This window comes from Acinetobacter sp. GRABPA_MV_2 (assembly GCF_056725885.1).
The window spans coordinates 1-115,343 of record NZ_JBWZNA010000011.1 but is presented as its reverse complement, the minus strand read 5'-3'; the positions used below and the strand labels follow the sequence as shown (position 1 = coordinate 115,343).

Genomic DNA, 115,343 nt, shown 5'->3' with positions numbered 1-115,343 from the left:
GGCCAGACTTCTTTTGCAGCATTTTGGCTAAGTACAATTCGACTATGAGAATAATTTTCTAAATTATTGTTGGAATGACCAAATTCACGAAAAATATTATTTTCATTTTCAAAAGCTTGCAAATATTTATAGCATCCTTTAGTAGGGGCAATAAATTTATCACCAGCCCCACAAATAGAATATATTGGAACTCTAATAGAACTCATAAATTTTTTGTAATCTATATCTTTAAATTCACTTATAAAATTTTCCTTTAAGTTCCAATTAAACCATGGACGCATCGTGTAATAGGTTTCATTTATTCGCCCCAACTTAAATTTATTAGCAGGAATCTCACCTAGACCTTTAACAACTAATTTTGCAGAAAACAATTTAATAAAATCAAAGGAATTATTTACTGCTCCAAATGCTTGGCAAGCAATAAAAGTAATACTTTGAATATTTTTTAAATATTCAGGATAATTAATTAAGAACATGGTTAAGCATAAACCTCCACCACTATGGGTTACACAGTGTAAAGTGGTTATATTAAAGTGATGGTGAATATAGTGAAATGCAGTTTTATATTCATATAATGCAATAGTTTCAAAATTAAATGGTATATCTGTTTTTGGACTATTACCATGCCCTCGCCACTCTAAAATAAAACAAATATAACCATGATTTGTCAAATAATCTGCAACGCCTATACAAACAGTTTTATCCGAAAATGCACCATGAGATAAGAAAATTGCTTCTTTTTTTATTGGAGAATTATTTCTTCTATAAACTTTCCATAAAGCAAATTCGCCATGATCATCTGTCTTTAAAATATGTAGTTCTCTATGAATTGACATTTATTTTTCTACTTTTGCAAAGACTTTATTCTAGGTTTACTTAATAATGACTGAATAAGTGGAGTATAAAACTCACCCTCATTAATAAGTTTAATATAGTCGTCTCTATACTCTACCCAGCCTTCTTCAACTAAAGAATCCCATATAGGCTTATAGTCGAGTTTAATGTCACTATTAAAAATTTTCTCATATTTTTTAGTATTAATTTTCATTTCTTGTAATGCTTGGAATATCCAGATTAGCTTTACATCTTCAGTATCATGAACAAACATACGTTCAATAGGAAGCTTATTCAAAGATATCGCATTATAATATTCATTTAGGTTTCGGTGATTCATTGCTGAAACAGACTTAATTTCTGATGAGTTAGGCTGTAATCTCATATTAACCGCTGCATAACCTAATCCGCTCATTGTTGTCATTTTACTTTGACCATTTTCATGTAAACAGTCTCTGAGATTATCTTCATATAAATATTTTTCTGAGATCAGATGATTATCATTTGGTTTTTCCCAGTCATACACTGTTTTCTGTTTATAACCTTTACTTATTAAGAATTGTTTTGCAATGTTATACATTTCAATTTTTCTCTCAATAGATGGCATATTCTGCTTTTGTTTTGTCGCAAAATCAGAATGACCAGCAATATTAAGCTCATAATGAGTAATATGTTTTATTCCTGATTGAACAATACTTTCTAAATCTCCTAGCATTGCTTCAATCGATTGGTTTGGCCAGCCATAGATCAGATCAACATTGCAAGATAGAGAATACTTATGAAACAATTCAATTGCATCAAAAACCTGCTTTCTTGTTTGTTTTCGACCACTTGTAGCGATCAACTCATCATTAACCTGTTGTACCCCCATACTGACACGATTGAAACCAGCTTCTTTAATTGCTCTTATTTTATCTTCGTTAAAAAGTTGAGGAATACCTTCTAAAGTCATTTCTATCGGTTTAGATAACCCTATCTTAGGAAAAAGAGCAGATACAATATTAGTCAGTTTTATATAATCATGAGGTTGAAGTAAATTAGGAGTACCTCCTCCGACATATAGACTCTCTAGTTTAGCGCCATGATAAAATTCTTTATATAAATGCGCCTCCCTATTTAAAAAATCTAGATAATAATCGATCTCTTTTTTTCCTTTGCAGTCTTGAGTAGGGAAAAGACAAAATCCACAATGAGGTGGATTAGTAGGAATACAATATGGAATACCTAAATATAAATTTATAGATTTATACTTAGCATCTGTATTTTTTAGGAAATAGTTATTTTCTTCCTCTTTTAAATCCGTTTTCCACATTTTAGGTGAAGGATGAGTATGCAAAACTTTATTTGATAAATGTCTAACTTTATTTTTCTGTATGAATTTTTTAATTGTGGCGATATCCATAGTCACTATATCTTTTAATTTATTTAAAAAACATATTATATTTAAATATATTGATTTGTGCAATTAGTCCAGTTATCCTCTCCTCTAGCATAAAATTTCTACAGTATTATTATTTTAAGCTGTATTAAAAATTCTGCATTTATCATACAAAATCTAGATCGAACGATTTATATATTTATAAAAAACATTAACTTACTTTTTTACAAACTGTTTAGTTTTTATAAAAAAAGGAACTCAAAATGAGTTCCTTTTTTTATAACTAAAGTGAGTTTTGGATATATTGTAAATTTGGAACGTGGAAACGTTGATTCTCCATACGCACATATTTAAATACACTAGGGTGCTGCAAAGAATCTTGTATATCATCATTCTCATCTACGACTTCAGAAATACGCAAACGAACTGAGACTGGCATCGATTTACATATGAGTGCAAACCGTTGACTAATATCTTCACTTTCAATTACTAATGCTACTGCTCGTAAATCAGTTTCATTATGAACCGAATAAACAGGGAGTTTTACATCATGCCATTCAATATACTTTATACCATTTTTAACATCCATAGCTGATAACACTATATTTTGTGGCAATAGCATTGGTACTTGCTGATCGCATTCAATAATATATGCATCAATAAAGCCTGTTGAAACAGTAATTAAATGCTGGAGTTCTTGCTGATCCATTTCATTAATTAAGGATGTACTTATATTACTTTTCATTATGCAAGTCCCCCTTCACATGTCATGAATAATGCATCAATATTGTGAAGTAAATCTTCTTCCTGGAAAGGTTTGCCCATGTATTGGTTAACGCCTAAAGTAAATGCTCGTTCACGGTGTTTTTCACCAGTTCTCGATGTAATCATAATCACTGGCATATTTTGATGGAGATCATGATGTCGAACGAGGTTGAGTACCTCAAAACCATCCATTCGTGGCATTTCGATATCAAGTAACATTAGATCGGGTTTAATATTTTCTAGCTGCTCAATCGCATCGATCCCATCTTTAGCTGTGACTACATCATAGCCCTGACGTTCGAGTAATCGAGACGTCACCTTACGTACTGTTACCGAGTCATCTACAATCATGATGAGACGTCGTTCATCAGACTCTCGTTGTCTATAAATAGCGTCATTAATCAGCTTATGTCGGCGACTAGCCTGAATTTGGCGAGCAATATTTTGTCCATCTAAAATTAGACAAACTTGGCCATCACCTAAAATAGTTGCTCCTGCAATTGCACCAATACTAGAGAATTGTTGTCCAATTGGTTTGACTACAATTTGTGCGCGTGAGCCAATAAGCTGATCAACTAATAACGCAACCGTTTGTCCATTATTTGCTTTAATCATTAATACAGGTAATGAATACATCATCCCACTTAAACGTGGAATTGGCTGATTACCAACGAACTCGGATAAGTAGCGTAATGGATAGTGTTTGTTTTCAAATTCAAAGAATTCTTGTGTACTTCCAAAATACTGCTCTAATGATGTCGGTGAAACTCGTACAATTCGATCAATTTGAGCTAATGGGATTGCAAATTGCTGATCAGCAACTTTAACCATTAAAGCATCACTGACAGCTACTGTAGTTGGAACACGTATGGTAAAGACAGTTCCCTGCCCATACACAGAGTCGACACTCACGTGACCACCCAAGGCCTTAATATCACTTTGTACTACATCCAGTCCTACACCACGACCTGAAATCTGGGTGACTTGATCAGCTGTGCTTAAACCAGGGTGGAAAATTAACTGTAAAATATCGTGATGTTCTAATACTTGTTCAGCATTAATTAAACCAGACATTAAGGCCTTTTGACGGACCTTTTCAATATCAATCCCTCTTCCATCATCCTTAAATGTGACAACAACATCTGTACCTTGACGATGGATATTGAGTTCAATACGTCCAGTTTCCGGTTTTTGTGCTTGTTCACGTTGCACACGATCTTCTAAACCATGGTCAATTGCATTTCTAAGCATATGCTCAAGCGGTGTCACTAGGCGTTCTAAAATATTACGGTCTAACTCACCTTCTGTATTATTTACGAAAAGCTCTGCTGGTCGGTTCAACGCTGTAGATGTCTGACGAACAATTCGTTGTAATCGCGGTAGTAATCGAGAGAACGGTACTAATCGTGTTCGCATCAAACCTTCTTGAATTTCTGCTTGAATCCGCGACTGTTGTAAAAGTAGACTTTCTGTATCTCTGATCTTGTCAGATAATGTATTTTTAAAATCGACCAAATCCGATGCAGATTCAGCAAGAGATTTTGATAATTGATTTAAAGATGAATATTGGTCCATCTCTAAAGGGTCAAAATCACTATAACGTGAATGTTCAATGCCGTGTTTGGCAATAATCTGGGTTTCTAATTCACCTTCCATTCGACGTAACTGATCTGCAAGTCGTTGAATGGCCAATTCCATTTCCAAGAGCGTATGGCCAAACTGACTTAGATCCATTTCAATGCGCGAACGGTTAATCGAATTTTCACCAGATAAATCAATCATTTTCTCAATCAAATCTGCCGAAACACGGATCATTTCATTATTTTGATCAAGACGCTGTGTTTGCTCCCATGCTCCCATCATTGGTGGTGGCTCTGCACCATCACCTTGTACAAAACTCATTACAGGTTCAATACTAAATAGATCTGTGCTCGTCAGCTTACTCGGGATTTGAATTGCAGTTTCGATAAACTGAATATTTTCCAGACTTTGCTGTAAACTATCAAAGTGCTGATAATTTTGCTTAAAAATGGCTTCTTTTAGCCAAACAATCGCTCTCTCTAATAAGCTGTCATAAATATTTGAGCTGAAATGATGGAGTGCAAATTGCTCAAAAGCATTCTCGAGCTGATAAGCAATCGCTTGAACAGTTTCAAGTCCCAACATGCGGGAACCACCTTTCAAGCTGTGCACAGCCCTTTGTAGTTGAAGCAAAGTACTACGATTAGTACGCTGCTCAAACCACTGCTTTAATAATTGATCGACCATTTCTAACAACTCGGCCGCTTCCTCCATAAATGTTTGCTCGACCACAGAGTTAATATCCTGGTCCTGGATACTCTCTATATATTTTGAGTCAGCCTCACAAACTTGTAATTCCGTATTCTCAACAATTTGCTCAAAATTAGAACTTAACTCGTCAATATTTAATGCATTATTATGTATAGTTTCTTGTTGCAATACTTCAAAGTTTAATTCAGATATAATAGATTGTTCAGAGTCTTCTGTTGTTTCTTTATTAGAATCAGAACTAAGTGAAGCATACACCTTGCCTACGTTTTTAAGCGCTTGAATAGTATAAGAAGCTGCATAATCTAGGTGCTGTTTACGGACAACTTGAAGACGGTCAGCTAAATCATCTTGAACCAGACGGATAAAATCAATGAGAGCAGATGAGGTAATTAGCTGTCTTTGAATTAAGCGCTCATAAACACTTTCCAATTCATGTGCAATTAAACCGATATAAGTTGCTTGAATCATATTTGCCCCACCTTTTAAGGTATGCAAATAGCGCATCAAATTATTAAGAGCAGCAAAGTTCTCTTGATCATTAATCCAAATATTAAGATCTGTATCCATTCCTTCAAGCAACTCTTCAGCTTCTTCAAGAAAAATATCTAATAGATCGGGATCAAAATTTCGATTTACATGCTCAGTTAACATGAACTGTCGATCCAACTGCACACTCTGGCCTATAAGATCGTGATCAGTTAATTCATTTCCTAAACTCGTCGGAGATTCATTCAATGAATGTTCTGCATCTGTATTAAACGATAGCTCAATAACTTTTTGCTGGCTTTCGAATGGTTCAAAATTAAGACTTGGAATATGTTGAGTATATAGTTTTAGCTCTTCCAAAACATTTTGGTGCTGCTCAATAATACTTACTCTCTGCCCCGCAGCTAAAGCATCAAATAACTGAATTAATTGTTGGTGGGCTTTTTGATAAATTTCAAAAACATAATCCGATTGCAATAAATCAGGTCGATCAAGCAATATGCCATAGCTGTCTTTTAACTGGTTAGTATATTCATATAAACCAATCATTGCCTGCGACTGAGTATGTTGCAACAATAAATCTGCTTGTTCACTTAAACGTTCGAGATAATGAGGGAACTCTGTACGTATTCCCTTCTCAAAATCTAATTCTGCATCAAGTAATTCGGAAACATCTAACTGTAATAACTGAGATACTAGGCCATGCGGAGGAGTAAGTGGGCTCGAATGCTCTCCACGCTGCTCCATATAAGCATCCCAAATCTGATTGAACTTTTGTAAATCAGATTCCAATTGCTCACTAGAACAATGTGAAGCCAATAGATCTAAACAATTTCGAATAAACTGTCGATAATCACGGAGCAGTAAAATCTCTTCTGAGTGAGAAGAGAGTTCTTCTTGTAATAGTATTTTAAATAGATGCTCAACTTTAGTACTGGCCTCAAAAATCGCATCAATCTGTGCCATTGCAGAGCTGCCACGTAACGTATGTAACGCACGTATTAAAGCATTATAACTTTCATGCTGATGTATTTCTTTTTCTAAAAACTGATCAATTGTCGCCAAATGCTCTTCCGCCTCTTCCATAAATAGAATTAGGGTTTCAGCAAGAGGCTGTTCATTTTCTACAAGCACTTCTGGAGTTTCACCAGTTAAAGTGTCACTTAATTCTTGGTTTAAACTATTCGTTTCTAAACCAGTTGGAGTTTCAGCAGTAAGAGTACCTGACAACACTAAAAGCTCTTCTAACGCAGGCTCTAAACTTTGCTGTTGTTGTAATTGTTGTCCCAATAAAATAAGCGCTCTAAAATCTACTTCATGTTCTTTTTTAGATTTGAAATCATCTACTAACTTAAAGAAATAGAACTTAAATACCAACTGAACATATTGTTGGATGTCTGGAGTTAATCCAAGACTTTGATTGATTACCCGATTAAGTGTATCTTCTACAGTCCAAGCAAGCTCAGCAGAAGATTTAGCCCCAATCATTCGCCCCGAACCTTTCAATGTATGAAAATGGCGACGGATTTCAGTAAGCGTTGCAATATTTCCAGATTGCATCCATTCATGAATCAAAGATTGTAATTCAACAAAAATTTCTTCAATCTCTTCAACAAAGATATCTAGAAATTCATCATCTTGTTGAGAGTAGCTATCTTCCGGTAGCATCATTGCTTCAGTTAAAGTTTTTAGTATTTCTTTCATAGCAAAGGCTTCTTTTGCTTATCCCCTAAATGGAGAAAAACGACAGAGTCAACACCAGAAAAATAGCTATTTTCCCCAATATTTAACTGGTGCTGTTCATACTTTTTAAAAGAATAGCTATTACAGAAATAGCTATTCTTTTCCCCCAATTTAGTCAGGTAATTTAAAGTCAGTTACTGACTCACGTAGTGACTCCGACATATTCGCCAATTCCGATACGGAGCGAGCAGTATCAAAGGTTGCCGTTGTTGTTTGTGAAGTAATTTCTTGTACGACTGTCATGGTTGCGGCAATATGACTTGCAGATGCAGATTGAAGTTTTGCTGCATCAGAAATGCTGGCAATTAACTTTGCCAAATCACCAGATACTTTTTGAATTTCATCGAGTGCAATACCCGCATCTTTCGCCAAGTTAGCACCACGCACAACCTCTGTTGTCGTTTGCTCCATTGAAATAACAGCTTCGTTAGTATCCGTTTGAATCGTTTTAACGAGTGTCTCAATCTGTTTAGTCGCTGAAGCTGAACGTTCCGCAAGGCGTTGGACTTCGTCGGCAACCACGGCGAAACCACGACCTGCTTCACCAGCCATAGATGCTTGAATTGCAGCATTTAATGCAAGGATGTTTGTTTGGTCTGCAATATCGTTAATTAACGAGACAATGTTACCAATTTCTTGTGAAGACTCACCCAAACGTTTAATACGTTTAGAGGTTTCCTGAATCTGTTCACGAATCGTATCCATACCCTCAATAGAACGGTTTACCACTTGTGCACCATTGGATGCAATATATACCGAACGCTGTGCTACGCTAGCAGATTCAGACGCATTAGAGGATACTTGGTCAATAGACAATGCCATTTCATTCATTGCTGTTGATGCACCTGCAATTTCTTGTGCTTGGTGCTCAGATGCTTCTGCTAGCTGGTTAGTAATATTCTGAGTATTATGCGTATAACGAGCAACTTCTTGCGAAGTTTCATGAATTCGAGATACTAGGTCACGTAATTGGTCAATTGCGAAGTTAATAGAGTCGGCGATTGCCCCTGTAAAATCTTCAGATACGGTTGCATATGAACGTAAGTCACCATCTGCAAGATCGGCAATTTCATCAAGTAAACGTAAGATCGCATTCTGGTTACGGTCATATTCTTCTTGTAAGGTAGCTACACGTTGTTTATCTGCTTTACTACGAAGTGATAAAAGCTTTAAGACCGAACTAATTAATCCAAGAAGCGATAATGCAACAAGTGCCCCCAAAGCAAAGGCCTTCCAGCCATAGTGTGTTTGCTCAGAAAGCTTACCTAATGCAGATAACATCTCATCAGATTGTGAGAAGATTTCACCCGATGACTGACGTACATTTACAATTTGATCTGTATGTTTGAGAACTGATGTTGCTGCAGATTTTAAAACTTTATCATACTCAGCTTTAATACCTTCCAAAGATTCTCGTATTTCTGGGGATTCAACTCTAGCAACACCTAATTCAGCATTACCGTTTAACTGAGCATTTAAATACACACCAAAAGTCTCGATATCGACACCAAAGTCATGTGCTGAACTTTGAGAATCTTCTGTGCCAACCAAAACCGAATTAATAGATCGTAAAATACGTTCTGCAATAAATACCTGATTTTTTGCAATCATTACCTGATTACTCGATACTTTTTCGCGAACCATCTTATCAACCATCAAGTTATATTCAGCCTGAATTTCAGGAATAGAGTCACTAATCGAGATATTCATGTTATATAACTGATTAATTACAGGCTGATGTGATGAGATCAAGTTAATGTCATAAGACAAAGCTTTCCACAAAACCGCAACTTTTTTATATTCTTTTGAAGATGTACCATGAATCTTTTCAATTTCTTGCATATTTTCTGCAAAAAGTTTTTCCGACTCAACTAACTCTTTCATTGCTTCAGGTGATCCAGAAGCTGTTGCTTCGGTAGCCTGTCTAGAAATCGTTTGTGACAATAAACGTAACTCACCCAAACTACGTGTTAATTGGTTATGTCGAGGCACGCTATAAAACAAATAGGCGAGCGAAGTTAAAGCAAATACTAAACATAACAACGCTACATAAAGGATAGGCTTGGACTTTTTACTTTCCCCAAACAAACTGGCATATTGCTGAATTTCTGACTGGATTTTTGCAATAAAATTGACTTTCGATTTTTCGTTTAGATCACGACTGCCACTTTTCTTTTTAAGTTTAAAGCCCATACAGCTTCTCCCCAGAAAAATATGCTATTTATTAACAGCATAAAAATTAGTTTATAAATTTTGTCGATGCATTCATATAATGTGGGTTTTGCAATAATCGACTAAATAAAAAGACATGCCAATGCTGATTATGCTGGTGAAAATACCCTTGGCAATATTCTTTTAGATTTTCCTCCAAGTTTGAACTTTGAGAAAAAAAGCTTTTCTTATTAAAGTGTTGAATCCCCAAAACCTGATCAACAACCAACCCCACATACTGGTCATGATGGCTAATACATAACACTTTTTGGGCAGACGAAAATGAACTCCGTTGCCCTGAAATAAAATGTGCCAAATCAGACACTGAAAGTAATCTTCCTCGAATATTTGCTAATCCCTTCACCCAGCTTTGAGTATTAGGAACAGGTGTATATTTTGGTGGATAGATAACTTCTGAGACTTCCCCAAGTGGTGCGACGAAGTATTGCCCTCTCATTTCAAAAGCAATTCCTGACCACCGTTCTGCTTCATTTTGGACTGAAGCGTAATTCTTATTACCTCGTTTAGACAGACGAAGTAATTCGATAAATCCATTCGCGGCCATACTCGATCCTATATGACGGGTATATCCCGTCATTTATGTTTTTATGGATGGATGAGTTAATTTAGAAATTGTTTAATTACATCAATCAATTGCTTTTCTTCGATCGGCTTAATCAGGTAATCGATTGCACCTTGACGTTTACCCCATACTCGGTCAGTTGCCTGATCTTTAGTACTCACAATCACAACAGGAATATGTTTAGTGTCTTCATCACGAGTAATCTGGCGTGTTGCCTGAAAACCATTTACACCTGGCATCACAACATCCATTAACACTAAGTCAGGTTGCTCTGCTTTTGCCAAGGTCACCCCATCTGCACCATTAGATGCTTCAAGTACGTCATAACCATGCTTGGTTAAAATTTCTTTAAAACGAAAAGTTTCTGTTGGTGAGTCATCAACAATAAGAATACGTGCCATTTCTTTGCCCTTAAATTACTTAATTATGAACTTACATGATTACGAATCGCATTTAGCAATTCATCTTTGCTAAAAGGTTTCGTCAAGTATTCATCTGAACCTACCACACGCCCTTTTGCCTGATCAAACAGACCATCTTTACTAGAGAGCATAATAACGGGAATGTTCTGATAATTTTGAGAGTTCTTAATCAGAGCACAAGTTTGATAACCATCTAAACGAGGCATCATGATATCCACAAAAACAATATCCGGATTTGCTTCTGCAATTTTAGACAAAGCTTCAAATCCATCCACAGCAGTAATTACTTCACAACCTTCACGTTGCAATAGTGTTTCTGCTGTACGGCGAATAGTTTTTGAGTCATCAATAACCATTACTTTCAGATTTTGGAACGTATCTTCCATTTAATCTTCCATCCCCATAACATAAAATATAAATGCAATTTAACTTAAATTTGTTTTTACACATTTATACGCATTTTTAACATAACTCACCTTCTATTTTCAATGAGGCATTTTTGTCTACTTTCTCATTTATAAACAATAACTTTTAACCTCATCACACTTTAATTAAAATTATCATTTTTTTTATAATGACTATATTTTTATTCAACTAAATAATAATTAATATAATAAAGATTAATTATTTAAAAATAAGCGACTTAGCTATCTTTTTTGGGGATTTTCAATGACTGATAGGACGAAATATGCCTTTTATAGGAACTGTGTGTCTGTATCTATAGGCATTATTTCCTTCGGATCACTCTTTTTCTCACCTTCTAGTCTGGCTGTTACCGATACTTCTAAAGCAGTCTGGTATCGTTATTATGATCAAAATGGTGTTGCCAATATCAGCACTTCAGTTACGCCAGCTCACATCCGTTATGGATATGAAGCTCTGGATCGCAATATGCAAGTGATAAAAAGAAACCACTCTTATAATGCTGAGGCAGATTTAAATCAATCAACTCAACGCGCATTATTAGCACAACATAAAGAACAAGATATCAAATTAAAAAAAGCTTATAGCAATAGTAAGACAGCTTCGATTAAAAGAGATCAGGCATTAGTGTCTATAAAAAAGCAAATTAATTATCAACAGGAACAACTTAACCAATTACAACAAGACAAAATTTTATTTAAGCGTCAGGAAATGGAGTATTTCAGGAAAGGAGAAATGATTCCTAAGCGTCATAAAGCATTGATTGAAAACAATCTAAATAATATTAATCGAGTTAAACAAACCATTGAAACACTTTCCAAGACCTATAGTCGAACTAATAATGAGTATGAAAATATTATCGAACGTTTAAAAAAGCTTGAATAACGGCAAAGGTTTATCAAGAATAGGGGCAAAATAAAATTTGAATTATAGGATGATGCTGTATGCACACAATGCATCTCACCCCTTCTACTTTTTTTAAACTGAGTATTATTAGTTTATGTTTAATTTTAGCTGCATGTAATCAACAAGAAACAACCAAAACTGCGGCCTCAGCTCCTACAAAAATTGAGCTTATTCCTCAAGACCTTATTGCAGTTAAAGAAGGAGCACTTGACTCCAAAACTGCATTTACAGGAACAATTCGTGCGGTTCAGCAAAGTTCCATTCAGGCACAAGTGAATGCAACAGCGACGAATGTCACTGCCAATGTTGGTCAACAGGTACAAAAAGGTCAAGTGCTGGTGAGATTGAATAATCAGGACAATGTTGCACGTTTAGCACAAGCACGCGCCAACCTTGCATCAGCTCAATCACAAGCTGAACTTGCACGTAATTTGATGAACCGGAAACAAAGATTATTTAATCAAGGTTTTATTGCTCGTGTCGAGTTTGAACAAAGTCAGGTTGACTACAAAGGCCAGCTTGAAAGCGTAAAAGCACAACAAGCAAATGTCGACATTGCTAAAAAAGCTGATCAGGACGGAATTATTATCAGTCCAATTTCAGGTGTGATTACTAAACGACAAGTAGAACCAGGTCAAACTGTTTCAGTTGGACAAACACTATTTGAAATCGTAAATCCAGATCAGCTTGAAATACAGGCCAAGTTACCAATTGAACAGCAATCTGCGCTTAAAGTAGGTAGCAATATTCAATATCAGATTCAGGGCAATTCTAAACAATTAAATGCAACGCTTACTCGCATTTCACCTGTCGCCGATCAAGACAGTCGACAAATTGAGTTTTTTGCTGCTCCTAAAGAAAAAATTGATTCGTTAAGCATAGGAGCGTTTATTAATGGAAATATTTTGCGCAATGACACTCATCAAGGCCAAACGATTCCTTTAGACAGCATTCAAAATATGCAACATGACCCTTTTGTGTGGGTGATACGCAATCACACAATTCAAAAAGTGAAAATTCGTGTGATTGAACAGCGTTATAACGACAATATTGGGTTAGCCGAAGGTTTACAAAGCACAGATCTGGTTAGCCGTATTCAATTTGAAGATTCCGACATTAATAAAAAAGTGACGGTTACAACCGACAAAAATAAATAAGGTAGCAAATAGCGTATGTGGTTTACTCGAATCAGTGTGAAATACCCCGTTTTTACCATTATGATGATGCTCAGCTTAATGGTACTCGGGTTGGCGTCTTGGAAACGTATGACTGTCGAAGAGTTTCCAAATATAGATTTCCCATTCGTAGTAGTCACCACACAATATGCGGGTGCGTCGCCTGAAGCGGTTGAGTCAGATATAACAAAAAAACTTGAAGATCAAATCAATACAATTTCAGGAATTAAACAGATTACTTCACGCTCAAGTGAAGGCCTTTCAATGGTGATTGCCGAGTTTAATCTTGATACTTCTTCGGCGATTGCTGCTCAGGATGTTCGTGACAAAATTGCACCCGTCACAGCGCAGTTCCGTGACGAAATTGATACACCGATTGTGCAACGCTATGACCCCTCGTCTAGCCCAATCATGTCAGTCGTATTTGAATCAAACAGCATGAGTTTGGCTCAATTAAGTTCCTATGTAGACAAAAAAATTGTACCTCAGCTTAAAACTGTTTCTGGTGTAGGTAATGTCAATTTACTAGGTGATGCTAAACGGCAAATTCGGATTAAGGTTCATCCTGAACAATTACAAAGCTACGGTATTGGTATTGATCAGGTCATTAACACGCTAAAAAATGAAAATATAGAAGTACCTGCAGGAACCTTACAACAAAAGAATTCTGAACTGGTTGTACAGATTCAATCAAAAGTCATCCATCCTCTTGGATTTGGTGATTTAGTTATTGCTAATAAAAATGGTTCCCCTATTTTTTTAAAGCAAGTGGCAACTGTTGAGGACACACAAGCCGAACTACAATCAAGCGCATTTTATAATGGAAGAACAGCTGTCTCTGTCGATATTTTAAAGAGTTCCGATGCCAATGTAATTCAGGTTGTTGATAAAACCTACCAAACTTTAGAGAAATTAAAAACACAAATGCCTGCGGGTTTAGATTACAAAGTCGTAGCTGATAGCTCTAAAGGTATTCGCGCTTCAATCAAAGATGTTGTTCGAACCATTATTGAAGGTGCTGCTTTAGCAGTTCTCATTGTTTTACTCTTTCTAGGCTCTTTCCGCTCTACAGTTATTACCGGTCTAACCTTACCGATTACTTTGCTCGGAACCTTAACTTTTATCTGGGCTTTTGGGTTTAGCATTAACATGATGACGCTGTTAGCACTATCGCTCAGTATTGGTTTACTCATTGATGATGCAATTGTAGTTCGGGAAAATATTGTCAGACATACTGAACTTGGCAAAGACCATGTGACTGCTGCTCTTGAAGGGACAAAAGAAATTGGTTTAGCCGTACTCGCAACCACGCTTACCATTGTGGCAGTATTTCTACCTGTTGCCTTTATGGGTGGTCTGATTGGACGTTTCTTTTATCAGTTCGGTGTAACAGTCAGTACAGCTGTTCTAATTTCAATGTTTATTAGTTTTACGCTCGATCCAATGCTTTCAGCTCACTGGAAAGATCCTGTAAAGAAAAAAGATAATTGGCTACAACGGTTTTTTAACCATATTTCTAATGTGCTAGATCGGCTTACCCATGTTTATGAAAAGCTATTAAAACTTGCCCTACGCTTCCGTTTAATCACGGTTATTGTTGCAATCGCTTCATTATTTGCTGCATTAGGACTATCGAAACTGATTGGGACCGAATTTGTACCTACACCAGATAAGGGTGAAGTGCGCATTCAGTTCGAGACTCCTGTAGATTCTTCTTTAGAATATACCCAAGCAAAATTACATCAGGTCGATCAAATTATTAGACAATTCCCTGATGTCGTTTCTACTTATGGTGTAGTGAACAGTGAAGTAGACTCTGGTAAAAACCATGCCGGTTTAGGAGTGACCTTAAAGCCAAAACAAGAACGTAGCTCAGATCTAAATACACTCAATAATGAGTTCCGTGATCGTTTGCAAACTGTAGCGGGTATTCGAGTGACTTCTGTTGCCGCAGCACAAGACTCTGTATCTGGCGGTCAGAAACCAATCATGATTTCGATTAAAGGATCTGACCTAAATGAACTACAAAAAATTTCAGATCGCTTTATTGCAGAAATGGAAAAAATTAAAGGCGTAGTTGATTTAGAAAGTTCATTGAAAGAACCTAAACCTACTTTGGGTGTTCATATTAATCGCGTACTGGCAAGTGATTTGGGCTTATCTGTTTCCCAAATTGCGAATGCCATTCGACCATTAATTGCGGGCGATAATGTCAGCACTTGGGAAGACCGTGATGGTGAAACTTATGATGTGAATTTACGTTTAAATGAAAATAAACGTATGCTTCCGCAAGATGTGCAAAATTTATATATCAACTCTAATAAAACCAATGCAGCTGGACAAAATATATTAGTTCCATTGAGTGCCGTCGCAACGACCGAAGAAAAGCTTGGGGCTTCGCAAATTAACCGACGTGATCTTGAGCGTGAGGTTCTTATTGAGGCAAATACCTCAGGTCGCCCTAGTGGCGATATTGGTCAAGACATCGACAAAATGCAAAAGTCATTTAAGTTACCTGCAGGTTATACATTCGATACTCAAGGGGCAAACGCCGATATGGCTGAATCTGCGGGATACGCATTGACAGCCATTACCCTATCGATTGTATTTATTTATATCGTGCTAGGTTCTCAGTTCAATAGCTTTATTCATCCTGCAGCAATTATGGCCTCTTTACCCTTATCATTGATTGGTGTTTTTCTTGCCCTATTCTTGTTCCAAAGCACCCTAAATCTGTTTTCGATTATTGGTATTATTATGCTGATGGGACTTGTCACTAAAAATGCAATTTTGCTGATCGATTTTATTAAAAAAGCGATGGATCAGGGTGTCAGCCGTTATGATGCTATTTTACAAGCTGGTAAAACCCGTTTACGTCCAATTTTGATGACAACAAGCGCTATGGTGATGGGGATGGTTCCCTTAGCTTTAGGTCTCGGCGAAGGTGGTGAACAAAGCGCACCAATGGCTCATGCGGTTATTGGTGGAGTGATTACCTCTACCCTATTAACTCTTGTGGTTGTACCCGTCATTTTCACTTATCTGGATGACTTGAAAAACTTTATGCTGCGTCAAACTCGACGATTCATGTCATAATGCAGCGATTATCGTATAATCTGCGTTTTTATAACGCTTAACTTTTAGGACTTTTTCCATGCGCGCAAGCCGCTTTTTATTTGCAACGTTGAGAGAAACCCCAAATGATGCTGAAGTGATTTCACACCAGCTCATGTTACGTGCGGGGATGATTCGTAAATTGGCATCTGGTTTATATACATGGCTGCCGATGGGAACACGTGTGCTTAAAAAAGTAGATGCGATTGTTCGTGAAGAAATGAACCGTTCAGGCGCGATGGAAGTATTCATGCCCGTGACTCAACCCGCAAGTCTTTGGGAAGAATCAGGTCGATATGAACAATATGGTCCTGAGTTATTACGCTTTAAAGATCGTCATACGAACCCATTCGTACTTGGGCCAACGCATGAAGAAGTTATTACAGATATGGCGCGTAACGAATTAAAAAGTTATAAGCAGCTCCCTGTAAACTTCTATCAAATTCAAACCAAATTCCGTGATGAAATTCGACCACGTTTTGGTGTAATGCGTTCACGTGAGTTCATCATGAAAGATGCTTATTCTTTCCATGCAACTCAAGAGTCATTACAAGAAACTTATGATGTGATGTACGACACTTATAGTCGTATTTTCACTCGTTTAGGTTTAGATTTCCGCCCAGTACAAGCAGATACAGGTTCTATTGGTGGTTCAGCTTCACACGAATTCCACGTATTGGCTGCAAGTGGTGAAGATGACATCGCATTTTCAACTGAATCTGATTATGCGGCAAACGTTGAAATGGCTGAGGCTGTTTTAGTGGGTGAACGTGCAGCACCGACACAAGAATTTAAATTGGTTGAAACACCAAACCAAAAAACGATTGATGATGTTTGCCAATTCTTAAATGCTGATCCAAAGCAATCTGTTAAAGCTTTATTGGTTCAAGGCGTTGCTGATGAAAAAGGTAATGTTCCTGTTGTTGCTCTATTTGTACGTGGCGACCATGAACTTAATGAGATTAAAGCTGAGAAGCATCCTTTAGTTGCTGCGCCTCTTACTTTTGCAACTGAAGAACAACTCCAAGCATTTGGTTTAACTGCTGGCTTTACAGGTCCACAAGGTTTAGTCGAAAAAGGCTTAACTGTAATTGTTGACCGTGCTGCATCTGTTCTTTCTGACTTCGTTGCTGGTGCAAATGAAGCGGACAAACATGCGGTTGGCGTAAACTGGGAACGTGATGCACAAATTAGCGAAGTTTTTGATCTACGTAATGTGGTTGAAGGCGATCCATCTCCAGATGGCAAAGGCACACTACAAATTAAACGCGGTATTGAAGTAGGTCATATTTTCCAGCTTGGTACTAAATACTCTGAAGCTTTGGGCTGTAAAGTTCTAGGTGAAGATGGCAAACCATTTACAGTAACTATGGGCTGCTACGGTATTGGTGTAACACGTGTTGTTGCAGCTGCAATTGAACAAAACTACGATGACAAAGGTATTATCTGGCCTCAAGCCATTGCACCTTTTGAAATTGCAATTGTTCCAATGAATGCGCACAAATCACCACGTACTCTTGAAGCAGCAGAGTCTCTTTATGCAGAACTTCAAGCTCAAGGTTTTGATGTGTTACTTGATGATCGTAACGAACGTCCAGGTGTTAAATTCTCTGACCTTGAATTGATGGGTATTCCACACCGTATTGTAATTGGTGAAAAAGGTTTGGATGCTGGTACTTTTGAATACAAAGGCCGCCGCGATGCTGAAGCGAGTAATTTAACTAAAGAAGAGCTTTTAGCTAAATTAGTGCGTTAATAAATACATAAATAAAAAAGCAGCTTTTAGAAGCTGCTTTTTTATTTCAATTTTTATGCTTGAACAGTTAAATCCTTGATAGTCGTGGATGAACCATTATTTTTAACCGACTCAATTCCTTTATCACGTGAAGCTTCGCTCGCATAGAACTGGCTCGTGCCGATAATCTGATGATTTGCAGCTTTTAAATTGAAATAAGGTTTCCCATTCTTTGCAGTTAAACGCTCATATCGGGCATCATCACCACTGTTTTTCTGAATTGACTCAATACCATTTACAGCAGAAGCTTTTGCCTTATATAGCTCACTATTTAAAATAGGTTCACCATTTCCTGCCTTCAAGATAAAACGGTATTGTCCATCACTCGCCTGTGAAATTTCGTACCATCCTGCCATAAAAACCTCATTTTTTTGTTGGTGTGGGTATGACTTTCGTTATTATTCTGGACGAAAGTTATTTGTTATTAATGACAATATAAAGGCGCGAACATTCCTTGAATAGTCCATTTTTTATACTTTTTCGTAATAAAATTATAATGATGTTAGAAATTTAAAAAGCAGAGATATAACCGTATATCTCTGCTGAAATGTAATAATAATTAACAGTTTAAGCTTTTTTTACAAATTCAGATTTTAATTTCATCTGACCAATACCATCAATTTTACAATCAATATTGTGACCATCACTTGCATCTGGCACTAGACGAATCGTTTTTACCTTAGTACCTACTTTAACGACTGAAGAAGAACCTTTAATTTTTAAGTCTTTGATTACAGTGACGCTATCACCATCTGCCAAGACATTTCCATTTGCATCTTTAATAGTTTCTTGTTCTTCAGTTGCTGATGCTTCTCCTTCTTTCCACTCATGTGAACATTCAGGACAAATCAATAGGTCGCCATCTTGGTAAGTATATTCTGATTGGCATTTTGGGCAGTTTGGCAAAGACATGAAAAAAATCTCAAAAAGTATATTATGCGAGAAATGACTCATTTTTTAAAGTTTTAAATAATAGACTTTTACCAAAAAAAAATTTATATATTATTTTAAGTTTTTACTTAATAAATATTCCTTCAAAATAATTGCGTGATTGTTTTCAACATCTTTGGCTGAATATAAAAGTGTGATCGTATTCTTCAATGCGATTTGTTGTAGCTCTTGAACTGCGGAATTGGTCTCAAGCTCTTTTAAATAGCGCTGTTTAAACTCCTGCCAATGATCTGGTGTTGCAGCATGAAACCATTTTCTAAGCTCGGTCGATGGTGCTATTTCTTTTAGCCACAAATCTAAGTGGGCATTCTCCTTACTAATTCCCCTACTCCATAAACGGTCAACCAAAATTCGCTTTCCATCACTAGGCTCTGCATTTTCATAAATTCTTTTAATATGTATATCCATTTCTGACACCTACTCAGCTCAATCTAAATATCATTGGCTTAATCATCCCATTGATTTGCCTTCCTCTACAATCTAAATCTTTTGCGCTAAATATTGTCCAATTTGCCATTACTGATTAATTCAGGCATATAAATTGCTTTTGAGTTTTTCATTATTTTATCAAATGGTAAAAAATGAAATATTATATTTATCCGTGTTCATCTCAAAAAGATGCCCCTTATTTGATTTTCTCATCTGGGTTAGGTGGTCATGCTAGTTTTTGGAGCCCACAACTTGAATCGTTGAGTACGCATTTCAACATCGTGACTTATGACCAAGAAGGCTGTCACCAAGACAGTGCTTTATTACCTGCACACTACCATATGTGTGACATGGCAAATCAAGTACTACACTTATTAGAACATCTTCAAATTCATGAATTCCATATGATCGGGCATGCTTTAGGCGGCATCATCGGAATGGAGCTAGCAAAACAACTACAATCCAGCTCAATTACCATGCTCAGCCTGACACTGATTAATGCGTGGGATGAGCTAGATGCACATACACAAAAATGTTTTGATGCCCGTATCGCATTATTAGTGTCAGCAGGTGCTGAAGCCTATGTGCGTGCACAGGCATTATTTCTGTATCCTCCAGCATGGATTTCTCAGAATCATAGCCACATTAAAAATACCGAAGATATTCAACTCCAAAACTTTCCACCTAAGACAAATGTATTTGCACGACTCAAAGCATTGATGCGTTTTCAATTACAAGCAGAGCACTTACAAGCATTGCAAGACACCGCAATTCATATCGTTGCCAATCAAGATGATTTTTTAGTTCCAGTACATAAATCACAGGATCTTTTTACCAAACTCGCTCATGGTCAACTCTGCATTTTACCCTCTGGTGCCCATGCTTCCACAGTGACCGAATCTCAACGACTAAATCAAACTTTCATTCAATTTTTCCATAACATTAAGGCCTTATCATGAATGCAAAAACATTAAATATTTTAGATCAACTCTTTTTAGAAGCTAGAACCCATAGCACGTGGTTAGATAAAGCGGTCAGCACTGAGCAAATTCAACAAATTTATGATCTGGTCAAAATGGCGCCGACTTCTGCCAACTGTAGTCCTGCTCGTTTTGTCTTTTTAACAACACTTGAAGCTAAACAAAAACTCAAGACAGCATTGTCGTCTGGCAATGTAGAAAAGACGATGACAGCTCCTGTCACTGTTTTGGTTGCAACCGATGCAAGATTTTATGACAAACTGCCAGAACTATTTCCTTATGCCGATGCAAAATCATGGTTTACATCAAGTGAAGCCGTAGCACATGAAACTGCTTTTCGTAATAGTTCATTACAAGCTGCATATTTAATTATGGCATGTCGTAGTTTAGGTTTAGATACGGGTCCAATGTCTGGTTTTGATGCGAAACAAGTTGATGAGCTATTTTTTTCAGGCACAAATCATCATATTAATCTCATCATTAACATCGGCTATGGCGACCCTCAAAAAGTTTATACTCGCCTTCCCCGTTTAAATTTTGAAGAGGCTTGTCGAGTGGAATGAGTTAAATACATAACACCCTCTTCAATCTCAAAAGAGAAATACTTTAGTTCTACACGGCGACTTCAATGTCGCCTTTTTTATTCTGCTGTTTTAGAACATTGGATGTCATGCACATTCCAAAAATAAAATTGATCAAATGATGCACAATGAAGCAAGTTAGTTCCTCCTTGGTGCACAATCGCATTATTCTTTACCATTTGATAAAAATTATACCAAACAATAAATTCAATACATTGATAAATATATAAATATTAAAGTTGGCACAAGCTATGCATTATTAAAAGTACAACCAAGCACTGAAAATTATATCGTTTATAGCTTTCAGTTCGACTTCCTAAACTCACGATGGGGAATCAAGATGAAGATCGGCGTTTTTTGTCCAATTGGAAATAATGGCTGGCTGCTTTCAGAAAATGCACCGCAATATAAACCTACCTTTGAATTAAACAAACAAATTGTACAGCGTGCTGAACACTACGGTTTTGACTTTGCCCTTTCCATGATTAAGTTACGTGGTTTTGGCGGAAAAACTGAGTTTTGGGACTATAACCTTGAAACATTTACCCTCATGGCAGGTCTCGCCGCTGTCACCACTAAAATCCAAATTTATGCAACCGCTGCAACACTAGTCATGCCTCCTGCAATTGTGGCACGTATGGCATCGACCATAGATTCGATTTCCAACGGTCGCTTTGGACTAAACGTCGTAACCGGATGGCAAATGCCTGAATATTCCCAAATGGGTATGTGGCCTGGCGATGAATATTTTGCTAAACGCTATGATTACTTATCTGAATATGTCGAAGTTTTACGTGAACTTTGGGCAACTGGGAAGTCAGACCTAAAAGGCGAGTTCTTCCAGATGAATGATTGTCAGGTCAAACCACAGCCTCAAGCTGATATGAAAATTATCTGTGCAGGACAGTCTGATGCTGGTTTAGCTTTTTCCGCAAAATATGCTGACTACAACTTTGTTTTCGGAAAAGGTTTAAACACACCGACAGCCTATGCCGAAATTAATGATCGCTTAAAAGTTCAAACCGACAAAACTGGACGCAATGTACAGACCTATGTGTTGTTTATGGTAATTGCTGCCGAAACAGATGAAGCTGCAATGCAGAAGTGGCAACACTATAACGACGGTGCGGACATGGAAGCTATTCGTTGGCTACAAGACCAAGGTGCAAAAGATAAAGTGTCTGGCACTGACACCAATATTCGTCACATGGCCTCTAGCGTTTCTCCCGTCAATATCAATATGGGCACCATTGTTGGCTCTTTTAAAAATGTCGCAAAAATGCTCGATCAAATTTCCGAGATTAAAGGGACAGAGGGAATTTTGTTGACCTTTGATGACTTTGTACAAGGCGTAGAAGATTTTGGTCAACGCATTCAACCGCTCATGAAATGTCGTGAAAGTGTCGTTACCGAACTGACAAAGCAAGCCGAACCAACTGTTTTGGAGAAAAGCGCATGAATGAAATGTCTAATATTGTATGTGCAGAATTCACGGCACAGATTGGTACAGGCAAAGTATTAAAAGCCGAACCTGAACATATTCAACTAGCAGCAGAACAAACCGCGCTTGTTGTCATTGATATGCAAAATGCTTACACCTCTTTGGGTGGGTATTTAGATTTAGCAGGTTTTGATGTCTCAAAGACTAAGCCTGTAGTCGAAAATATTAAAAAGGCGATCGATGCTGCACATAGTGCAGGGATTCAGGTCATCTATTTTCAAAATGGTTGGGATAAAAACTACGTCGAAGCTGGTGGTTTAGGTTCACCAAATTTTCATAAATCCAATGCTTTAAAAACCATGCGTAAACAGCCTGAGTTACAAGGCCAACTTTTATCTAAAGGTGGTTGGGACTTTGCTTTAATTGATGAGTTACAACCACTTCCACAAGACATCATTATTGAAAAGCCACGTTATAGCGGTTTCTTTAACACCGCGCTCGACAGCATTTTACGTGCTCGTGGCATTCGTAATTTGGTCTTTGTAGGTATTGCCACCAATGTCTGTGTCGAGTCGACCTTACGTGATGGTTTCTTTTTGGAATATTTCGGTGTTGCACTTAAAGATGCTTGCTATCAAGCCGGACCTCAAGAGGCTCACGACGCAGCGCTATATAACATTAAAACTTTTTTTGGCTGGGTATCTGACACCAATAGTTTCATTGAAACCTTTAGTTCGGCATCAACATTGCTACAGCAATCTGCCTAATTCATACATTTAATTTTATCTAAAATTTTTTGATTTGGAGCATTTTATGTCTAAACAAGTTGTTATCCCTGAAGGAACATCGGCACCACTTGCACCCTATGTTCCTGCAACCAAAGCGGACAATATTGTGTATGTCTCAGGCACATTGGCTTTTGATGAAAATAATAATGTGGTTTGTATTGGTGATGCTGCAGGACAGACTCGCCATATTTTAGAAACAATCAAAAAAGTGATTGAAACTGCGGGTGGCACCATGGATGACGTAACGTTCAATTCCATTTTCATTAAAGATTGGGCGGACTATACCGCAGTGAATACGGTATATGCCGAATACTTTCCGGGTGACAAACCTGCTCGCTTTTGTATCCAGTGCGGCTTGGTGAAACCCGATGCCTTAATTGAAATTGCATCGATTGCCCATGTGGGATAAACGATGTCACTGATAAAAACCTTAAGCATCATAACTGATGTGATGTTTTAGCCTCGATTCATTGTAATGATCATGCATTGGGGTTGGAGAGCAATCATGCAAAAAAGAGAAGAGAAACAGGTTTTAACTCCATCTGCTATTCAGCAGGTTCAAACATGCTCAACACACTTAGAAGTAGATCAGCATACTTTTAGACAAGGCATGGCCAATCTTGGAGCAGCAGTGAATGTCATCACGACGGATGGACCTGCAGGGCAAGCTGGTTTTACAGCATCCGCTGTATGCAGTGTAACTGATACACCACCGACACTATTGGTTTGCCTCAACCGCTCAGCATCAGTTTTTAATACTTTTAAACAAAACAAGGTGCTTTGTGTCAATACTTTAGCTGCCCATCAAAGTACCCTATCTACAATATTCGGCGGAAAAACACCAATGCCAGAACGCTTTGCTCATGGGGAATGGAGCAAGCTAATCACTGGTTCTCCGATTTTGAATGAGGCCTTGGTGTCATTTGATTGTGAAATTGTACAAAGCATGAGTATCGGTAGTCATGATGTCTTGTTTTGTTCGGTCAAAGCAATGAAACACCAAAGTGGGCTTAATGCACTTATGTACTTCAACCGCAATTATTGCGAATTACAAACAGCATGCTAATGCAGATAAAAAATGAAAAAGAGGATCTGTTATGCGAACACAAGAATCTTGGTTTCCTAAATTTAAGCCGCACACCGGTAATTTAGAAACTCCCGTACAAATTGATGAATATCTTCCTCCCGGTAAAAGTATTGTTTTGGGGTTACAACATGCTTTTGCGATGTTCGGAGCAACTGTTTTAGCCCCGTTACTCATGGGCTTTGATCCGAACCTTACCATTTTTATTACTGGTATTGGCACTATCTTGTTCTTTTTAATTACAGGTGGGCGTATGCCTAGCTATCTCGGATCAAGCTTCGCCTTTATTGGTGCAGTCGCAGCAGCGACAGGCTATGCAGGGGTTGGATCAAATCCAAATTTAGCTGTGGCGCTGGGCGGTACAATCATTTGCGGTTTGATTTATGCATGCATCGGTTTAATTGTCATGAAAACTGGAACTGCATGGATTGAAAAACTCATGCCACCCGTGGTCACTGGTGCAATTGTCATGATTATTGGTTTAAACCTTGCACCTGTAACAATCAAAAGCGTTTCGACAAATAGCTTTGACACGTGGATGGCAGTCATTACCATTTTATGTATTAGTGCCGTTGCTGTTTTTACAAGAGGTATGATTCGTCGCCTTCTATTACTCATCGGGCTCATCAGTGCTTATTTTATTTATTTTCTACTCACTAATATCTTAGGGTTAGGCAAACCCATCGATTTTAATGCAATCAGTCAAGCTGCATGGTTTGGCCTACCCACTTTTCACTCACCTGTTTTTAATGCCAAAGCTATTTTATTGATTGCACCTGTTGCGCTTATTTTAGTCGCTGAAAACTTGGGACATTTTAAAGCGGTTTCTGCCATGACAGAACGTAATTTATCGCCATATATGGGTCGTGCTTTTTTTGCAGATGGCATCTGTACAAGTTTATCAGCTTCTGTTGGTGGTACAGGCATGACGACTTATGCTGAAAATATTGGGGTAATGGCTGTAACTAAAGTCTATTCAACGACTATTTTTGTGGTTGCGGGACTATTTGCAATCCTACTCGGTCTATCCCCTAAATTTGGAGCAATTATTAGTACCATTCCTGTTGCTTTATTAGGCGGTGCGTCGATTGTTGTCTTTGGCTTAATTACTGTTGCTGGAGCAAAAATTTGGATCGATAACAAAGTTGATTTCACTAAAAATAGTACTTTAATTATTGCAGCAGTCAGTCTCATTATGGGTGCTGGCAATTTAAGTCTACATATTGGGCCATTTGACTTAGGAGGTATTGGAACTGCGACACTTGCAGCAATTGTTCTTAACCTATTACTCAACAGAACGGAAAAATCCGAAAATCAATCTATTGAAAAATCAGTAGAACCGCTTAATTCTGTCCCGCATCTCTAGTTCTGGAGAAACTCCTTGATTCAAAGTGTTTCATTTATCGGTTTAGGTGCAATGGGATGGCACATGGCTTCCCATTTAACCCAAGTATGCAGCCAAGTCTATGTTTGGAATCGTACTTTTGCTAAAGCAAAGCAACATGAACAAACCTTTGGTACGCAAGCTGTAGACCTGACACAAGCTCTACAAGCAGATATTATCTTTTCATGCCTACCGACTAGCCAAGATGTAGAAAATTTAATTGCGGACTCTCAACTAAAACAAGGCTGTATTTGGGTAGATTGCACTAGCGGTGTGCCAGAGACAGCAAGAAAACTCAGCCAACAGCTCAAATTAAATGGAGTTGATTATTTGGATGCACCAGTTTCAGGACAAACGATTGGAGCTGAACGAGGAACTCTCACGGTAATGGTCGGAGGTGACGAGTCTGCTTTTAAAAGAGCAAAACCAATCATTCAAGCATTTGCTAATTTAGTTGAATATGTCGGCGAAAGTGGCGCTGCCTTTGCAGTAAAAGCCATCAATAACACATTAATGGCGACACATCTTTGGGCGTTGGCAGAGGGATTAAGTATCCTTAAATCTCAAGGTGTAAATTTACACTCCGCAATGAACTGTATTAACCACTCTAGTGGCAAAAGTAATATTTCAGAACACATCATGATGCAACGTGTTTTAAGCCGTAAATTTGAAAAAACTTTTGCATTAGATTTATTACAAAAGGATATTGGAATTGCACTAAATCTCGTTACTCAAAATAATTTGGAACTCCCAGCTTTTAGTCTCATTCAGCAACAGTTTAATCAGGTTTCCAAACCCGATGCACAACAAGTCGATTTTTCAGCAATAATTAAAATATTGGAACAACAAAACCAATTAGAGCTATGTTAAGAGTAGGTCATACGACCTACTCTTTTTTATAAGAAAAGCAAAGTAACTTTATTGATCTGGAATTTCAGCTTCAATCAATAAAGTAAGCAAAGATAGGGATTCTTGCCACCCTAAGTAGCATGCCTCTACAGGAATCACTTCCGGTATGCCTTCTTGCGTAATATGCACTTCTGTACCTACCAATACGCTTTTTAATGTAATAGTAACCTGCATAGTCCCAGGTAAATTTGGGTCATCAAACTGATCGTTGTAGCGAATTAGTTCATTTGGAACTAACTCTACATATGTTCCACCAAAAGCATGGGTTGAACCTGTTGAAAAATTGGTAAAACTCATTTTGTATGAACCACCAACATTTGCATCAAAACTATGAACCTTAGCAGTAAAGCCGTGGGGTGGTAACCACTTTACTAAAGCATCTGGATCTAAAAATGCACGGTAAACTCGCTCGGCTGGTGCCTTAAACACGCGATGAAATTTCACTGTACCTGTTGCCATCATATTCTCCTTATTTTAATTTCCTTAAAATTATTGAAATTATGGCTATTAGCTTAAACCTTCCGATTTATCAGAACGTATATTTTTGGTGTTTTTTTGAACAAAAAAGCCAACTTAAGGACAAACTCAAATTACGAAAACTATGGCTGATTTTTTAGTAAAAATGGAGCAAAATAGTCAGCAATCATAAAGAAACATATTGAATTTGAGATTAATCATGAGTCTGCTCGCTTTCTCCTCATATGCTTTAAACGGTGTAGATGCACAAAAGTTTTTACAAGGCCAAGTTACTGTAGATACTGAACGTTTAGCTGAAAATACAACTCGCTATACAGCCATTTGTGATCTTAAAGGTCGTATTCACTTTGGCTTATGGCTAAAGAAGATTAGTCCTGAAAGTTTTGAAATTGTAGTTACTCAAGATCAAGCCGAAGAGTTTGCCAAGCATATTAAAAAGTATGGTGCCTTTTCAAAAATGACCTTAAGTGAACAAGGTGCTGTGTTTCCAAAAGTTGTGAATCATCAAACTGAATTCACTACTGCTGAAACTGATATTTCAGAATGGCAAAAACAAGCCATCATGACAGGTCAAGCTTGGATTACACAGGCTACTGAGCATGAATTCCAGCCCCAAGAATTGCGTTTACATCAACGTGAAGGCGTCAATTACGACAAAGGCTGTTACCTAGGTCAGGAAATTGTGGCACGTCTTTGGTTTAAAGCAAAACCAAAACACTGGTTACATCTGGTTCAGGGTACAGGTGAAGCGCCTGCTTCAGCAACTCAATTAAATAACGATATTGAAGTCGTTAATAGTATTGCAAATGATGAAGGCTATCTTGCTTTAGTTGTTGCGAAACCTGCTGCTCTACAAGAGTTAGGGCTTCAAGTTCTTGAGTTGCCAGAAGCTTTAAGTGGCGACGTTGCAAGACCACAATAATAATTTTTATTAGTCCAAACTGCCCACTGCTAAGTTAGTGGGCTTTTTTATAGATACAAAATACTAATGATTTCATTAGATTAGAACATCAATTTTTTAAGCTTTATATGCCATCATTAGCCCTGTTGAAATTAAAGAGAAAAAAGATGAAAACTAAACTTGCTACACTCATGTTGAGTCTGGCTATTTTCGGTTCTGCCCATGCTGATGTTAAAACACTTGAACAAAATCTTAAGACGAATTATCCCGATTTGCCTGTAAAAGGTGTTTATCAATCGCCTGTGCAAGGTATTTATGAAGTGTATACAAGCGGCCGCATTGTTTATACTAATCAAGATGCGAAGTACTTTTTTGTTGGTAATTTAGTCGACATCAAACAACAAAAAAATATGACTGAAGAACGTATTGCCGAATTGGGTAAGATTGACGTTAAAAGTTTGCCATTAAATCAGGCGATTAAATATGTGAAAGGTAAAGGTGAACGTACAATCTATGTCTTTAGTGATCCAGATTGCCCATATTGCCAGCGCTTAGAACAAAATATGGTTGGGGTTGATAACGTAACCGTATATGTGTTCCTTTATCCTCTTACTAGTTTGCATCCAAATGCTGAAAAAGTTTCAAATCAAATCTGGTGTTCAAAGAATCCGGCAGAAGCTTGGACAAACTATATGCTTAATCGTAAATTACCGACTAATAGCAAAAGTTGCTCAAGCCCAATTCAGAAAAATATTGCTTTAGGTCAAAAATTAAATATCGATGGAACACCTACCCTGTTCTTGCAAGATGGCCAAAGACTCTCTGGCGTACCAACTGATGCCAAGCAAATTGAAGCATTACTCCAGTCAGCAAAATAATAATATTACCCACTCCATTATATGAATGTGAGTGGGTATTTTTTCTCCACAATTTGCCCAAAGTGCAGTGCTTTATATACAAATCGGCTGTTTACTTTCAGCAATCAATATTTATGATGAGAAATTGAAACTCTTTCATGCATCAATGGATTGATGTAGCTACGAAGTAAAAGGTTAAAAAGAAATGAAGAAATTACTAATCGCAAGCCTAATCACTCTTTCAAGTGCATCAATTTTTGCAGCTGATAACACAGCGACTGCTGCTAAAACCGATGTTTTTAAACAAGCTGAGCAACTCTACGCAGCAAAAAATTACTCTGCCGCATTTCAAGAAATGCAACGTCTAGCCCAAACAGGTAATGCCCAAGCTATCTATAACTTAGGCTATATGACTCAAATGGGCCAAGGTACAGCAAAAGACTCTTCTAAAGCCCTAAAATATTATGAGGATGCTTCAAATAAAGGTTACGCCCAAGCGAGTTACACCCTTGCACAAATTTATGAGACTGGTGAATTGGGCGTTGCCAAAGATAGCAACAAATTCAGTCAATATATTCAAAAGGCATCAGCTCAAGGCTCTGATGATGCAACTGTGAAAATTGCGACCATTTTATTTGCTCAAAAAAAACCACAGTCACATCAAATTGCCCTTCAAAAATTAGCGCCTTTAATTCGAAAAGGTAACTACCCTGCTATTCAGGTCAAAGCACTCTATGACATTAGCCAAGGCGTTGAAAATAAAAATCCTTTAATGAAACGCCAAGGTATCGAAGCTTTACAGTCAATTGCTCAAAAAGGCTATGCACCTGCTTCTATGGCTTTAGCAACCATGATGGCGAATGGCAATATCATTCCGCAAAATCTACCGCAAGCTAAAAAGATCTTTACTGAACTCGCCAATCAAAATGTACCTAACGCTAAAGAGTCTTTAGCCTCGGTTGATAAGATTATTGCAGAAAAGAGCAAACAGGCTGCAAATGCTCCCGCACAGCCAGCACCGAAAAAATAATCAATGATTAGCCCCTTATGGGGGCTTTTCTTTTACCACCACAAAGCAATCAGCCAGCTCACCCCAATAAAACCAACAATTGTACTAATCATAAGCGGGGTTAAGGCTTTTTCATTTAAGCCATAAGCCTGTCCAAAAATTCCGAAAGCAATCGGCATTGGTAAAGCAGCGATTAATGTTCCTGCGTAAAGCATTTCACGGCTTACATTTGGAGTTATTAAAAAAAGTGCAAAAATAACAGATGGCATTAGCACAACTTTAAAGGTCGCCAACAAAATACTTTCTATATTTACCGTTGTTATTCCAATACCTACTAAACTTCCGCCAATTGCAAACAAAGCCAAAGGCGAAGCTGTACGTCCAAGTAACTCTAAAGACTGATCAAGCGTCGCAGGAAGATTAACATCTAAAAGAATGCATCCCATCCCAACCAAAATAGCGATAATGACAGGATTCTTGAGTAAGTTTAAAAATGTTTGTTTTAAAAGCGGTAAAAGATTTTGCTGTTGATGTAAACCAGCTTCGGCCAAAATGAGCATCAATGCCACAATCAATAAATTTTCAATAATGAGTGTTAAAGAAATATAGATCGCAGCGTGATTACCTATCAACATGGTCAGAATAGCTGTTCCCATAAATCCAGTATTGGACATAGATGCCCCCATCGATATGACGGCGCTATGGGTTAAACTATTTTTAAAATATTTTCGATAGAGAATGAAAGCCAAGAAAAATAAAATTAAAGACCCGCCACCATAAGCAAGAAAATAAGCTGGGTGCCAAATATCTTGTAAGTTTTTATTTGACAATGAGTGAATTAAAAAAGCTGGTAAGGAAATTTTAATTACGAATGCGCTAAGCCCCCTGATTTGTTCAGGTGTTACCAATTTGATGAGAACACAAACATAGCCCATCAATAGCAGTATCAAGATAGGTAAAATAACCTGAAAAACCACTGACCGTCCTCACTTAGCGAAAGAAAAATGGGCAAAGATGACGTTGCCCAATACAATTAAAAAGAGTTAAAAAGCTGTTTTAATCCATGAGGTTGGCAACGTAAATACTGAGGTGCAATTTTAACTTCTGCCCCTAAAGCTGCTGCTGCATGCCAAGGCCATCTTGGGTCATATAGCATTGCACGAGCAAGACCAATAGCATCAGCTTGCTGGTTTTCCAAAATTTGTTCAGCATGTTCTGGCTCAGTAATTAACCCTACAGCAATAACGGGAATAGACACATGCTTTTTGACTTGTTCTGCAAATGGAACTTGGTAACCAGCCCCAATCGTAATAGATTGATGCTCATGCAAACCACCACTAGACACATGCACATAGGCTGCGCCCAACTGCTCTAAAGCTTTTGATAAACCCACTGTAGACTCAATATCCCAATGCTCAATACTTTCTAACCAATCGGTCGCAGACAGCCTAACACCTACAGGATAACCTTCTGGTACAGCGAGTTTAATTGCCTGAAGAACTTCAAGAGTCATACGCATACGGTTTTCTAAAGAACCACCATATTCATCAGTACGCTGATTGGCAATTGGCGATAAGAATTGATGTAGTAAATAACCATGCGCAGCATGAATTTCAATTAACTCAAATCCAGCTTCTACAGCACGTTTTGCCGCTGCTGCAAAGTCTTGTTGAACTTGTTTAATCTCAGCAATAGTCAAAGCATGAGGCGCTGCATCATGAACTGAAAAGGTACTTTCACTTGGAGCAACTGTTTGCCAACCATGAGGCTGATCTTTTGCAATCTGACCTTTACCTAACCACGGCTTTTCAGTAGATGCTTTACGCCCTGCATGTGCTAACTGAATTCCAAATGGCATCGGTGAAAGTGTATGAACCTTAGCTAACAACGTTTTAATTTTGTCACGTTGCTGATCATTCCAAAGTCCAAGGTCAGCATAGCTAATCCGACCTTCAGGTTGTACAGCAGTCGCTTCTACAATACAAAGGCCCGCACCAGACAATGCATAATTTGCCCATTGCTGTTCATGCCAATAGGTAATTTCACCATCATCTGTTGCCGAATATTGGCACATCGGAGCAATTACAATTCTATTGACCAGTTGTAGTGAATCAAAGTTAACCGTTTCAAATAATTTTGACATTTTTTATTCCTAGAATTGCTTAATTACACGTAAACCTGCACTCCAGTTACGTCCATCCGCTGGTTCAAAGTAGCGTCCATTAGCATCATTTACGATCACTGAACCTGCATAGTTTTTATCAAATAGGTTATCTACACGGGCAAAGCTATTCACTTTCCAGTCACCCATTACCCATGCATAACCCACATTAGCTGAGGTTACACTGTAGCTTGGCGCTGCGTCACTGTTGGTATCATTCACGTATACTTTATCCATATACTGTACATCTACACCACCATATAAACCGTGCGATGGCTGCCAAGCCAAAGAGGCATAAGCTTGGTTTTTAGCAATTCCAGGGATAGCATTGCCCGCTGGAATTTGAGCAATACTTCCTAAAGCTGGAATATCAGCATCAAAAGTTGCATCTAAATATGTGTAACTAGCAGTTGCTGTTAAATCTCGCCACAACTTTTTATTCCATGCAAACTCTACGCCCTCACGTAAAGTTTTATCTGCATTACGGAACGTTGATCGGCCATTTGAGTTTCCTGCTGAAACGATGTCATCTTTGGTTTTAGTCTGAAACAGTGCCAAAGTGAAATCACCTAAACGATTTTGTGATTTTAAGCCTGTTTCATAGGTATCGCTTGTGGATGCGATCAAATCAAAATTAAAACCACTCTCTCCATCTGGGCGATATGCCATTTCAGTAAAAGTTGGCGTTTCAAATCCTTTGGCATAACTCACATAGGCCATGAGTTCAGGTAAAATTTGCCAGCTTAAAGCAGCCGAAGGCAAAACTTTACTGTAATCAGTCTTACCACTATCGTCGCCATTACTTAAATAGTTATCTTTAGATTTGTAATGGACATTGCTATAGCGTACGCCTGTATCTAAACGCCACGTTGGTAAGAACTGCCATGACGCTTGTAAATAGGGGTCAATATTCCACAACGTATTATCTTCATCACGGCGCAAATTACCTTTGACACCATAAGAAGGTTGACCATTTACCAAATTAAAGTTTTCAAAACCTTTACGATCTTCATCCATTGCATCGAGTGCGACACCGACACTTAGCGTGGTATTAGGAAGTAACTCTTTGCCCGTCCAACGGAAGTCAGCACCATAATAATTACGTTCAAAATCAATCACCCCGCCTGCATGATTGATGCTGGCATCTTGTGTTGATTTAGGAATAGATTGATATTGAGTAACTTGACGATTACCTAAATATGCCATGGCATAGAGTTCATTTTTATCATTAATCGGTTTAGACCATGTCACACCCGTTTGAGTTTGTTCAATGTCTTTACGGACATTAAATTGCTTTAAAAATGGAACTTGTTGCTTTGGATTAGCATTCCACTGGTCATGCGTTAAACCCTGCGGATCGTCTGCATGAATTTTTACATAGTTGGTTACCCAATTGATTTTGCTACCATCATCAAGATTCCAACTGAGCTTTGCATTATTTAGTACTTTTTCTGCACCGCTATGTTCTCGGTAACCATCAGTATCGAAATACGATGAACTAATAACATAACTTGGTTCATTAGCATCCTTTGCCCCACCTTGTAGCACGAGTCCAGCTCGGCTTTTATCATGACTTCCACCCGAATAACTCAGCTCAATTGAATCTTTCCCTTGCCCTTCTTTAGTAGACGTTAAAATCGTTCCGCCAGATGAGTTTCCATAAAGTGAAGAAAAAGGTCCTGTTAGAACTTCGACATGGTCCAGACTACTTAAATCAATATTAGAGGTTTGGCCTTGTCCATCCGGCATTGTTGCAGGAATACCGTCTACATAAAGGCGAATACCACGGACACCAAAAGTAGAACGTGCACCAAAACCACGCATAGAGAGCTGTAAATCTTGTGCATAATTTTCACGATTACGAATCTGTAAACTCGGTACACCCTTCACAACTTCAGTTAAATTTACTTGTGAAGAAGTATCAACTTGAGGTGCATCTATTCGAAAAACCGAAGCCGGTGTCTGCAAATAGGTTGTATCGGTACGGGTTGCTTCCACATGTAATGTTGGCAATACAGTTACATCTTGTGTTAAATCTTCTGCCCAAACAAGTGGGCTAGAAATACAGCCCATACTCATCAAAATACAGTAATGAAGTCGGTCTAAGCGTAATAAGGACATGCTTATTTCCTTTATTTATATTGTAGTTATCATAACAAAAAGCTGTGTCTTGTCTGGATATTGAATTCGATCTGCATTGTTGTAAATCTGGAACACTCTTCATCGATATCTAAAAACTGATTTCCAGATTAAAATTATCGACTCAAAGATGGATGATCTTTCCAACAATATCGTTCAGGCCAATGTTTTGCTTCTTCGGCATAATCAATTCCAATACGTGGCGTTAGCACTACTTCTGGTTGTGTTGATGCCGCCTCAATCCATAATCCAGATTCCTCTCCCAAGATTTGTCCTTTTAAAGATCGATCAATACCTAAATAGCGTGTCAATTTGCCGGGCCCAGCTAAAAGCTTATGGTCTTTTTTGGTTGAAGCATTATTTAAAAACGCAGAACGAATCATCACTCCTTCAGGTACACCCTCTGTTTGAGTAATAATATTAAGCATTTCATACATGCCATAAATTAAGTAGACGTAAATCGTACCACCATGGCCATACATTACCTCTGTTCGAGCTGTACGTTTATCATTGTAACTATGGCAGGCTTTATCACGAACACCCAAATAAGCTTCAGTTTCACTAATTGTACAGCGGATCACTTGGCCGTCAGGTTGTCGCTTACACAATACGCAGCCGATTAAATCATAAGCCACTTCTGAGGTTTCTCGTTGAAACCAGCTTAATGGTAAAATATCTGACATAGTATTCTCTGAAATATTACATACCACACGTTATACTTGATTAATCCAGTATATCTGTTAATTCTGCGAGTTGGCATGCCTGAGTTACCCGAAGTCGAAACCACCAAAACCAGTTTATTTCCCTTATTGAATCAAAAAGTTCTTAGTGTTGAAGTACGTAATCCTAGCTTACGCTGGCCTATACCAGATGATGTTCAGAAACTTGTCGGACAACGTCTCATCGGGTTAAATCGACGTTCAAAATATATTTTGGCAGAGTTTGAACAAGATCAAATGCTTTGGCATTTAGGTATGTCAGGAAGCTTTCGTCTGACCGAGCCAAATGATGAACTGAGAAAGCATGATCATCTGATTATTCAATTTGAAGATCAGCAATTACGTTACCATGACCCTCGCCGTTTTGGTTGTATTCTTTGGCTTAACCACGAGACTCAAGGCAAACTCATAGATACTTTAGGGCCTGAGCCTCTAAGTACCGACTTTCATGCGGAATATTTAGCTTCAAAACTCAAGAATAAGTCTGTCGGCATAAAAATTGCACTCATGGATAATCATGTAGTTGTTGGTGTAGGCAATATCTATGCAACTGAAAGCTTATTTAATGTTGGTATTCACCCAGCACAGCCCGCTGGTGACTTAAGCATGCAACAAATTGAGAAACTTGTTGTCGAGATTAAGCGCATTTTAAAGTCGGCCATTGATCTAGGTGGCTCTACATTACGAGACTACAGCAATGCCATGGGTGAAAATGGTTATTTCCAACAAACATTACTCGCTTATGGCCGTGCTGGAGAAATGTGTGTTAACTGTGAAACCACATTAGAAAACTTAAAACTTGGTCAGCGTGCCAGCGTATTTTGCCCACAGTGCCAACCGCTTAAAAAGCTGAGAAAGCCTTAATTTTTTGGAGGAAGACAACATGCAAACAGCAATTGTCCGACATATTTTAGTCAAAGATAAAGACTTAGCTGAGCAGCTAAAAAAGAAGCTACAAAGTGGCGCTGACTTTGCCAAACTTGCCAAGCAATACTCTACCTGTAATTCAGCAAAACGTGGCGGTGAACTTGGTGAAGTCAAAAAAGGTCAATTAGTACCCGTCATTGACAAAGTTGTTTTTACGGCTGCTGAACGCGTGTTGCAAGGCCCTATTAAAAGCCAGTTTGGCTATCATCTTTTAGAAGTTAAATTTAGAATGGGCAGCTTACGTTGATTCCATAATTTTAACTATCGTTTTTCAGAAGCCTGTGCATTCAGCTGATATGTCCAGGCTTTAACATATTCACCTGATTCTAATTTTATATTTGCAATGACACGCTGGTATTGAAAACCTTCAAAGTCATCAAGCATCTGCCAATTTTCAGCCAATTTTTCAGAGCTAAATAAATAGCCTTGTACCCAATCTGCTTGCGAATCTAACTCAAGCGCTTTTAAACCTTTGTCTGGCCCCCAATCTAAAATATGAATCACTCCTCGTACACTAGCTTTCGTCCAGTTACCACCAATCTGCTCTAAAATATGAGCATTGGCTTTATTCGGGCATAAAGTGCCATACACAAAAAGCTGATTCATTAATTTATATACCTTTTACAATATGCTGAATTGAAATTCTCTCTACTGGCAATGTTACCAATAGTTTTAGTACAACATAAAATACTAAGTAATAAAAAACGGTACTCAAGGCACCGTTTTTTATTTCAAATCTTATTAAACTTGCTTTTTTAACTCATCACGAATTTCACGCAACAATTGAATGTCTTCTGGAGTTGCAGCTGGAGCCTCTGGCTCTTCTTTATTACGGCGAAGTTTATTTAATAATTTCACCATTAAGAACACAACCCACGCCAAAATAATAAAGTTAATTAAAATGGTGAGGAAATTACCATAAGTTAAAACATTAATACCTGCTTTTTGCAAAGCATCTAAAGATTGTAAGTTATTAGGGTTTGCACCTAATACAATGAATTTTTGTGAAAAATCAACACCACCGCCAGTAATTACAGTGATAAGTGGCATGATAATATCTTTTACTAAAGAGTCCACGATTTTGCCAAAAGCACCACCAATAATCACACCAATGGCTAAATCCATCATATTGCCTTTAACGGCAAATTCTTTAAATTCTTGAATAATACTCATCTAAACATCTCCAGATGTCGGGGGCAGAAACACGTCATATTTTTCTTTTTCATTGGCATCTTATCGAATTAGATAGTTCTCGCCATGATATTGATAATTTAATATTTTTATCAAAAAAAGAAAGCTATTTCACACTTTAACAACATATTCGTTTACAAGAAAAATATGATTTTAAGCTTACTTTAATTTCAAATATAACGATTAAAAAAACCGCTAAATTAATTTAGCGGTTTCTTCTTTTTCAATTAAGAAAAATTATTTATCACGGTTACGTTTACGTTCATTTTCAGTTAAATAACGCTTACGGATACGGATTGATTTAGGTGTTACTTCAACTAATTCGTCGTCTTCAATGAATTCAAGCGCTTGTTCAAGCGTATATTCAATTGCAGGTACTAAAGTTAAAGCATCATCTGTACCAGATGCACGAACGTTAGTTAATTGTTTCGCTTTAGTCGGGTTTACAACCATATCGTCTGAACGAGAGTTAATACCCACGATCATACCTTCGTAAACTTCTAACTGTGGTTTAGCGAATAAACGACCACGGTCTTGTAAACTGAACAATGCATAGCCCAAGCAAGTACCTTGAACCATAGAGATCAATACACCGTTTTGACGTTTCGCAACAGTACCTTGTTTAACAGGACCATAATGCGAGAAGCTTGAAGTCATGATCCCTGTACCAGAAGTCATGGTCAAGAATTCAGAACGGAAACCGATCAAACCACGTGAAGGTACAGTTGCTTCAATACGGATACGGCCTTTACCGTCAACTTCCATATTGGTCATCTCGCCTTTACGGTGACCCATTTGTTCCATTACAGCACCTTGATGCTGTTCTTCAACGTCAAAAGTTACGTTTTCGTAAGGCTCTTGTCTTTCACCATCAATTTCTTTGATGATTACTTGTGGACGAGATACGCCCATTTCGAAACCTTCACGACGCATGTTTTCAATTAAAACTGAAAGATGAAGTTCACCACGGCCAGATACTTTGAAACGGTCTGGACTGTCAGTGTCTTCAACACGTAAAGCTACGTTATGAATTAATTCGCGATCAAGACGTTCACGGATATTACGTGAAGTTACGAACTTACCTTCTTTACCAGCAAACGGAGAGTTGTTTACTTGGAAAGTCATAGATACTGTAGGTTCATCTACAGATAAAGCTGGTAATGCTTCAACATTTTTCGGATCACAAATCGTGTCAGAAATGTTAAGTGCGTCGATACCAGTAATACATACGATATCACCAGCAGATGCTGATTCAACATCAATACGCTCTAAACCATGGTAACCCATGATTTTTAAGATACGACCGTTACGTGTATTGCCTTCTTTGTCAATTACAGTAACAGGAGTATTTAATTTTACGGAACCACGTTGAATACGACCAACACCGATAACACCTACGAAGCTGTTATAGTCAAGTGATGAAATCTGCATTTGGAATGGACCATCAACATCAACTGCTGGTGGTTCAACGATGTCTACAATCGTTTCGAACAACGGAGTCATGTCTTCTGCAAGTTCTTCTGGAGCAGGACCCGCTACACCACGTAAACCTGATGCATAAACGATTGGGAAATCTAATTGCTCATCAGTTGCGCCAAGGTTATCAAATAAATCAAATACTTGATCAATAACCCAATCTGGACGCGCACTTGGTTTGTCAACTTTGTTGATAATAACAATTGGTTTTAAACCACGAGCAAAGGCTTTTTGTGTCACAAAGCGAGTTTGTGGCATTGGGCCTTCTTGAGAGTCAACTAAAAGTAATACGCAGTCAACCATCGACATAACACGTTCTACTTCACCACCGAAGTCGGCGTGTCCCGGGGTATCCACGATGTTGATACGGTAAGTTGTATCAGTACGTTTATCTAACCAAGTAATAGAAGTGTTCTTTGCAAGAATGGTAATACCACGTTCACTTTCAAGCGCATTTGAGTCCATGACACGCTCAATCTCGCCTGCTCGTTCACCGAGAGCACCAGATTGCTGAAGTAGTTTATCGACAAGTGTGGTTTTCCCGTGGTCGACGTGCGCAATAATTGCGATATTACGGAGATTTTTGATATCTGACATGAAAATTCGAAACGCCTGAAATTTGAGGGCAAATTATACAGAAAAACACTACTCTTGAGTAGTGACAGTTTATTGACATTGACAAAAAAATTTTCCAATAGCCTGTATTTCGTTTTGTAAAGATAGGTATCTCGATTAGAATAGCGCCAATTTGCAAAATTGCGGCGGACCTACACCCATGTCCAATCAACACTCTCAAGACCATCTTGACCTTGTTTATGGCTTAGATGATCGACCAAAACCTTTGATCGCTTTTTTAGCAGCTTTCCAGCATTTGCTTGCGATTATTGTACCAATTGTTACACCAGGGCTTTTAATTTGTTTAGCTTTAGGCGTATCACGCACAGAAACCAACATGATTTTATCGATGTCTTTGGTGATTTCGGGTATTGCTACATTTCTTCAATGTAAAAAAGTTGGCCCTTTTGGTGCTGGCCTTCTGATTGTACAAGGTACAAGCTTTAACTTTATTGGTCCAATTATTGGTATTGGTAGTGCAATGGTTGCCGCAGGAACGCCTGTAAACCAAGTTATGGCCGCAATTTTTGGTGTAGTAATTGCTGGCTCCTTTATTGAAATGGGTGTTTCGCAAATTCTTCCATGGGTAAAAAGACTAATTACTCCTTTGGTAACTGGAATTGTTGTTTTATTAATTGGCTTAACGCTTATTAAGGAAGGCTTGATTAGTATGGGTGGTGGCTACCAAGCCATGCAAGACCATACTTTTGCAAGTGCAGACAACCTTATTATGTCATGTACCGTACTTGCTATTATTATTGTGCTAAACCGTATCCGAGTGGTGTGGATTAAAAGCTCAGCAATTTTAATTGCTTTAGTGATTGGTTACATTCTTGCAGGATTTATGGGTTACCTAGATTTCTCAGGTATTAAAGATGCGCCTCTTGTACAGATTCCAACGCCGATGCATTTTGGTTTAAGCTTTTCTTGGGGCTTATTCATTCCAATGGCTTTTATTTATTTAGTCACATCTTTAGAAGCGATTGGTGATGTTACTGCGACCAGTAAACTTTCAAACCAACCCGTTAATGGCCCTGAATGGATGAAGCGTATTAAAGGTGGCGTTTTAGTGAATGGCGCGAACTCTTTACTCGCAGGCTTATTTAACACTTTCCCTAGTTCTGTTTTTGCTCAAAATAATGGTGTAATTCAACTCACTGGTGTAGCTAGTCGTTATGTGGGTATCTGGATTGCTGCTTTACTTATTTTATTAGGTTTATTTCCAGCAGTAGCCGGTGTAATACAAGCAGTTCCTCAAGCGGTTTTAGGTGGTGCAGTGATGGTCATGTTCGGTGCCGTGGCGGCATCAGGGATTAACATCCTCTCATCGATTCATTTAGATCGCCGAGCACTTTTAATTATCGCAATTTCACTTGCATTAGGTTTAGGTGTTGCTCAAGTTCCTCAAATTTTGGAACACCTACCAGAATTATTTAAAAATATTTTCAGCTCTGGCGTAGCGACAGGTGGTATAGCAGCATTAATTTTAAATGTTGTACTTCCTGAAACACACAAATAACTATTTTTTAATTTTGATTACTGCCCAGTTTCCACTGGGCATTCTTCTTCATGAGAGATGTACATGGATCCTAGAAGTGAAGTGGTATTAAGACAACAAGACTATTTAAAAGGTAGAATCTTGTTAATTAATGCACCGAATGATGCCTTAGTCAGTCAATTACCTACTGAGGTTGATGCGTCAGTCTGGACATGGAACTATGCCGACTACCAGAGCTTTATAAATAGTGGAACAAATGCGCATTTCTCAGTTGAGTTTCCATTGCAAGAATTCGATCAAGCGATCATTTTTGTTCCGAAATCTAAAGAACTGTTAAATTACATACTGCATGTCGTAATGAGCAATCTTAAAACTGCTCAGTCTGTTTTTTTAGTAGGTGAGAAAAAAGGTGGTGTTGAACGCGCTGCCAAACAATTACAAAGCTTCGGCAAAGTACTTAAACTTGATAGTGCACGTCACTGTCAGCTATGGCACTTAAAAATTGAAAAAACAGAACAGCTTAAACCTCTCGAAAGTTGGCTTAAAACTTACAATGTTCATGTTAATGAACAAGAGCTTACGATTTGTGCCCTTCCCGGTGTATTTAGCCAAAATCATCTAGATGTCGGAACAGCTGTTTTACTCCCTTATCTTAATCAGGTGAAATCAGGTAGAATTGCCGACTTCGGGTGTGGTGCTGGAATTATCAGTTGCTATTTGGCAAAAATAAATTCAAGTAATATTATTCATGCCCTAGATATTGATGCTTTCGCTTTACGGTCAACGGAAATGACTTTTAGTCGAAATGGAATAGGGTCAGACCAGTTGAGATTGCAGCCTGTCACAGGTATTGCAGACGCTCCAACAGAACTCGATGCCATTGTCAGTAATCCCCCTTTCCATCAAGGTATTCATACCAACTATGATGCAAGTGAAGGACTCTGCCAAAACGCTAAAAAACATTTAAAGGCATCAGGTGAGCTATGGATTGTAGCAAACCGTTTTTTAAACTATCCGATCTTAATTGAGAAGCACTTTGGTCAGTGCCAGATTAAAACTGATCTTCAAGGCTTTAAGGTGTTATATGCCTGTGCATAACAAACTATGTAAGGAATCTCCATGAGCGAAACACATGCTCCTGAAAAACTCCAGCGTAAGCTTGGGGCTCGTCATCTGAATATGATCGCCATTGGTGGTTCCATTGGTACAGGCCTCTTCCTTGCTTCTGGATCAACAATTGCAAATGCTGGTCCTGGTGGAGCGCTACTCGCCTACTCTCTGATTGGTATTATGATTTACTTCTTAATGACCAGCTTAGGCGAGCTTGCAACTCATACACCAACATCTGGCGCCTTTTTTACTTATGGCAGTCGTTATGTCGAAGAAGGCTTTGGTTTCGCTCTAGGCTGGAACTATTGGTATAACTGGGCAATTACAGTTGCATTCGAACTTGTTGCAGTCCAGTTTATTATGAAGTTCTGGTTCCCTGATATTCCGGGGTTCTATTGGAGTGCCCTATTCCTTGCCGTTATTTTTATGATTAACGCAATGACAGTAAAGGGATTTGGCGAAAGCGAATTCTGGTTCTCAATGGTAAAAGTGATTGCGATTGTTGCATTCATTATTATTGGCTTAGCCATGATCATCAAGATTATGCTAACTCCTGGTGTTGCAACATTCGGGAACTGGACTTACAAAGAGGCACCTTTTGTAGGCGGTTTACAAGCCATGATTGGTGTAGCAATGATTGCCGGATTCTCTTTCCAAGGAACTGAAATGGTTGGGGTTGCTGCTGGCGAATCAAAAGATCCAAAGAAGACAATTCCACTTGCAATCAAACAGATTTTCTGGCGAATCTTATTATTCTATATCCTATGTATTTTCATTATCGGCACTCTGATTGCCTATGATGATCCAAATTTATTGCAAGCAGCTGCCACTGAAGATATCGCACTTTCTCCGTTTACATTGCTTTATGAAAGAGTAGGCTTTGCTTTCGCTGCGGGGTTAATGAATGCTGTCATTCTTACCGCTATTTTATCAGCAGGTAATTCAGGCATGTATTCTTCAACTCGCATGTTGTTTAAAATGGCTCAAGAAGGCCGTGCACCAAAGTGGTTTGCAAAACTCGATGGTCGTGGCGTTCCGATGAATGCACTCTATGCCACCACATTTATTGCCGCTTTTTGCTTCTTGACGACTTTTATTGGAGAAAAGCAAGTATTTAACTGGCTACTCAATATGTCTGGTATGTGTGGTTTCATTGTTTGGTTAGGAATTGCGATTTCACACTATCGTTTCCGTAAAGGATATATTGCTCAAGGCTATAAATTAGAAGATTTAGCATATCGTGCCAAGTTTTTCCCATTTGCACCTTGGTTTGCATTTATTCTCTGTTCAATCATCATCTTAGGGCAGAACTATCAAGCCATTTTAGGTGGAAAAATCGATTGGTTAGGCTTACTTTCAACTTATATTAGCTTGCCATTGTTCTTGATCATTTGGTTAGGTTATAAGTGGAAAAATAAAACCAAATTGATCTCTTACGATCAAATGAACGTCAAACCTGAGCAAGATTAAAACTCGTCATTAAAGTAAATCGAAGATCAAAAGCTTGATCTTCGATTTAAAAAGCGTAAAATGCCGTTCAGATTTTCAACGGCACTTTTAAATAAGGAGGACATCATGCCATTAGTACAAGGTAAAACAGATTAAATAATTTGGCACGATGTCAGCTCACGGACAAGTGTACAAATTCACACCACTTGTCCGAATGCTTAAATTTAAAACCTAGCATTCGCTAGGTTTTTTTATGCCTACTCGGACAAAAATAAGAGAAAAATTATGGGCATACAAAAAATATTAAACGAAGAGGCACTCTATGGTGTTCCGGTTAAAATTTTCACTCCAGATATAGATAGTGAAAGTATAGAACAACTCAAAAAAATGGCTCAGCTGCAATTCATCTATTCTCACATTGCAGTTATGCCTGATGTGCATGTGGGTAAAGGCGCTACTGTAGGTAGTGTTATTCCAACCAAACACGCCATTATTCCTGCTGCTGTAGGAGTTGACATTGGATGTGGGATGAATGCAATTCGCTTGAGTTTAAAGGCTTCGCATTTACCTGATAACTTAAGTCGTTTGCGTGATGCAATTGAACGTAAAGTCCCTGTTGGCTTTGCTTTGCATAAACAAGTCAAAGCGAAAGCTTCTAGCATTATTCCACTTGAAAAACGCTTAGAACCAATTATCAAAAAGCATCCTGGTCTTGTCCGAATGCTTCGACAATTTGATACAACATGGCAAAAGCAACTTGGGACTTTGGGTGGTGGTAATCACTTTATAGAGTTATGTATTGATGAGAATCAAGACGTATGGGTAATGCTACATTCAGGTAGCAGAGGGCTTGGTAATGTTATTGGTACTTACTTTATTGAGTTAGCCAAAAAAGAAGCTCAGCATCGCTTTGGCCATGTACCTGATAAAGACTTAAGTTATTTTGCTGAAGGCTCAAAAAGTTTTGATGATTATGTAGAAGCTGTAGAGTGGGCACAAGAATATGCTTTTGAAAACCGTAAAGAGATGATGCGATTAATTTTAGAAGCGATCCGCCCTCTTCTCCCTTCTTTTCAAATGACAAAAGAAGCGATTAATTGTCATCATAATTATGTAAGCCGTGAAACACATTTTGGCGAAAACTTATTGATTACCCGAAAAGGTGCAATTAGAGCGGGCTTAGATGAGCTAGGTATTATTCCTGGTTCAATGGGAGCACGATCTTATATTGTTAAAGGCAAAGCAAATCCTGAATCATTTTGTTCTTGTTCCCATGGAGCTGGTCGCAAGATGAGCAGAAGTAAAGCAAAAGTTCTTTTTAATCAGCAAGATCTTATTGAACAAACCCAAGGTATTGAGTGCCGTAAAGACAGCGGAGTAGTAGATGAAATCCCAAGTGCTTATAAAGATATTGATGAAGTTATAGCAAATCAGACTGACCTCATTGAAGTTATTCACACTCTTAAACAAGTTTTATGTATTAAAGGTTAAAGCATGAAAATTAAAGAAATGCCAAAGATCAAAGTTCGTAATCAAGTGGCTCTTTCCCCTTTACTTCACAAAGGTGGAATGCATGAAACGGAGAAACCTCGTGCACAGCATCGTAGAGATAGACAAGATACTAAACAGCAATTGAAAAAAGGTGTGTGGTAAATATTTTAAGTAATGATTGAAAAAATTAAGAATAAGGAGATTTACAAATGACTAATTATTTTAAAAATTGCAATAAAAAAAGCGACTCTAACGAGTCGCTTTTTTACTGTTCAAAAACTCAAATTATTGAGCTTGTTGACCAGGTTGAACAACTACAGTACGGCTACCAGTGATTGTCGCGAATACACGACGGTTCATAGCACGACCTTCTTTAGTTTTGTTGTCAGCAATCGGTTGATCCCAAGCGAAGCCTTGAGTAGACAAACGAGATGCATCAACGTTGTATTCGTTTACAAGAGCTGATTTAACAGAGTTAGCACGAGCTAAAGATAAACGTTCGTTCAACTTACGTGGACCAGTGTTATCTGTGTGACCTTCGATACGTGCAGTAGCGTTAGGGTATTCAGTTAACTTCTCAGCAACTTTAGCGATTTCTGGCTTGTATTGGTCTTTGATGTTTGATTTGTTAGTATCAAAGAACACACGAAGTTCCATGTTAAGATCTTCAGTTAACTCTTGTGGTTGTGGAGCAACTGGAGTTGGTTCAACTGGAGCAACTTCTACTACAGGAGCAGCAGGCTTCAAGTGACCACCAAGAACTACGTTTAAACCAGCAAGAGCTGTATAACGCCAGTATTTCTCATCAAAATCATAAGTACCACGAGCTTCTGTACGAAGTGATAATGCATCATTCAAACGATAGAAAGCACCTACACCGGCATTACCGATAGTATCTTTCTTGTCTTCATAGATACCATCAAACTCAGTTTTAGTTTGACCTGCACCTAATAATACATACGGCTTGAATTTGCTGTCGTAGTTCTTAGTGATTAAATCTGAGGTAGCGTAGAAGTTACCAGCAATAGTTTTTTGCTTATATTCAGAACCAGCTACGCCAGTACCTTCAAGATCACCTTTAACTTGGTTATATTCAGCTTCGAAACCTAACCAAGGAGTTAATTCAACACCTAGTGCAGCACCAACGAATAAATCATCTTGTAATTCAGCATGACTTGTTAATTTATCGTTGTTGTGGTCACTATCCTGCCAAGTATAACCTACTAGTAAAGGAGTAACAGTTACGCCCGCATTAGCAGCAGCTAATGGAGCAGCGACAAGCATAGCAAGTGCAATACGACTCAATTTCATGGATATCCTCCAGAGATAACAATTGTTGTTCAAGCTCAGCCTAAATTTATTGGCCCCTGAGATATTTTTACCCCAGTATTATTTTTAAGCTATTCACATTTGAATCATACAAACACTTGATAGACTTTCCAAGTGCTTGATAATTTTAATCAAGTAAATTATTGACAAAATTACTTACAATTTCCGTTGTAATTCGGTAATTTTTCACTCAACTAGCAAATATGAACAACTTCTTTCTTTCGCTTACGGTGATTTTACCAGTATTCTAGCATCCTGATAACCTTTATTTAATTTTGTGTTTCCTCACTATAAAAATCATTATAAATCATTGATAGAAAGCATAAAATCAAAATATTTCTTCATATATTAAGGAATTTTAATGTTTAAATCTCCCGGTTTCACGTTGGTGGAATTCATAATAACGCTCGCAATTTTTATGATTATGGTCACTATAGCGCTACCTTTATACCATCAATTTATGGCTTCTGTAGAATTAAAAAATTCGTCTCGACTACTCACAATTCATATACAAAAAGCCAAATACGACGCAATTCTACGACATAAAAATGTCGTACTTTGCCCAAGTGTTGATTTGTCTATTTGTAATAGTAACTGGGATACAAGCCTTATAAGTTTTGTAGACATAAATCAGAATCTACAAAGAGAAAATAATGAGGAAATATTATCCAATGTTGAACTTGACCATCACTATGGTTCTTTAAAATTTCAAAAGTTTGGAAAAAATCTAAATAGTATTGTATTTCAGGGCGACACAGGCCTCCCACGTGAATCTAACGGTACTTTTACTTATTGTTCTTATAATCAGCTTAAAAACTTTAAATTAGTCCTCAGCAAAATGGGACACACGCGTTTAGAAGACATTAAAAATTGTTAGAACTCTACAGTCTAATGCAGAAGATATCTCTCTTTAATTTTTGCAATATACTGCCTAGGTTTTAAACATTTCTTATTTTGAGATTAAGAACAATCGGAGATTACAACAATGACTGACATCGTAATTGTGAATGGTGCTCGTACTGCCATGGGTGGTTTTCAAGGATCACTATCAGGACTTACAGCGCCTGAATTAGGTGCTGTAACGATTAAAGAAGCTATCGCACGAGCAGGTTTACAGCCTACTGATGTCGAAGAAGTTATTATGGGCTGTGTTCTTCCTGCTGGTTTAAAACAAGGCCCTGCTCGTCAAGCAATGCGTAAAGCTGGTTTACCGGACTCTACAGGTGCCGTAACGATTAACAAGCTGTGTGGCTCTGGCATGAAAGCTGTTATGCAAGCCGCTGATATGATTAAAGCAGGTAGTGCTGAAGTTGTTGTTGCTGGCGGTATGGAGTCTATGACAAATGCACCTTATGTTTTACCAAAAGCACGAGCTGGCTACCGTATGGGCCATGGTGAAATTAAAGATCATATGTTCTTTGACGGGCTTGAAGATGCTGAAACGGGGCGTTTAATGGGTTCGTTTGCTCAAGATATGGCCAATACTCGTGGCTATACACGTGAACAAATGGATGACTTTGCGATTCGCTCTTTGAAACGTGCTCAAACAGCAATTACTGAAGGCTATTTTAAAGATGAAATCGTTCCAGTTACCGTACCTAGTCGTAAAGGTGACGTCGTTGTTGATCAGGATGAACAACCTTTAAATGCTAAAATTGATAAAATTCCTTCACTCAAACCAGCTTTTGCAAAAGACGGTACAATTACCGCGGCGAATGCAAGTTCTATTTCGGATGGTGCGTCTGCATTAGTATTAACTTCATGTGAAGTTGCAGCACAGCGCGGTTTACAACCACTTGCGAAAATTATCGCGACAGCGTCAAACTCTCAGCATCCTTCAGAATTTACGATCGCTCCAGTTGGTGCTATTGAAAAAGTTCTTAAAAAAGCGGGATGGAATGCTCAAGACGTCGATCTTTGGGAAATTAACGAAGCTTTTGCTATGGTTACAATGTGTCCAATTGATGATTTCAAACTTGATGCTGAGAAAGTGAATATCAATGGTGGTGCTTGCGCCCTAGGTCATCCAGTAGGTTCTACGGGTTCTCGTATTATTCTTACTCTTATTCACGCACTCAAACGTACTGGCGGTAAAAAAGGTATTGCTGCACTCTGTATCGGTGGTGGTGAGGCAACAGCGGTTGCAATTGAACTCATTTAATCCAGATTCATTATTTTTAAATCCCACTTCGGTGGGATTTTTTATGAAAAAACTACAAAAAATGACCCACAAAATCACTTTTAAGTTTTAACTTATTCCTTTAAACGAAAACAATAATGGACAATAACAATGCAACTCAATCACTATCTCAATTTCCAAGGTCAGGCAGAGCAAGCTTTTAATTTTTATAAGTCAGTATTTGGCGGTGAATTCGGTATGTTAAGCCGATATGGTGATATGCCACCTACCGAGGGCGTGACTCTATCTGAAGCTGACAAAAATCTAGTTCTGCATGTGTCTCTACCAATTAATGAATACACTGTGCTTATGGCCTCAGATACAAATGATCAGTTCTGTGCCCCTAACAGCGTTTTTACCCAAGGAAATAATCACTACATTTCGATCAATCTCGAAAAAGATGAGCAAGAAAAAGCAAAACAACTTTTTGATGCTTTATCTATTAATGGTCAAATTGAAATGCCTTTAGAAAAAACGTTCTGGGGTGCATTGTACGGTGCTTTTACCGATCAGTTCGGTATAAAGTGGATGATTAACTGTCAGCTTGACACCTAATATTTTCAATATTTAGCCCTTATAGAGATACTTACTATTTCTATAAGGGCTTTAAACATCGATATTGGAATATTGCGCAATAATCATTAGACCTACAGTAATAAAACCAATTCCCACCCATCCTGCCATATCAATATTCTGACCAAGAAAAATCTTTGCCAAAAAAGCTGTTGCTAATACACCTATCCCAGACCAAAGCACATATAAGATTCCAGCTTGCATATATTTCAAAGCAATAGCAGCGCATGCAAAAGAAATAATATACAAAACCAGAGCAATGCCCTGCGCTGTTTTATTGACTAAGCCATTCCCCTTAGCAGAATAAAATGTTGAGAGTACATCTGTCGCAATAGCAAAAAGTAGCCACCAAGCACCAGGATTTATTTTTGAAATTAAACCAAACATTTTTGTTCTTCAGTTGAGTCATTTAAAAATTATTCATAAAAAAAGCTGAACCTGAGTTCAGCCTTTATATTTAAAAACTATTTAAGCACCAGTTTGATAACTTGCTTGCGGTACGGCTGTTGAAGCTTGATATGGGTTGGTAAAGTCTTGCAAACCAGCTGCCGCTTCTTGCACATCTTTACCTTCTTTAATCACAAAACTATCAAAACCTGAACGTTTTAAGTAGTTTAAGACATCCTTAAACACATCACCAGTTGCACGCAATTCACCTTGGAAACCTTGGCGACGCAATAGTGCAGCGAATGAATAACCACGACCATCACCAAAGCCTGCAAACTCAATGAAGATTGCATCAAGTTCACTTAATGGAAATGTGTGCTCTTCAGGTGAATCATTTACAGTTACATACAAAGCTTTTTTGCCTTGAACGTTAGCTAATTGATCCAATTGAGCTGTTGTGACCACAACATCACCTTGGGGAATAACACCATCTTCAGCAATGATTTGATAAGTATTATCTGCAATCGTGCCATCTTTATAAAGCACTGGTAGAGCTGTATTAAGCATATGCACGCTCCTTAAATGGTTGAATTCCTACACGGCGATATGTATCAACAAAACGCTCACCTTCAGTACGCAAATCAAGATAAGTATTTAATACTTCTTCAATGACATCAGGCACAGCATCTGCTGCAAATGATGGCCCTAAGATGTCACCGATTGATGCATCATGATCAGAATTACCACCTAATGTAATTTGGTAGAATTCAGCGCCTTTCTTATCTACACCTAAAATACCGATGTTACCTACGTGGTGATGACCACAAGCATTCATACAACCAGAAATATTTAGATCTAAATGACCAAGATCATAAACTTTGTCTAAGTCATCAAAACGACGTGTAATCGCTTCAGCAATTGGAATTGATTTTGCATTTGCAAGCGAACAGAAATCACCGCCCGGGCAACTAATGATATCGGTAATAAAACCAATATGTGCACGCGCCATATTTTGTTGTTCAAGCGCTTGCCATACATCAAACAAATCCTTTTGGGGTACATCTGCCAAAGCAATGTTTTGTTCATGAGTCGTGCGAAGTTCACCGAATGTATATTTATCAGCAAGGTCTGCAATAAAATTCATTTCTTCGGTGGTCATATCACCTGGTGCAATACCTGCACGTTTTAAAGAAATCGTAACAATACGATAGCCCTTCACTTTATGCGCATGTGTGTTGATATTAAACCACTGTTTGAATTTTGGATGCTCAGCAAATAAACCTGTGAAGTCTTCATCTGCTAAATCTTGATAGTCAAATGGTGTGAATTCTTCATCCAGTTTTTTCAAGATTTCTGGCTGAATCTTCAATGCTTCACGTATATGTTCGAATTCAGCTTCAACTTTTTGTGCAAACACTTCAGGAGTTAATGCCTTAACTAGAATTTTGATACGCGCTTTATATTTGTTATCACGACGACCATGCAAGTTATAAACACGTAAAACCGCTTCTAAGTAAGCAATTAAATCTTCACGTGGTAAAAACTCGCGGATAACGCTACCAATGATTGGGGTACGGCCTAAACCACCACCAGCCATAATTTTGTAGCCAATTTCACCCGCTTCATTACGCACGATATAAACACCAATATCGTGGAATGCAGTTGCCGCACGATCTTTTTCTTCAAGTGCAGAAACAGCAATTTTGAACTTACGTGGCAAGAATGCAAATTCTGGGTGGAATGTACTCCACTGACGAATCAACTCACATGTTGGACGTGGGTCTGCAATTTCACCAGCAACCACACCTGCATATTGGTCAGTTGTCGTGTTACGAATACAGTTACCACTGGTTTGAATGGCATGCATTTGTACAGTTGCAAGTTCAGCCAAAATGTCTGGCACATCTTCAAGTGCAGGCCAGTTTAATTGAATGTTTTGACGCGTAGATACATGTGCATAACCACGGTCATAAGCAGTTGAAACTTCGGCAACTTTACGTAATTGTTTAGAATTCATTAAGCCATACGGCACAGCTATACGCAGCATAGGCGCATAACGTTGCACATATAAACCATTTTGCAAACGTAATGGACGATATTCATCTTCAGAAAGTTTGCCAGCTAAATAGCGTTCTGTTTGATCACGGAACTGAGCAACTCGTTCATTAACCAGCTGCTGGTCGAAATCGGTATATAAATACATGGCGTATGGCTAGTAGATTCATTATTAAGGCGGATAGCATAGCGAGCTTTTATTCATCAATAAAATGCTTTTTTTGCATATTTAATAGCGGTTTTATTGATAAGCTTTAATATAAATCGACATAAAAAAGCCCGGATAAATCCAGGCCCTTTCTATAAAAGCTTTTTATTTGTTATCTGGTAAAGCATAAGCCACTAAATAGTCGCCCATTTTCGTACCAAATGAACCATGACCACCAGCCATGATTACAACATATTGCTTACCATTGATTTCATAAGTCATTGGTGTTGCTTGTCCACCTGCTGGTAAACGCGCTTCCCAAAGTTTCTTACCATTCGTGACGTTAAACGCACGTAAGTAGTTATCTTGAGTTGCACCAACAAACATAACATTACCGGCAGTAGAAATTGAACCACCTAAACCAGGCACACCAATTTTCACAGCTGGTAACTGGAACAAGTTCGGCAAGCTGTCACGAATTGTACCAATACGTTTTTTCCATACCACTTCATGAGTTTTCAAATCAACGCCAGCTACATAGCCCCAAGCCGGTTGTTTACAAGGTAAACCAAGCGGAGATAAGAATGCGCTAATTTCAACACCATACGGTACGCCGTACATCGGTTGTACGCCCTGCTCAGTTCCTGCACCTTTTGCAGTTTGTGCACGGTTTGGATCAGCAGGAATTAAACGACTTACGAATGGCAGACCAATCGGGTTCATTACAGCAACCTGACGATCAGGATTAACTGACATACCGCCCCATTCAAACACACCCAAGTTACCAGGGAAAACTAAAGTACCGTTTTCAGATGGTGGCGTATAAATACCATCGTAATTTAGACGTTTGAAAGATACACGACACATGAGCTGATCAAGCATAGTGGCACCCCACATGTCTTTATCAGTCAATTTATCTTGTGGTGCCAAGTTCAAGTCAGAGAATGGCTGAGTTTTTGAATAGAACTCACCTTTAGTTTGTGGTCCACGTTTAACTGTTTGTGGAACTGGTTTCTCAGTTACAGGAACAATCGGTTGACCATTACGGCGATCAAGCACAAAGGCATTACCTGTTTTCGTCAATACATAGATTGCAGGAACAGTTTGGCCAGCTTTGTTTTTGATATCGGCTAAAGATGGTTGTGATGGTACGTCCATATCCCATAAATCATGATGGGTTGTCTGGAAGTTCCACACTAATTTACCAGTAGAAGCATTAATCGCTAACATTGAGTTTGCATAACGCTCTTTCAGCTCGGTACGGTCACCACCCCAGATGTCTGGTGTACCTACACCTGTTGGTACATAAACGATATCAAGTTTTGCATCGTATGCTAAAGGTGCCCACGCGTTTGGTGAGTTATGAACAAAAGTAGTACCTTCGCCCGGCATCGCATTTGGATCTGCTGCGCCAGTATCAAATACCCAAAGAAGTTTACCAGTGTTAACGTCATATCCACGAATCACACCAGATGGCTCTTTATTTGAGTAGTTATCTGTTACAGAACCTGCAATCACGACAGTTGAACCAGTCACGATACCAGGAGATGTCGGGTTGTAACCGCCTGGATACGCATATGGCATGAACTCTTGCAAGTTCACTTCACCATTTTGACCAAAGTCAGTACATGCTTTACCAGTGTCAGCATTTACAGCCACTAAACGACCATCGTTGACTGGTACAAATACCTTACGTGGACATTGTGTAGAGCTAGATTTCTTGCTTTGAAGACTCGTTGCAAATTCAGTTGTATTGTTTGCATCGTAGTACATCACACCACGACAAGTTAAATGCTGGAACGATTTATCCGTTTTAAGTTTCGGATCAAAACGCCATTTTTCTTTACCTGTAGCAGGATCAATCGCAATTAACTGCTGGTGAGCTGTACAGATAAACATGTTATTACCGATTTTAATCGGTGTAACCTGATTAGTCGTTTCGCCAGAGTCGTTATCTGTCTTAAGATCGCCAGTACGTAAAGTCCAAGCAACTTTCAAGTCTTTTACGTTTTGATCATTGATCTGTTTCAATGGAGAATAACGCACACCTGCTTGAGTACGACCATAAGCTGGCCAATCACTTTCAGCAACACCAGGCACGGCTTGAGCTGTTTCTGGTTGAGGTGTTTTGATTTCACCATTAATTTCTTGCGGATCATTGAAGATAGAATAAACCATCAACACGATTGCAATTGCTAAAGTTGAAGATAAGGCAACCTTACTTGATCCAAGGTTGTTGATTCCACGAGTTACAGCCGGAACCAATAACCATAAACCAAGAATACCTAAAATATCTAAACGTGGTGCAAGCGCCCAAAAGTCTGTTCCAACTTCCCAGACACTCCAGATAATAGTTCCTAGCATTAATGCAGCATAAACCCACAAAGCAGTAGAAGCACGCTTGTAAAGTTGCCATGCAACAATGAGGAGTAATACTCCAGCTATAATGTAGTAAATTGAACCGCCTAGTGTAGCGAGCCAAATACCTCCAATTAACAGGAATAACGCCAGTAACCCAATAATAATTACGGTAAAAGTCGTTAAACCTGATCTTGAAGTAGGTTGATTCATAAACCACCTCTTATCAATCATCATTTTTATAGGAAAGATGTGCCAAGAATCTTATAGAAAAATGGCATCACCAATACATCTAAAACAAATTCAGGCATCAAGAAAAAACGGAAGGTCAGGATAATTCAATTAATGAGTTAGCCCTCGACAATCCGTTTTTCGGAGTAATTACGCTTAGAATGCAGTTGAGAATTTAATACCGCCAACCCAAGTGTTATCACCATTTTTTAATGCGCCAACATGACGAACATATTGCACATTTGGACGAATAGTTAACCAGTTAGTGGCATGAATACCGTAGTAAAGCTCGGTATTGTATTCGGTGTCATATTCTTTAGTTTGAACATCGTTCCAATCATCATTGATATGGATACGAGCAACACCGAGTGCCAATTCATCTTGAGGACGTTGATTGAGCAAACCTTTATAGACCAAGCCTACATTTTGCATGTTATCAATTTTGTTGGTATCAGAGTCGTGGAAAGTCAGGTTCACAAAACCTGTTAAACCGCGATCTGTTTGATCAGCAGGCTGGAATAATTTTTGTTTTGCAGTTATCCAAACACCTTGTTTATGAGAGTTTTTGGTTTCATCTGCAATTTCTTTGGCATCAGCGGTGCTGTAGTAATAACCTAAACGGTATTCACCCGCCATACTTTGAGCACCTAATTTAGGTGACCAAACCACTTCGGCAGGAATAATTGCACCGTGAGAACCATCAGTACTTAAGTTAAAACCTTTGCCTCGCTCCAGATTTTCTGGATTATATTCATATACACCAACTTGAGTATATAAGTCAGGTTGCAAGTTATATTTAACACGCATTGCCCATTGGCTAACCGGCCAGTTATACCACTGATCACCCACCCAGTTACCGACTTGCGAACCACAAAGCGCTAAATTCTGGAAATCACAGTCAAAACTGTTAAAGTCTTCACCTTCACCAAAACGACCGACTTTAACGTCTAATTTTTGATCCATGAATTTTTTCTTAATCCATAAATCGGTTAAACGCCAAGTTTGCTCACGCCCCCACACTTCTTGTACCGAGCTTAAGTGCCCTGCTAAAGCTGGTGAATGTTCAGAAAGGGACTGTCCATCACGATATGTTAATGTGATTTGAGCTTCAGTATCTTGCCAACCTAAAATTTTATTTAGGTCAAAATGAGTTCCTAATGCCAGTTGCCCCGTATAAGCACTACCATGCGTAGATGTATTTTTTGAATCTAAAATACCGGCATATTCGCCGGTATATCCAAAAGAAAAATCATAACCTTGTGCTTGTAACGCGGTGCGTTGACCGTTCCAATCACCCAACATCCAAGGACTATTTGGGTCGAATGCAGCAGCAGCTTGTGCATGCTGTATAAAAAGAGTAATTGATAAAACGGATAAACAGGAAGCCATCAAGGATTTATGTGTTTTCATGTTTACATACCTTTTATGTCTTTGTTTATTAAGGGTACGCTAATTTTATGTAAAGAAATTATTCAAAATGTTAATCAATTGATTAATCTAATAATAATCTTAATACACATTGTATGAAAAATGGCCTCAGCTGTTTACCACTGCCCTTCACCAAGTTTTTGACCAATAAAGGAATATCTCATTTCCGATCTTGAAAACTTAATTGGACAAGCCAATTGTGGTTCTGTAACCGTCGCATTATTTTGCAAAGGTACATCCACAATCCATCCACGTTCTTGTGCTAAAGGCGAGTTTAAGGACTCTGTTAAGCTTAAAACAGGTTCTACACACACATCAAGATTTGCAAAAATTTCATGCCATTCTTTAAATGATTTCGTTTTGATTTTCTCTTGAATGGCTTGTTTAACTTCCTGTCTGTCTTCTACATCTAAGGAAGCACCTTTTTGTAATAATAAAGGCAAATCAAGCGCCACTGATAAACCAGACATAAATTGTGGCTCAAGACTACCTATTGAAAAATAACGGCCATCTTGAGTCATATAATAGTCATAGAAAATGCCACCATTGAGCATGCCATGCTCAGGTGCCTGTTCAACCTGTGCAGCAAGTGTGGCGGATGCCGCCATACTATTTAGGCTAGCAACACAATCGGTCATAGAAATATCAATATATTGTCCCATTCCACTACGTCCGCGTTCGACGACCGCAGCTAAAATCGCAATGACAGCATGAAGTGAACCACCTGCAATGTCTGCAACCTGAATACCGAGCGGTGGCGGACCACTGTCTTGTCGGCCGCTATATCCAGCAATACCAGCTAAAGCTAAATAGTTAATGTCATGCCCAGCCCTGTCTTTATAGCTTCCTGTTTGTCCATATCCTGTAATTGAACAATAAATGAGACGCGGGTTAATTTCGGCAAGTGTCGCGTAGTCTAGTCCGAGACGGCGCATGACATCAGGTCGGAACTGCTCTATGACAATATCAAACTCAGAAATTTTGGCTTTAATTAGATCAATACTCGCCTTATCCTTTAAATCCAGAACAATCGACTGTTTATTTCGGTTTAGATAACTATGTGCTGTTGCTTGACCATTTGCGTATGGCGGCATGATTCGGATTAAATCAGGACGTGATGGAGATTCGATATGGATGACTTCTGCCCCCATATCGGCTAAATACATTGTGGCAAAAGGTCCTGGTAAGAGCGTCGAGAAATCGAGAACTTTAAGTCCATTTAATGCTGTCGTCATCGTATTTTTAACCACTATTATTCGAATTTTCTTTTATATTAGTTAAGCAAATATTCTAAAACAATGTCATGTTCAGCCATTTACCTTGATCATTTCGGCAATTTAACATGTAAAAAGTGCTTTTACTCTGTTGTAAATCGCCAATTTATTTTTTTAGACGGTCATTTAGGTCAATTTAAAGTGAACATCAAAGAGACTGAAGGATTCAATATGAGTCGCGATACGATTAGCATCCACTTCGTGAATGCGGCTTTGACAGGCGTAAAACGCCTTGGCATGGATGTTGAAATGCTCCTTTCACATGTGGGTATTGAAGCGGAATTATTACGTCAACCTAAAGCTCGAATCTCACCAGAACAATACACTCGATTTATAAAAATGTTGTGGATGGTCACACAGGATGAACACGTTGGATTTGACGTACAACCGCGTCGTCTGGGCACTTTTGCCATTATGTGTCAGTTGATTATTCACGCAAAAACATTGGGCCAAGCCCTTGAACTGTCATCTCAATTCTACAAACTATTTGGCGATGAATGGTCTGTAACTCTAGAGCGTGACAAACATGAAGCACGTCTAGTTCCTCTCATTCCGAAAACTTTAGATCCAGACCATTTCATTACTGAAAGTATGCTCATGATTTGGCACGGTCTAGCATCATGGTTGATTGAACGTCGTTTGCCATTAGAGCGCGTTCATTTTAGCTATCCACGTCCTGCACATGCAGATGAATATGATGCATTATTTTTTGCACCAGTCATGCAGTTTGATGCACCACGTACTGAAATTACCTTTGCAGCTGATTATCTTGATTTACCAATCCGCCAAGATGAAAAAACGCTAGAAGAATTCTTAAAAGCAGCTCCTGCTCAGCTTTTAGTGAAATTCAAAAACACCAACTCGCTAACTTCTCGTATTCGTGAAGTACTCAAAAGCCAAATTGGTGAAGAAATGCCAACGCTTAATGACGTTGCATCAATGTTATATTTATCTCCTCAAACCTTACGCCGCCGCTTGGCTGCCGAAGGTAAAAGCTATCAAGGCGTAAAAGATGCTTTACGCCGAGATGCTGCAATTCACTTGTTACTCAACCCTGAGTTAACGCTTGAAGATGTTGCTCAACAAGTTGGGTTTAGTGAAACCAGTACATTCCACCGTGCATTTAAAAAGTGGACGGGTGTAACCCCTGGCTTATATCGCCAGCTACATGGTTATCACTAATTCTCAAATCTATTTAAGTTTCACATTTAGCCCAAGTTCAACTTGGGCTTTTTTGTATTTCTATTGGCAAAAATCATCACCTGACTGGTGCGCTTATCGTCATTGCGTTGCCTTTTAAAACCAGTACACTCAAAACACAACAAAGTTTAAGTAATAAAAAAGGAACTGTTATGAGCGAGGCTTATATTATTGATGCCATTCGCACCCCACGCGGAAAAGGAAAAAAAGATGGCTCTCTTTACGAAGTAAAACCAATTACATTACTGACCACCTTATTAAATGAATTACAACATCGCCATCAACTCGATACCTCTAAAGTCGATGACATTGTTTTGGGGTGTGTAACACCAATTGGCGATCAAGGTGGTGATATTGCCAAAACTGCAGCGATTGCAGCAGGTTGGAATGATGATGTTGCTGGGGTGCAAATCAATCGCTTTTGTGCATCAGGTTTAGAAGCAGTCAACATGGCAGCCATGAAAGTCCGCTCTGGTTGGGAAGATTTAGTAGTTGCTGGTGGCGTTGAATCAATGTCACGCATTCCAATGGGTTCCGATGGCGGACCATGGGCTCTAGATCCAGAAACAAATCTTAAGTCATCATTTGTTCCACAAGGTATCGGCGCTGACCTCATTGCAACCCTAGATGGCTATAGCCGTGAAGATGTTGATAATTTTGCTGTAAAGTCACAACAAAAAGCGGCAGCAGCTCAATCAAATGGTTATTTCAATCACTCAGTCGTACCAGTAAAAGATCACTCAGGTGTGGTGATTTTAGAGAAAGATGAATTTATTAAAGGCAATACCACACTCGAAGGCCTAGCAAAGCTCAACCCAAGTTTTGAAATGATGGGCCAAATGGGCTTTGATGCAGTCGCTTTACAAAAATATCCAGAAGCACAAAAAATCAATCATGTTCACCATGCAGGTAACTCATCAGGCATTGTCGATGGAGCAGCTGTAGTTTTATTAGCTTCTGAAAAAGCGGTAAAAGAACAAAACTTAAAACCACGCGCTAAAGTTTTGGCGACTGCATTAGTTGGTACCGACCCAACCATTATGCTGACTGGCCCTGCGCCTGCTGCACGTAAAGCTTTAGAAAAAGCTGGCCTCACGATTGATGATATTGACCTATTTGAAGTCAACGAGGCATTTGCAGCAGTTGTTATGCGTTTTATTAATGAGCTCAATGTCCCTACTGAAAAAGTCAACGTAAATGGTGGTGCGATTGCTTTAGGTCATCCATTAGGTGCAACAGGTGCCATGATTTTAGGTACTTTACTTGATGAGCTTGAACGACAAGATAAAAAGCGCGGTTTAGCGACCCTCTGTGTTGGCGGTGGGATGGGTATCGCCACCATTATTGAACGCGTATAAAAATTAGGGATATAGAAGATGAGTGCAATTCAATACGAAAAAAATGCCGACAATATTGTCATTTTAACGCTTGATTCAACTGGTCAATCTGCGAACACCATGAATGCTGAGTTTCGTGACTCGCTTGATGAAGCGACTCAGAAACTTAAAGCAGAAACAGAACTTTCAGGGGTTATTTTCCGCTCGGCTAAAAAAACTTTCTTTGCAGGCGGTGATTTAGATGAGCTGATTCAAGTTCAGCCTGAACACGCAACTGACTTTTTCAATATGGTTGAAAAGCTAAAAGGTCATTTACGTACAATTGAAACACTAGGGATTCCAGTGGTTGCAGCATTAAATGGCACGGCACTTGGCGGTGGTTGGGAAATCGCATTAAGTTGCCATCACCGTATTGCAATTATTGACCCGAAAAGCAAATTTGGTCTACCAGAAGTTACTTTAGGTTTACTACCAGGTGGCGGCGGTATTGTACATATGGTACGTCTGCTTGGACTTCAAAATGCGTTCCCATTTTTAATGGAAGGCAAACAGTTCGGTGTCGATAAAGCAAAATCTTTAGGCTTAATTCATGACACTGCCGAAAATGAACAAGAACTTTTAGATAAAGCAATTGCTTGGATCAAGGCCAATCCAAAATCTCAGCAGCCCTTTGATGTGAAGGGTTATAAAATTCCGGGTGGCGATCCAAAAACTCCAGCAGTTGCACAAGTTCTTGCAATTGCACCAGCCATGTTAAAAGACAAAACCAAAGGTTGTTACCCTGCCCCTGAAGCAATTATGGCTGCCGCAGTTGAAGGTGCTCAAGTTGATGTCGATACTGCACTGCGTATTGAGTCTCGCTACTTTACTCAGCTTACAACAGGTCAAATTTCTAAAAATATGATCGGCACTTTCTGGCATGGTCTAAATGCAATTAAGTCTGGTGCTAGTCGTCCTGCCGACGTTCCAAAATGGCAAGCGACTAAAGTTGGTGTGTTGGGTGCAGGCATGATGGGTGCAGGCATTGCTTATTCAACAGCCATTAAAGGCATTCCAGTTGTACTTAAAGATGTATCTGTTGAAAATGCTGAGAAAGGTAAAGCTTACGCACAAAAGCTCTTAGATAAACGTGTTTCACAAGGCCGCATGACCGCAGAAAAACGTGATCAGATTTTATCTCTCATCACGGCGACAGCTTCCGCTCAAGATCTTCAAGGTTGTGATTTAATTATTGAAGCGGTATTTGAAAATCAAGAACTCAAAGCTAAAGTCACTCAAGAAGCCGAGCAATATCTAGCGCCTAACGGTGTGATGGCATCAAACACCTCAACCCTGCCAATTACAGGTTTAGCTCAGGCAAGTAAGGATGATAAAGCTTTTATCGGTCTGCATTTCTTTAGCCCTGTCGACAAAATGCAGTTGGTTGAGATTATTAAAGGTAAAAACACCTCCGCAGAGACACTTGCCAAAGCTTACGACTTTGTACAACAAATTGGAAAAACACCGATTGTTGTCAATGATAGCCGTGGTTTCTTTACCAGTCGTGTGTTTGGTACTTTCATTCAAGAAGGTATGCGCTTGCTTGCCGAAGGTGTTCACCCAGCGCGTATTGAAATGGCAGCACTGAAAGCTGGTATGCCAGTTGGCCCCCTCGCTATTCAAGATGAAGTATCTTTAACATTAACTGAACATGTTGCTAGTGAAGCACGCAAAGCTCTACAAGCCGAAGGAAAAGATTTATCTAAAACTTCTGTAGATGAAGTGGTTCACACCATGATTCATGAGTTAAACCGTAAAGGTAAAGCTGCTGGAGCTGGTTTTTATGAATATCCTGAAAATGGTAAAAAGCATCTATGGGAAGGCTTAAACCGCTGGAAAAAAGATCATGATATTTCTGAACAAGATATGATTGATCGCATTCTGTTTGTACAGGCCTTAGATACTTTACGTTGTTATGAAGAAGGCGTACTGGAATCTGTAATTGATGCCAATGTCGGTTCTATTTTTGGAATTGGTTATGCGCCTTGGACTGGAGGAGCAATTCAATTCCTAAATCAATACGGCACTGATAAAGCACAAAAACGAGCTGAAGAATTAGCTGCAAAATATGGTGAACGTTTTACACCGCCAGCTTTACTAAGAACCAAAGCTGAGCAGAAACAAAATATTCAGTAATTTAGTCCTATTGGATATTTAAAAAACTGCATAAACCTTACCCATATAAATATATTTTATTTATATGGGTTTTTCTTTATGACCTTTAAGATTTCAGCCCCCTGCCTAAATATGCTATAAATAGACTTCATTTTTGTGCTTCTATAGCACATTCGAGAAATTCTTATGTCCGATAAAAATTCTTCCGAGTCAGCAATTTTAGGCTGGAAATTTGTTCTGATCGTTGGTGTTTTAAGTGCGATTTTCCTTGGCTTTTTCTATTTAGCAATGAGTAATGAACCTGACTATATGCCAGGTGCACAGCGCAAAGCTCAACAAGAGCAAATGCAGCAAAAGGCTGAACACTCTACAGAGCAACATGCTCAACATAGGGACAACATGCCTGAAATGGATATGCAAGAACATAAGCAATCAACTCAGTAATCAGATATTTTTCAAATGACAGATTTTTCCCGCAACGCACTGGTTGTAGAAGGTGGAGGCATGCGTGGTGCCTTTACCAGTGGTGTACTTGACTCATTTTTACAACAGCAGTTTAATCCTTTTGACTTATACGTTGGTGTATCGTCTGGTTCAACCAATGTCGCCAACTACTTAGCAGGCCAGCAAGGCCGCACTCTAACGTTTTATATTGATCACTCACTTCGTCCTGAATTCATCGATTACAAACGCTTTTTTAAAGGCGGTGATTTACTTGATTTAAAATGGATGTGGGAAATTGGTGAAAAAGAACATCCACTTGATCAACAGAGTCTTTTTGCCAAAAATCCTGATTTTTATATGGTGTTGACGCATGCTAAAACTGGCCATGCAGAATATCTTCGTGCGGGTAAAGATAATTTGCTAAATGCGCTTCGTGCTTCTAGCTCAATTCCAGTTTTAACGCGTCATCCCGTCGATATTATGGGTGAACCTTATTTTGATGGTGGCGTTGCAGATGCCCTACCTGTTCGCTGGACGGCTCAGCAAAGTGGCGTAAAAAAACTGTTAGTTTTACGTACTCGTCCGAAAAACTATTTCAAAGCAAGTAGTCGAGGTGATCAATTCCTCGCGAAATATGCTTTTAAACATCATTATGGTTTCGCTAGTAGCTTGCGTAGCCGCTGTGCTCGTTATAACGCTTCAGTCGATTTCGTTCGTGGAGAAAATCCAGATCGGCAAATTCTAGAAGTGTGTCCACCGCCTCTTAAAAATATGGCTGGCCGTTTAACTACCAATCCGAAAAAGCTTCGCTACAGTTATGAAGTTGGTTTAGAGACTGGCTTACAAGCCATCGAAAACTGGAATGCAATGAAATAAATCTAAATTGAGATTTCTAAAAAGAAGTCTCAATTTAACTCTAAAACCATATCAATATGTGGAATGCCACAGTCTTCGTAAACCTCCCCCTGCACTTTAAAACCTAAAGCTTCGTAAAAAGCTGTCACATAGGTTTGTGCTGAAAGCTTTAAGTAAGGCAGTTTATGACGACGTGCATAGTCAATAATATGCTGCATTAAAATTTTACCTATACCTTGCTTTCGATAAGAAATTAAAACAGCAACACGCCCTACGCTATGCTGTGGCAACAAACGTGCTGTAGCGATAGGTTGCTCTTTATCATAGACAATAAAATGTAGAACTGTGGCATCCAAGTCGTCCCATTCATCTTCAGGTGCAATTCCCTGTTCTTGGATAAAGACTTGTTCACGGATGTATTTGGCATCTTGCTCAAGCTGTTCCCAACCACCCTCTACAATTTTATACATCCATTCACCTTCCTAGCACTTACAGCCGATATTTTCGATCGGCAACTGATCTTGCAATAACAATTCCAACGTTTGTTTTTTAATTCCGTACATTTCTTTCAATGCTTGGATTTGAGCCATAATCTTGGCGTCAGGTTGTGAAACATTTTTGCGTTTTGTCGCCAAAATCATTTTATTTTTGCTGGTATGTTCAAGCGATACAAACTCAAAAACTTTGGTTTCATAACCATAAGCTTTTAAAAGTAACGCACGTAAAGTATCAGTCAGCATCTCGGCTTGTTGTCCAGCATGAATACCAAACTGTAGCATTGGTTGTAAAACTTCCGGACTATGTAATTGTGGACGTAACTCTTTGTGGCAACATGGTGCGCACATAATCATCGAAGCGTTTAAACGAATTCCAGTATGAATAGCAAAGTCAGTCGCAATATCACATGCGTGTAAGGCAATCATAACATCCAGCTTTTCCGGTTGATAACTACGAACATCACCTTCAAAAAAGTCTAAATGATTGAAATGAACTTTGTCTGCAACGTTCTGGCAAAACTCCACCAAATTACGGCGTAGCTCTACACCTGTAATTAATGGTGTTTTCTGTTGTTGTTGCAGATAATCATACAATGCAAAAGTTAAATAACCTTTACCTGATCCAAAATCGACAATGCGTAACTCTTGTTGAGACACATCAATCTGTTCATAGGCACTCGCAAAAATTTCGATAAATTTATTAATCTGTTTCCATTTACGAGCCATGCTTGGAATGACCTGAGCTTTTTCATCAGTAATACCCAGCTCTTTTAAAAATGCATTCCCCTGCTGTACATAGCGCTGCTTTTCACGGTCATGCGCCTGAACCGTTTGTGTCGCATTTACTGCCTGCTTTTTACCCATATTTAGTATGGCTTTTTTCTTATTTTTTTTAAGTTGAATTTCTTGAGTAGTTGAAAATAAGTTTGCTTGCTTACACTGTGTGATTAATTGCTCAATCTGTTGCAAACCTTCTTGAAATGAATAGTTTTTAGTCACATCTTGGGTAGTGTGATGGTAGAGAGCTGAAAGCTGTTTTTGGCCATGTAGCTCTACAACGCGGAAAGTGATTTTTTCCAGTTGCGCCAACTCTCCCTTATATTGGCTCAAGATCAAACGCTCAAAAGCTTGTTGGTCAAGCATTTGCTTGATTTCATGAAAGAATTGCTGTTCTTGCTCAAAGGAGAAAACCGACACGGATATACCTGAAAAATGAAGACTCATATAAAATAGAAGTTTAAAGGGTCTAGGATTAAAAATAAAATAACTTTACGACTGTTTTGTATTTCTATACATTTGTATTTTTAATCAAAAAAATTAAAGTTATGAGTAAATCTGTGTTGGAAACTTACGATCCAAAAGAAGAACTATTTAATGCCTATAGTCATGGTGCTGGCGTTGTTATGGCTGTTGTAGCTTCTATCTTTTTAATTATAAAGGGATCTTATCTTTCAACCGCTCAGTGGATAGGTTTATGGGTATACTCATTTAGTCTAATTTTAGTTTTTACCAGTTCTACGCTCTATCATTTTGCTCAAACACAAAACCTACGCTACTGGTATAAAAAACTCGATCACACTGCCATTTATTATTTAATTGCGGGAACATATACCCCATTCTTAAGCATTGCTATACCTACACAAAAAGCTCATATTTTACTTATTGCTCTCTGGAGCATTGCTGCAATTGGTACACTTTTCAAGTTAGTTTTTATTCATCGTTTTCAGAAAATTTCGCTACTTGCTTATGTTCTTATGGGTTGGCTTGCTGTTTTTGTTATGGATGATATGCGCACCTATCTGAGTAAAGACGCGTTGATTTTGTTAATTATTGGCGGATTAGCTTATACGGTTGGAGCATTGTTTTACGCGTTAAAAAAGGTAAGATATACCCATGCGATCTGGCATATTTTTGTGCTTTTAGGTGCAGGGGCACATTTTCTTGCAATCTATTGGTACGTAGTTTAGTCCATTTTTCACTCATATTCAGTGATCCTGAAAGAGTCATGGATGATGTTCTTTCACGCTATTCTTTGAGAAAAATACGTCTTTAAAGAGAGTAGCTATTAAAAATAAATTTTAACGGATATAAGGACTTATATGGAGTCAACTTCTGCGACTGCTGCTCCTGTAGTAGCCACTAATTCAAAAACACGAGTTTTGTTTGCAAGCTTAGTCGGTACAACTATTGAGTTCTTCGACTTTTATATCTATGCAACAGCCGCCGTGATTATCTTTCCTCATCTATTTTTCCCTGCTAGTAGTGGCAGTGCCGCAGTCTTACAATCTCTGGCAACCTTTGCAATTGCCTTTATTGCTCGTCCTATCGGTGCCGCATTATTTGGCCATCTAGGAGATCGTATCGGCCGTAAAGCAACTTTAGTTGCGGCTTTACTGACCATGGGTATTTCAACCGTATGTATTGGTTTACTTCCAACCTATGCCCAAATCGGGATTGTCGCACCATTACTATTAGCTGTTTGTCGTTTAGGACAAGGCTTAGGCCTAGGCGGTGAATGGAGCGGTGCAGTATTATTAGCGACTGAAAATGCCCCTGAAGGAAAAAGAGCATGGTACGGCATGTTTCCGCAGCTAGGTGCCCCAATTGGCTTTATTTTGGCAACAGGTTCATTCTTACTATTAAGCGCAGTTATTCCTGAGCAAGCATTCATGCAATGGGGTTGGCGTATTCCATTCATTGCCAGTGCTGTATTGGTTATTGTTGGTTTATATATCCGTTTAAAACTTCATGAAACTCCAGCTTTCCAGAAAGTCTTAGATAAGCAAAAAGAAGTTAATATTCCATTTAAAGAAGTTTTAACCAAACATACCGGTAAGCTTATTCTTGGTACAGTTGCAGCAATCTGTACCTTTGTTGTGTTCTATCTTACTACCGTATTTGCCTTAAACTGGGGAACCACTAAACTGGGTTATGCGCGTGGTGAATTCTTAGAACTTCAACTCTTTGCGACACTTTGCTTCGCCGCATTCATTCCTTTATCGGCTATTTTTGCAGAAAAATTTGGTCGTAAAACAACTTCTATTGGCGTTTGTATTGCTGCTGCGATTTTCGGCTTGTTTTTCTCTAGTATGTTAGAGTCTGGAAATATCTTAATCGTATTCCTTTTCTTATGTACTGGCTTGGCAATTATGGGCTTAACCTATGGTCCGATTGGTACAGTTCTTTCTGAACTTTTCCCAACCTCGGTTCGTTATACAGGTTCAGCATTAACTTTTAACTTGGCTGGTATTTTTGGTGCATCTTTTGCCCCATTGATTGCGACTAAACTTGCTGAAACATATGGTTTATATGCAGTTGGTTATTATCTTACTGCTGCATCACTTTTATCATTAGTTGCGTTCTTACTTATTCGTGAAACAAAAAATGATGATGTAAATAATCAGATTTAAAGTTTTAAAGACACCCCTATAAAAAAAGCCAGTTCAATTTGAACTGGCTTTTTTTATACGTAAATGAATTAATTCATTGATGCAGGATTTGCTGGAGCAACACTATTTGTTGCAGCTGACGTTGTCACATTGCTTGCTGCAACTGCCGCTGGTCCTGCTACAGCTGCTTCACCGATTAAAGCAACTTTTGCTTTTTCTTGACTTTTTGCAGAGAGAGCTGGGTTACTTGCCACAATACGATTAATATTTGCTGAGTTTGCGGGAGCAATCGCAGTAGTTTGTAAAATAATTGGGCGATTACCTGTGTTACCCAACGTATAGCGAATACCTGTACGTGGACTAATCACTGTAGTATTTTCTTGCTTCACTACAGCTTGAGCCGAAGTTGGGCCTTTTGCTGCAAGTACTTTGTCAACCGTTGTCGTTTGAGGGGCTGAAGCTGCTTCTGCTGCAAAAACAAAACTTGGTACAGCAAGAACAGTTAAAAATAAAGGTTGTAATACTTTTTTCATTGTCTTTCCAACATACACTCTGGATGAGAAGTAAATAGCATTTAATGCTTAAAACTGCAAACATTATTCACAGGCTTACTACAAACATAAAAAAAGCAGAACAATTGTTCTGCTTTTTTTGTGAAGGCAGATTAGATCTTACCGTGACATTGCTTATATTTTAGTCCTGAACCACATGGGCATGGTGCATTACGGCTTTCTGGAACAGGGAAAGCTTGCTGTTCAGCAGACTCGTTCATGGTTTCTTGAGAAAGTGTAACTTCACCAGTTAAACCATCTACATCATCATGTTCAAAAGAAAGCTTCATTGATTCAGCTTGCTGCTGCTGTTGAGCTTCCATTTCTGCAAGTTCTTCTGGTGTTGGGATATGTACACGAGACAAATCAGTCACAACATCAGTTTTAATAATACCCAACATGTTTACGAACAGGTTGAAAGCTTCTTTCTTATATTCCTGTTCAGGGTTCTTTTGCGCATAGCCACGTAAGTGAATACCTTGGCGCAAATAATCCATTGCAGCCAAGTGATCTTTCCAATGGCGATCAAGAGAGTTTAAAACGAAATGGCGCTCAAGCATTGCTGCTGATTCATCACCCATTTGAGCGCGGCGCTGACGATAACGTTCAATTACTTCATCACTAATACGCTCAACCAAACCTTCTTCATCTAAACGACGATCTTGGTCTAACCATTCTTGAATTGGCAGCTCAATACCTAAATCAATACGTAAAGCATTTTCTAAACCTTCCACATCCCACTGATCATGAATTGACTCTGGTGGAATAAAGTTAGCAATCATGCCTTGCATCACTTCACGATGCATTTCTTCAACGTAGTCTTTTAAGGTGTTTTCAGCTAATACTTCATCACGTTGAGAATAAATGATCTTACGCTGTTCATTATTCACGTCATCGTATTTCAATAAGTTCTTACGAATATCGAAGTTACGCGCTTCAACTTTACGTTGAGCATTCTCAATCGAACGGCTCACCATTTTATGTTCAATCGCTTCGTCTTCTTTTAAACCCATCGCGCGCATCATACCAACGACACGGTCGCCTGCGAAAATACGCATCAGATCATCTTCAAGAGATAAATAGAAACGAGAAACACCAGGGTCACCCTGACGACCGGCACGACCACGTAACTGGTTGTCAATACGACGTGATTCATGGCGTTCAGAACCAATGATATGCAAACCACCTGCTTGCAATACATCTTCGTGGTCTTGTTCCCATTGTGCTTTTAGACGTGCTTCATCTTCTGCAGTTGGGTTTTCAAGTTTGGCAAGCTTAGCTTTCCAGTTACCACCCAAGATAATATCCGTACCACGACCAGCCATGTTAGTTGCAATCGTTACTGCATTCGGGCTACCCGCTTGAGCAATAATGTCAGCTTCACGCTCATGTTGTTTTGCGTTCAAAACTTCATGATGAATACCAGCTTGCATTAACTTAGAAGATAAAATTTCGCTGGCTTCAATGGTTGCTGTACCAATCAGAATAGGAGCAACACCCTGCTGACGAATATTCATAATTTCTTGAATAATCGCGTTATATTTGCCGTTACGGTTTAAATAAATTAAATCGTTTTGGTCGTTACGAATCATTGGACGGTGAGTTGGAATAATCACAACATCAAGACCGTAAATTTCTTTCATTTCCGCAGCTTCGGTATCAGCAGTACCTGTCATACCTGAAAGCTTTTTATAGAGACGGAAATAGTTCTGGAATGTTGTTGTCGCTAAAGTTTGGTTTTCAGGCTGAATTTCTAAGCCTTCTTTTGCTTCAACAGCTTGATGCAAACCTTCTGACCAACGACGACCCGGCATCGTACGACCCGTATGTTCATCGACAATAACCACTTCACCATCATGAATAATATAGTGAACATCACGTTGGAATAGGAAATGCGCACGAATAGCAGCAGATACATGGTGAACAAGGTTTAGGTTTGTTGCTGAATATAAGCTTTCGCCTTCGGCCAACAAGCCCATTTGAATAAGTTCTTGTTCAACAGTTTCATAACCAACTTCGGTCATTTCAACTGAACGCTGCTTTTCATCAATCCAGAAGTGACCGCCATCTGATACTTTTTCTTCTTTTTGCGGATGCAATTTAGGTGGAATCGTATTGATTGCACTGTAGAGGTGTGAAGAGTCTTCACTTTGACCAGAAATAATTAATGGTGTACGTGCCTCATCAATTAAGATGGAGTCAACTTCATCAATAATGGCATAGTGCAAACCACGTTGTTTCTTTTCTGCTAAAGAAAACACCATGTTGTCACGTAAGTAGTCAAAACCGAATTCGTTATTGGTACCGTAAGTAATATCTGCAAGATAAGCTTCCGCTTTTTCTGATGGACCTTGCATTGAATAAATCGTACCAATTGATAGGCCCAAAAATTCAAATAATGGGCGATTCAACTCGGCATCACGCTGTGCCAAATAATCGTTCACAGTAATGACATGTACACCCTGACCACTCAAAGCGTTTAAATAACACGCCAGAGTACCCATAAGGGTTTTACCTTCACCAGTACGCATCTCGGCGATCTTACCTTCATGTAAGGTAATACCGCCAATTAACTGAACGTCATAATGACGCATACCCATTACACGTTTAGCAGCTTCACGACAAACTGCAAACGCTTCTGGAAGTAATTTATCTAAACTTTCGCCATTATTATAACGTTGTTTGAATTCTGGAGTTTTTGCAGATAAGTCTGCATCGCTTAAAGCTGATATCGTCGGCTCGAGCGCATTGATTTGCTCAACAATTTTGCGCATGCGTTTGAGTTCACGCTCATTTTTTGTACCGAAGATACCTCCGATCAGACTTGCCAACATGGATAAACTCTCTAAATCTTGCTTGGTCAAATGAATAAACTTTTTCTCAGTCGTTTATTATGGTGCCAGAAATTTGAAGTACAAGGGGTTTGCACAAAACCCCTAAAAAAAATCTGATAGTTAGACGAATGGTTTTTCATTCATCTAATCTCCCCTTAATGTGCCGAGCACCACAAACACACCATTAACGCTCATCGATTAAGCATAACTTCCGAGAAATCTAATTTAGCAAATTTACCTTAAAGTTACATTGATTAAGCACTTAAAATAATGAGTTTTAGTCATATATATTTACACTTATATAAAAAGTTCATAATAAAATACAAAAACAATAATTTTAATCATAAAGTAAATGCTGCATATTCATTCAATCGAATAACAAATTATGAGCAATTGAGGAAAGATCATGACACTACGATTAGGAGATACTGCTCCCGATTTTCAACAAGAATCGAGTGAAGGCACGATTAATTTTTATGATTTTTTAGGGGATAGTTGGGGAATCTTATTTTCACATCCAGCCGACTATACTCCCGTATGTACAACTGAGTTAGGTTATACAGCAAAATTAAAAGATGAATTTACGAAGCGTAATGTTAAAGCGATTGCTTTGTCAGTAGACGATGTAGAGTCTCATAAAGGCTGGATTAATGACATTAATGAAACACAAAATACAACGGTAAATTTTCCAATCATTGCAGATAAAGATCGTAAAGTATCTGAGCTCTATGGCTTCATTCACCCTAATGCCAGTGAAACTCTAACAGTGCGCTCATTAGTGATTATTGATCCTAACAAAAAAGTTCGCTTAATCATTACCTATCCTGCTTCGACGGGTCGAAATTTTAATGAAGTCTTACGTGTTGTGGATTCATTACAATTAACAGACAAGCATAAAGTGGCTACACCTGCGAACTGGCAGCAAGGTGAAGATGTCGTTATTGTGCCGTCACTTAAAGATGAAGAAGAAATTAAACAGCGTTTCCCTAAAGGTTATACGGCTGTTAAACCTTATTTACGCCTCACACCACAGCCTGAAAGCAATAAAACCGACTAAAGGTTTTATTGCTTGCAAGACAAACGCAGTGCGTAGGCAAACATTTGAAAAGTTAGATACAAGACAAGCGAAGTGCGTAGGCACACTTAGATTAAATATCACACCCGAGAAAGTCATCTAGAGTGATGGCTTTTTTATTTATGTATTGAATACTCATGGTTTTTATTGTTTAGATCAGTTATAACTCGAAACGATTCGGTAAAAAAATAAAAATCATGATCTATAAAATTCATCATTTAAAGTGTGGCAGCATGTGCCCAGTTTGCGCCCCATTATTTGGACAAAAAGGCTTCCGAGCTGAAGTCATCTGTCATTGTCTTTTAGTTGAAACTGATCGAGGCTTAGTGCTTATCGATACAGGCTTTGGCTTGCAAGATTACTTACATATGAAGCAACGCCTAGGCTCATTAGTTAAACGTTTAGGCAAAATTGAGCCTAACCTTGAGTTTAGTGCGATCCAACAAATTCAAAAGCTAGGATTTAATCTGAAGGATGTACAGCACATCTTTATCACTCATCTTGATTATGATCATGCTGGTGGAATTTCAGATTTTCCACATGCCACTGTGCATGTTTTAGCTGCAGAATATAACGCAGCCCAACTTCCAAATTTTAAGGGCAAACTTCGTTATAGAACCAATCAATATAAAGATCATCGCTACTGGAACTTTGTTGAATATCAAAAAGGTGAAGCATGGTTTAACCTCGAAAAAGTAAAAGGATTTCCACTGTTTCAAGATGAAATTTTAATGGTACCACTGTTGGGGCATTCAGCTGGACATTGCGGTATTGCAATAAAGCAACAAAATCAATGGTTATTATTTTGTGGAGATGCCTACTACTCACACCTAGAGTTAAACCCTAAAAATAAATTAAGATCACTCGGTCTGTTGGAAAAAACATTTGCAGAAGATAATGAAAAGCGTCTTTTTAATCTCAAGCGTTTACAGCATTTAGCTCAACATGAACCAACGATTGAAATAATTTGTGCTCACGACCCTCATGAGCTGAAACGGTATCAAACATGAAAAAATTATCGCTCCTTACACTTGTCATCTGTATAAGTTTACAAGGGTGTATGCAGCACGAAAGTATCGCCCATGAGCATCGACCACAAGATTGGGGAAGCTTAGTTTCTCAGACTCATAACTTTTATCAAATTAGTAATGATGTTTATCGCAGTGAACAGCCTGATGCTGCAATGATTTCTGAATTAAAGAATCATCAAATTAGAACGATCATTAATTTAAGAGCCAAAGACGCAGATACTTTAGTTTTTAAAAATGAAAATTTTAATCTTGTGCATATTCCTATCAACACTTGGGCAATTGACCGACAAGATCTCTTAGAAGTCATGCAACAAATCAAAATTGCCAAGCAGAATGATCAACGCGTTTTATTGCACTGTTACCATGGTTCAGACCGTACAGGTGCTAGCGTTGCCATGTATCGCATTATTTTTGAAAATTGGGCAATTGATGATGCGGTTAAGGAAATGAAACAAGGTGGTTATGGTTATCATATTATTTGGAAGAATATTGACCGTTTATTCACACCTGAAAATGTAGAATGGATTCAACAACAACTGTCGAATCCATCTTAATGACATCTAAAGTGGAGTTTTAATCTGACTTACGTTGATCTAACGGCACCCAGTCAATTACCCACGCTGATTTCATATTTAGACTTGAATCAGAAGTGATTTTTTTACGAGCAGCATCTGCTGTATCACGGTCTTTCGCAGGTCCAACCATAATACGAATACCCTTACTGGTTGGGCTTGTAGTGACCTTATAGCCTTTAGCTCGTAATTTAGAAACAACTGCATCTGCATTGGCTTGGTTAGCAGCCAAAGCGACTTGAACCATCCACTTTTTATCGCCATTTTCAAGCAGTTCACGCGCTTTTTCAGCCTCTGCTTTTTTCTCAGCTTCTGCTTTTCGTTTAGCATCAGAGGCTTTTTTATCAGCTTCTGCTTGTCGTTTGGCTTCAGCAGCTTTCTTGTCTGCTTCTGCTTGTCGTTTCGCTTCTGCAGCCTTTTTATCTGCTTCTGCTTGTCGTTTAGCTTCAGCTACTTTCTTGTCTGCTTCCGCCTGACGTTTTGCTTCAGTTGCTTTTTTGTCTGCTTCAGCTTGACGCTTAGCATCAGCCGCTTTCTTGTCTGCTTCTGCTTGGCGTTTTGCTTCAGCAGCTTTCTTGTCTGCATCTATTTTTGAAGTATCAGTTGTTTTATTCACCGTATTGGTTTGCTGGCTTTTAGCTTTCGCCTCACCCACTAACTCCGGTGGAATATTATCTGAACTTTCTTGAGCCGCTGTACGGCGCGCATTAATCGCAGCGTACTCTGCTGCAGCTTTACGAGCAGCGTCAGCTTCAGCTTGCTGCTGCATTGCTAAGAACTCAGCTGCACGTGCTTCTTGTTCAGCAACGGCTTTTTCACGCGCACGACGCTGTTCTTCTAGCAACCGTTTTTCAGTTTCAACATCAACCGCAAGAGGTTGTAGTTGTACCATTTGCCCTTCAGTTGTCTGTTTTGGTTTAGTTTGAGTTTTTGGCGATGTGGATGCGGAAGGTTGAACTTCAACCTGTTTTATTTCCTCATTTCCTTTTAGGAGTAATGCTGCCAATAAAACACCACCTCCTAGTAAAACAACGCCACCCATCCAGCGTTGTTTGTTATTCATTGACATTCTTCCAAATACTCCCAAATCGCTTCTAAAGTATGAAACGAACCACAGGCCAAAATCAGCTGATTGTTATTTGTTTGCTCAAGCGCTGATTTAAAAGCCTCTTTGATATTGCCATATTGTTGTACTGTCTGGCCTTGTAAGGCATCATTGAGTTGCTGAATCGGTGCAGCACGCGGCACATTCAATTCAGCAATTTTCCAATGTAAAACAGTAGGTTTCAATAAATCGACTACTGATTTTATATCTTTATCTGCCAGCATTGAAAATACTGCGACAACTTCTGTGTACTGTTTATTGTATTCTAAGAAATTTCGCAATTGCTTTAACAAAAATTCAACACCATGTGGATTGTGCCCAGCATCAAAAATGACCGTCTTCCCATCCACTTGACGCTGTTCAAAACGCCCTGCTAAGCGAGCAGATTGAATACCTTTTTCTAATGCTGACTGAGAAATCTCAAGTCCGCTATTTAAAATGGCCGCAACTGCTCCTGCAATATTTTCAATTGCTAATGTACCTAAAGGAAGTTTTAAAGTGGTTCCTTCCGAAGCAAAGTACCAGTTTTGTCCATCTTCTGCGAGCTTATAGAAATAATCACGATTAACGGTATATAACTCTGCTTGTGAACTTTGTGCTTTATCTTGAATTGCTTGCGGTAATTGTTGCTCACCCGCAAAGATAACCGGAATATGTGGACGAATAATGCCTGCTTTTTCAAAAGCAATTTTTTCGATGGTATCGCCTAGCCAATCTGTGTGATCTAGGCCGATATTAGTAATCACTGCAACGTTGGGATCAATCACATTGACGACATCTAAACGCCCGCCCAAACCGACTTCGAGCACCCATACATCACATTGTTGTTGTTTAAAAATAACAAAAGCAGCCAAAGTGGTTGCTTCAAAAAAAGATAAGCTTAAATCACAATCGCGACGAGCCTGATCGACTTGAACAAAAGCATCAATCAGACTTTGATCATCGACTTCGACTCCACCTAATTTGACTCGCTCATTAAAGCGATAGATATGTGGTGACTGATACAACCCAACTTTATAACCCTGTGCGTTTAATATCGCAGCCAGTGTGGTTGTGGTTGAGCCTTTACCATTCGTTCCGGCTACTGTAAAAACTTTAGCATTAGGCTGAGTTACACCCAGCTTTTCTGCAACAGGAATTACACGTTCCAGACCAAGATCTATCCCTGTAACGTGAACATGGCTCCAATAATTGAGCCATGTATCTAAAGAGTCTATTGAAAGTGGAGCTTGTTGGTTCAAGGTAAGTTCATCAATTTCGATACAAGTCGAGATACAGTATCACGTAAAGCGTGACGATGAACAATCTGATCGATTACACCATGATCAAGCAAATATTCAGCACGTTGGAACGGCTCTTCAAGAGTTTCACGTACAGTCTGCTCAATTACACGCTTACCAGCAAAACCAATCATCGCTTTAGGTTCAGCAATATGGATATCACCCAACATTGCTAAAGAAGCTGTTACACCGCCATACACAGGATGTGTTAATACAACGATATATGGTAAGCCAGCATCTTTTAATTTTTGAATCGCAGCAGAAGTACGCGCCATTTGCATAAGCGATAACATACCTTCTTGCATACGTGCGCCGCCAGAAGCTGCGAAACAGATTAATGGCTGACGTTTTTCAATTGCAAGCTCAGCAGCCTGTACAAAACGATCACCTACAACTGTACCCATTGAGCCGCCCATAAAGTCGAACTCAAAAGCACATGCAATCATATCTACGCCATTTAAGTTACCTTGCATCGCAATTAATGCTTCCGTTTCACCAGTTTTGCTTTGCGCTTCACGCATACGATCTGGATACGGTTTAGAGTCAACAAACTTTAATGGATCTTTAGCAGTAAATTCTTGACCCAATTCAGTTACAACATTATCGAAGAACCAGTTCAAGCGGTCACGAGCTTTCATTCGTAAGTGTTCGTCACATTGTGGACAAACATATGCATTGAAAGAAATTGCTGTACGTGTCACTAGTGCATGACATTCAGGACATTCAATCGTTGGCTCAGTAAATGTTGCTTTGAGAATTTGTTGCTCATCTGCGACTTCAATACCTGGAACCGGACGTTTTGTCCATGGTGTCGAAGGGCTAAGAACTTTCCCTGGTTTCACTTCTTGATTCATACTAACTCATCGAGCGCTGCTCGAAGCTCCTTGACTTTACTCACCGTCTGTTCAACAGCGTCATCCGCTGCCAACGTTGCAAAATTTTTAACGAAAGCACTACCTACAATCACGGCGTCAGCAACATTACCCATTGCTTTTGCTGAGTCGGCATCACTAATACCAAAACCAACACCCACTGGAATATTAGTGGCATTTTTGATTTTTTGAATACGCGCAGCAGCTTCTGCCGTATCAAGTGTTGCTGCTCCAGTTACACCCTTAAGTGAAACGTAGTAAATAAAACCACTTGCCTGATTTGTCACATGTTGAATGCGTTGATCTGTAGAGGTTGGCGCAAGTAAGAAAATTTGGTCCATATCATGTTGTTTCAACACAGCACCAAACTCTTTTGACTCTTCTGGTGGTAAATCCACAAGTAATAAGCCATCTACACCACATTGTTTCGCATGAGAAACAAACTTCTCGTAACCAATCACTTCAACCGGATTCAGATAACCCATTAAAACAACAGGTGTTTCCTGATCCTTCTCACGGAACTCTTTTACCATGTTGAGTGCATCCAACGTGTTAGTCCCTGCTGCAAGCGCACGTTCAGCTGCAAGCGCAATTACTGGACCATCAGCCATTGGATCTGAAAATGGTAAACCAAGCTCAATGACATCTACTCCTGCCGCAACCATTTTATGCAGTAACGGAACCGTTACTTGTGGCTGTGGATCACCCGCCATAACATAAGATACAAGCGCTTTACGTTGTTGGGACTTAAGCTTTTCAAAACGGGTGGCAAGACGTGACATAGGGTTGTGCTTTCCTTGAATTATTTAAAATTGAGGAGTTGTTTGTAGAAATACAAGAACATCGCATTTTAACGCTATTTTTTGTCCATTGAACAGGTCTAACGTTATGGCGATATTCGATTGTATGATTCATACAACCCATGGTGTACATTTATCAATATTTTGAAACTTTTCTCAATGATCAAAGCTTCCTATTTTCGAGCCATTATTAGATCGTCAACTGACCAAAAATTAACCGCATAAAGCTTATTTCTCAATATTTTTATTGGCGAGTTGTAATTCCCTTTTGCGCGTAAGTAAAGTTTGTCCTGTCAAATTTTTATGAGCCCGTGCAAGTGCCGACTGATCCGAATATCCCAACTGTTCAGCAATTGTGGTGAGGCTTTCATTTTGGTGAAGTAATATTTCACAGCGTTTCATGCGTTCAGTATCTAAAATTAATTTAAATGAAGTATTTAATGCCTGTAATTGGCGCTGCAAGCTTCTAACAGAAACATTCAGCTCGATGGCAATATCTTCTATTTTGGGCGCTTGCTGCTTATGCTTAAAGTATTCCTGTACGATCCAATGTATTTGCTGAACTAAATCGGCATGTATTTTCCGCTGAACTAAAGCTTCTTCAGCTTGTTTCACCAAAAGTTGCACCAAAGTTGGGTCTGCATGTTGAGGGCGAACATTTAAACTTTCACTTGCAAAAGTTAATGCATAGTAAGGCCGCTCAAATGACAATTTGCACTGAAAGAAACGTTGATAGTGAACCACTGCTCCACGCGCTCGGTGTACGAACTCTACATGCTGTAAAAGAAACTCATGTAAAGGGGCGATCTGTTTAGCAAGCTGTACCATTGCGGCCAAGGTCAGCTCACTTAGTAGAATATTACTGTCATCGACCAAAGGCCAATATAGGCGAATTTTGGAGGCATCCTGTTCAATTTGTATAGGGACAACCTGTGCACCATCAATGACCAAACGATGAAACTTTGCAATATACTCCACCACTTGACCTAAGGTATCACTTCTGGACGCCATATAACCCAAGACCCCAAAGTTGGCAGGGGTAATACAGGCTGCCATCTCTAAAGCCAAATTAGTCACATTTAATCGCGTTTCAGTTATCTCTAAAAGTTCAATAAAAAGGTCTAAAGAAGATTGAGCATCTATAGAAGCAGATAAAATATTTTGGACTTGACGTGTTTGAATTTCACTTAAATTAAGTGTCTGCCAATCTATTCCCTTTTCTTTTAAATACGTATTCCAAAGGTAGAAGTAACCATTTGAGATAGTAAATTCTTGCATGGCGCGTCCTTTTTACTGCCATTTTGTCGCAAACTGTATAAAAATTGGCGATAACTGTCAAAACAAAGCCGACCACTCGCGACATACTAATGAAAAGATTATAGTTGCGAGAAATAAAAGATGAACGCACATGTTTCTTATCAGGTCGAACCAGTAGTTCGTAAAGATCTCGATTTTCATTTAAACGAAGCACCTCGCTTTTGGTTTAACAATGACCCTTTTTTAACTCGTATGTTTGATGCACTCAGCTTAACCTTTCCAGATGGAGAGCGTTACTTCATTGAATGTGTGCGTATGTTCCGCGATAAAATTGATGACCCTGAACTACAAAAACGAGTTGCGGATTTTATTAAACAAGAAGCTCAACACGGTATTGCACATGACAAAATGAATCAGCTCATGAAAGAGCAAGGCATGCCTGTTGACCAGTTCACAACCACCCTTAAAAAGATTTTCCGCTTTGAACTAACAAAACGTTCACCACAATATAATATTGCCATGACCGCTGCCGCTGAACATTTAACAGCGTTAATGGCAGAAACCTTTTATAGCCATAAAAAAACTTTAGAAAACGCTCATCCTTATGTTCGAGCACTGTTTGCTTGGCATGCCATTGAAGAAATGGAGCACCGCGATGTTGCCTTTGATGTCATGAGACAGGTGGGAGAAGTTCCAGAGTCAACACGTCGCTTTGTGCTTGTTTTAACAACCGTACTCATGTTCGGTTTTACGCTTTACCGTACCAATATCATGTTGAAATGTGATGGCTTTAGTCCAAGAGAAAGACTTTTGATGAACCTTAAAGGTTTACCTTGGTTCTTTGGCAAAAATGGCACATTAACAGCTATGAAAAAACAATATATGGATTGGTTTAAAAAAGATTTTCATCCAAGCCAGCATCCTGTTATTCGTCAGTATCCTGTTTGGATTGAAACACTCGAAAAGACAAATGACCCTATTGCAGCGGGTGAAGCATTTTGGCAAGCAGGTTTATAACCTGCTTGTTACCATTTTGCATAATGTTGTTCTAGTAAACCGTATTGTTCTTTGCAATTGATTATATCGGTTGTCTCATGCTCAATCGTGCCGCTAATTTTAGCTTGCCATTGATTGAACTGACTGCCAATCATTCTTAAGTTTATATTTTCATATCGGCACCACCCAATATGCACTTGTAGATTAAGTTTTTGATCTAGAGAACTAATTTGCCAAAGTTCATCATTTACTTTTTCAAATAAAACGTCTGTGAGCGGAAATAAAACTCCGTTAATCCATAGGCAGTTTTCATTACCAAAGCTTTCATTAACACCAGAGGCCAGATTTAACCCAATACGACGCCCCTGTTCATCCCAGAAGTTACATGAGAGCCAGAACCAAGCTGTTTCAGGACGTAAAAATCCGCAAGTATCATCTAGCGATGCAAATGTCTTTTCATCAAATTGTACAACTTGATTTTGCTTATTAATGAACATTCCCTCTACAGCCAAAGTGGTCTGCTTTTGGGTATAGGTCCAACCATTGATGCCTGTTGGTGTACACAAGCTTAAAATATCTGTTCCGGCGCAGAAAATACGAGCGCTCAGACAAATTTCCCCATATTTAGTCACCCGAATGTATCGCACACCATTGGCATGCTGAATATCGAACTGATAAGGCGATTTAGAAAAATAACTTTGATTAAACAAAGGCTGTTCATCAAGATAAGTCTTATGACCTAACGGCTGAATAGCATTCCACTCAATGACTTGCCCTGTTTCATGATCATAGATATAGAAAAACCCGTGTCCAACCCAACCAATATCTGCGATGGCCAGACCAATACTATAATGTTTATGTTGAATGCCACAGAATTTAAACTTCTTATATTTTAATTGTTTGCGCCAGCCTTTTAGGACTTTACCATAAGGAGTTTTATAAATATAACGTTGGACATGAATGGTAGACGGTACAGATTCAAAACGCCCATAACGAGGCTGTCCATTTTCTTGAATTAAATCCATTTACCCACTTCCATATGAATATTAGATTTCAAATGACCTATCCCACAGTCAAATATGTATTTTCCCAAATTGTTGCAGCAAAATCGCCTTTTATTAAATGAATATAACGGCCTGCCACGCAATCTATCGCTAAACAGTCATCAATATCAATGACCCGGTCTGTATGTGCTTTTTGCCACTGCCGATCTATAAATTGTTTACCTAATTGTTTGGCAACTACCGTGTTGGGTGCCACCACAAACTCATAACGATGAAGTTCACCGAATTCACTTGCATTATATCCACCTAGATTAATTAAATATAACTTTAAATCATCTGGTTGTGGAGCAGCATCTGTAAAATGAATTTGATAGTTCTGTCCTTGAGAACTAACTCCTGAGAGCTTAGCCCAAGCATCAATATGTAATCCTTGAGCCTCACCAAACCAAGCTTGTTTAAGTTGAGGATAAACTTCTTCCAAAGTATCTCCTACAGCCATGACCACATCATGAACTTCTGTATTAGCACGTGCATGACGCCCGCCCAACATCACCATAAACAAGCTTGGCATTGTATCCTCTTACATCTCGACCATTTCTACGCCATCAATGCGTGCAACTGTCATTAAGTCTTTATCGCCACGGCCTGAAACAGTCGCAATAATAATCTGATCTTTAGACATCGTCGGTGCAAGCTTAGACACATAGGCCATCGCGTGCGAGCTTTCAAGCGCAGGAATAATCCCTTCGATTTTGGTTAAGTCACGAAAACCTTGAAGAGCCTCTGTATCATTAATCGGCACGTACTCTACACGCTTCATATCTTTCAAGAAGCTATGTTCAGGACCAACACCCGGATAATCAAGGCCCGCCGAGATACTGTGTGTCTCAATAATCTGGCCCTGTTCATCACTCATTAAATAAGTACGGTTACCATGTAATACACCCACATGACCCGCATTTAAAGGCGCAGAGTGTTTACCAGTCTCAATACCAAAACCAGCGGCTTCAACACCATACATTTTTACACTGGCATCGTTTAAGAACGGATAGAACAAGCCCATTGCATTTGAACCACCACCTACACAAGCAACTAATGCATCTGGTAAGCGACCTGCTTGCTCCAAAATCTGTTTACGAGCTTCACGGCCAATAATTGACTGGAAGTCACGAACAAGTTGAGGGTAAGGATGCGGACCTGCAACTGTACCAATCACATAATACGTCGTATCAACGTTGGTTACCCAGTCACGCATTGCTTCATTCATGGCATCTTTCAGCGTTTTAGAACCGCTTTGTACAGGAACAACTGTAGCACCCAACAAACGCATACGATAAACGTTCATCGCTTGACGCTTAACGTCTTCAGCGCCCATATAAACAACACATTCGAGACCTAAACGTGCTGCAATTGTTGCTGTTGCTACACCATGCTGGCCTGCACCAGTTTCGGCAATAATACGTTTTTTACCAGAAAGCTTTGCCAATAACGCCTGACCAATCGTGTTATTTACCTTGTGTGAACCTGTATGGTTTAAGTCTTCACGTTTAAGGTAAATTTGCGCACCACCTAACTCTTTTGACCATCGCTCAGCATAATAAAGTGGACTAGGACGACCTACATAGTAGGCGAGGTCACGGTCGAATTCTGCCAAAAACTGTTCATCATTTTTCATGCGGGAATAGAGATTTTCCAAATCTTCTAATGCCGCCATTAAAGTTTCTGACACAAAACGTCCGCCATGGATACCGAAATGCCCATTTGCATCTGGGAATTGGGTATAGTCAATCACATTATTTTGCTGATCCACGTTGGACTCCTTGCATAAATCGTTCAATGAGTTGTTGGTCTTTTATACCTTTTGCGGACTCTACGCCTCCGCTCACATCTACTGCAAAAGCACCGGTAGTATGAATAGCGTCAATGACATTGTCAGGGGTTAAACCACCTGCCAAGATTAATGGAATATCAAGTTTTGGGAATTTAGACCAGTCAAACTGATGTCCTGTGCCCCCTTTGAGCTCAGGATGCCACGCATCGAGCAATACAGCACTGGCACCAGCTGCCTGATATTTTTGAATTTCAGCAACTACATCCAAATCAGGTTTAACCTGAATCGCTTTATACCAGCGACGTTTACAATGGCGAGCAATTTCCTGACATTGTTCTGGAGTTTCATCGCCATGTAGTTGTAATACATCTAGGGGAACACAATCAAGTACATCCTGAATTTCAGTAACACTCGCGTTTACAAACAAACCCACCATTTGTACATAAGGCGGAACGAGTTTTGCTAACTCTTCTGCCTGTTCAACTGTTACATGTCTTGGGCTTGGCGGAAAAAAAACAAAACCAATCGCATCTGCTCCAGCAGCAACAACTGCCTGAACATCTTGAGTACGAGTAATTCCACAGATTTTTGCTCGTGTACGTTTTTGGTTTGATTGGCTCATGATCTGCCTAAACTACAACCATTTCTTAAAATAAGCGCCATTGTAATGCAATTTTTGTCCCTTGCGTAAAAGTTCTCTGGGAATTGCTCCAAATGACATTGTATGAAGTAAATCGCCACTTTATACTGCGTAAAATTGGAAGCAAGTGTAAGCAATTCATGCTTTAGGGAAGCTGGTGAAAGTCCGGCACTGCCCCCGCAACGGTAACAATGTAAAGCATATTTTTTAAGTCGTTCTCGACTTACACCACTGCAGTAATGTGGGAAGGTGAATATGTCCATAAATTAAATATGGCGCTGAAGTCCGGAGACCTACTTGTTTCATCTATCTACCCGATCATTCACGTGGGGTGAATGTATGGAGCATGTTATGTCTAAGTCTTTTCAACCTACTCGTCTAGTATGGGCTATCGCTATTGCGATGGGGTTTTCATCTGTTATTTTTGCTGAAGATACAACAAACGCAACTCAGCTCGATCCAATTGTGGTAACTGCTTCAAAAAGTGCTGAAAAAGCAAGTGAAGTTCCGGCGCGTATTTCTGTAATCTCTAAACATGAAATTGAAAAAAACCCTGTTTTAAATTTATCTGATGTATTACAAAAAGATGCATCTATTTATATAAAGCAATCTGGTGGCGTTGGTCAGCTCACAGACCTATCTTTACGCGGTGGGCAAACGGGTTCGACATTATTATTGAAAAATGGCGCTCGCTTAAATACTCAAAATGGCTTAGGTCCTGTTTTACCTGAATTTATTAACCTATCAGATGTAGACCAAATCGAAATTTTAAAAGGCCCAGCATCTGTTCAATATGGTTCAGATGCTATTAGTGGCGTAGTACAACTAATTTCAAATAATCCAACAAAATCTGGAGCAAGTTTAACAGGTGTGTATGGTGAAAACCGTACTTATAAGACACTTGTAAATGCAGATTATGTAGATGACAGTGGTTTTTACGCAAGTATCGGTGGTCAACGGATGGAGACTGATGGTACTAGTATTATCAATATACAAGATAAAAGTGAAAAAGCAGCATTTGACCAAAAAGGATATAATGCAAAAGTTGGTTATAGTAATGATGTAATTAACACAAGCTTAGCAATTGACCAAAATCAAGGTACGAATAACTATACTACGAACTATTCAACGAATAATGCAAAACGTAATTTTGAAAATCGTCTAGTAAATTGGTTGGCTAGTTATAAGGCTTCTTCTGATTTGGTCTTAAACGCACGTTATTCTCACTATCTTGATAAAACCGAACAAGTAGTTTATCAAAGCCACTTTAATACGACCTCTGATGAAGGGGACATAAATGCCAAATGGAATTTTGTACCAAATCAGAATATTTTAGGGGGTGTTACATACAATAGATCAAAATATGATGCTAGCTCATCTCCTGAAGCGGTAAGAGATATCAGTTCTACAGGCTATTATTTACAACATCAATATAACAATAATGGTATTCACACTCAGGTTGGTGTTCGAGTTGAAGATAATGATTGGTTTGGTACCCATACTGTTGGACAAGCTGCTATTCGTTATCAAATCTCGCCTCTAACAAGTATCTACACTAACATTGGTACTGCATTCAAAGCACCAACTCTTGAACATCTATATGGCTCTTACGGCTATGATTTTTATAGTAATCCTGATCTAAAACCTGAAGAAAGCAAGTCATATGAAATTGGTATAGATCAGAAATTTAATTATGGCATTTCTGCCTATCTTTCTGGCTACTATACAGATGTTAAAAATTTAATTAGTTATGGTGCTATAAATGGTAAAACAACATATATCAACTCAAATAAAGCTGATATGAAAGGTGGTGAAATCGGTTTCAAGTGGTCTAAGGAGAATATCTTTGTTAATGCTGAATACGCTTATGTAGAAGCTAGAGATAAAGATAAAGACATAGATGCCCCTTATCGTCCCCGTCAAACATATACTTTAACTGCAGGCTATGATGATGGTATTTATGGGGTGAATGCTTCTCTAGTCTCACGTTCTAAAGCAAACGCACAAAATATTGAAAACTCAGTTAAAGTTCCAGGTTATGCAACTATTGATTTAAATGCTTTTTGGAATATGAATCCAAATATCAAGTTATTTACAAACATCCAGAATATTGGTGATGTACGTTATAACACTGCATATAATGCTCAATCGTCATTCTCTCCGGAATACTGGTATATCAACGGTGGTCGCCAAGCTTCTGTTGGCGTAACTTTCCGTTATTAATTTTTCACCCTCATTATAAAAATATTTTCTTAACTCCAGTTTCGGGGTAATGTTCTGACCGACATTATCCCTTTTTTATGTTCAGGATATCCATCATGGGACACCGTTTAAGCAAAATCTATACACGCACAGGCGATTCAGGTACCACAGGTTTAGGCGATGGTTCTCGTGTTGCCAAGGATGATTTACGAATTACGGCACTTGGTGATGTTGATGAACTCAACGCCATTATTGGGGTACTTCGTGCTCAAATCACAGCTAGTCAAGTAACTAATAAGGCTGATTGGGATAAAAGCTTAAGTCTGATTCAACATTGGCTTTTTGATTTAGGTGGAGAGGTTTGTATTCCAAATTACAATCTACTCCAGCCCGTTTGTATTGAATTTCTTGAAAAAGAAATTGACCGTATGAATGAAGACTTACCGATGCTTAAGGAGTTTATTCTACCATCTGGTTCTTTATCTTGTAGCTATGCTCATCAAGCTCGTGCCGTTTGTCGTCGTGCAGAGCGATCACTCATGTCGGTGCAAACTCGTGATCAAAATATTCAAGCTACAGCACTTCAACTTTTAAACCGTCTATCTGATTGGCTATTTGTCGCATCGCGTGCTTTACAGCGTGCCGAAGGCGGACAAGAAGTACTTTGGCAAAAAAATATTAATGAGATTATTTAAAAATAGATTAGATTAAACATGGTCTCTGCTCTTTTTAAAGAGACCATAATCAAAAGATTTCATAGAAGAAAATTATGCGCATTATTGGTCACCGTGGTGCACGCCGAGAAGCTCCTGAAAACACGTTAGGTGGGTTTCAGCACATAAAAGACTTAGGTATTCGTGGTGTCGAATTTGATATTCGTCAGCTTCAAGACCAAGAGTTAGTTGTTATTCATGATGACAGTTTTTTACGTACATCTGGAGTCGATCAAGTTGTAGAGCAGTCGACTTTGGCTCAAGCGTTGTCATTCGATCATCGTCAAAGCTGGCCCAATTGGCCAACTTCTGAACCAACACCGACCCTTACAGGTGTTTTAAACTTACTTGATAATTTCGATCATATTGAAGTTGAGGTTAAAGCTGTAAGAGATATGGCGTTAGCCGAACAACTCGTTCAAAAGCTTGAGATGGAATTACAGGGCTTTGAGAAAGTCGTAACCATCACAAGTTTTGATCTTCAAATTCTAACTGCTTTACGCGATATAAACTCTCAATTTAAACGCGGATTGTTAGTTGAGCTTCCAGTTGGGGCAACGGCAATTAAACTCGCGCATCAATATGGTTGCGGTCATATTGGTTGGCACGACCAGCTTGCAACAGATGAAATGATTCAATTGTCACATCAAGCTGATTTGAACATCAGTGTCTGGACAGTAAATGATGTAGAAAGAGCAAAAAGGCTGCGTGATTTAGAGGTTCAGGGCTTAATTACAGATATTCCAACCACGATGTTACAAGCCCTATAAATATAAAAAAGGTGGTAAAAACCACCTTTTATTTCTTTTGTGCCTGAATGAGGCGCTGACCACTCTGGTCAAGTAGATATAGCGTATTACCTACGAGTTGAAAGCGTTGAATACGTTGCAAAGCATCTACCAGCTCTGCTTCTTGAGCCAAAGCACCATCACAGCTTGTATGACCTGCATTTACTTGCATATCAAGTTTTTGCTGACTGAAATTAAAGGTATAACGACCAAAAACAGCATTACAGCCAGTATGGCCCGATACTGTTTTGACTGCTGAGTTCAGTGAAAGAGTTGGCCATTGGTTAAAGAATTTTGCCTTATGACCACTGATCTGAGTGATCTGCCAATCAATATCTTGAATGCCATCTGGACTCACTCTCTTTTTTACAACAGGTGCTTGAGTCTGATGAGCTGTTCTTTTTGTTTGAACTTTTTTCGTACTTTGTTCGGGTGCACTTTGACATGCGGCTAATACAAGACTGATTGTGACCAAGACACATTTCAATGATAATTTTCTTGCAATATCAATGCTGTTCTTTTTTTTCAATCGTTGTACGTTCATTAAACAACTTCTCCTGCTTGAAAAACTCTTTGACATAGTTTAATTCTGTTACGGTTCTTTCAATACATCTGTACAATAATGCTAGTGATTCTCACTAAGCACGTGCTAATATGAAGGATAGAATAGCAATATATCTTGATGATTGGTTTTGCTATGTCGTTTTGTCTTTGTACCTTGTTTCACAAGGATTCTAGGAGCGCTGCCGGATATGACTTCCGCCCCACTCAAAGCCCCAATTAACTGGACCGCTAGCATTACCTTAATTGGTTTACCAATTCTTGCCGCAATAATAATCCCGATTTATGCGTATTATTATGATTTTAGTGTAAGCGCATGGGTAAGCTTATTTTTTCTTTTAGCTCTAAGTAGTATGGGGATTACTGCTGGTTACCATCGCCTTTGGGCTCACCGAGCTTATGAAGCGTCGTTACCGCTTAAAATTCTTTTAATGATCGGTGGAACATTTGCCGTGCAAAATAGTATTTTGTTCTGGGCATCTGGTCACCGTACTCACCATCGACATGTTGATGATGTTGATGAAGATCCATATTCAATTGAGCGTGGTTTTTGGTATGCGCATATGGGTTGGATGATCCGTGATCATTCACCATCTGAGCCAGACTTTAAAAATGCACCAGACCTACTCAATGATAAATTGGTCATGTTCCAGCATAAATACTATGGTTTACTCGTAGTTGCTGTTCATGTTGGTATTTTAGGCTTAATCGGTTGGGCAACTGGCGACCTATGGGGTGTAGTACTCTTGGGTGGTCTAGTACGTTTAATCATTAGCCATCAAGTTACATTCTTTATTAACTCACTTTGTCATATGTTTGGTAAACGTCCTTATACAGACGAAAACTCAGCACGTGATAATTTCTGGTTAGCCATTGCCACTTGGGGCGAGGGTTACCACAACTATCACCATATCTTCCAATACGACTATCGTAATGGTGTGAAATGGTGGCAATATGACCCAACTAAATGGTTGATCTGGTCATGTTCTAAAATTGGTTTAGCTAAAAATTTACGTCGTATTCCAAGCTTTAATATTAAGAAAGCAGAACTGGCGATGAAATTTAAATACGCTGAACAAGACCTCGCTATTTATGGTCATGATGTAAATGCAGACATTACTCAAATGAAGCAACGTATTGCACAAGAGTACGAAGCATTTACACACACCTTAAATGATTGGGCAAAACTTAAAGAACAAGAGTTACAAGCTAAAAAAGCAGCAATGGCTGAAAAGATTCATAGAATGGATCATAAGCTTAAAGTTGATTTTCAATTGCTTGAACATCGTCTAAGTCATCACCGTGAATGCTTAGAAACACTCATGCGTAGTGTTAAAAAGAATACCAATGTGGTGTCAGACTAAAATAAATTCTGAACTAAAATAGCTCTTTCGGGAGCTATTTTTATGCCTGCTTTTTAACTATGGTATAGTGAAATCTGCTCTTTCTATTTTGCTAAGCCTATGCAGTTTAATCCGCTCTACCCTTCACTTCCGTCTAAATTATTTCATGTTCAGCAGCCATCACCTTTACGTGGTGCAAAAGTAGGACATTTTAACAGTGCTTTGGCTGATGAACTACAATGGTCAGAAGACGATAAAAATGCATGGGTTGAGATCTGTAGTGGACAGCGTACATTCCCTGAATTTCCACCTTTGGCAATGGTCTATGCGGGTCACCAATTCGGACAATGGGCAGGACAACTCGGAGATGGGCGTGGCTTACTGATTGCGCAAATACTCAATACAAAGGGTCAAACCATCGATCTACACCTCAAAGGTGCAGGCCCTACCCCTTATTCAAGAATGGGGGATGGACGAGCAGTATTACGCTCTGTGGTACGTGAATATTTAGCCGGACATGCTTTAAATGCTTTAGGCGTCGCATCTAGTCATGCAGTCGGTTTCACAACCTCGACTCAAGGCGTACAGCGTGAAAAATTAGAGTTAGGCGCAATGCTACTCAGAACATCTGAATGCCATATTCGTTTAGGGCACTTTGAATGGATTAATCAATATGCTCCTGAATTGCTGTCAGAATTCACTCAAAAATGTATTGAATGGCATTATCCAGAATGCCTAGAAACCGAAAATCCAACTTTATCTTTTGCCAAAAAGGTGGTTGAGCGTACTGCGATCATGATTGCAAAATGGCAATTGGTTGGGTTTGCTCATGGTGTGATGAATACTGATAACTTAAATATTACCGGCTCAACACTCGATTTTGGGCCATATGGTTTTATGGAGCGATTCCGCCCCAACTGGATCAACAATCACTCAGATTACCAAGGTCGTTATACTTATCAAAATCAACCGAGTATAGGCCATTGGAACTTATGGACGTGGTTAAATAACTTAATCCCTCTCGCTGAACCTGAGCAAAAAGATGAGTTCAAAGAAGAGTTAGCACGTTGCTTAGAACAATTTGAACCAATCTTTTTAGAACACTATGGACAAGGTTTATGTCAAAAAATGGGTCTTCCTCATTTCCATAAAGACAGCCTTGATTGTAGTTTTGCGTTTTTAAGAATCTTACAAACTGAAAAACTCGATTACACTCAAAGTTTTATTCGTCTTCAAAATAAAGAATACAAAGCTTTACGAGATGACTGTCTTGATATTAGACAGTTTGATGAGTTTCTTAGCCAATATGAAAGCATTCGTGAACATCAAGATACTGATGAGCTGGATGCCAATATGCAAAAAGCAAATCCAGTTTATGTTTTACGGAACCACATGGCGCAGCGCGCTATTGAAGCAGCTGAACGCGATGATTTTAGTGAAGTAGATCGTTTATTTAAACTACTTAATCATCCTTACACAAGACAACCAGAGCTTGAGCAACCACAAGATTTAGGGCCGTTACCAAGTGATGTTCCAGATGTAGCAGTAAGCTGTTCATCTTAATATTAAAAAACTAAACTCTCTTAAGTCATTCTTAACACTTAAGAGAGTTCATTGAGTATAAAAAATAATATATGAAAATTAGCTCCATCATTATTTGCACACTTCTTATAGTTCCACTGGGAATCGCTTTTTATAATTATGAAAAATATTTACCGACTTTTACCTCAAGCCATCAAGCGCTCTCAAAAGAAGAAATATTAGAACTTATAAAGACCAAGCCAGTTACCTCAATTGAAGTGTTTAAAAACCAACGCCTACTTCTACTTAAAAATAATGAAGAGGTAATTCGGCAATATCCGATTCGTCTCGGCTTTAATCCTAAAGGACATAAACACTTTGAAAATGATGGTAAAACACCTGAAGGAATTTATTCTATAGATTGGCGAAACTCCAAAAGTGCGTACTATAAATCTCTGCATATTTCCTATCCCGATGCGAAAGATATTGCTTATGCCAAGCAACATAATCAACCAACGGGAGGAGATATCATGATTCATGGATCCGTTCCAAAATCCTTACTATCGATGCCTTTTAGCTCGAATTATATGCCCCATAAGGATTGGACCTTAGGATGTATCGCTGTTAGAAATGTAGATATAGATGAAATTTGGCAATTAGTGCCTAATCACACCAAGATTATAATTTATCCATAACTCTTTAAAACTATCCACATTTTCTGTGGATAACATTGTGGTTATCCACAGAATAACTTTTATAAAGACTTACTCTTCAGGATATTCGAAGCGATAACCTACACCATAAACTGCTTGAATCCACTCATGGCGGTTACCAGTTTCAGCCGCTTCACTAATTTTTCGGCGCAAGTTTTTAATATGGCTGTCAATCACACGATCGGCAACATCAAAGCTGTCCGGATTAATGTGATCCAATAATTGTGCACGTGAATAAACTTGCCCCACATGCTCTAAAAATAGCTCAAGTAAGCGAAATTCGGTTGGCGTTAAGCTCAACGATTTTTGTTGATACCAAATTCTTTGTTGTGCTTTATCGATGCGGAAAGAATCATTTTGCTCAGGCTCGGCCTTACGCTCTAAACGACGTAGCACAGCTTGTACACGAGCAACTAACTCTTTCGGACTAAATGGCTTACATACATAATCATCAGCACCCATGTTAAGACCTAATACTCGGTCAATTTCTTCGGTACGGGCAGTGACCATAATAATCGGTAAGTCTGACTGTTCACGAACTTTACGGCAAATCGTTAAACCATCCATTCGTGGAACCATTAAGTCCAGAATCATTAAATTAGGTTTACGTTGCTGGAAACTCGCATAGGCATCTTGACCATCATGAAACATACTTACTTCAAAACCGGCAGCTTCAAGATAATCACGCACCAAATGCGCTAATTCGACTTCATCTTCAACCAACATCACATGTTTCATGAGATATTTTTCCTTTTATATTTAACTCTGCTTTTTAAAAGTAAGTACACAACGTAAACCACCTAATGGTGAATGTTCAAAACTGAGTGTACCACCAAGCGCCTGCGCAATCTTACAAGACAAAGCTAAGCCCAGCCCTGTTCCACCTGTACTACGCGTACGCGAATCATCTACGCGATAGAAACGTTCACCTAAACGGGATAACTGCTCATCACTTAAACCATAAGGACTATCATCGACATATAACGTCCACTCTTGAGGAGTCTGACTTGTATGAATATGAATTTTGCCACCTGTTTCTGTGTAACGAATACTATTACTAATTAAATTAACAATAATCTGTTTAAACCGATCACGGTCTAATAATAGCGGAGAACTTGTTCCTTCAACTTGAATTTCGAGACCAGCCTGCTCAAGTTTGGGTTTAAAGTTTTCAACTTCTTGTAATACCACTTCCCATGGATTTACAGAACTCAAATAACACTTAAGCTGCTGAGCATCTGCCTGCGCTAAGTCTGCAAGGTCTTGGGTCAATTTTTTCAGACTTGAAACCTGACGCATCATTGCATCTAAATGTTCAGGGGTTGCTTTTCGAATCCCGTCTTGCATCGCTTCAATTTGCGCTTGCAATACAGCCAAAGGAGTTTTTAACTCATGAGAAGTATCGGCCACCCATTGACGTCGTGACTCTTCATGCTGATGTAAAATCTCTGCCAAATGGTTCAATTGAGTTGATAAATCACCTAACTCATCATTTCGCTTAATGACTACTTGATGTTGATAATTTCCTTTGGTTAATTCATTCGTTGCATTTAATAAACGCTGAATTGGCTTTTTAAAATAAGTCGCCATTAACAGCGCTGCAACTAGACTTGATAGTAAAGTTAAAGCATAAATTAAGAGTAAATAACGCTTTTGATTACTAAAGAAATTAATACTCAAAGCATCTTCTTTATCTAAAACTGGCTTTAAACCTAAATATCCAACAACTTGATTGTTTAAAATAATCGGGCGAAATGACATCTGATCTGAAGAAGGCGGTTCACCTACAACAAACTGGTGCCGTGCATCATATAAAGATAAACGGGAACTCAAACCCAAACGGTCTGGCAAAGCAATAAAACGCTTCTTCCCATTTTGGGTTTCAATATCTTTTAGGCTTCCCTTCTTTGACTTATTTTTATCATCACTTGGACGAAACTGGTTTGCACTTAACGGGAATCTTAGCCCTTCAAAGGGTTGATATTGAGAAGGTAAATTTTGCTCAAGCGTTCTTAACTCTTCATCACTAAAAATAGTATTTTTATTGGTCGGTGCAACTTGCGGTGAAATATTAATAAGGGCATGTTCATCGAAAGAATGCTGCTGTATGGCAATATCATATTGGCGACGAAGCCACCACTGTGAGAGACGATCATAGTCGTCAGGAGCTGCCGTACCTTCGATTTGTAAAATCTGTGCCTGAATCGCATTTCCCCAATCATGGTACACGGTATAGACATCACCCAAATTGGTAATGAGACGATCTAGCTTCTGCATTTCAACGTCAGCCACGTATTTGGCAAAGTTCTTTTGCATTGTCCAGTGCAAAACGCTCAAGCTTGCCGTCGCAATAAGCAATGTGGTGAGCAAGACTGTCAAAAATAACCGTAATGCAATGGGAACACGTAGAACGTTCAAAAGCACTCTCTCATTTTTACCCTATATTTTGCATTGTAACCAACAACGAAAAGAAAAACTCTCCATTGTTTCTACATCTTTATTATCTAATCTTTAACCCATCAGTAAACACAACATTAAAGGGCTTTAGATATGAAAATGACGGCAAAAATTGCATTATTCAGTGCGGCAATTGTAACAATGGGAAGTTTGGCTGCATGTCAATCGACAACTCAACCACCTAAACCAGAGCGTGGAATGATGAAAGATGGCCCACGTGAGGGTCACCACCGTATGAAGCACCGTGAGTTCACTCCAGAACAAAAAGCTGCATGGGAACAGCGCCGCGCAGAACGTCAAGCTCGCTTTGAACAAATCCAAAAAGCATGTGATGGTAAAGCGAATGGACAAACAGTAAATGTTCAAGTTGGAGATAAGACACTTGAAGGTACTTGTAACCTTCGTTTTGAACCAAAGCGCCCTCAACCACCAGTTAACGCTCCTGCTCCAGTACCAGCTCCAGCAAAATAATTCTAAAATTATGAAACAAAAAGGCGCCTATAGGCGCCTTTTTGTTTATACATAACTGTTTACGATTTTGACTATTTGTATCATATAAACATAACCAAAAGTGTTTACACTCAAAGCACTTAGCTAGTTTAAGCATTTTTTTCTTGACTTTGCAGTCACAAAGTAAAGGTCCTGAGGTGCTTGTGCAGTTATGCAAGTTGTTGCACGATGTAATAGTCCAAGGTGCCTCATGGCACATTCTCATAGATTAAGATTATAACTCTGGTTTCACCAGTATTGAGGAACCCGATATGCCACAATACAAAGCGCCCTTACGTGATATGCAATTTGTTTTGCATGAATTATTAAATGCTGAAGAACACTATGCAAAATTACCTGATTTCCAAGGTAACGTAAGCCGTGAATTGGTTGATCAATATTTAGAAGCTGCTGCTGACTTCTGTGAAAATGAACTTTCTCCTTTAAACCAAGTTGGCGACCGCGAAGGTTGTACTTGGAATGATGGCGTAGTCACTACTCCAACAGGTTTTAAAGAAGCTTATCAAAAATATATTGAACTTGGCTTTCCGTCTTTATCAGCTGAAGAACAATACGGTGGTCAGGCCTTACCTAACTCTTTAGGTATTGCAATTTCTGAAATGGTAGGTAGCTCGAACTGGGCATGGGGCATGTACCCAGGCTTGTCTCACGGAGCTGTACGTACATTAGAACATCACGGTTCTGATGAACAAAAAAATACTTATTTACCAAACCTTGTTTCAGGTGTTTGGACAGGTACGATGTGTTTAACTGAGTCTCATGCAGGTTCAGATTTAGGTATTATCCGCACTAAAGCAGAACCAAATGCAGATGGTAGCTATGCAATCTCTGGCGAGAAAATCTTTATCTCTGCTGGTGAACATGACATGGCTGAGAACATCATCCATATCGTTCTTGCTCGCCTACCTGGTGCACCAAAAGGTACTAAAGGTATCTCATTATTCATCGTTCCTAAATTCAATGTAAATGCAGATGGAACTATTGGTGAACGTAATGCGGTACGTTGTGGTTCTATCGAACACAAAATGGGTATTCACGGTAACGCGACTTGTGTCATTAACTTTGACCAAGCTAAAGGTTACTTGATTGGACCTGAAAACCGTGGTTTGAACTGTATGTTCACCTTCATGAACACAGCACGTATTGGTACTGCTGTTCAAGGTTTAGCAGCGTCTGAATCATCTTTCCAAGGTGCGTTGACTTACGCGAAAGAACGTTTAGCAATGCGTTCACTTTCTGGTCCTAAAGCTCCAGAAAAAGAAGCAGATCCTATTATCGTTCACCCTGCTGTTCGTAACATGCTTTTAACTCAAAAAGCGTTTGCTGAAGGCGGGCGTGCTCTTGTTTACTTACTTGCTCAATACGCAGATATCGTTGAAAAAGGCGAAACTGAAGAAGAGCGTAAGTTTGCTGACAACATCTTGTCTTTATTGACTCCAATTGCAAAAGCATTCTTAACTGAAACAGGTTCTGAATCTGCTAAGCACGGTGTACAAGTCTTCGGTGGTCATGGCTTTATTTCTGAGCATGGCATGGAGCAAATCGTACGTGATACACGTATTGCTTGCTTATATGAAGGTACAACCGAAATTCAAGCACTTGATTTGTTAGGTCGTAAAGTATTGCAAACTCAAGGTGCAATGCTACGTGACTTCACTAAGATCATCCATAAATTCGTAGAAGCAAACAAAGACAACGCTGCTATGAAAGAATTTGTTGAACCGCTTGCGGCACTTAACAAAGAATGGGGCGATCTTACTATGCAAATTGGTATGCGTGCGATGCAAAACCCAGATGAAGTCGGTGCTGCTGCTGTAGATTACCTATACTTCGCAGGTTATATCACTTTAGCTTACCTATGGGCTCGTATGGCGCTTGTAGCACAAGAGAAATTGGCAGAAGGTACAACCGATGTTGACTTCTACAATGCGAAAGTAACTACTGCTCGTTTCTACTTCAAGAAAATCTTGCCACGTGTACGTTCTCATGTAGATGTGATCGCTGGTGGTCTAGATCCATTAATGTCATTAGACGCTGAACATTTCGCTTTCTAACCATAGTTAGTTGCGATATGCAATGTTAAAAAACAAAAAAGGACTGCTCAGTTTTGACGGTCCTTTTTTTATAAAATCAATGATAAATTTACACTTTAAATTCCATATCCATTTCGTTTTACAGGATATCTAGCACAGGCCAATGTGCACAAAAAAGGTGAACGATTATGCCAATTTACAATGCTCCTTTAGCTGATATGAAATTCATCTTAAATGATGTATTTAAAGCAGAACAATTTTGGCAGTCTAATGAGAAACTCGCTCATGTAGATGCTGCAACAGCTGAAGCAATTTTAGAAGAAATGGCTAAATTTGCTCAGAACGTGACTCATCCATTAAACCGTACCGGTGACGAAGAAGGCGCTCGCTATGAAAACGGCGAAGTATTCACACCAGCTGGTTTTAAAGATGCATTTCGTCAATATGCAGAAGGTGGTTGGATTGGCTTAGGTGCCGATGAAGAATGGGGCGGTCAAGGCATGCCAAAAATGCTCACCGTTCTTTCTGATGAAATGTTATTTGCGACAAACCCATCATTTATGCTTTACCCGCTTCTTTCAGTGGGTGCAGGTATGGCTTTAAACAGCTACGCATCTCAAGAGCAAAAAGAGACTTATTTACCTAAGATTTATTCAGGTGAATGGTCAGGCACCATGTGCTTAACTGAGCCACATGCAGGTACTGACTTAGGTATTATCAAAACTAAAGCTGAACGTAATGAAGACGGCACTTATAACATTACAGGTACTAAAATCTTCATCACTGGCGGTGACAACGATCTAGTAGAAAACATCATTCACTTAGTACTTGCTAAAACTCCAGATGCCCCTGCTGGTTCACGTGGTATCTCGTTATTTATCGTACCGAAATACCTTGTAAATGAAGATGGTTCTTTAGGCGACAGTAACCATGTTGGCCCAGGTTCAATTGAACATAAAATGGGTATCAAAGCATCTGCAACTTGTGTAATGAACTTTGATGGAGCTAAAGGTTACCTCGTTGGTAAAGAAAACGAAGGTCTTGCAGCAATGTTCGTTATGATGAACTACGAACGTTTATCAATGGGTATTCAAGGTTTAGGCGCATCTGAATTTGCATATCAAAATGCTGCTCAATACGCGACTGACCGTTTACAAGGTCGTAGTGCAGCTGGTGTTCAATCACCAAACAAACCTGCTGACAGCATTTTAGTGCATGGTGATGTACGTCGTATGTTGTTAAACGTACGTGCAAACAATGAAGCATCTCGTGCATTTGCAGTTTATGTAGGTCAACAACTCGATATTACTAAATTCTCAACTGATGCAGCAGCAGTGAAAAAAGCCAATGACCGCGTTGCGCTTTTAACTCCAATTGCAAAAGCTTACCTCACAGATACAGCATTCCAAGCGGCTTTAGATGCTCAAATGGTATTTGGTGGCCACGGTTATATCCGTGAATGGGGTATGGAGCAATGTATTCGTGACCTTCGTATTGCTCAAATCTACGAAGGAACCAACGGCGTTCAATCTCAAGATTTAATTGGTCGTAAAACCATTAAATGTGGCGGTGCTTTCATCGCGGAATACATCACTGAAATTCGTGACTTTGCAAATACATTAGATGCGGATTTAAACTTTATTAAAGATGCAACTTTAGATGCTGCAACTGAAATCGAAGCAATCACTCAGTTTATTATTGAGCAAGCTGCTGAAAATGTAGAATTCCCGAACTCAGCTGCGGTTGATTATTTACATGCTGTCGGTTTACTCAGCTTCTCATACATGTTTGCAAAAATTGCAGCAGCAGCAAAAGATAAGTCTGGTGATTTCTACCAAAATAAACTTGCTTTAGCTCAGTATTTTGTTGAACGTATTTTGCCTGATATTGATGCGCGTATTGCTAAAATCAAAGCTGGTTCTGACTTAATTATGGGCTTTAGTGAAGATTACTTTACAAATCAAGCTTAATTAAGCTCTTCATAAAAACGCCTGAATAATCAGGCGTTTTTTGTTTCTGATCATAAAAACAAGAATAACTTTTAAGTTTTTAGCTTCTCGACCAAGAATTCGGCGGTAATATTAACACTTGGTAAAAGCCCTCGTCTTGTTAGCATTAATAAACTGGTCGTTACACTACCGGCAGACCAATCTGGCAAAACATTAATTAAACTTCCACTCGATAATTCATGAATACAAAAAGTTTCAGGTAAAAGTGTAATACCCAATCCCCTTTTTGCAGCCCCCTTCAACGTCTCCGATTCATTTGCTACAAAGCGAGTATTTGGCCGTACTATTTCTTTCTGACCATTTATATTTTGAAAATGCCATGGATTCATTTGCAACTCAGGCCATAAGCCTTGATGGTCCACTAAATCTTGTGGTGAATTAATTGAGGCTGTGTCCATTAAATAAGTAGGTGCTGCAACAGCAATAATTTTATCATTTTTAAGTACACGTTGAATTAATCCGGAATCCGGTAATGGTTGAAAATGACTACGGATCACGATATCAAAGTTTTCACTCATAACATCAACGTAACGATCAGTTACCTCTACTTGTAATAATAACTTAGGATAACGTTCCGCAAGTTCAGGCAAACAATCTGATAAAAGATACTGAGCAATAGGTACAGAAGCACTCAACCGGACTACACCACTTGGCTCTTGTTGTTGTATTAATAAATTTTCTTCTGCATAACGAAACTCATCTACTGCATTTTTGGCATGTTGATAAAACAGTTTTCCTGCTTCGCTTAAAACAAAACTACGCGAACTACGGTGAATTAACGTTAAGCCTAGCTTTTTTTCTAATATTGCAACACGCTTACTGATTGTTGATTTAGGTAAATTGAGCTGTTTAGCTGCGGCAGAAAATCCTTGATGTTCTACAGCAACAACAAAGAGATAAACATCATTCAAGTTTTGTCTAAGTAGCATTCTTCAATGTCCATATATGTAGACAATAAGTTTCATAATACCTAACTACTAGAAACTTTTCTGGCGACTTAAGATGATTTTACACATCACAAAAGAGTAATCATCATGTCTACTTTCACTTTATTTTATGGCGTCCCTTCTGGCTGCTCATTTGGTTCAATTGTTGCCTTGGAATGGTCAGGTTTACCTTATCAGCTCTGTAGAATCGAGATGCCGGCTCAGTGTAATACCGAGGAATACCGCCAAATTAATCAAGTCTGTGAAACACCTGCATTGCTCTACGATAATGGTAAAGTTTTAACGGAAAGCATGGCTATCTTGAACCATATCATGGCAAAAAGCCTGAATGCGGCTTTTCATTATGAGCAAGGAACAGAACAATTTAATCTTTTTAATCAGAAACTAGCTTTTTTGAATACGACTTTATTCAATGCATTTAGCCCACTCTGGTATAGTCTTGAACACTCTTCATCAGAAAGTAATAAACAAGCATTACGTGAATATGGAGCAGTCCAAGTTAAAAAAGCATTTACCGCTTTAGAAAATAGCCTGATAAATCAAACTTGGCTAATGGGCGATCAATTGTCTTTTGTAGACGGATACTACGCAGGTATCGCACGATGGTTGAAATATCATAATGTTATTGATATTGATCAATTTCCAAACTGCGAACGACTTTATGAACAATTACAAAATGAGGCAGCGGTTAAATTTGCACATGCAATTGAACAAGAACAATCCGTAAAGAGTACAGGTAACTTTTTAGGCCATATTCTCTTTGAAGATGTCATTCAACAATATAAAAATTTGAAATAGTCTTTGTATTTATAGTAGATCTCACCTCAATACTTGACTTGAATTAAATCGTCATAAAAACGCCTGAATAATCAGGCGTTTTTTATTTTATATTTACTATTTCCATTGGCACAAAATTTGTTTAATTTCTAAATATTATGAAGTAAACAAAAGATCTCATTATGCCTGATTCTAAAAAATACGAACGGATACTTGACCGCTTCGGACATTACGCCGTAGAAGCCTTCCATTATTTAGCCTTGTTTATTATCGGGTGTATGGTGGCATGGTCGGCAGCCAATACCGTTTTTGAAATTCTGACTGTCAAAAAGTACGCTTCAATTGATGATATTTTATTATTATTTATCTACTTGGAATTGGGAGCAATGGTTGGAATTTACTTTAAAACCAATCATATGCCTGTGCGCTTTCTTATTTATGTTGCAATTACAGCCTTAACCCGACTACTCATTTCAGATATTCAACATGATCATAAAGCGGATATTGATCAAGTCATTATTACGGGCTCAATTTTGATTTTAGCCTTATCTATTTTAGTTGTACGATTTGCTTCATGGCACTACCCATCAGTAATGAAAGAGAAACACGCAAAAACCTCAAATAATTTGAAAACCCCTCAACCGCAAGATGACGAGTTAGCATAGAAAAAGGCCTCAAAATAGAGGCCTTTGTTATATTACATTTAACGAACTCGATAAATGTTATGTCTTGAGTCTACTAATAAGTATTGATTAGGGGTTTTAACCCAATGGTATCCACGTGGTGGCGCATATAAACGGTGCGCTCTCCAGTCCGAAACATAATAGCGGCTATGGCGATATTGGGTAGGAATACGTTCACCACGTTTAAAAGCAACATAGTTACCATAATGCTTACCACGATCAGAGTTTGACCAAACTGGCGCTCGGTGATCATTACGATAATCATGACGGCGGTCATCACGATGCTCATATCGATCATAGTTTTTACCATGTTTATTGTCCCAACGATGACCTGAATCAGCCATCGCGGTAGCTGATATACCTAACATCAATGTTGAAAGAACAAGAACGATTGGCTTTTTCATGGCCTATTTCCTTTTAATCTTGATATGGAGCTAGATTAGAAGACAGTCGAGGAGAAACCATGAATAAAACAGCTTTGATTGCTAAACTTTGTAATGACTATAAAGAAAATATGAAGAATCTGTATCTGTGCTACCATTAGCATTTTCAAACTAGGTCAATTGCTGTGTCTGAAATCAGTTTTGAGCGTCTTCATCAATTCTTTTGCAAAGTTCCAAGTGTACAAGAAGCCCGTATCATGGCTCATGGAGCAGATGGCGAACATGCTTGGTGGTTTAAGTTCAGTATTGACGTAGAGCATGCACTTGCATGGCAAACAGTTCAAGAACTAGGTCATGTTTTAAATTACCTATCGACGAATGAACGTCTGCCCACATTATTCTTTCCTGTTTCACCACCACCTTATATGAATGGTGAAGCCAAAGATTTTTTATCATGGATTATTCAGTGTAATCATCCGGAGTTTTCTCCAGATGTGGTCTGTGATTGGCTTGAAGCACGTTTGCCGAATCCTGTTGACGACGAGTCGCAGTGGAAAATTAAGACAGATTTGAGTGAAATAGAAAAACTTGATGATAAAGCGTTGGATCAATTGATTCCGCCAGCACCTTAAATCGGACTTATAGCACAGCCTTTGCTTACAGTGATGTTCTTATGTCTTTTGTATAGGCTAATGCCTCACTTTTGAGAGGTCAAAAGTGACAAAAACCTTTGTTTCACTGATGTTGCTTCCCTGCAACACAGTGAAACGGCGACATCCATGTCGCCAATCATCTTGCTATTTTTTGGAAAACTCCAAAGATAGTGATTAAAAAGTCGACAACCCTGACCATTCCATAAAACGATAAATCCAATACTTCACTTTAGACTCATCTGCATACTTCGCATAATCCACACTCATCTGTCTATCTTTTAGGTTTGACCACGAGGTATTGAAGTAATCTTGTGCATCTTTAAAAACTTGATCTTGAACTTTGCCAATGACCAACATATCCGTTTCAAGGTTATAATTTTTTAAATTACGGGCCGTAAAGTTGGCAGATCCTACGATCAACTCAGCGTGTTGGGTATTATATTTTAAGATCATTTTGCTATGGTTCTGCTCGCCATGGGTATCACACCAACGGATTGGAATATCAGCAGCATGTAGCTCTGAAGCCACCTGACGGTTTGGAATACCATTCTTTTGTCTACCAAATGCATCTTTATTTGGATCGAGTAAAACACGAACAATAACACCTCGTTCTTGAGCATTTTTTAGTGCTTGAATAATCTTACGTTCAGATAGATAGAACATACTTAAATCAAGATGCTCTTTCGGCTTCGCTGAGTTAATCAATTTCAATACAGATTCATAAATTGCGCCCTCAGTTAAAACTTGCACTTGAGGTTTAGTTACGTCTTTCTCAAAGTCACCTAAAATGAGCGATGGGGAGCTACTGCCTGACATTTGTGCAACTGCAGCTTCAGTTTGAAGAACATCAGCAGCTGTCGCCCCTGTTACAACCAACGCGACATTAGAGTGTCTAGAGCTGCCATCGTGTGGATTTGCTGAGGTCACCAATGACTTCCAACCAGCATCGGTATCAACGACAACAGTCTTACGGTGATTGGCCTTAAAATTAAATAAGTTTAAATAGCTGCGCAGTGTAATTTTTTCATCACCGAATGGATTTGGTAACCAGCCCTTTTCAGGGTTATTGCCAATATTTTGACAGCAGATGTACCAGAAGCCTGACCAGAATGGGCTAGAAGCACGCAAAGGGGCTAAATTCGTTTCAATCACATCAACACCTGCCTGACGTAACTGACGGTAGTGTTCAGGGCTGATACCACCGTATACCGAGTTAATCGGGTCGGTAATCATAACGATCTGAATTTGGCGATTTTGTCTTTTCTTACTTACTAATGCATCGGTTAGCTCTTGCATTAATGGTCTTTGCTTGAGTTTTGAGTCACCCACTTCTGAATTAAACAAGAACATATCCACCACAATCGTGGTTTTTGCCTCATCAATCATTTTCAAGATTTCATCAAAGATGTGCTGGTCAACCTGCTGTTGCCCTTTTGCATCAAGATAAGTTTTGTCTGCTAAAAATTTAACATCGGCATGTCTAAGCTTGCCACTAAAGTTAATCCCTTGTGGTAATGGTTTTACTGTGTGGTAAATCGCCGATGCAACATATGCAATAGCAACAACGCAAAGTAATACCGCCATATAACGACGCCCTGACCAATTTAACTTTTGATGAATTCGTTGAAAAATACGCATAAAAAAGACCTAACTTGATGGTTTCAAATTAGGTCTTTTGACTTGATTTTTCAAGTTTAGTTTCGTGTTAAAGCCTTAGAAACTAAAATCAACACCCACAGTAAAATTACGTCCAACTTGTGGAATATTTGATAAGAATGAAGCATGCTGATAAACCGTGTCATCTAACAAGTTATTTGCTTTCATATAAACACGGTAATCTGTTTTTGCACCATATTGTCCAGAGTATGCCACGCCAAGATTAAGCATGTTATAGCCTTCAGTTTCGGTCTCGTAAGCTGCGATCTTATCTTGATTAAAGACATGGTAGTACTCGGCAGAACCGCTAAAGCCATCGCCAAAATCTGCATCAACTTTAGTACCTAAACGTCCCGCTGGAATACGTGGAGCGTTACCCTCGGCATCAATTTCACCGCGTACATAGTCACCAAAAGCACTGATCTTGTATATTGGGGTAATTTGATAACCAATCTCACCCTCGGCACCATAGAAACGAGCTTTATCTTGAGTGTATTGAACTAAACGGAAGTCTTTATAACGGTCAAGGGTTTGCGCATAGATGTAGTCATCAAACCAGTTATGGTACACATGAAGATGATAATCGAGTTTGTCATTATCAAAATGCAAACCTAACTCAACATTATTCGATTTTTCCTTACTGAGTTGATCATTGCCTAACTCATAAGTATTCGTCGCAAAATGTCCACCATTTGCATATAACTCTTGAGCTAAAGGTAAACGCTCTTGATGTGAAGCGACAAAAGAAAGTTTATAGTTCGGTGCAAACTCCCAATTCGCAGCACCTGCGTAAGAAAATGCTGAACCATCAAAATCCTGTTTAGAATTATCGTCTACATCAATTTCTTGCTGATCTGCACGGGCAGAAAGCTCAAAATGTACGTCTTTCCATTGTTTATGTTCTAAAGCAAATACGCTCCACTTTTTGGTAGTGGTCGGGGCCATAAATGCTTCTTCACCAGTTAAATCTAATTTCTGTTGACCTAACTGTGCGCCAATTACCCCTTCCCAACTTGCAATCGGGTTATGTACTAACTCAATGCGTCCATCATAGCCTTTGTTTTGGAATCGGGTTGCAATTGCGCCCTCTTCAATTTCATCATGCTGATAGTCAGTATAGCTTGCTTGCGCACGTAACTTTTGGAAGCCTGCAAATGGATCATTTAACTCGGTTTTAAAATCGTAACGCTCAGATTTTAAATCAATCCATGGGCCGCCATGCTCGTGCTCATGTTCTTCATGCTCATGATCGTGAGCTTCTTCACCTTCTTCATGCTCATGGTCACCACAATGCAAATGCGGTCTTCCACCTAGATGAGCGCTACAACTTTCATATTCATGGCTATGCCCCGGTAAACCATACTGGTCTCGACGGTTACTATACGAAATACCCGTATAACCGCGATCATAAATCCAAGACAACCCCACATTCACTGAATCACCTTGTGCAAAGGTATTGTCTACACGGCGCTCTTTTTCACCTTCATGAATATAGTTTGGTGCAATATAGTTATTCGCATCACGTGTTAACCCCTCAACACGTAATGCAACTTGGCTTCCCAACCCTACAGTTACCCCAGCACTCGCCAGCTTTTCATCACTTCCAGTGTTGTAACGTAAGCCAACTTGTCCTTCATAACCATTTTCAGGCATTTGTGTAGGGATCTTGTTATCAATAACGTTGACTAAACCACCAACAGTTCCCGCACCAAACAATAAAGTAGAGGGACCACGAATCACTTCAACTTGTTTTGCGAGAACTGGATCTACTGTTACAGCATGATCAGGAGACAAAGTTGAGACATCCACATTTTCAGATGAATTTTGAAGAACTTTAACACGTGGTCCATCTTGGCCACGAATCACCGGACGACTTGAACCAGCCCCAAACTGATTCGCATAAATCCCCACCTCACTATTGAGCGCATCCCCAATAGTGGCGGCCCCTTCAGTCAAATGCTTTTGGTCAACTACAGTATCAGCGACTGCAAAATCTTTTGAAGTTTGCTCAAGGGGGTGCGCCTTGATGCGGATAGTTTCTAACTTCTCAACATTTTCATTTTCTGCTGCAAATACAGGTATGGATATGGCAGCCAAAATGGATATGGTCAAAATATTTTTATAGAACAACATGAGGTGATTCTCTGATCGCTACGCCTTTTGTTTTGTTATATTATAACATTTCAGTTGTTTTGCAATAAAAAACATTTCTAATCAGATGATTCGTTAGACTGGCCAATTAAATGATGTGAGTAATTCCTGTTTTATAATGCCTTTTACCATCTCTCATGCCGTTATCGCCCCTCCACTTGCTAAATTGAGCCGAAACACGTTACCCATTGCCGCCTTAGCAATTGGCAGTATGACGCCCGATCTTTACCGCTTATTTACAATGCAATCAGGTATGCTGACTCATCAATGGAAGGGGCTTTTCTACCCAAACCTTGCGTTAGGGTTATTATTCTGTGTCATTTGGTATTTACTTTACCGACCTGTGGTTTACCGTTTTTTTGGTATCCAACACGATTTAAAACTAGATTCTTTTAGACATTTTTTTAGCTTTTTTATTGGAATTATAATTGCTCTACTCATTGGTATAGCAACACATCTCATTTGGGATGGGCTTACCCACTCAGACTTTAGAACTTTTATATTTCAAGACTTTTTATCGCAAACTGTTCACTTGTTTGGCCGTCCTTATCCATTGCATCGCCTTCTTCAACTCGGTTCTTCTGCTCTGGCATTACCTTTTTTAGGCTGGATGAGTATTCATTACTATCAGCGCCATAAACAGCATTGGAAAGTAAATTATAAAATTAAAATTTTTGCTTGGTCTTTATTTGCTTTATCTACACTTTTAGGCTTATTTTCATTTTGGGACTATGCCCGTTATATTCCCCATGAGGTTTGGCATTCTGATACCTATTATTTTACTGGCCGCTCTATTAATGAGTTTATGCAAGGTTGGTTAAGTACGTTTAGTTTGGGATGTCTATTATTCTTATTTTTAGATGGACAACAAAGAATGGGCTAAATAGCTAAACTTGCTGCCAAATTGCTCATTTTTAGCTAAATTATAGCTGTTTTTTGATCTAGTTCTTGTGGCATGCCATTCAACAGGGCATAATCGAAAACTTATTTTTTTGACGGTGCGCGGTTTACGCATCCGTCTTTTCAGCCAATATAGTTTGGATAATCTTCATCATGATGCGAACTCATTACTGTGGCTCTTTAACTGAAGCCCAAATCGACCAGACCGTTACATTATGCGGTTGGGTACATCGTCGCCGTGACCATGGCGGTGTTATTTTCCTTGATATGCGTGACCGTGATGGTCTCGTTCAAGTGGTTATTGACCCAGATACTCCAGAAGCATTTGCAACTGCAGATAAAGCACGTTCTGAATATGTATTAAAAATTACAGGTCGTGTTCGTCGCCGTTATGAAGGTACTGAAAACCCAAATATGGTGAGTGGTCAAATCGAAGTCTTAGGCAAAGAAATCGAAGTTCTTGCTGCATCTGAAACTCCACCATTCCCATTAAATGATGACACTATTAACGTGTCAGAAGAACACCGTTTAAAATATCGTTTCTTGGACATCCGTCGTCCAGAAATGTTAGAGCGTTTACGCTTCCGTTCTAAAGTAACCAACTTGATTCGTAACTATTTAGATGATCATGGTTTCTTAGACGTTGAAACTCCGATTTTAACTCGTGCAACCCCTGAAGGTGCGCGTGACTATTTAGTACCAAGCCGTGTACAAAATGGTAGCTTCTATGCACTTCCACAATCACCACAATTGTTCAAACAATTGTTGATGGTTGGTGGTATTGATCGCTACTACCAAATCGCGAAATGTTTCCGTGATGAAGACTTACGTGCTGACCGTCAGCCTGAATTCACTCAAATCGACATTGAAACATCGTTCTTAAACGACGATGACATTATGGATTTGATGGAAGGTATGACTGTTAAATTATTTAACGACTTGCTTGGCGTAAAATTTGAAAAATTCCGCCGTATGCCATACAGCGAAGCAATGCGTGATTATGCATCTGACAAACCAGACTTGCGTATTCCGTTAAAACTCGTTGATGTTGCAGACTTAATGCAAGAAGTTGAGTTCAAAGTATTTGCAGGTCCAGCTAAAGACCCTAAAGGCCGTATTGCAGCACTTCGTGTACCGGGCGCAGGTTCATTAACACGTAGTCAAATTGATGAATACACTAAATTTGTCGGTATCTACGGTGCAAAAGGCTTAGCGTACATTAAAGTCAATGAAATCGAAAAAGGAATTGAAGGTCTTCAATCTCCTATTGTTAAATTCATCGAACCAATCGTAATGCAATTGCTTGAACGTGTTGGCGCTGAAAATGGCGATATCGTATTCTTTGGTGCGGACAAAGCTAAAATTGTAAATGATGCAATGGGCGCCCTTCGTGTCAAAATCGGTCATGACTTGAACCTTGCGACTTGTGAGTGGGCTCCACTTTGGGTTGTTGACTTCCCAATGTTTGAAGAAACTGACGATGGCAAATGGACTTCTGTTCACCATCCATTCACATTACCTAAATCTAGCGTAGAAGACGTGAAGAGCAATCCAGGCGAAGCACTTTCTGTTGCTTACGACATGGTATTGAACGGTACTGAAGTTGGTGGTGGTTCACTTCGTATTTACACATTAGAAATGCAAAAAGCGATTTTTGAAGCGCTTGGTATTTCCGATGAAGAAGCAGAAGAAAAATTCAGCTTCTTACTCAATGCGCTTCGTTACGGTGCACCTCCTCACGGTGGTTTGGCATTTGGTCTTGACCGTTTAGTAATGCTTATGACTGGCGCGACTTCAATTCGGGATGTTATTGCGTTCCCTAAAACGAAAACTGCTGAATGTCCACTTACTCAAGCACCGGCTCCTGTGGAAGCAAACCAGCTTCGTGACTTGGGCATCCGCTTACGTGAACAACAAAAGAAAGAAGCTTAATTGCTCTTTAATAAAAAACCCTGCAATTGCAGGGTTTTTTATTAGAAATAAGATATATATTCGACTTACCTAAGCTATGCTTTGCGAATAAGCTGGTCAGTGGCATAATAAGGAGCTTTTAATTTAGAGGTCAGCTTTATGGCTATGCGCCCAGATGTACGACGACATGCTTTAGTCGTGATTGTATTCTCCCTCGCACAATGGTTTTTCATGCGCTACATCCTTGCGAATGAATTATTTAACCTCACGACGAACCAACGTATTCTTTATTTCTGTGTAAGCAGTTTAGTCGGTGCATTACTTATCTTTGTTGCACTGATTTATATGGTGCTCAAAGGTAATGCGGATAAAAAGTAATGCAAAAGAAACTGCTCATCATTGGTAAACGCAGCGGTATTTTGCAGTGGTACGAAAATATTCTTGCTGCTGCCCATCAAAGCCCTGATTATGAAATCCAAGGCTTTGCCTTAAATCATAACAATACCACCGATCGGTTTCTGAAAAAGCTATTACCAAACAAAGATATATATACGGCAAATTTACTCAAAAAGAAACTGCAAACGTTTCAGCCAGATTTGATTCTCATTGCCGATCTTTTTTATTTTAATGATCATTTACTGCAAGTTTTGGCAGACTTTCCATGCAAAAAAGCACATTGGATTGGTGACTTTTTTGATGAACGCTTATTAAAATCTAAAGACGTCATTGATTTATATTGCTTTACCGATTCTAGCTTTATCGAAGATGCGAGAGCAATGGGACTAAATCATGCCATTTATCTGCCTCTTGCTTATAATCCAAATGTCTTCTTTTCTAGCAATGAACAAAAAGATGATCGTCTTTTATTTGTAGGCGCATGGTCGCCTGATCGACAAGAGCTCATTGAACAGATTCCCCTTCCCCTCACTGTCTATGGGAAAGGATGGGATAAACTCAGCAAATCAAACAGTATTGTTCACCCTCACAATATTCCTTTGACTGAAGTTGCCGAACTCTACAGAACGCATCGTTACATCTTGAATGTCATTAACAAGAAAAATATTCGTCAAGGTATGAATATGCGTTGTTTCGAAGCTCCGGCTTGTGGTTGTATTTTGGTAAGCGAGTATGTTGAAGATCTAAACTATGCTTTTGATATCAAAAATGAAATTATTTCATTTGAGAATCCGCAAGAATTGCAATTGAAGTTAAAAGATCCAATAATCAGCGCTGAAGCAGCCATGTATAAAGTTCAACAGAGTCATACTTATAAAAATAGGATAGAGACCGTCGTTGACTTATTGCTTCAAGCTTAAGTTTTAGCTTTTTTAATTTTGTATAGGCCACCCTCACGTGTTTGTTAGTGTTATTGTTCCAAGTTATAACCATGACCAATATTTAGAAGACAGAATTGAGAGCATTCTTAACCAAAGCTATTCGCAATTTGAAGTGATTCTTTTAGATGATCTATCACCCGATCATAGTGCCGAAATTTTAGCGAAATACAAAAGCCATCCGAAAGTTTCACATTGCATCATCAATGAACAAAATTCAGGCTCAACATTTTGCCAATGGAACAAAGGCATGCATCTAGCAAAAGGCGATCTGATCTGGATTGCAGAGTCTGATGATGTTGCCGACTTACAATTTTTGGAAAAATTAGTCCCTCATTTTGAAAAAAATCCTAAGCTTGTTCTTGCCTACAGCCAATCTCATCGAATGAATGCACAAGGTGAAGTCACGGGTTCATGGAAAGATTTTACTGATCAAGTTGATTCAAAATTATTTGAAAATGATTTTGAAATGAATGGTCTCGAATATATCGAAAGATTTTTAAATGCTCAAAACACCATTCCAAATGCCAGTGGTGTCATTTTTAAAAAACAGACTTATTTCGATGTAGGTGGAGCTAATCCAAGTCTACGCTTTATTGGTGATTGGGAAATTTGGGCAAAAATCGTATCGCAAGGTGACATCTTCTTTACGCATGAGTGTTTAAATTATTTCCGCTACCATGACACCAGTGTTATTGCCCAAGCCAAAAAGAAAAAAGATCATTTTGAAGTAAGACGGCAAGTGATTTTGCTCCGCCAAAGCATGTCTCAATTCTTAAAAGACTATTCCAAGACACATCCAGAAGCCAAAAAGGCTTACTGTATTAACCAGCAGAGCTTATCTAAAGAATTGAGAAAAAATGCTTCTTTGGCAATTCGTCGTCGCTATTATGATCGAATTATTCCAACGAGTATCACTGCACTACAGACTCTACCTTTTTATGTTGTCCCTTTTTACATACTCAAATTACTTATTCAGTTCATTTTATCAACCTGTTTAGTCGCACCATATAAAATAATATTGAAACAGCCTCGATAAAAAAAGAGGAGATAAACTCCTCTTTTTTTATGCTTTAAATGCATCTGCAATCTGATCTTTATCACTCACCAACACCTCACCAACCTCATCAAGAGGCCAGTTAATCGCTAGTGTTGGATCATTCCAAATAATAGCGCCTTCACTTTCTTTATTGTAGTAATTGGTGGTTTTGTACAAAAACTGGGTATTGTCTTCAAGTGCGATAAAGCCATGAGCAAAACCTTCCGGTATCCAAAACATGGTTTTATTTTCTGCACTCAGTTCAACACCAACCCATTCACCATAAGTTTTTGAGTCAGGTCGAATATCTACCGCAACATCCCAAACACGACCTTGTACAACACGTACCAGTTTTCCTTGCGCATAAGGTGCATTTTGATAATGCAACCCACGTAACACACTCTTTTGAGACAATGAATGGTTATCTTGTACAAAAGTTGGAACAGGCAAGTTTAATTGTTCAAGTGCTTGTGCAAAACGTTGCTGATTAAAGCTTTCCATAAACCAGCCGCGATCATCACCAAATACATTTGGATGTAGAATCAAAAGCCCTTCTATTTTAGTCGTTTCAACCTGCATTTGACTCTTCCCAGATTTTTTTCAAATATTGACCATATTCTGTTTTTTTCAAAGCTTCAGCACTTTCTAAAAGTTTCTCTTTGCTAATCCAACCTTGATTGAAACCAATTTCCTCTAAACATGCGACTTTTAATGACTGACGCTTTTCTACAGTATAGATAAAGTGACCTGCTTCTAAAAGCGATTCATGCGTGCCCGTATCCAACCATGCAAACCCTCGCCCTAAAAGCTCCACATTCAATGAACCATCTTTCAGATATGCATTATTGATGTCAGTAATTTCAAGTTCGCCACGTGCAGATGGCTTCACTTGTTTAGCAAACTCTACAACACGATTGTCATAGAAGTACAAACCCGTCACGGCATAAGGTGATTTTGGCTTTAATGGTTTTTCTTCAATGCTGAGAACTTTTCCAGTTGGGTCAAACTCGACAACACCAAAACGCTCTGGGTCTGTCACATGGTAACCAAATACTGTTGCACCATGCTCTCGATTACTCGCAGCTTCTAATTGTTTGCCAAAACTTTGACCATAGTAAATATTGTCACCCAAGATCAAACAAACATTATCTTGACCAATAAACTCTTCACCAATTAAAAATGCCTGTGCCAAACCATCTGGAGAAGGTTGTACTTTATAAGTAAGTTCAATACCAAATTGAGAACCATCACCGAGCAGTTTTTCATATTGGGGTAAATCTTCTGGTGTCGAAATCAATAAGACTTCACGAATACCGGCAAGCATCAATACAGACAATGGATAGTAAACCATTGGTTTATCGTAAATTGGCAAAAGCTGTTTCGATACACCTTTGGTAATTGGATGTAAGCGTGTACCTGAACCACCCGCTAAAATAATACCTTTACGTTTGAGACTCATTTATTTAATAGCTCCACTATGGTTCGCTTTACACCATCTTGCCAGTTAGGTAGACAGAGTTTAAAAACATGCTGTATTTTTTGGTTGTTCAATCTTGAATTGTGTGGTCTGGTTGCTGGTGTTGGGTAAGCCTTTGTTGGAATTGGATTAACCTTTTGTACAATCAGCGCCTGTCCTAATGACCGTGCTTGCTCAAATACATAACTTGCGTAGCCAAACCATGATGTTTCACCACTCGCCACCAAATGATAGACACCAGCTTTACTCACATCGGCTACGACTTGAGGAATAGCATGTGCAGTAATATCAGCAATTAGCTCAGCAGAAGTTGGAGCACCAATCTGATCATCAATAATCGACAACTCTTCACGTTGCTGAGCCAAGTTCAACATCGTTTTCAAGAAGTTTTTTCCTTTACTTGCATAGACCCATGATGTTCTGAAAATTAGATGCTGACAGCCACTCTCAACAATTGCCTGTTCGCCTAATGCCTTGGTTTTACCATAGACATTTAATGGTGCAATTGCATCTGTTTCAACAAAAGCTGTTTCACCTGCCCCGTCAAAAACATAATCGGTAGAGTAATGCACAAATAAAGCTTTAATTTGCAAACATGCATCGGCTATAGCCTTTACAGTTTGATGATTCACAAGATCAGCCGAATCCTGCTCAGTTTCAGCCAAATCAACAGCTGTATAAGCAGAAGCATTAACGACTACATCGGGTTTTAGCGCCACAATCGTGTCAAAAATTGCCGATGGTTGAGTCATATCGCCAGATAGACCATTTAAACCATGACGGTCTAATGCAACTACCTCGCCCAAAGGAGCAAGCGCTCGCTGTAGCTCCCACCCAACTTGTCCATTTTTTCCAAGCAATAAGATCTTCATAGTTATCCTTGATATTGCTTGTTTAACCAAGACTGATATTCGCCACTTTGAACGTGTGCAACCCATTCAGTATTACTTAAATACCATTCAACGGTTTTACGCAGGCCCGTCTCAAACGATTCTTGCGGAACCCAGCCTAAGTCATTTTTAATTTTTGTCGCATCAATTGCATAGCGCACATCGTGACCTGGGCGATCTTTGACATAGGTAATTAAATCTTTGTACTGTGCTACACCTTCCGGCTTATTCGGTGCCAATTCTTCAAGTAATGTGCAAATCGCATGAACAACTTCGATATTGGCTTTTTCATTGTGACCGCCAATATTATAAGTTTCCCCAACCACACCTTGCGTTGCAACAGTAAAGAGTGCTCGTGCATGGTCTTCTACAAATAACCAGTCACGAATTTGCTGACCATTGCCATATACAGGGAGTGGCTTGGCTTGCAAAGCATTTAAAATCATAAGCGGAATCAATTTTTCCGGGAAATGAAATGGCCCATAGTTATTTGAACAGTTGGTCACCAACACCGGTAAACCATAAGTACGGTTCCATGCACGGACTAAATGGTCTGAGCTGGCTTTGCTTGCAGAATATGGTGAACTTGGTGAATACGATGTTGTTTCGGTAAATAGGTCGTTTGTACCTTCTAAATCACCATAGACTTCATCGGTTGAAATATGATGGAAGCGGAATGTTTCCTTTTTTGAACCATCAAGGGTTAACCAATAAGTACGGCTTGCTTCCAACATTTGGTATGTACCAATAATGTTGGTCTCAATAAAAGCATAAGGTCCTGAAATTGAACGATCTACGTGCGATTCAGCAGCAAGATGCATCACTACATCAGGTTGAAAACTTTTAAATAATTCATCTAAAGCTGTACGGTCACAAATATCGGTCTGAGAAAACTGATAACGTGGGTGATCGGCAACAGAGCTTAAAGACTCTAGATTTCCCGCATAAGTGAGCTTATCGACATTTAATACTTCATGTTCAGTATTTTGAACAATATGACGAACCACCGCCGAACCAATAAAACCTGCACCACCAGTAACCAAGAACTTCATAATAAATCATGTAACTCCATTTTCTTAGTCACGGATTTTATCACCTATTTCCTATTTAATTTAGCGTTAACCTCAGAAAGCCCTACGCAGTTTGACCATTATTACAAAAAATAAAATATAAATACTTAGCTAAACTTATTTGTCCAAAACCCGATTTAACTTCCGAGTTATTTCGCTGGTATGATCTTGCATCTCTAACTCTTGAACAACCTGAGAGATTTGATAAGAATCTGAAACAGTTAATAAATATAGCCAATGTTGCTGTGCTAAAAACTTTAATTGGTGCTTAATCTGTTCATCCTGCATGGACTGCTCATCATAAAGTACCAGCAACTTACTTCCTGACATGACCACTTCTGCCACCATCGAAGTCGAGTCCGGACTCGTTAGAATCCAGTCAGCTGCTTTAATATAATCTTTGATATCACAGCTTTGGCCTTGTGCTACCCATGTTAACTGGTCATGAGGCTGAAAAATGCCGTACTGCTCAGCAAGCTGCTGTAATTCTTTTTCAAAAGTAATCGGTGTTCTTCGTGATGTTGTCAGTAGCAATCTCGCTGTAGGATATTGCTTTCGAACCTGCTGTAAAACAGTTGCCCATTGTGCCGCTTCACCAATTTTTACTGTTTTAGTGTCAGCACCAATCAAAATTGCAATCGTTTGCTCAGCATTTTGAATACCCAAATGTTCCCGCGCCCGCTCACGTGTTAGAGGTAAAGCACTCATTTTATTCGGTGCAATTGGATAATAAAAATAATGAGGCAATACGGCTTGTTGCTCATGAATGGTAAATACCACATCAAACAAGTCAGCACGAATCCCCCGTAATGAACTTGCGACCAGATTTTTTACAGGCTGATCTTTGAGCAAATGTTGTTTGAGCAATAGATTGGCAAGTAGAGTGTTTCCCCCTGCCGATACAATATAAGCAACCTGTTTCTGCTCTAATGCACTTAGGGTTTGGGAGTCAAGAAAATAACGTAACCACTCTGTATTTATTGAAAACTTGATCAATAACTTGAGAACACGATACAACCATTTTTTAGGTAGATTTAATTGAACCCATTCCACCTGATAATCTTGTTGTTGATTCAGTAGCTGAACTATTCCTTGTGTTTGAGTTTCATGGCCTGCTTTACCATCGGTCAACGCTAGGATGAAAGGTTTTTGTTGTGTCATCAATCCATCATCCTATGCTGAAAGCAATGATTGATAGACTTGGACCGTATGATCAATCATTTTTGTAAAAGTCAGTTGTTCCTGTGCCAGAGCATAAGCCTTTTTAAAACTTGCTTCAGGGACTACCACATCCAAATAGTTTTGAATCACTTGTTGCAATGCTTCAATATTATTTGGTTCACATAGAAACTCAACAGGAATAAACTCAGCCATCATTCCGACATCAGTTCCTAACACAGGACGTTGAAGCAATAAACTTTCAGCAAGTGTATACGGACCCCCTTCACGCAAGGAAGACACAATCAAAGCCTCATGGTCTGTAATCAATGGGTGAATATTGTCGCTATACCCATACAAGTGAACCCGATCAGCTAATTGGTACTCTTGAATCAATTGCTCTAACTTTTCTCGTTCTTCACCATCACCAACAATAGTTAATTGGTGTGAAATGTTCCGCCAAGCAGCCAGTAAAAGATCGAAACCTTTCACTTCATTTAAACGTCCAATGGCAATAAATTTTCTATTTTTTACAAATGATTGAGCAGGCATATTCAAAGAAATACCATTATAGACCACACTGAGTTTTTCCGGCTGCCCCACAATCTGCGCGAGTCGCTTACTCACACAAATGATATGATCAAATGCTAAGTAAGAATCAATCTTTTTCTTTGCACCATGGATAGTCACCACACAAGGGAAATCAAAACCTGCAATCATGCCTTGCAACAGTTTGGCCGTTTTAGAAGCATGAGCATGTAGCACTTGTGGTTCTGTCCCCAATATTGTTTTTTTTAGCAGATACTTCGTCCACGGGTTATAACGACTGCCACTCATATCAAAAGCAACAAAGTTTACCGAACTTTCCACCTGACTTTGATATTTCTGATGTGCAATTAAAGAAACTTCATGTGCTTGTGATAAACCAGCAGCCAGCTCAAGTACATGCTTTTCTAAGCCACCTTCCTCATCACTTGCCATCACAAGCGTAATTTTCATGATTAGCCCTCACGCGTACCAAGTTTTAAACGAAGCTTGACGGCGAATAATGAATCTTTTCCGCTGATCTTAATACGTTGTAGTT

106 protein-coding genes and 1 riboswitch (1 of these 107 running past the window's edge) are annotated in these 115,343 nt (G+C 38.9%); of the genes, 54 read left to right on the top strand and 52 right to left on the bottom strand.

Annotated elements, in window-relative coordinates; translation table 11 throughout:
• The 8 genes from ACXM0J_RS11405 to pilG all read right to left on the bottom strand — a co-directional run.
• Positions 1-836 carry the 5' portion of an alpha/beta fold hydrolase gene (locus tag ACXM0J_RS11405; RefSeq protein ID WP_086265174.1) on the bottom strand. 46 nt of this gene lie to the left of the window's left edge, so 836 of the gene's 882 nt are visible here — the first part of the coding sequence; the start codon lies at positions 834-836; its stop codon lies beyond the left edge, outside the window.
• An 8-nt stretch (positions 837-844) separates the two neighbouring features.
• A complete protein-coding gene (locus tag ACXM0J_RS11400; RefSeq protein ID WP_086265175.1) occupies positions 845-2,236 on the bottom strand; it encodes a coproporphyrinogen-III oxidase family protein in 1,392 nt (463 codons plus the stop codon).
• 259 nt (positions 2,237-2,495) lie between these two features.
• Positions 2,496-2,957 carry a hypothetical protein gene (locus ACXM0J_RS11395; protein WP_199992958.1) on the bottom strand — a complete coding sequence of 154 codons (462 nt, stop codon included), beginning with the start codon at positions 2,955-2,957 and terminating at the stop codon, positions 2,496-2,498.
• Positions 2,957-7,459 (bottom strand): Hpt domain-containing protein, encoded by a 4,503-nt coding sequence (locus ACXM0J_RS11390; protein WP_479750525.1) that lies wholly within the window; start codon positions 7,457-7,459, stop codon positions 2,957-2,959. Before ACXM0J_RS11390 ends, ACXM0J_RS11395 begins: the two co-directional genes overlap by 1 nt.
• A 150-nt stretch (positions 7,460-7,609) precedes the next feature.
• Positions 7,610-9,691 (bottom strand): methyl-accepting chemotaxis protein, encoded by a 2,082-nt coding sequence (locus ACXM0J_RS11385; RefSeq protein ID WP_479750524.1) that lies wholly within the window; start codon positions 9,689-9,691, stop codon positions 7,610-7,612.
• Positions 9,692-9,737: 46 nt separating this feature from the next.
• Complete coding sequence (locus tag ACXM0J_RS11380; RefSeq protein ID WP_086265178.1) at positions 9,738-10,274, bottom strand: chemotaxis protein CheW; 537 nt, start codon at positions 10,272-10,274, stop codon at positions 9,738-9,740.
• Between the two features lie 56 nt (positions 10,275-10,330).
• Positions 10,331-10,693 carry a response regulator gene (locus ACXM0J_RS11375; RefSeq protein WP_000101096.1) on the bottom strand — a complete coding sequence of 121 codons (363 nt, stop codon included), beginning with the start codon at positions 10,691-10,693 and terminating at the stop codon, positions 10,331-10,333.
• A 23-nt stretch (positions 10,694-10,716) separates the two neighbouring features.
• Positions 10,717-11,100, bottom strand: a complete 384-nt coding sequence (pilG, locus tag ACXM0J_RS11370) for a twitching motility response regulator PilG (RefSeq protein WP_086265179.1) — start codon at positions 11,098-11,100, stop codon at positions 10,717-10,719.
• A 283-nt stretch (positions 11,101-11,383) separates the two neighbouring features.
• Here pilG and ACXM0J_RS11365 point away from each other — a divergent pair, with 283 nt between their 5' ends.
• From ACXM0J_RS11365 to ACXM0J_RS11350, 4 genes are all read left to right on the top strand, one after another.
• Positions 11,384-12,022, top strand: coding sequence for a hypothetical protein (locus ACXM0J_RS11365; RefSeq protein ID WP_213034415.1), 639 nt, complete (start codon positions 11,384-11,386; stop codon positions 12,020-12,022).
• 68 nt (positions 12,023-12,090) lie between these two features.
• Positions 12,091-13,200: an efflux RND transporter periplasmic adaptor subunit gene (locus tag ACXM0J_RS11360; protein WP_086265244.1), complete on the top strand. Its 1,110-nt coding sequence runs from the start codon at positions 12,091-12,093 to the stop codon at positions 13,198-13,200.
• A gap of 15 nt (positions 13,201-13,215) precedes the next feature.
• Entirely contained in the window at positions 13,216-16,314 is a 3,099-nt protein-coding gene (locus tag ACXM0J_RS11355; RefSeq protein WP_086265181.1) for an efflux RND transporter permease subunit, read from the top strand.
• A gap of 58 nt (positions 16,315-16,372) precedes the next feature.
• Positions 16,373-18,088 (top strand): proline--tRNA ligase, encoded by a 1,716-nt coding sequence (locus ACXM0J_RS11350; protein ID WP_086265182.1) that lies wholly within the window; start codon positions 16,373-16,375, stop codon positions 18,086-18,088.
• A gap of 53 nt (positions 18,089-18,141) precedes the next feature.
• Here ACXM0J_RS11350 and ACXM0J_RS11345 read toward each other — a convergent pair whose 3' ends face one another.
• From ACXM0J_RS11345 to ACXM0J_RS11335, 3 genes are all read right to left on the bottom strand, one after another.
• Complete coding sequence (locus ACXM0J_RS11345) at positions 18,142-18,483, bottom strand: YegP family protein (protein WP_016143125.1); 342 nt, start codon at positions 18,481-18,483, stop codon at positions 18,142-18,144.
• 211 nt (positions 18,484-18,694) lie between these two features.
• Positions 18,695-19,039: a zinc ribbon domain-containing protein YjdM gene (locus tag ACXM0J_RS11340; RefSeq protein WP_086265183.1), complete on the bottom strand. Its 345-nt coding sequence runs from the start codon at positions 19,037-19,039 to the stop codon at positions 18,695-18,697.
• A 90-nt stretch (positions 19,040-19,129) separates the two neighbouring features.
• Complete coding sequence (locus ACXM0J_RS11335; RefSeq protein WP_014207564.1) at positions 19,130-19,486, bottom strand: DUF488 domain-containing protein; 357 nt, start codon at positions 19,484-19,486, stop codon at positions 19,130-19,132.
• Between the two features lie 173 nt (positions 19,487-19,659).
• Between ACXM0J_RS11335 and rutD the strand changes: the two genes are divergently transcribed.
• The 8 genes from rutD (at position 19,660) to ACXM0J_RS11295 (ending at position 26,635) form a co-directional block, all read left to right on the top strand.
• Entirely contained in the window at positions 19,660-20,466 is an 807-nt protein-coding gene (gene rutD, locus ACXM0J_RS11330; protein WP_086265184.1) for a pyrimidine utilization protein D, read from the top strand.
• Positions 20,463-21,050: a malonic semialdehyde reductase gene (locus ACXM0J_RS11325; RefSeq protein WP_086265185.1), complete on the top strand. Its 588-nt coding sequence runs from the start codon at positions 20,463-20,465 to the stop codon at positions 21,048-21,050. The genes rutD and ACXM0J_RS11325 overlap by 4 nt, the downstream gene beginning before the upstream one ends.
• A 358-nt stretch (positions 21,051-21,408) precedes the next feature.
• Positions 21,409-22,527 (top strand): pyrimidine utilization protein A, encoded by a 1,119-nt coding sequence (gene rutA / locus ACXM0J_RS11320; protein WP_086265186.1) that lies wholly within the window; start codon positions 21,409-21,411, stop codon positions 22,525-22,527.
• A complete protein-coding gene (gene rutB, locus ACXM0J_RS11315) occupies positions 22,524-23,276 on the top strand; it encodes a pyrimidine utilization protein B (RefSeq protein WP_068612103.1) in 753 nt (250 codons plus the stop codon). Before rutA ends, rutB begins: the two co-directional genes overlap by 4 nt.
• Before the next feature lie 46 nt (positions 23,277-23,322).
• A complete protein-coding gene (gene rutC, locus ACXM0J_RS11310; RefSeq protein ID WP_002116077.1) occupies positions 23,323-23,706 on the top strand; it encodes a pyrimidine utilization protein C in 384 nt (127 codons plus the stop codon).
• A 66-nt stretch (positions 23,707-23,772) separates the two neighbouring features.
• Positions 23,773-24,363 (top strand): NADH-dependent FMN reductase RutF, encoded by a 591-nt coding sequence (rutF, locus tag ACXM0J_RS11305; protein WP_086265187.1) that lies wholly within the window; start codon positions 23,773-23,775, stop codon positions 24,361-24,363.
• Between the two features lie 31 nt (positions 24,364-24,394).
• The gene (rutG, locus tag ACXM0J_RS11300) at positions 24,395-25,747 is read left to right on the top strand and encodes a pyrimidine utilization transport protein G (protein WP_068612099.1); all 1,353 of its coding nucleotides are present in this window, start codon (positions 24,395-24,397) and stop codon (positions 25,745-25,747) included.
• A 15-nt stretch (positions 25,748-25,762) separates the two neighbouring features.
• The gene (locus ACXM0J_RS11295) at positions 25,763-26,635 is read left to right on the top strand and encodes an NAD(P)-dependent oxidoreductase (RefSeq protein ID WP_086265188.1); all 873 of its coding nucleotides are present in this window, start codon (positions 25,763-25,765) and stop codon (positions 26,633-26,635) included.
• A 48-nt stretch (positions 26,636-26,683) separates the two neighbouring features.
• Here the strand turns inward: ACXM0J_RS11295 and ACXM0J_RS11290 are convergent, their stop codons facing one another.
• Positions 26,684-27,136 (bottom strand): SRPBCC family protein, encoded by a 453-nt coding sequence (locus ACXM0J_RS11290; protein WP_014207573.1) that lies wholly within the window; start codon positions 27,134-27,136, stop codon positions 26,684-26,686.
• Between the two features lie 38 nt (positions 27,137-27,174).
• Here ACXM0J_RS11290 and ACXM0J_RS11285 point away from each other — a divergent pair, with 38 nt between their 5' ends.
• From ACXM0J_RS11285 to ACXM0J_RS11270, 4 genes are all read left to right on the top strand, one after another.
• Complete coding sequence (locus tag ACXM0J_RS11285) at positions 27,175-27,291, top strand: hypothetical protein (protein ID WP_086265189.1); 117 nt, start codon at positions 27,175-27,177, stop codon at positions 27,289-27,291.
• A 59-nt stretch (positions 27,292-27,350) separates the two neighbouring features.
• Positions 27,351-28,073, top strand: a complete 723-nt coding sequence (ygfZ, locus tag ACXM0J_RS11280; protein WP_086265190.1) for a CAF17-like 4Fe-4S cluster assembly/insertion protein YgfZ — start codon at positions 27,351-27,353, stop codon at positions 28,071-28,073.
• A 146-nt stretch (positions 28,074-28,219) separates the two neighbouring features.
• Positions 28,220-28,930 carry a DsbC family protein gene (locus ACXM0J_RS11275; RefSeq protein WP_086265191.1) on the top strand — a complete coding sequence of 237 codons (711 nt, stop codon included), beginning with the start codon at positions 28,220-28,222 and terminating at the stop codon, positions 28,928-28,930.
• Between the two features lie 184 nt (positions 28,931-29,114).
• Positions 29,115-29,939: a tetratricopeptide repeat protein gene (locus tag ACXM0J_RS11270; RefSeq protein WP_060466037.1), complete on the top strand. Its 825-nt coding sequence runs from the start codon at positions 29,115-29,117 to the stop codon at positions 29,937-29,939.
• 32 nt (positions 29,940-29,971) lie between these two features.
• Here ACXM0J_RS11270 and ACXM0J_RS11265 read toward each other — a convergent pair whose 3' ends face one another.
• The 4 genes from ACXM0J_RS11265 to ACXM0J_RS11250 form a co-directional block, all read right to left on the bottom strand.
• Positions 29,972-30,895 (bottom strand): AEC family transporter, encoded by a 924-nt coding sequence (locus ACXM0J_RS11265; protein WP_086265192.1) that lies wholly within the window; start codon positions 30,893-30,895, stop codon positions 29,972-29,974.
• 56 nt (positions 30,896-30,951) lie between these two features.
• A complete protein-coding gene (locus ACXM0J_RS11260; RefSeq protein WP_086265193.1) occupies positions 30,952-32,061 on the bottom strand; it encodes an NADH:flavin oxidoreductase/NADH oxidase in 1,110 nt (369 codons plus the stop codon).
• A gap of 9 nt (positions 32,062-32,070) precedes the next feature.
• Positions 32,071-34,200 (bottom strand): TonB-dependent receptor family protein, encoded by a 2,130-nt coding sequence (locus ACXM0J_RS11255; RefSeq protein WP_199964130.1) that lies wholly within the window; start codon positions 34,198-34,200, stop codon positions 32,071-32,073.
• Between the two features lie 134 nt (positions 34,201-34,334).
• Positions 34,335-34,901 carry a DNA-3-methyladenine glycosylase gene (locus ACXM0J_RS11250; protein WP_086265194.1) on the bottom strand — a complete coding sequence of 189 codons (567 nt, stop codon included), beginning with the start codon at positions 34,899-34,901 and terminating at the stop codon, positions 34,335-34,337.
• A gap of 75 nt (positions 34,902-34,976) precedes the next feature.
• On the opposite strand from ACXM0J_RS11250, the gene mutM reads away from it, so the two are divergent.
• Together mutM and ACXM0J_RS11240 are read left to right on the top strand one after the other, a co-directional pair.
• Positions 34,977-35,801, top strand: a complete 825-nt coding sequence (mutM, locus tag ACXM0J_RS11245; RefSeq protein WP_002133839.1) for a bifunctional DNA-formamidopyrimidine glycosylase/DNA-(apurinic or apyrimidinic site) lyase — start codon at positions 34,977-34,979, stop codon at positions 35,799-35,801.
• 19 nt (positions 35,802-35,820) lie between these two features.
• Entirely contained in the window at positions 35,821-36,111 is a 291-nt protein-coding gene (locus ACXM0J_RS11240) for a peptidylprolyl isomerase (protein WP_002051379.1), read from the top strand.
• Positions 36,112-36,125: 14 nt separating this feature from the next.
• Here ACXM0J_RS11240 and ACXM0J_RS11235 read toward each other — a convergent pair whose 3' ends face one another.
• From ACXM0J_RS11235 to typA, 3 genes are all read right to left on the bottom strand, one after another.
• Complete coding sequence (locus ACXM0J_RS11235) at positions 36,126-36,470, bottom strand: gamma-glutamylcyclotransferase family protein (RefSeq protein ID WP_086265195.1); 345 nt, start codon at positions 36,468-36,470, stop codon at positions 36,126-36,128.
• A 135-nt stretch (positions 36,471-36,605) separates the two neighbouring features.
• Entirely contained in the window at positions 36,606-37,037 is a 432-nt protein-coding gene (mscL, locus tag ACXM0J_RS11230) for a large conductance mechanosensitive channel protein MscL (protein ID WP_086265196.1), read from the bottom strand.
• A gap of 255 nt (positions 37,038-37,292) precedes the next feature.
• Positions 37,293-39,128 (bottom strand): translational GTPase TypA, encoded by a 1,836-nt coding sequence (gene typA, locus ACXM0J_RS11225; protein ID WP_002116501.1) that lies wholly within the window; start codon positions 39,126-39,128, stop codon positions 37,293-37,295.
• A gap of 178 nt (positions 39,129-39,306) precedes the next feature.
• Between typA and ACXM0J_RS11220 the strand changes: the two genes are divergently transcribed.
• The 5 genes from ACXM0J_RS11220 to ACXM0J_RS11200 all read left to right on the top strand — a co-directional run bounded on the left by ACXM0J_RS11220 (position 39,307) and on the right by ACXM0J_RS11200 (position 44,856).
• Positions 39,307-40,665, top strand: coding sequence for a uracil-xanthine permease family protein (locus ACXM0J_RS11220; protein ID WP_002116159.1), 1,359 nt, complete (start codon positions 39,307-39,309; stop codon positions 40,663-40,665).
• A gap of 63 nt (positions 40,666-40,728) precedes the next feature.
• Complete coding sequence (locus tag ACXM0J_RS11215) at positions 40,729-41,742, top strand: methyltransferase (protein ID WP_069036186.1); 1,014 nt, start codon at positions 40,729-40,731, stop codon at positions 41,740-41,742.
• Positions 41,743-41,763: 21 nt separating this feature from the next.
• Positions 41,764-43,224: an amino acid permease gene (locus ACXM0J_RS11210; RefSeq protein WP_086265197.1), complete on the top strand. Its 1,461-nt coding sequence runs from the start codon at positions 41,764-41,766 to the stop codon at positions 43,222-43,224.
• A 264-nt stretch (positions 43,225-43,488) separates the two neighbouring features.
• Positions 43,489-44,694: an RtcB family protein gene (locus ACXM0J_RS11205; protein WP_086265198.1), complete on the top strand. Its 1,206-nt coding sequence runs from the start codon at positions 43,489-43,491 to the stop codon at positions 44,692-44,694.
• A 3-nt stretch (positions 44,695-44,697) separates the two neighbouring features.
• On the top strand, positions 44,698-44,856 hold the full coding sequence (locus tag ACXM0J_RS11200; protein WP_057104707.1) for a hypothetical protein: 159 nt from the start codon (positions 44,698-44,700) through the stop codon (positions 44,854-44,856).
• A gap of 123 nt (positions 44,857-44,979) precedes the next feature.
• On the opposite strand, the gene omp38 is transcribed toward ACXM0J_RS11200, so the two are convergent.
• Positions 44,980-46,005, bottom strand: coding sequence for an outer membrane protein Omp38 (omp38, locus tag ACXM0J_RS11195; RefSeq protein ID WP_017385600.1), 1,026 nt, complete (start codon positions 46,003-46,005; stop codon positions 44,980-44,982).
• Positions 46,006-46,384: 379 nt separating this feature from the next.
• Here omp38 and ACXM0J_RS11190 point away from each other — a divergent pair, with 379 nt between their 5' ends.
• From ACXM0J_RS11190 to ACXM0J_RS11180, 3 genes are all read left to right on the top strand, one after another.
• Positions 46,385-46,900, top strand: a complete 516-nt coding sequence (locus tag ACXM0J_RS11190) for a GspH/FimT family pseudopilin (protein ID WP_086265199.1) — start codon at positions 46,385-46,387, stop codon at positions 46,898-46,900.
• 108 nt (positions 46,901-47,008) lie between these two features.
• Complete coding sequence (locus tag ACXM0J_RS11185; protein ID WP_086265200.1) at positions 47,009-48,184, top strand: thiolase family protein; 1,176 nt, start codon at positions 47,009-47,011, stop codon at positions 48,182-48,184.
• A gap of 129 nt (positions 48,185-48,313) precedes the next feature.
• Positions 48,314-48,757, top strand: a complete 444-nt coding sequence (locus ACXM0J_RS11180) for a VOC family protein (protein ID WP_086265201.1) — start codon at positions 48,314-48,316, stop codon at positions 48,755-48,757.
• 51 nt (positions 48,758-48,808) lie between these two features.
• On the opposite strand, the gene ACXM0J_RS11175 is transcribed toward ACXM0J_RS11180, so the two are convergent.
• The 6 genes from ACXM0J_RS11175 to ACXM0J_RS11150 all read right to left on the bottom strand — a co-directional run bounded on the left by ACXM0J_RS11175 (position 48,809) and on the right by ACXM0J_RS11150 (position 56,617).
• Positions 48,809-49,162 carry a DMT family transporter gene (locus tag ACXM0J_RS11175; RefSeq protein WP_086265202.1) on the bottom strand — a complete coding sequence of 118 codons (354 nt, stop codon included), beginning with the start codon at positions 49,160-49,162 and terminating at the stop codon, positions 48,809-48,811.
• 81 nt (positions 49,163-49,243) lie between these two features.
• Positions 49,244-49,729: a DUF934 domain-containing protein gene (locus ACXM0J_RS11170; protein ID WP_002116122.1), complete on the bottom strand. Its 486-nt coding sequence runs from the start codon at positions 49,727-49,729 to the stop codon at positions 49,244-49,246.
• Positions 49,722-51,365, bottom strand: coding sequence for a nitrite/sulfite reductase (locus ACXM0J_RS11165; RefSeq protein ID WP_086265203.1), 1,644 nt, complete (start codon positions 51,363-51,365; stop codon positions 49,722-49,724). Before ACXM0J_RS11165 ends, ACXM0J_RS11170 begins: the two co-directional genes overlap by 8 nt.
• Before the next feature lie 165 nt (positions 51,366-51,530).
• Positions 51,531-53,936, bottom strand: a complete 2,406-nt coding sequence (locus tag ACXM0J_RS11160) for a glucose/quinate/shikimate family membrane-bound PQQ-dependent dehydrogenase (protein ID WP_017400275.1) — start codon at positions 53,934-53,936, stop codon at positions 51,531-51,533.
• 174 nt (positions 53,937-54,110) lie between these two features.
• Positions 54,111-55,343: a carbohydrate porin gene (locus tag ACXM0J_RS11155; protein ID WP_086265246.1), complete on the bottom strand. Its 1,233-nt coding sequence runs from the start codon at positions 55,341-55,343 to the stop codon at positions 54,111-54,113.
• Positions 55,344-55,498: 155 nt separating this feature from the next.
• A complete protein-coding gene (locus tag ACXM0J_RS11150) occupies positions 55,499-56,617 on the bottom strand; it encodes a CaiB/BaiF CoA transferase family protein (protein WP_086265204.1) in 1,119 nt (372 codons plus the stop codon).
• 210 nt (positions 56,618-56,827) lie between these two features.
• Here ACXM0J_RS11150 and ACXM0J_RS11145 point away from each other — a divergent pair, with 210 nt between their 5' ends.
• The 5 genes from ACXM0J_RS11145 to ACXM0J_RS11125 all read left to right on the top strand — a co-directional run bounded on the left by ACXM0J_RS11145 (position 56,828) and on the right by ACXM0J_RS11125 (position 62,667).
• Complete coding sequence (locus tag ACXM0J_RS11145; protein ID WP_002116561.1) at positions 56,828-57,838, top strand: AraC family transcriptional regulator; 1,011 nt, start codon at positions 56,828-56,830, stop codon at positions 57,836-57,838.
• A 170-nt stretch (positions 57,839-58,008) separates the two neighbouring features.
• Entirely contained in the window at positions 58,009-59,214 is a 1,206-nt protein-coding gene (locus ACXM0J_RS11140; RefSeq protein WP_086265205.1) for an acetyl-CoA C-acetyltransferase, read from the top strand.
• An 18-nt stretch (positions 59,215-59,232) separates the two neighbouring features.
• On the top strand, positions 59,233-61,368 hold the full coding sequence (locus ACXM0J_RS11135; protein WP_086265206.1) for a 3-hydroxyacyl-CoA dehydrogenase NAD-binding domain-containing protein: 2,136 nt from the start codon (positions 59,233-59,235) through the stop codon (positions 61,366-61,368).
• Between the two features lie 165 nt (positions 61,369-61,533).
• A complete protein-coding gene (locus ACXM0J_RS11130) occupies positions 61,534-61,791 on the top strand; it encodes a hypothetical protein (RefSeq protein ID WP_086265207.1) in 258 nt (85 codons plus the stop codon).
• Positions 61,792-61,806: 15 nt separating this feature from the next.
• On the top strand, positions 61,807-62,667 hold the full coding sequence (locus ACXM0J_RS11125; protein ID WP_086265208.1) for a patatin-like phospholipase family protein: 861 nt from the start codon (positions 61,807-61,809) through the stop codon (positions 62,665-62,667).
• Positions 62,668-62,696: 29 nt separating this feature from the next.
• Here the strand turns inward: ACXM0J_RS11125 and ACXM0J_RS11120 are convergent, their stop codons facing one another.
• Positions 62,697-63,116, bottom strand: coding sequence for a GNAT family N-acetyltransferase (locus tag ACXM0J_RS11120; protein ID WP_086265209.1), 420 nt, complete (start codon positions 63,114-63,116; stop codon positions 62,697-62,699).
• A 12-nt stretch (positions 63,117-63,128) separates the two neighbouring features.
• Entirely contained in the window at positions 63,129-64,340 is a 1,212-nt protein-coding gene (locus ACXM0J_RS11115) for a class I SAM-dependent methyltransferase (protein ID WP_086265210.1), read from the bottom strand.
• A gap of 128 nt (positions 64,341-64,468) precedes the next feature.
• Between ACXM0J_RS11115 and trhA the strand changes: the two genes are divergently transcribed.
• Positions 64,469-65,110: a PAQR family membrane homeostasis protein TrhA gene (gene trhA / locus ACXM0J_RS11110; protein ID WP_016802594.1), complete on the top strand. Its 642-nt coding sequence runs from the start codon at positions 64,469-64,471 to the stop codon at positions 65,108-65,110.
• A 132-nt stretch (positions 65,111-65,242) separates the two neighbouring features.
• A complete protein-coding gene (locus tag ACXM0J_RS11105; RefSeq protein WP_086265211.1) occupies positions 65,243-66,553 on the top strand; it encodes an MFS transporter in 1,311 nt (436 codons plus the stop codon).
• A 68-nt stretch (positions 66,554-66,621) separates the two neighbouring features.
• On the opposite strand, the gene ACXM0J_RS11100 is transcribed toward ACXM0J_RS11105, so the two are convergent.
• Complete coding sequence (locus ACXM0J_RS11100; protein ID WP_033850706.1) at positions 66,622-67,065, bottom strand: hypothetical protein; 444 nt, start codon at positions 67,063-67,065, stop codon at positions 66,622-66,624.
• A 131-nt stretch (positions 67,066-67,196) separates the two neighbouring features.
• Positions 67,197-69,917: a preprotein translocase subunit SecA gene (gene secA, locus ACXM0J_RS11095; RefSeq protein ID WP_068564965.1), complete on the bottom strand. Its 2,721-nt coding sequence runs from the start codon at positions 69,915-69,917 to the stop codon at positions 67,197-67,199.
• A gap of 406 nt (positions 69,918-70,323) precedes the next feature.
• Between secA and ACXM0J_RS11090 the strand changes: the two genes are divergently transcribed.
• The 3 genes from ACXM0J_RS11090 (at position 70,324) to ACXM0J_RS11080 (ending at position 72,577) form a co-directional block, all read left to right on the top strand.
• Entirely contained in the window at positions 70,324-70,974 is a 651-nt protein-coding gene (locus tag ACXM0J_RS11090) for a peroxiredoxin (RefSeq protein ID WP_005050084.1), read from the top strand.
• 215 nt (positions 70,975-71,189) lie between these two features.
• On the top strand, positions 71,190-72,002 hold the full coding sequence (locus tag ACXM0J_RS11085) for an MBL fold metallo-hydrolase (protein ID WP_086265212.1): 813 nt from the start codon (positions 71,190-71,192) through the stop codon (positions 72,000-72,002).
• Entirely contained in the window at positions 71,999-72,577 is a 579-nt protein-coding gene (locus ACXM0J_RS11080) for a dual specificity protein phosphatase family protein (RefSeq protein ID WP_199964131.1), read from the top strand. Before ACXM0J_RS11085 ends, ACXM0J_RS11080 begins: the two co-directional genes overlap by 4 nt.
• A 19-nt stretch (positions 72,578-72,596) precedes the next feature.
• On the opposite strand, the gene ACXM0J_RS11075 is transcribed toward ACXM0J_RS11080, so the two are convergent.
• From ACXM0J_RS11075 to ACXM0J_RS11055, 5 genes are all read right to left on the bottom strand, one after another.
• On the bottom strand, positions 72,597-73,664 hold the full coding sequence (locus tag ACXM0J_RS11075) for an SPOR domain-containing protein (protein ID WP_086265213.1): 1,068 nt from the start codon (positions 73,662-73,664) through the stop codon (positions 72,597-72,599).
• Positions 73,655-74,941 (bottom strand): bifunctional tetrahydrofolate synthase/dihydrofolate synthase, encoded by a 1,287-nt coding sequence (gene folC, locus ACXM0J_RS11070; protein WP_086265214.1) that lies wholly within the window; start codon positions 74,939-74,941, stop codon positions 73,655-73,657. The genes ACXM0J_RS11075 and folC overlap by 10 nt, the downstream gene beginning before the upstream one ends.
• Complete coding sequence (gene accD / locus ACXM0J_RS11065; protein ID WP_086265215.1) at positions 74,938-75,834, bottom strand: acetyl-CoA carboxylase, carboxyltransferase subunit beta; 897 nt, start codon at positions 75,832-75,834, stop codon at positions 74,938-74,940. Before accD ends, folC begins: the two co-directional genes overlap by 4 nt.
• Complete coding sequence (gene trpA / locus ACXM0J_RS11060; protein ID WP_086265216.1) at positions 75,831-76,634, bottom strand: tryptophan synthase subunit alpha; 804 nt, start codon at positions 76,632-76,634, stop codon at positions 75,831-75,833. The genes accD and trpA overlap by 4 nt, the downstream gene beginning before the upstream one ends.
• A 246-nt stretch (positions 76,635-76,880) precedes the next feature.
• The gene (locus ACXM0J_RS11055; RefSeq protein ID WP_086265217.1) at positions 76,881-77,930 is read right to left on the bottom strand and encodes an AraC family transcriptional regulator; all 1,050 of its coding nucleotides are present in this window, start codon (positions 77,928-77,930) and stop codon (positions 76,881-76,883) included.
• A gap of 120 nt (positions 77,931-78,050) precedes the next feature.
• Between ACXM0J_RS11055 and ACXM0J_RS11050 the strand changes: the two genes are divergently transcribed.
• Positions 78,051-78,926, top strand: a complete 876-nt coding sequence (locus tag ACXM0J_RS11050; protein WP_000991230.1) for a metal-dependent hydrolase — start codon at positions 78,051-78,053, stop codon at positions 78,924-78,926.
• Positions 78,927-78,934: 8 nt separating this feature from the next.
• Here ACXM0J_RS11050 and ACXM0J_RS11045 read toward each other — a convergent pair whose 3' ends face one another.
• Genes ACXM0J_RS11045 through ACXM0J_RS11030 form a run of 4 tightly spaced genes read right to left on the bottom strand, consistent with a single transcriptional unit; the run spans position 78,935 to position 82,362 of the window.
• Positions 78,935-79,930: a DUF2804 domain-containing protein gene (locus tag ACXM0J_RS11045; RefSeq protein ID WP_000364279.1), complete on the bottom strand. Its 996-nt coding sequence runs from the start codon at positions 79,928-79,930 to the stop codon at positions 78,935-78,937.
• Positions 79,931-79,967: 37 nt separating this feature from the next.
• On the bottom strand, positions 79,968-80,480 hold the full coding sequence (locus tag ACXM0J_RS11040; protein WP_001139544.1) for a DUF1543 domain-containing protein: 513 nt from the start codon (positions 80,478-80,480) through the stop codon (positions 79,968-79,970).
• A gap of 9 nt (positions 80,481-80,489) precedes the next feature.
• On the bottom strand, positions 80,490-81,719 hold the full coding sequence (gene trpB / locus ACXM0J_RS11035) for a tryptophan synthase subunit beta (RefSeq protein WP_000372737.1): 1,230 nt from the start codon (positions 81,717-81,719) through the stop codon (positions 80,490-80,492).
• Positions 81,703-82,362, bottom strand: coding sequence for a phosphoribosylanthranilate isomerase (locus tag ACXM0J_RS11030; protein WP_032000966.1), 660 nt, complete (start codon positions 82,360-82,362; stop codon positions 81,703-81,705). Before ACXM0J_RS11030 ends, trpB begins: the two co-directional genes overlap by 17 nt.
• A gap of 126 nt (positions 82,363-82,488) precedes the next feature.
• A riboswitch (cobalamin riboswitch) is annotated at positions 82,489-82,695 on the top strand.
• Between the two features lie 36 nt (positions 82,696-82,731).
• Here ACXM0J_RS11030 and ACXM0J_RS11025 point away from each other — a divergent pair.
• The 3 genes from ACXM0J_RS11025 to ACXM0J_RS11015 all read left to right on the top strand — a co-directional run bounded on the left by ACXM0J_RS11025 (position 82,732) and on the right by ACXM0J_RS11015 (position 86,065).
• Positions 82,732-84,603, top strand: coding sequence for a TonB-dependent receptor plug domain-containing protein (locus ACXM0J_RS11025; RefSeq protein WP_086265248.1), 1,872 nt, complete (start codon positions 82,732-82,734; stop codon positions 84,601-84,603).
• 95 nt (positions 84,604-84,698) lie between these two features.
• Positions 84,699-85,277 (top strand): cob(I)yrinic acid a,c-diamide adenosyltransferase, encoded by a 579-nt coding sequence (locus ACXM0J_RS11020; protein WP_002116384.1) that lies wholly within the window; start codon positions 84,699-84,701, stop codon positions 85,275-85,277.
• A gap of 74 nt (positions 85,278-85,351) precedes the next feature.
• Positions 85,352-86,065 (top strand): glycerophosphodiester phosphodiesterase, encoded by a 714-nt coding sequence (locus ACXM0J_RS11015; protein ID WP_086265218.1) that lies wholly within the window; start codon positions 85,352-85,354, stop codon positions 86,063-86,065.
• Between the two features lie 28 nt (positions 86,066-86,093).
• On the opposite strand, the gene ACXM0J_RS11010 is transcribed toward ACXM0J_RS11015, so the two are convergent.
• Positions 86,094-86,627 carry an META domain-containing protein gene (locus tag ACXM0J_RS11010; protein WP_139841474.1) on the bottom strand — a complete coding sequence of 178 codons (534 nt, stop codon included), beginning with the start codon at positions 86,625-86,627 and terminating at the stop codon, positions 86,094-86,096.
• Between the two features lie 208 nt (positions 86,628-86,835).
• On the opposite strand from ACXM0J_RS11010, the gene ACXM0J_RS11005 reads away from it, so the two are divergent.
• From ACXM0J_RS11005 to ACXM0J_RS10995, 3 genes are all read left to right on the top strand, one after another.
• Positions 86,836-88,008, top strand: coding sequence for an acyl-CoA desaturase (locus tag ACXM0J_RS11005; protein WP_016143072.1), 1,173 nt, complete (start codon positions 86,836-86,838; stop codon positions 88,006-88,008).
• 99 nt (positions 88,009-88,107) lie between these two features.
• Positions 88,108-89,550, top strand: a complete 1,443-nt coding sequence (locus ACXM0J_RS11000) for a protein adenylyltransferase SelO (protein ID WP_086265219.1) — start codon at positions 88,108-88,110, stop codon at positions 89,548-89,550.
• 71 nt (positions 89,551-89,621) lie between these two features.
• Positions 89,622-90,203, top strand: a complete 582-nt coding sequence (locus ACXM0J_RS10995; protein ID WP_086265220.1) for a L,D-transpeptidase family protein — start codon at positions 89,622-89,624, stop codon at positions 90,201-90,203.
• Between the two features lie 69 nt (positions 90,204-90,272).
• Here the strand turns inward: ACXM0J_RS10995 and ACXM0J_RS10990 are convergent, their stop codons facing one another.
• Together ACXM0J_RS10990 and baeS are read right to left on the bottom strand one after the other, a co-directional pair.
• Complete coding sequence (locus tag ACXM0J_RS10990; protein WP_002116101.1) at positions 90,273-90,959, bottom strand: response regulator; 687 nt, start codon at positions 90,957-90,959, stop codon at positions 90,273-90,275.
• Positions 90,960-90,980: 21 nt separating this feature from the next.
• Complete coding sequence (baeS, locus tag ACXM0J_RS10985) at positions 90,981-92,639, bottom strand: sensor histidine kinase efflux regulator BaeS (protein WP_044100323.1); 1,659 nt, start codon at positions 92,637-92,639, stop codon at positions 90,981-90,983.
• Between the two features lie 132 nt (positions 92,640-92,771).
• Here baeS and ACXM0J_RS10980 point away from each other — a divergent pair, with 132 nt between their 5' ends.
• From ACXM0J_RS10980 to ACXM0J_RS10970, 3 genes are all read left to right on the top strand, one after another.
• Positions 92,772-93,149 (top strand): hypothetical protein, encoded by a 378-nt coding sequence (locus tag ACXM0J_RS10980; RefSeq protein WP_086265221.1) that lies wholly within the window; start codon positions 92,772-92,774, stop codon positions 93,147-93,149.
• A gap of 290 nt (positions 93,150-93,439) precedes the next feature.
• A complete protein-coding gene (locus tag ACXM0J_RS10975; protein WP_046811894.1) occupies positions 93,440-95,242 on the top strand; it encodes an acyl-CoA dehydrogenase C-terminal domain-containing protein in 1,803 nt (600 codons plus the stop codon).
• A gap of 167 nt (positions 95,243-95,409) precedes the next feature.
• Positions 95,410-97,191, top strand: coding sequence for an acyl-CoA dehydrogenase C-terminal domain-containing protein (locus ACXM0J_RS10970; protein WP_086265222.1), 1,782 nt, complete (start codon positions 95,410-95,412; stop codon positions 97,189-97,191).
• A gap of 71 nt (positions 97,192-97,262) precedes the next feature.
• Here ACXM0J_RS10970 and ACXM0J_RS10965 read toward each other — a convergent pair whose 3' ends face one another.
• Positions 97,263-98,141, bottom strand: a complete 879-nt coding sequence (locus ACXM0J_RS10965; RefSeq protein ID WP_086265250.1) for a LysR substrate-binding domain-containing protein — start codon at positions 98,139-98,141, stop codon at positions 97,263-97,265.
• Between the two features lie 123 nt (positions 98,142-98,264).
• Between ACXM0J_RS10965 and ACXM0J_RS10960 the strand changes: the two genes are divergently transcribed.
• Positions 98,265-98,975 (top strand): glutathione S-transferase family protein, encoded by a 711-nt coding sequence (locus tag ACXM0J_RS10960; RefSeq protein WP_086265223.1) that lies wholly within the window; start codon positions 98,265-98,267, stop codon positions 98,973-98,975.
• Positions 98,976-99,136: 161 nt separating this feature from the next.
• Positions 99,137-99,619: a phosphate-starvation-inducible protein PsiE gene (locus ACXM0J_RS10955; RefSeq protein WP_086265224.1), complete on the top strand. Its 483-nt coding sequence runs from the start codon at positions 99,137-99,139 to the stop codon at positions 99,617-99,619.
• A 38-nt stretch (positions 99,620-99,657) separates the two neighbouring features.
• Here ACXM0J_RS10955 and ACXM0J_RS10950 read toward each other — a convergent pair whose 3' ends face one another.
• Positions 99,658-100,041 (bottom strand): RcnB family protein, encoded by a 384-nt coding sequence (locus tag ACXM0J_RS10950; RefSeq protein WP_086265225.1) that lies wholly within the window; start codon positions 100,039-100,041, stop codon positions 99,658-99,660.
• Between the two features lie 164 nt (positions 100,042-100,205).
• Between ACXM0J_RS10950 and ACXM0J_RS10945 the strand changes: the two genes are divergently transcribed.
• Positions 100,206-100,652, top strand: a complete 447-nt coding sequence (locus tag ACXM0J_RS10945) for a hypothetical protein (RefSeq protein ID WP_002116392.1) — start codon at positions 100,206-100,208, stop codon at positions 100,650-100,652.
• Positions 100,653-100,847: 195 nt separating this feature from the next.
• Here the strand turns inward: ACXM0J_RS10945 and ACXM0J_RS10940 are convergent, their stop codons facing one another.
• Both ACXM0J_RS10940 and znuD read right to left on the bottom strand, forming a co-directional pair.
• On the bottom strand, positions 100,848-102,311 hold the full coding sequence (locus ACXM0J_RS10940; RefSeq protein WP_086265226.1) for a phospholipase D family protein: 1,464 nt from the start codon (positions 102,309-102,311) through the stop codon (positions 100,848-100,850).
• A gap of 75 nt (positions 102,312-102,386) precedes the next feature.
• On the bottom strand, positions 102,387-104,462 hold the full coding sequence (gene znuD, locus ACXM0J_RS10935; RefSeq protein WP_086265227.1) for a zinc piracy TonB-dependent receptor ZnuD: 2,076 nt from the start codon (positions 104,460-104,462) through the stop codon (positions 102,387-102,389).
• A gap of 136 nt (positions 104,463-104,598) precedes the next feature.
• Here znuD and ACXM0J_RS10930 point away from each other — a divergent pair, with 136 nt between their 5' ends.
• The 5 genes from ACXM0J_RS10930 (at position 104,599) to ACXM0J_RS10910 (ending at position 109,664) form a co-directional block, all read left to right on the top strand.
• Positions 104,599-105,363: a DUF4184 family protein gene (locus tag ACXM0J_RS10930; protein WP_045900295.1), complete on the top strand. Its 765-nt coding sequence runs from the start codon at positions 104,599-104,601 to the stop codon at positions 105,361-105,363.
• A gap of 170 nt (positions 105,364-105,533) precedes the next feature.
• On the top strand, positions 105,534-107,312 hold the full coding sequence (gene aspS / locus ACXM0J_RS10925) for an aspartate--tRNA ligase (protein ID WP_000986451.1): 1,779 nt from the start codon (positions 105,534-105,536) through the stop codon (positions 107,310-107,312).
• A 138-nt stretch (positions 107,313-107,450) separates the two neighbouring features.
• Positions 107,451-107,669, top strand: coding sequence for a hypothetical protein (locus ACXM0J_RS10920; protein WP_001251491.1), 219 nt, complete (start codon positions 107,451-107,453; stop codon positions 107,667-107,669).
• On the top strand, positions 107,669-108,607 hold the full coding sequence (locus ACXM0J_RS10915; RefSeq protein ID WP_001170031.1) for a CgeB family protein: 939 nt from the start codon (positions 107,669-107,671) through the stop codon (positions 108,605-108,607). The genes ACXM0J_RS10920 and ACXM0J_RS10915 overlap by 1 nt, the downstream gene beginning before the upstream one ends.
• A gap of 37 nt (positions 108,608-108,644) precedes the next feature.
• Positions 108,645-109,664, top strand: a complete 1,020-nt coding sequence (locus ACXM0J_RS10910; RefSeq protein WP_000498151.1) for a glycosyltransferase family 2 protein — start codon at positions 108,645-108,647, stop codon at positions 109,662-109,664.
• 27 nt (positions 109,665-109,691) lie between these two features.
• Here the strand turns inward: ACXM0J_RS10910 and rfbC are convergent, their stop codons facing one another.
• The 6 genes from rfbC to ACXM0J_RS10880 form a co-directional block, all read right to left on the bottom strand.
• The gene (gene rfbC / locus ACXM0J_RS10905) at positions 109,692-110,243 is read right to left on the bottom strand and encodes a dTDP-4-dehydrorhamnose 3,5-epimerase (RefSeq protein ID WP_001195721.1); all 552 of its coding nucleotides are present in this window, start codon (positions 110,241-110,243) and stop codon (positions 109,692-109,694) included.
• The gene (gene rfbA / locus ACXM0J_RS10900) at positions 110,233-111,123 is read right to left on the bottom strand and encodes a glucose-1-phosphate thymidylyltransferase RfbA (protein WP_000054001.1); all 891 of its coding nucleotides are present in this window, start codon (positions 111,121-111,123) and stop codon (positions 110,233-110,235) included. Before rfbA ends, rfbC begins: the two co-directional genes overlap by 11 nt.
• Positions 111,120-112,013 (bottom strand): dTDP-4-dehydrorhamnose reductase, encoded by an 894-nt coding sequence (gene rfbD / locus ACXM0J_RS10895; protein WP_000698332.1) that lies wholly within the window; start codon positions 112,011-112,013, stop codon positions 111,120-111,122. Before rfbD ends, rfbA begins: the two co-directional genes overlap by 4 nt.
• A 2-nt stretch (positions 112,014-112,015) precedes the next feature.
• Entirely contained in the window at positions 112,016-113,083 is a 1,068-nt protein-coding gene (gene rfbB, locus ACXM0J_RS10890; protein WP_086265228.1) for a dTDP-glucose 4,6-dehydratase, read from the bottom strand.
• A gap of 135 nt (positions 113,084-113,218) precedes the next feature.
• Positions 113,219-114,262: an ELM1/GtrOC1 family putative glycosyltransferase gene (locus ACXM0J_RS10885; RefSeq protein ID WP_000193719.1), complete on the bottom strand. Its 1,044-nt coding sequence runs from the start codon at positions 114,260-114,262 to the stop codon at positions 113,219-113,221.
• Positions 114,263-114,274: 12 nt separating this feature from the next.
• Entirely contained in the window at positions 114,275-115,258 is a 984-nt protein-coding gene (locus ACXM0J_RS10880) for a glycosyltransferase (RefSeq protein ID WP_086265229.1), read from the bottom strand.
• Positions 115,259-115,343: the final 85 nt, after the last annotated feature.

What these genes read in the sequence shown, in the direction of transcription:
- ACXM0J_RS11400 (WP_086265175.1), bottom strand. Translation starts at nt 2,236, where the DNA reads ATGGATATCGCCACAATTAAAAAATTCATACAGAAAAATAAAGTTAGA.
- ACXM0J_RS11395 (WP_199992958.1), bottom strand. Translation starts at nt 2,957, where the DNA reads ATGAAAAGTAATATAAGTACATCCTTAATTAATGAAATGGATCAGCAA.
- ACXM0J_RS11390 (WP_479750525.1), bottom strand. Translation starts at nt 7,459, where the DNA reads ATGAAAGAAATACTAAAAACTTTAACTGAAGCAATGATGCTACCGGAA.
- ACXM0J_RS11385 (WP_479750524.1), bottom strand. Translation starts at nt 9,691, where the DNA reads ATGGGCTTTAAACTTAAAAAGAAAAGTGGCAGTCGTGATCTAAACGAA.
- ACXM0J_RS11380 (WP_086265178.1), bottom strand. Translation starts at nt 10,274, where the DNA reads ATGGCCGCGAATGGATTTATCGAATTACTTCGTCTGTCTAAACGAGGT.
- ACXM0J_RS11375 (WP_000101096.1), bottom strand. Translation starts at nt 10,693, where the DNA reads ATGGCACGTATTCTTATTGTTGATGACTCACCAACAGAAACTTTTCGT.
- pilG (WP_086265179.1), bottom strand. Translation starts at nt 11,100, where the DNA reads ATGGAAGATACGTTCCAAAATCTGAAAGTAATGGTTATTGATGACTCA.
- ACXM0J_RS11365 (WP_213034415.1), top strand. Translation starts at nt 11,384, where the DNA reads ATGACTGATAGGACGAAATATGCCTTTTATAGGAACTGTGTGTCTGTA.
- ACXM0J_RS11360 (WP_086265244.1), top strand. Translation starts at nt 12,091, where the DNA reads ATGCATCTCACCCCTTCTACTTTTTTTAAACTGAGTATTATTAGTTTA.
- ACXM0J_RS11355 (WP_086265181.1), top strand. Translation starts at nt 13,216, where the DNA reads ATGTGGTTTACTCGAATCAGTGTGAAATACCCCGTTTTTACCATTATG.
- ACXM0J_RS11350 (WP_086265182.1), top strand. Translation starts at nt 16,373, where the DNA reads ATGCGCGCAAGCCGCTTTTTATTTGCAACGTTGAGAGAAACCCCAAAT.
- ACXM0J_RS11345 (WP_016143125.1), bottom strand. Translation starts at nt 18,483, where the DNA reads ATGGCAGGATGGTACGAAATTTCACAGGCGAGTGATGGACAATACCGT.
- ACXM0J_RS11340 (WP_086265183.1), bottom strand. Translation starts at nt 19,039, where the DNA reads ATGTCTTTGCCAAACTGCCCAAAATGCCAATCAGAATATACTTACCAA.
- ACXM0J_RS11335 (WP_014207564.1), bottom strand. Translation starts at nt 19,486, where the DNA reads ATGGATATACATATTAAAAGAATTTATGAAAATGCAGAGCCTAGTGAT.
- rutD (WP_086265184.1), top strand. Translation starts at nt 19,660, where the DNA reads ATGAAATATTATATTTATCCGTGTTCATCTCAAAAAGATGCCCCTTAT.
- ACXM0J_RS11325 (WP_086265185.1), top strand. Translation starts at nt 20,463, where the DNA reads ATGAATGCAAAAACATTAAATATTTTAGATCAACTCTTTTTAGAAGCT.
- rutA (WP_086265186.1), top strand. Translation starts at nt 21,409, where the DNA reads ATGAAGATCGGCGTTTTTTGTCCAATTGGAAATAATGGCTGGCTGCTT.
- rutB (WP_068612103.1), top strand. Translation starts at nt 22,524, where the DNA reads ATGAATGAAATGTCTAATATTGTATGTGCAGAATTCACGGCACAGATT.
- rutC (WP_002116077.1), top strand. Translation starts at nt 23,323, where the DNA reads ATGTCTAAACAAGTTGTTATCCCTGAAGGAACATCGGCACCACTTGCA.
- rutF (WP_086265187.1), top strand. Translation starts at nt 23,773, where the DNA reads ATGATCATGCATTGGGGTTGGAGAGCAATCATGCAAAAAAGAGAAGAG.
- rutG (WP_068612099.1), top strand. Translation starts at nt 24,395, where the DNA reads ATGCGAACACAAGAATCTTGGTTTCCTAAATTTAAGCCGCACACCGGT.
- ACXM0J_RS11290 (WP_014207573.1), bottom strand. Translation starts at nt 27,136, where the DNA reads ATGATGGCAACAGGTACAGTGAAATTTCATCGCGTGTTTAAGGCACCA.
- ACXM0J_RS11285 (WP_086265189.1), top strand. Translation starts at nt 27,175, where the DNA reads ATGGCTATTAGCTTAAACCTTCCGATTTATCAGAACGTATATTTTTGG.
- ygfZ (WP_086265190.1), top strand. Translation starts at nt 27,351, where the DNA reads ATGAGTCTGCTCGCTTTCTCCTCATATGCTTTAAACGGTGTAGATGCA.
- ACXM0J_RS11275 (WP_086265191.1), top strand. Translation starts at nt 28,220, where the DNA reads ATGAAAACTAAACTTGCTACACTCATGTTGAGTCTGGCTATTTTCGGT.
- ACXM0J_RS11270 (WP_060466037.1), top strand. Translation starts at nt 29,115, where the DNA reads ATGAAGAAATTACTAATCGCAAGCCTAATCACTCTTTCAAGTGCATCA.
- ACXM0J_RS11260 (WP_086265193.1), bottom strand. Translation starts at nt 32,061, where the DNA reads ATGTCAAAATTATTTGAAACGGTTAACTTTGATTCACTACAACTGGTC.
- ACXM0J_RS11255 (WP_199964130.1), bottom strand. Translation starts at nt 34,200, where the DNA reads ATGTCCTTATTACGCTTAGACCGACTTCATTACTGTATTTTGATGAGT.
- ACXM0J_RS11250 (WP_086265194.1), bottom strand. Translation starts at nt 34,901, where the DNA reads ATGTCAGATATTTTACCATTAAGCTGGTTTCAACGAGAAACCTCAGAA.
- mutM (WP_002133839.1), top strand. Translation starts at nt 34,977, where the DNA reads ATGCCTGAGTTACCCGAAGTCGAAACCACCAAAACCAGTTTATTTCCC.
- ACXM0J_RS11240 (WP_002051379.1), top strand. Translation starts at nt 35,821, where the DNA reads ATGCAAACAGCAATTGTCCGACATATTTTAGTCAAAGATAAAGACTTA.
- ACXM0J_RS11235 (WP_086265195.1), bottom strand. Translation starts at nt 36,470, where the DNA reads ATGAATCAGCTTTTTGTGTATGGCACTTTATGCCCGAATAAAGCCAAT.
- mscL (WP_086265196.1), bottom strand. Translation starts at nt 37,037, where the DNA reads ATGAGTATTATTCAAGAATTTAAAGAATTTGCCGTTAAAGGCAATATG.
- typA (WP_002116501.1), bottom strand. Translation starts at nt 39,128, where the DNA reads ATGTCAGATATCAAAAATCTCCGTAATATCGCAATTATTGCGCACGTC.
- ACXM0J_RS11220 (WP_002116159.1), top strand. Translation starts at nt 39,307, where the DNA reads ATGTCCAATCAACACTCTCAAGACCATCTTGACCTTGTTTATGGCTTA.
- ACXM0J_RS11215 (WP_069036186.1), top strand. Translation starts at nt 40,729, where the DNA reads ATGGATCCTAGAAGTGAAGTGGTATTAAGACAACAAGACTATTTAAAA.
- ACXM0J_RS11210 (WP_086265197.1), top strand. Translation starts at nt 41,764, where the DNA reads ATGAGCGAAACACATGCTCCTGAAAAACTCCAGCGTAAGCTTGGGGCT.
- ACXM0J_RS11205 (WP_086265198.1), top strand. Translation starts at nt 43,489, where the DNA reads ATGGGCATACAAAAAATATTAAACGAAGAGGCACTCTATGGTGTTCCG.
- ACXM0J_RS11200 (WP_057104707.1), top strand. Translation starts at nt 44,698, where the DNA reads ATGAAAATTAAAGAAATGCCAAAGATCAAAGTTCGTAATCAAGTGGCT.
- omp38 (WP_017385600.1), bottom strand. Translation starts at nt 46,005, where the DNA reads ATGAAATTGAGTCGTATTGCACTTGCTATGCTTGTCGCTGCTCCATTA.
- ACXM0J_RS11190 (WP_086265199.1), top strand. Translation starts at nt 46,385, where the DNA reads ATGTTTAAATCTCCCGGTTTCACGTTGGTGGAATTCATAATAACGCTC.
- ACXM0J_RS11185 (WP_086265200.1), top strand. Translation starts at nt 47,009, where the DNA reads ATGACTGACATCGTAATTGTGAATGGTGCTCGTACTGCCATGGGTGGT.
- ACXM0J_RS11180 (WP_086265201.1), top strand. Translation starts at nt 48,314, where the DNA reads ATGCAACTCAATCACTATCTCAATTTCCAAGGTCAGGCAGAGCAAGCT.
- ACXM0J_RS11175 (WP_086265202.1), bottom strand. Translation starts at nt 49,162, where the DNA reads ATGTTTGGTTTAATTTCAAAAATAAATCCTGGTGCTTGGTGGCTACTT.
- ACXM0J_RS11170 (WP_002116122.1), bottom strand. Translation starts at nt 49,729, where the DNA reads ATGCTTAATACAGCTCTACCAGTGCTTTATAAAGATGGCACGATTGCA.
- ACXM0J_RS11165 (WP_086265203.1), bottom strand. Translation starts at nt 51,365, where the DNA reads ATGTATTTATATACCGATTTCGACCAGCAGCTGGTTAATGAACGAGTT.
- ACXM0J_RS11160 (WP_017400275.1), bottom strand. Translation starts at nt 53,936, where the DNA reads ATGAATCAACCTACTTCAAGATCAGGTTTAACGACTTTTACCGTAATT.
- ACXM0J_RS11155 (WP_086265246.1), bottom strand. Translation starts at nt 55,343, where the DNA reads ATGGCTTCCTGTTTATCCGTTTTATCAATTACTCTTTTTATACAGCAT.
- ACXM0J_RS11150 (WP_086265204.1), bottom strand. Translation starts at nt 56,617, where the DNA reads ATGACGACAGCATTAAATGGACTTAAAGTTCTCGATTTCTCGACGCTC.
- ACXM0J_RS11145 (WP_002116561.1), top strand. Translation starts at nt 56,828, where the DNA reads ATGAGTCGCGATACGATTAGCATCCACTTCGTGAATGCGGCTTTGACA.
- ACXM0J_RS11140 (WP_086265205.1), top strand. Translation starts at nt 58,009, where the DNA reads ATGAGCGAGGCTTATATTATTGATGCCATTCGCACCCCACGCGGAAAA.
- ACXM0J_RS11135 (WP_086265206.1), top strand. Translation starts at nt 59,233, where the DNA reads ATGAGTGCAATTCAATACGAAAAAAATGCCGACAATATTGTCATTTTA.
- ACXM0J_RS11130 (WP_086265207.1), top strand. Translation starts at nt 61,534, where the DNA reads ATGTCCGATAAAAATTCTTCCGAGTCAGCAATTTTAGGCTGGAAATTT.
- ACXM0J_RS11125 (WP_086265208.1), top strand. Translation starts at nt 61,807, where the DNA reads ATGACAGATTTTTCCCGCAACGCACTGGTTGTAGAAGGTGGAGGCATG.
- ACXM0J_RS11120 (WP_086265209.1), bottom strand. Translation starts at nt 63,116, where the DNA reads ATGTATAAAATTGTAGAGGGTGGTTGGGAACAGCTTGAGCAAGATGCC.
- trhA (WP_016802594.1), top strand. Translation starts at nt 64,469, where the DNA reads ATGAGTAAATCTGTGTTGGAAACTTACGATCCAAAAGAAGAACTATTT.
- ACXM0J_RS11105 (WP_086265211.1), top strand. Translation starts at nt 65,243, where the DNA reads ATGGAGTCAACTTCTGCGACTGCTGCTCCTGTAGTAGCCACTAATTCA.
- ACXM0J_RS11100 (WP_033850706.1), bottom strand. Translation starts at nt 67,065, where the DNA reads ATGAAAAAAGTATTACAACCTTTATTTTTAACTGTTCTTGCTGTACCA.
- secA (WP_068564965.1), bottom strand. Translation starts at nt 69,917, where the DNA reads ATGTTGGCAAGTCTGATCGGAGGTATCTTCGGTACAAAAAATGAGCGT.
- ACXM0J_RS11090 (WP_005050084.1), top strand. Translation starts at nt 70,324, where the DNA reads ATGACACTACGATTAGGAGATACTGCTCCCGATTTTCAACAAGAATCG.
- ACXM0J_RS11085 (WP_086265212.1), top strand. Translation starts at nt 71,190, where the DNA reads ATGATCTATAAAATTCATCATTTAAAGTGTGGCAGCATGTGCCCAGTT.
- ACXM0J_RS11080 (WP_199964131.1), top strand. Translation starts at nt 71,999, where the DNA reads ATGAAAAAATTATCGCTCCTTACACTTGTCATCTGTATAAGTTTACAA.
- ACXM0J_RS11075 (WP_086265213.1), bottom strand. Translation starts at nt 73,664, where the DNA reads ATGTCAATGAATAACAAACAACGCTGGATGGGTGGCGTTGTTTTACTA.
- accD (WP_086265215.1), bottom strand. Translation starts at nt 75,834, where the DNA reads ATGAATCAAGAAGTGAAACCAGGGAAAGTTCTTAGCCCTTCGACACCA.
- trpA (WP_086265216.1), bottom strand. Translation starts at nt 76,634, where the DNA reads ATGTCACGTCTTGCCACCCGTTTTGAAAAGCTTAAGTCCCAACAACGT.
- ACXM0J_RS11055 (WP_086265217.1), bottom strand. Translation starts at nt 77,930, where the DNA reads ATGCAAGAATTTACTATCTCAAATGGTTACTTCTACCTTTGGAATACG.
- ACXM0J_RS11050 (WP_000991230.1), top strand. Translation starts at nt 78,051, where the DNA reads ATGAACGCACATGTTTCTTATCAGGTCGAACCAGTAGTTCGTAAAGAT.
- ACXM0J_RS11045 (WP_000364279.1), bottom strand. Translation starts at nt 79,930, where the DNA reads ATGGATTTAATTCAAGAAAATGGACAGCCTCGTTATGGGCGTTTTGAA.
- ACXM0J_RS11040 (WP_001139544.1), bottom strand. Translation starts at nt 80,480, where the DNA reads ATGCCAAGCTTGTTTATGGTGATGTTGGGCGGGCGTCATGCACGTGCT.
- ACXM0J_RS11030 (WP_032000966.1), bottom strand. Translation starts at nt 82,362, where the DNA reads ATGAGCCAATCAAACCAAAAACGTACACGAGCAAAAATCTGTGGAATT.
- ACXM0J_RS11025 (WP_086265248.1), top strand. Translation starts at nt 82,732, where the DNA reads ATGTCTAAGTCTTTTCAACCTACTCGTCTAGTATGGGCTATCGCTATT.
- ACXM0J_RS11020 (WP_002116384.1), top strand. Translation starts at nt 84,699, where the DNA reads ATGGGACACCGTTTAAGCAAAATCTATACACGCACAGGCGATTCAGGT.
- ACXM0J_RS11015 (WP_086265218.1), top strand. Translation starts at nt 85,352, where the DNA reads ATGCGCATTATTGGTCACCGTGGTGCACGCCGAGAAGCTCCTGAAAAC.
- ACXM0J_RS11010 (WP_139841474.1), bottom strand. Translation starts at nt 86,627, where the DNA reads ATGAACGTACAACGATTGAAAAAAAAGAACAGCATTGATATTGCAAGA.
- ACXM0J_RS11005 (WP_016143072.1), top strand. Translation starts at nt 86,836, where the DNA reads ATGACTTCCGCCCCACTCAAAGCCCCAATTAACTGGACCGCTAGCATT.
- ACXM0J_RS11000 (WP_086265219.1), top strand. Translation starts at nt 88,108, where the DNA reads ATGCAGTTTAATCCGCTCTACCCTTCACTTCCGTCTAAATTATTTCAT.
- ACXM0J_RS10995 (WP_086265220.1), top strand. Translation starts at nt 89,622, where the DNA reads ATGAAAATTAGCTCCATCATTATTTGCACACTTCTTATAGTTCCACTG.
- ACXM0J_RS10990 (WP_002116101.1), bottom strand. Translation starts at nt 90,959, where the DNA reads ATGAAACATGTGATGTTGGTTGAAGATGAAGTCGAATTAGCGCATTTG.
- ACXM0J_RS10980 (WP_086265221.1), top strand. Translation starts at nt 92,772, where the DNA reads ATGAAAATGACGGCAAAAATTGCATTATTCAGTGCGGCAATTGTAACA.
- ACXM0J_RS10975 (WP_046811894.1), top strand. Translation starts at nt 93,440, where the DNA reads ATGCCACAATACAAAGCGCCCTTACGTGATATGCAATTTGTTTTGCAT.
- ACXM0J_RS10970 (WP_086265222.1), top strand. Translation starts at nt 95,410, where the DNA reads ATGCCAATTTACAATGCTCCTTTAGCTGATATGAAATTCATCTTAAAT.
- ACXM0J_RS10960 (WP_086265223.1), top strand. Translation starts at nt 98,265, where the DNA reads ATGTCTACTTTCACTTTATTTTATGGCGTCCCTTCTGGCTGCTCATTT.
- ACXM0J_RS10955 (WP_086265224.1), top strand. Translation starts at nt 99,137, where the DNA reads ATGCCTGATTCTAAAAAATACGAACGGATACTTGACCGCTTCGGACAT.
- ACXM0J_RS10950 (WP_086265225.1), bottom strand. Translation starts at nt 100,041, where the DNA reads ATGAAAAAGCCAATCGTTCTTGTTCTTTCAACATTGATGTTAGGTATA.
- ACXM0J_RS10940 (WP_086265226.1), bottom strand. Translation starts at nt 102,311, where the DNA reads ATGCGTATTTTTCAACGAATTCATCAAAAGTTAAATTGGTCAGGGCGT.
- znuD (WP_086265227.1), bottom strand. Translation starts at nt 104,462, where the DNA reads ATGTTGTTCTATAAAAATATTTTGACCATATCCATTTTGGCTGCCATA.
- ACXM0J_RS10930 (WP_045900295.1), top strand. Translation starts at nt 104,599, where the DNA reads ATGCCTTTTACCATCTCTCATGCCGTTATCGCCCCTCCACTTGCTAAA.
- aspS (WP_000986451.1), top strand. Translation starts at nt 105,534, where the DNA reads ATGATGCGAACTCATTACTGTGGCTCTTTAACTGAAGCCCAAATCGAC.
- ACXM0J_RS10920 (WP_001251491.1), top strand. Translation starts at nt 107,451, where the DNA reads ATGGCTATGCGCCCAGATGTACGACGACATGCTTTAGTCGTGATTGTA.
- ACXM0J_RS10915 (WP_001170031.1), top strand. Translation starts at nt 107,669, where the DNA reads ATGCAAAAGAAACTGCTCATCATTGGTAAACGCAGCGGTATTTTGCAG.
- rfbC (WP_001195721.1), bottom strand. Translation starts at nt 110,243, where the DNA reads ATGCAGGTTGAAACGACTAAAATAGAAGGGCTTTTGATTCTACATCCA.
- rfbA (WP_000054001.1), bottom strand. Translation starts at nt 111,123, where the DNA reads ATGAGTCTCAAACGTAAAGGTATTATTTTAGCGGGTGGTTCAGGTACA.
- rfbD (WP_000698332.1), bottom strand. Translation starts at nt 112,013, where the DNA reads ATGAAGATCTTATTGCTTGGAAAAAATGGACAAGTTGGGTGGGAGCTA.
- rfbB (WP_086265228.1), bottom strand. Translation starts at nt 113,083, where the DNA reads ATGAAGTTCTTGGTTACTGGTGGTGCAGGTTTTATTGGTTCGGCGGTG.
- ACXM0J_RS10885 (WP_000193719.1), bottom strand. Translation starts at nt 114,262, where the DNA reads ATGACACAACAAAAACCTTTCATCCTAGCGTTGACCGATGGTAAAGCA.
- ACXM0J_RS10880 (WP_086265229.1), bottom strand. Translation starts at nt 115,258, where the DNA reads ATGAAAATTACGCTTGTGATGGCAAGTGATGAGGAAGGTGGCTTAGAA.